Annotated in this window: 96 protein-coding genes and 1 tRNA gene (2 of these 97 running past the window's edge); 54 read left to right on the forward strand and 43 right to left on the reverse strand. The window is 71.5% G+C overall.

Annotated features, from left to right (window positions below):
- The 3 genes from ACIGXX_RS07415 to ACIGXX_RS07425 form a co-directional block, all read left to right on the forward strand.
- Positions 1-281, forward strand: the 3' portion of a protein-coding gene (locus ACIGXX_RS07415; RefSeq protein ID WP_351159132.1) for a hypothetical protein. The gene continues 34 nt to the left of window position 1, outside the view; only the last 281 of its 315 coding nucleotides appear in the window; its start codon lies off the left edge, out of view; the stop codon is at positions 279-281.
- A 17-nt stretch (positions 282-298) separates the two neighbouring features.
- Positions 299-838, forward strand: coding sequence for a GNAT family protein (locus tag ACIGXX_RS07420; RefSeq protein WP_361461871.1), 540 nt, complete (start codon positions 299-301; stop codon positions 836-838).
- A 69-nt stretch (positions 839-907) separates the two neighbouring features.
- Positions 908-2,887 (forward strand): DUF5107 domain-containing protein, encoded by a 1,980-nt coding sequence (locus ACIGXX_RS07425; protein WP_399973553.1) that lies wholly within the window; start codon positions 908-910, stop codon positions 2,885-2,887.
- A 54-nt stretch (positions 2,888-2,941) separates the two neighbouring features.
- On the opposite strand, the gene ACIGXX_RS07430 is transcribed toward ACIGXX_RS07425, so the two are convergent.
- The 6 genes from ACIGXX_RS07430 to ACIGXX_RS07455 form a co-directional block, all read right to left on the reverse strand.
- Positions 2,942-4,237, reverse strand: coding sequence for an amidohydrolase family protein (locus ACIGXX_RS07430; protein ID WP_351159141.1), 1,296 nt, complete (start codon positions 4,235-4,237; stop codon positions 2,942-2,944).
- Positions 4,238-4,302: 65 nt separating this feature from the next.
- Positions 4,303-5,601, reverse strand: a complete 1,299-nt coding sequence (locus tag ACIGXX_RS07435; RefSeq protein WP_399973557.1) for an amidohydrolase family protein — start codon at positions 5,599-5,601, stop codon at positions 4,303-4,305.
- A 173-nt stretch (positions 5,602-5,774) separates the two neighbouring features.
- A complete protein-coding gene (locus tag ACIGXX_RS07440) occupies positions 5,775-6,509 on the reverse strand; it encodes a GntR family transcriptional regulator (protein WP_399973560.1) in 735 nt (244 codons plus the stop codon).
- Positions 6,510-6,571: 62 nt separating this feature from the next.
- A complete protein-coding gene (locus tag ACIGXX_RS07445; RefSeq protein ID WP_351159150.1) occupies positions 6,572-6,925 on the reverse strand; it encodes a VOC family protein in 354 nt (117 codons plus the stop codon).
- A 10-nt stretch (positions 6,926-6,935) separates the two neighbouring features.
- Entirely contained in the window at positions 6,936-7,508 is a 573-nt protein-coding gene (locus ACIGXX_RS07450) for a hypothetical protein (RefSeq protein WP_399973564.1), read from the reverse strand.
- Between the two features lie 28 nt (positions 7,509-7,536).
- Positions 7,537-8,637 (reverse strand): enolase C-terminal domain-like protein, encoded by a 1,101-nt coding sequence (locus ACIGXX_RS07455; RefSeq protein ID WP_361461862.1) that lies wholly within the window; start codon positions 8,635-8,637, stop codon positions 7,537-7,539.
- A 316-nt stretch (positions 8,638-8,953) separates the two neighbouring features.
- Between ACIGXX_RS07455 and ACIGXX_RS07460 the strand changes: the two genes are divergently transcribed.
- Positions 8,954-10,801 (forward strand): transketolase, encoded by a 1,848-nt coding sequence (locus ACIGXX_RS07460; protein WP_351159159.1) that lies wholly within the window; start codon positions 8,954-8,956, stop codon positions 10,799-10,801.
- 6 nt (positions 10,802-10,807) lie between these two features.
- On the opposite strand, the gene ACIGXX_RS07465 is transcribed toward ACIGXX_RS07460, so the two are convergent.
- Complete coding sequence (locus ACIGXX_RS07465) at positions 10,808-11,341, reverse strand: hypothetical protein (RefSeq protein ID WP_399973568.1); 534 nt, start codon at positions 11,339-11,341, stop codon at positions 10,808-10,810.
- Positions 11,342-11,460: 119 nt separating this feature from the next.
- Between ACIGXX_RS07465 and ligD the strand changes: the two genes are divergently transcribed.
- Together ligD and ACIGXX_RS07475 are read left to right on the forward strand one after the other, a co-directional pair.
- The gene (gene ligD / locus ACIGXX_RS07470; protein ID WP_399973571.1) at positions 11,461-12,429 is read left to right on the forward strand and encodes a non-homologous end-joining DNA ligase; all 969 of its coding nucleotides are present in this window, start codon (positions 11,461-11,463) and stop codon (positions 12,427-12,429) included.
- 65 nt (positions 12,430-12,494) lie between these two features.
- Positions 12,495-13,304, forward strand: coding sequence for a GvpL/GvpF family gas vesicle protein (locus ACIGXX_RS07475; protein WP_399973575.1), 810 nt, complete (start codon positions 12,495-12,497; stop codon positions 13,302-13,304).
- Between the two features lie 64 nt (positions 13,305-13,368).
- Here the strand turns inward: ACIGXX_RS07475 and ACIGXX_RS07480 are convergent, their stop codons facing one another.
- The 3 genes from ACIGXX_RS07480 to ACIGXX_RS07490 all read right to left on the reverse strand — a co-directional run bounded on the left by ACIGXX_RS07480 (position 13,369) and on the right by ACIGXX_RS07490 (position 16,013).
- Positions 13,369-13,539 carry a hydrophobic protein gene (locus ACIGXX_RS07480; RefSeq protein WP_190080846.1) on the reverse strand — a complete coding sequence of 57 codons (171 nt, stop codon included), beginning with the start codon at positions 13,537-13,539 and terminating at the stop codon, positions 13,369-13,371.
- A gap of 102 nt (positions 13,540-13,641) precedes the next feature.
- Positions 13,642-14,451 carry a class I SAM-dependent methyltransferase gene (locus ACIGXX_RS07485; protein ID WP_361461847.1) on the reverse strand — a complete coding sequence of 270 codons (810 nt, stop codon included), beginning with the start codon at positions 14,449-14,451 and terminating at the stop codon, positions 13,642-13,644.
- A gap of 104 nt (positions 14,452-14,555) precedes the next feature.
- Positions 14,556-16,013: a bifunctional phosphatase PAP2/diacylglycerol kinase family protein gene (locus ACIGXX_RS07490; RefSeq protein WP_383817756.1), complete on the reverse strand. Its 1,458-nt coding sequence runs from the start codon at positions 16,011-16,013 to the stop codon at positions 14,556-14,558.
- 72 nt (positions 16,014-16,085) lie between these two features.
- Between ACIGXX_RS07490 and ACIGXX_RS07495 the strand changes: the two genes are divergently transcribed.
- Genes ACIGXX_RS07495 through ACIGXX_RS07505 form a run of 3 tightly spaced genes read left to right on the forward strand, consistent with a single transcriptional unit; the run spans position 16,086 to position 19,384 of the window.
- Positions 16,086-17,705 (forward strand): ATP-binding cassette domain-containing protein, encoded by a 1,620-nt coding sequence (locus tag ACIGXX_RS07495; RefSeq protein WP_351159178.1) that lies wholly within the window; start codon positions 16,086-16,088, stop codon positions 17,703-17,705.
- A gap of 32 nt (positions 17,706-17,737) precedes the next feature.
- A complete protein-coding gene (locus ACIGXX_RS07500; protein ID WP_399973581.1) occupies positions 17,738-18,349 on the forward strand; it encodes a TIGR03086 family metal-binding protein in 612 nt (203 codons plus the stop codon).
- 45 nt (positions 18,350-18,394) lie between these two features.
- Positions 18,395-19,384, forward strand: a complete 990-nt coding sequence (locus tag ACIGXX_RS07505) for an AraC family transcriptional regulator (protein ID WP_351159183.1) — start codon at positions 18,395-18,397, stop codon at positions 19,382-19,384.
- A 427-nt stretch (positions 19,385-19,811) separates the two neighbouring features.
- Here ACIGXX_RS07505 and ACIGXX_RS07510 read toward each other — a convergent pair whose 3' ends face one another.
- Complete coding sequence (locus ACIGXX_RS07510; RefSeq protein ID WP_351159186.1) at positions 19,812-20,183, reverse strand: CBS domain-containing protein; 372 nt, start codon at positions 20,181-20,183, stop codon at positions 19,812-19,814.
- Between the two features lie 310 nt (positions 20,184-20,493).
- On the opposite strand from ACIGXX_RS07510, the gene ACIGXX_RS07515 reads away from it, so the two are divergent.
- Complete coding sequence (locus ACIGXX_RS07515; RefSeq protein WP_351159190.1) at positions 20,494-21,291, forward strand: RNA polymerase sigma factor SigF; 798 nt, start codon at positions 20,494-20,496, stop codon at positions 21,289-21,291.
- Between the two features lie 14 nt (positions 21,292-21,305).
- Here the strand turns inward: ACIGXX_RS07515 and ACIGXX_RS07520 are convergent, their stop codons facing one another.
- The gene (locus ACIGXX_RS07520; protein ID WP_361461839.1) at positions 21,306-22,463 is read right to left on the reverse strand and encodes a PAS domain-containing protein; all 1,158 of its coding nucleotides are present in this window, start codon (positions 22,461-22,463) and stop codon (positions 21,306-21,308) included.
- A gap of 77 nt (positions 22,464-22,540) precedes the next feature.
- Here ACIGXX_RS07520 and ACIGXX_RS07525 point away from each other — a divergent pair, with 77 nt between their 5' ends.
- The 3 genes from ACIGXX_RS07525 to ACIGXX_RS07535 all read left to right on the forward strand — a co-directional run bounded on the left by ACIGXX_RS07525 (position 22,541) and on the right by ACIGXX_RS07535 (position 25,630).
- The gene (locus ACIGXX_RS07525; protein WP_399973587.1) at positions 22,541-23,254 is read left to right on the forward strand and encodes an ANTAR domain-containing response regulator; all 714 of its coding nucleotides are present in this window, start codon (positions 22,541-22,543) and stop codon (positions 23,252-23,254) included.
- 67 nt (positions 23,255-23,321) lie between these two features.
- Positions 23,322-24,569: an aminotransferase class I/II-fold pyridoxal phosphate-dependent enzyme gene (locus ACIGXX_RS07530; RefSeq protein ID WP_383817760.1), complete on the forward strand. Its 1,248-nt coding sequence runs from the start codon at positions 23,322-23,324 to the stop codon at positions 24,567-24,569.
- Positions 24,566-25,630 carry an MBL fold metallo-hydrolase gene (locus tag ACIGXX_RS07535; protein WP_399973590.1) on the forward strand — a complete coding sequence of 355 codons (1,065 nt, stop codon included), beginning with the start codon at positions 24,566-24,568 and terminating at the stop codon, positions 25,628-25,630. Before ACIGXX_RS07530 ends, ACIGXX_RS07535 begins: the two co-directional genes overlap by 4 nt.
- Here the strand turns inward: ACIGXX_RS07535 and ACIGXX_RS07540 are convergent.
- Positions 25,627-26,244 carry a DedA family protein gene (locus ACIGXX_RS07540; RefSeq protein WP_383817764.1) on the reverse strand — a complete coding sequence of 206 codons (618 nt, stop codon included), beginning with the start codon at positions 26,242-26,244 and terminating at the stop codon, positions 25,627-25,629. The genes ACIGXX_RS07535 and ACIGXX_RS07540 overlap by 4 nt on opposite strands.
- Complete coding sequence (locus ACIGXX_RS07545; protein WP_351159202.1) at positions 26,241-27,029, reverse strand: MBL fold metallo-hydrolase; 789 nt, start codon at positions 27,027-27,029, stop codon at positions 26,241-26,243. The genes ACIGXX_RS07540 and ACIGXX_RS07545 overlap by 4 nt, the downstream gene beginning before the upstream one ends.
- Positions 27,030-27,146: 117 nt before the next feature.
- On the opposite strand from ACIGXX_RS07545, the gene ACIGXX_RS07550 reads away from it, so the two are divergent.
- From ACIGXX_RS07550 to ACIGXX_RS07560, 3 genes are all read left to right on the forward strand, one after another.
- Positions 27,147-27,551 (forward strand): hypothetical protein, encoded by a 405-nt coding sequence (locus tag ACIGXX_RS07550; RefSeq protein WP_351159403.1) that lies wholly within the window; start codon positions 27,147-27,149, stop codon positions 27,549-27,551.
- A 55-nt stretch (positions 27,552-27,606) separates the two neighbouring features.
- Entirely contained in the window at positions 27,607-29,784 is a 2,178-nt protein-coding gene (locus ACIGXX_RS07555) for a phage holin family protein (RefSeq protein WP_361461828.1), read from the forward strand.
- Between the two features lie 82 nt (positions 29,785-29,866).
- Positions 29,867-31,279 (forward strand): amino acid permease, encoded by a 1,413-nt coding sequence (locus ACIGXX_RS07560; RefSeq protein ID WP_399973595.1) that lies wholly within the window; start codon positions 29,867-29,869, stop codon positions 31,277-31,279.
- A 43-nt stretch (positions 31,280-31,322) separates the two neighbouring features.
- Here the strand turns inward: ACIGXX_RS07560 and ACIGXX_RS07565 are convergent, their stop codons facing one another.
- A complete protein-coding gene (locus ACIGXX_RS07565; protein ID WP_383817771.1) occupies positions 31,323-32,960 on the reverse strand; it encodes a DUF6345 domain-containing protein in 1,638 nt (545 codons plus the stop codon).
- Positions 32,961-33,185: 225 nt separating this feature from the next.
- Here ACIGXX_RS07565 and ACIGXX_RS07570 point away from each other — a divergent pair, with 225 nt between their 5' ends.
- Positions 33,186-33,611: an OsmC family peroxiredoxin gene (locus ACIGXX_RS07570; protein ID WP_361461820.1), complete on the forward strand. Its 426-nt coding sequence runs from the start codon at positions 33,186-33,188 to the stop codon at positions 33,609-33,611.
- A gap of 150 nt (positions 33,612-33,761) precedes the next feature.
- A complete protein-coding gene (gene dnaK, locus ACIGXX_RS07575; protein WP_351159215.1) occupies positions 33,762-35,633 on the forward strand; it encodes a molecular chaperone DnaK in 1,872 nt (623 codons plus the stop codon).
- 18 nt (positions 35,634-35,651) lie between these two features.
- On the opposite strand, the gene narI is transcribed toward dnaK, so the two are convergent.
- The 4 genes from narI to ACIGXX_RS07595 are packed head-to-tail and all read right to left on the reverse strand — an operon-like array spanning position 35,652 to position 42,245.
- Positions 35,652-36,374, reverse strand: coding sequence for a respiratory nitrate reductase subunit gamma (narI, locus tag ACIGXX_RS07580; protein ID WP_351159218.1), 723 nt, complete (start codon positions 36,372-36,374; stop codon positions 35,652-35,654).
- A complete protein-coding gene (narJ, locus tag ACIGXX_RS07585) occupies positions 36,374-36,943 on the reverse strand; it encodes a nitrate reductase molybdenum cofactor assembly chaperone (RefSeq protein ID WP_366461811.1) in 570 nt (189 codons plus the stop codon). The genes narI and narJ overlap by 1 nt, the downstream gene beginning before the upstream one ends.
- The gene (gene narH / locus ACIGXX_RS07590) at positions 36,940-38,553 is read right to left on the reverse strand and encodes a nitrate reductase subunit beta (protein WP_366461810.1); all 1,614 of its coding nucleotides are present in this window, start codon (positions 38,551-38,553) and stop codon (positions 36,940-36,942) included. The genes narJ and narH overlap by 4 nt, the downstream gene beginning before the upstream one ends.
- A complete protein-coding gene (locus ACIGXX_RS07595; RefSeq protein ID WP_399973601.1) occupies positions 38,553-42,245 on the reverse strand; it encodes a nitrate reductase subunit alpha in 3,693 nt (1,230 codons plus the stop codon). The genes narH and ACIGXX_RS07595 overlap by 1 nt, the downstream gene beginning before the upstream one ends.
- 229 nt (positions 42,246-42,474) lie before the next feature.
- Between ACIGXX_RS07595 and ACIGXX_RS07600 the strand changes: the two genes are divergently transcribed.
- Positions 42,475-42,900 carry a hypothetical protein gene (locus ACIGXX_RS07600; RefSeq protein ID WP_351159229.1) on the forward strand — a complete coding sequence of 142 codons (426 nt, stop codon included), beginning with the start codon at positions 42,475-42,477 and terminating at the stop codon, positions 42,898-42,900.
- Here ACIGXX_RS07600 and ACIGXX_RS07605 read toward each other — a convergent pair.
- Both ACIGXX_RS07605 and ACIGXX_RS07610 read right to left on the reverse strand, forming a co-directional pair.
- Positions 42,897-43,307 (reverse strand): helix-turn-helix domain-containing protein, encoded by a 411-nt coding sequence (locus tag ACIGXX_RS07605; RefSeq protein WP_351159232.1) that lies wholly within the window; start codon positions 43,305-43,307, stop codon positions 42,897-42,899. The genes ACIGXX_RS07600 and ACIGXX_RS07605 overlap by 4 nt on opposite strands.
- 21 nt (positions 43,308-43,328) lie before the next feature.
- Positions 43,329-44,150 (reverse strand): helix-turn-helix transcriptional regulator, encoded by an 822-nt coding sequence (locus ACIGXX_RS07610; protein WP_351159235.1) that lies wholly within the window; start codon positions 44,148-44,150, stop codon positions 43,329-43,331.
- A gap of 178 nt (positions 44,151-44,328) precedes the next feature.
- Between ACIGXX_RS07610 and ACIGXX_RS07615 the strand changes: the two genes are divergently transcribed.
- The 3 genes from ACIGXX_RS07615 (at position 44,329) to ACIGXX_RS07625 (ending at position 46,397) form a co-directional block, all read left to right on the forward strand.
- Positions 44,329-44,634: a 4a-hydroxytetrahydrobiopterin dehydratase gene (locus ACIGXX_RS07615; RefSeq protein ID WP_351159237.1), complete on the forward strand. Its 306-nt coding sequence runs from the start codon at positions 44,329-44,331 to the stop codon at positions 44,632-44,634.
- Positions 44,635-44,640: 6 nt separating this feature from the next.
- Complete coding sequence (locus tag ACIGXX_RS07620; RefSeq protein ID WP_361461807.1) at positions 44,641-45,384, forward strand: class I SAM-dependent methyltransferase; 744 nt, start codon at positions 44,641-44,643, stop codon at positions 45,382-45,384.
- A 131-nt stretch (positions 45,385-45,515) separates the two neighbouring features.
- Positions 45,516-46,397, forward strand: a complete 882-nt coding sequence (locus ACIGXX_RS07625; protein WP_351159242.1) for a class I SAM-dependent methyltransferase — start codon at positions 45,516-45,518, stop codon at positions 46,395-46,397.
- Positions 46,398-46,530: 133 nt separating this feature from the next.
- On the opposite strand, the gene ACIGXX_RS07630 is transcribed toward ACIGXX_RS07625, so the two are convergent.
- Positions 46,531-47,322, reverse strand: coding sequence for an aldo/keto reductase (locus tag ACIGXX_RS07630; protein WP_351159405.1), 792 nt, complete (start codon positions 47,320-47,322; stop codon positions 46,531-46,533).
- Positions 47,323-47,647: 325 nt separating this feature from the next.
- On the opposite strand from ACIGXX_RS07630, the gene pqqA reads away from it, so the two are divergent.
- The 7 genes from pqqA (at position 47,648) to ACIGXX_RS07665 (ending at position 53,100) form a co-directional block, all read left to right on the forward strand.
- Positions 47,648-47,773, forward strand: coding sequence for a pyrroloquinoline quinone precursor peptide PqqA (gene pqqA, locus ACIGXX_RS07635; RefSeq protein WP_361044163.1), 126 nt, complete (start codon positions 47,648-47,650; stop codon positions 47,771-47,773).
- Positions 47,774-47,783: 10 nt separating this feature from the next.
- Positions 47,784-48,686: a pyrroloquinoline quinone biosynthesis protein PqqB gene (gene pqqB / locus ACIGXX_RS07640; protein WP_383817783.1), complete on the forward strand. Its 903-nt coding sequence runs from the start codon at positions 47,784-47,786 to the stop codon at positions 48,684-48,686.
- The gene (gene pqqC, locus ACIGXX_RS07645) at positions 48,683-49,399 is read left to right on the forward strand and encodes a pyrroloquinoline-quinone synthase PqqC (protein WP_351159251.1); all 717 of its coding nucleotides are present in this window, start codon (positions 48,683-48,685) and stop codon (positions 49,397-49,399) included. Before pqqB ends, pqqC begins: the two co-directional genes overlap by 4 nt.
- A 20-nt stretch (positions 49,400-49,419) precedes the next feature.
- Entirely contained in the window at positions 49,420-49,692 is a 273-nt protein-coding gene (pqqD, locus tag ACIGXX_RS07650) for a pyrroloquinoline quinone biosynthesis peptide chaperone PqqD (RefSeq protein ID WP_366461806.1), read from the forward strand.
- The gene (pqqE, locus tag ACIGXX_RS07655; RefSeq protein WP_399973611.1) at positions 49,689-50,834 is read left to right on the forward strand and encodes a pyrroloquinoline quinone biosynthesis protein PqqE; all 1,146 of its coding nucleotides are present in this window, start codon (positions 49,689-49,691) and stop codon (positions 50,832-50,834) included. The genes pqqD and pqqE overlap by 4 nt, the downstream gene beginning before the upstream one ends.
- 121 nt (positions 50,835-50,955) lie before the next feature.
- On the forward strand, positions 50,956-51,999 hold the full coding sequence (locus ACIGXX_RS07660) for a chitinase (protein ID WP_383817788.1): 1,044 nt from the start codon (positions 50,956-50,958) through the stop codon (positions 51,997-51,999).
- Positions 52,000-52,002: 3 nt separating this feature from the next.
- Positions 52,003-53,100 carry a PQQ-dependent sugar dehydrogenase gene (locus tag ACIGXX_RS07665; protein ID WP_399973615.1) on the forward strand — a complete coding sequence of 366 codons (1,098 nt, stop codon included), beginning with the start codon at positions 52,003-52,005 and terminating at the stop codon, positions 53,098-53,100.
- On the opposite strand, the gene ACIGXX_RS07670 is transcribed toward ACIGXX_RS07665, so the two are convergent.
- The 5 genes from ACIGXX_RS07670 to ACIGXX_RS07690 form a co-directional block, all read right to left on the reverse strand.
- A complete protein-coding gene (locus ACIGXX_RS07670; protein WP_399973618.1) occupies positions 53,097-53,879 on the reverse strand; it encodes an ABC transporter ATP-binding protein in 783 nt (260 codons plus the stop codon). The two genes, ACIGXX_RS07665 and ACIGXX_RS07670, sit on opposite strands and share 4 nt — an antisense overlap.
- Positions 53,876-56,665: an ATP-binding cassette domain-containing protein gene (locus ACIGXX_RS07675; RefSeq protein WP_399973621.1), complete on the reverse strand. Its 2,790-nt coding sequence runs from the start codon at positions 56,663-56,665 to the stop codon at positions 53,876-53,878. The genes ACIGXX_RS07670 and ACIGXX_RS07675 overlap by 4 nt, the downstream gene beginning before the upstream one ends.
- Before the next feature lie 18 nt (positions 56,666-56,683).
- The gene (locus ACIGXX_RS07680; protein ID WP_351159271.1) at positions 56,684-57,946 is read right to left on the reverse strand and encodes an ABC transporter substrate-binding protein; all 1,263 of its coding nucleotides are present in this window, start codon (positions 57,944-57,946) and stop codon (positions 56,684-56,686) included.
- Between the two features lie 111 nt (positions 57,947-58,057).
- Positions 58,058-59,881, reverse strand: coding sequence for an AMP-binding protein (locus ACIGXX_RS07685; RefSeq protein WP_361461781.1), 1,824 nt, complete (start codon positions 59,879-59,881; stop codon positions 58,058-58,060).
- Between the two features lie 204 nt (positions 59,882-60,085).
- A complete protein-coding gene (locus tag ACIGXX_RS07690; RefSeq protein WP_361461778.1) occupies positions 60,086-61,591 on the reverse strand; it encodes an MFS transporter in 1,506 nt (501 codons plus the stop codon).
- Positions 61,592-61,714: 123 nt separating this feature from the next.
- Here ACIGXX_RS07690 and ACIGXX_RS07695 point away from each other — a divergent pair, with 123 nt between their 5' ends.
- A complete protein-coding gene (locus ACIGXX_RS07695) occupies positions 61,715-62,728 on the forward strand; it encodes an Lrp/AsnC family transcriptional regulator (RefSeq protein WP_399973626.1) in 1,014 nt (337 codons plus the stop codon).
- 23 nt (positions 62,729-62,751) lie between these two features.
- Here the strand turns inward: ACIGXX_RS07695 and ACIGXX_RS07700 are convergent, their stop codons facing one another.
- Positions 62,752-63,627, reverse strand: a complete 876-nt coding sequence (locus tag ACIGXX_RS07700; protein WP_351159282.1) for a LysR substrate-binding domain-containing protein — start codon at positions 63,625-63,627, stop codon at positions 62,752-62,754.
- Between the two features lie 116 nt (positions 63,628-63,743).
- On the opposite strand from ACIGXX_RS07700, the gene ACIGXX_RS07705 reads away from it, so the two are divergent.
- Positions 63,744-64,811: a bile acid:sodium symporter family protein gene (locus ACIGXX_RS07705; protein ID WP_399973631.1), complete on the forward strand. Its 1,068-nt coding sequence runs from the start codon at positions 63,744-63,746 to the stop codon at positions 64,809-64,811.
- Here the strand turns inward: ACIGXX_RS07705 and ACIGXX_RS07710 are convergent.
- The 7 genes from ACIGXX_RS07710 to ACIGXX_RS07740 form a co-directional block, all read right to left on the reverse strand.
- Positions 64,747-66,006, reverse strand: a complete 1,260-nt coding sequence (locus tag ACIGXX_RS07710; protein WP_366461799.1) for a DUF4185 domain-containing protein — start codon at positions 66,004-66,006, stop codon at positions 64,747-64,749. The two genes, ACIGXX_RS07705 and ACIGXX_RS07710, sit on opposite strands and share 65 nt — an antisense overlap.
- Before the next feature lie 10 nt (positions 66,007-66,016).
- A complete protein-coding gene (locus ACIGXX_RS07715) occupies positions 66,017-67,921 on the reverse strand; it encodes an exo-alpha-sialidase (protein WP_399973634.1) in 1,905 nt (634 codons plus the stop codon).
- A 228-nt stretch (positions 67,922-68,149) separates the two neighbouring features.
- Positions 68,150-69,013, reverse strand: coding sequence for a formate dehydrogenase accessory sulfurtransferase FdhD (gene fdhD / locus ACIGXX_RS07720; protein ID WP_351159291.1), 864 nt, complete (start codon positions 69,011-69,013; stop codon positions 68,150-68,152).
- Positions 69,014-69,018: 5 nt separating this feature from the next.
- Positions 69,019-69,879: a 2Fe-2S iron-sulfur cluster-binding protein gene (locus ACIGXX_RS07725; protein ID WP_351159294.1), complete on the reverse strand. Its 861-nt coding sequence runs from the start codon at positions 69,877-69,879 to the stop codon at positions 69,019-69,021.
- Positions 69,876-71,942, reverse strand: a complete 2,067-nt coding sequence (locus ACIGXX_RS07730) for an NADH-ubiquinone oxidoreductase-F iron-sulfur binding region domain-containing protein (protein ID WP_399973638.1) — start codon at positions 71,940-71,942, stop codon at positions 69,876-69,878. Before ACIGXX_RS07730 ends, ACIGXX_RS07725 begins: the two co-directional genes overlap by 4 nt.
- 14 nt (positions 71,943-71,956) lie before the next feature.
- A complete protein-coding gene (locus ACIGXX_RS07735; protein WP_399973641.1) occupies positions 71,957-73,891 on the reverse strand; it encodes a molybdopterin oxidoreductase family protein in 1,935 nt (644 codons plus the stop codon).
- 22 nt (positions 73,892-73,913) lie between these two features.
- Complete coding sequence (locus ACIGXX_RS07740; RefSeq protein ID WP_351159302.1) at positions 73,914-74,891, reverse strand: 2-dehydropantoate 2-reductase; 978 nt, start codon at positions 74,889-74,891, stop codon at positions 73,914-73,916.
- 216 nt (positions 74,892-75,107) lie between these two features.
- Here ACIGXX_RS07740 and ACIGXX_RS07745 point away from each other — a divergent pair, with 216 nt between their 5' ends.
- From ACIGXX_RS07745 to ACIGXX_RS07835, 19 genes are all read left to right on the forward strand, one after another.
- Positions 75,108-76,442, forward strand: coding sequence for an OFA family MFS transporter (locus ACIGXX_RS07745; protein WP_399973644.1), 1,335 nt, complete (start codon positions 75,108-75,110; stop codon positions 76,440-76,442).
- Between the two features lie 234 nt (positions 76,443-76,676).
- Positions 76,677-77,624: a beta-ketoacyl-ACP synthase III gene (locus tag ACIGXX_RS07750; RefSeq protein WP_351159308.1), complete on the forward strand. Its 948-nt coding sequence runs from the start codon at positions 76,677-76,679 to the stop codon at positions 77,622-77,624.
- 99 nt (positions 77,625-77,723) lie between these two features.
- The gene (locus tag ACIGXX_RS07755) at positions 77,724-78,404 is read left to right on the forward strand and encodes a GntR family transcriptional regulator (protein ID WP_351159310.1); all 681 of its coding nucleotides are present in this window, start codon (positions 77,724-77,726) and stop codon (positions 78,402-78,404) included.
- A 297-nt stretch (positions 78,405-78,701) separates the two neighbouring features.
- Complete coding sequence (locus ACIGXX_RS07760; RefSeq protein WP_351160760.1) at positions 78,702-79,883, forward strand: ROK family transcriptional regulator; 1,182 nt, start codon at positions 78,702-78,704, stop codon at positions 79,881-79,883.
- A 192-nt stretch (positions 79,884-80,075) separates the two neighbouring features.
- Entirely contained in the window at positions 80,076-81,593 is a 1,518-nt protein-coding gene (locus ACIGXX_RS07765; protein ID WP_399973650.1) for a sugar ABC transporter ATP-binding protein, read from the forward strand.
- Complete coding sequence (locus tag ACIGXX_RS07770; protein WP_351160765.1) at positions 81,590-82,609, forward strand: ABC transporter permease; 1,020 nt, start codon at positions 81,590-81,592, stop codon at positions 82,607-82,609. The genes ACIGXX_RS07765 and ACIGXX_RS07770 overlap by 4 nt, the downstream gene beginning before the upstream one ends.
- 27 nt (positions 82,610-82,636) lie before the next feature.
- A complete protein-coding gene (locus ACIGXX_RS07775) occupies positions 82,637-83,686 on the forward strand; it encodes a substrate-binding domain-containing protein (RefSeq protein ID WP_351160768.1) in 1,050 nt (349 codons plus the stop codon).
- A 48-nt stretch (positions 83,687-83,734) separates the two neighbouring features.
- Positions 83,735-84,952: a Gfo/Idh/MocA family oxidoreductase gene (locus ACIGXX_RS07780; RefSeq protein ID WP_351160769.1), complete on the forward strand. Its 1,218-nt coding sequence runs from the start codon at positions 83,735-83,737 to the stop codon at positions 84,950-84,952.
- A gap of 12 nt (positions 84,953-84,964) precedes the next feature.
- Entirely contained in the window at positions 84,965-85,966 is a 1,002-nt protein-coding gene (locus ACIGXX_RS07785; protein ID WP_351160772.1) for a sugar phosphate isomerase/epimerase family protein, read from the forward strand.
- A gap of 215 nt (positions 85,967-86,181) precedes the next feature.
- On the forward strand, positions 86,182-88,677 hold the full coding sequence (locus ACIGXX_RS07790) for a PQQ-dependent sugar dehydrogenase (RefSeq protein WP_399973656.1): 2,496 nt from the start codon (positions 86,182-86,184) through the stop codon (positions 88,675-88,677).
- A gap of 13 nt (positions 88,678-88,690) precedes the next feature.
- The gene (locus tag ACIGXX_RS07795; RefSeq protein WP_361461742.1) at positions 88,691-90,061 is read left to right on the forward strand and encodes a ThuA domain-containing protein; all 1,371 of its coding nucleotides are present in this window, start codon (positions 88,691-88,693) and stop codon (positions 90,059-90,061) included.
- Positions 90,062-90,230: 169 nt separating this feature from the next.
- Positions 90,231-91,334 (forward strand): inositol-3-phosphate synthase, encoded by a 1,104-nt coding sequence (locus ACIGXX_RS07800; RefSeq protein WP_351160779.1) that lies wholly within the window; start codon positions 90,231-90,233, stop codon positions 91,332-91,334.
- Entirely contained in the window at positions 91,331-92,689 is a 1,359-nt protein-coding gene (locus tag ACIGXX_RS07805; protein ID WP_399973661.1) for an SCO3242 family prenyltransferase, read from the forward strand. The genes ACIGXX_RS07800 and ACIGXX_RS07805 overlap by 4 nt, the downstream gene beginning before the upstream one ends.
- 221 nt (positions 92,690-92,910) lie before the next feature.
- Entirely contained in the window at positions 92,911-93,849 is a 939-nt protein-coding gene (locus ACIGXX_RS07810; RefSeq protein WP_399974358.1) for a sugar phosphate isomerase/epimerase family protein, read from the forward strand.
- Positions 93,846-94,529, forward strand: a complete 684-nt coding sequence (locus ACIGXX_RS07815; protein WP_361461736.1) for an EboA domain-containing protein — start codon at positions 93,846-93,848, stop codon at positions 94,527-94,529. The genes ACIGXX_RS07810 and ACIGXX_RS07815 overlap by 4 nt, the downstream gene beginning before the upstream one ends.
- On the forward strand, positions 94,529-95,377 hold the full coding sequence (locus ACIGXX_RS07820; RefSeq protein ID WP_351160784.1) for a TatD family hydrolase: 849 nt from the start codon (positions 94,529-94,531) through the stop codon (positions 95,375-95,377). Before ACIGXX_RS07815 ends, ACIGXX_RS07820 begins: the two co-directional genes overlap by 1 nt.
- A 3-nt stretch (positions 95,378-95,380) precedes the next feature.
- Positions 95,381-96,550: a metabolite traffic protein EboE gene (gene eboE / locus ACIGXX_RS07825; RefSeq protein ID WP_399973666.1), complete on the forward strand. Its 1,170-nt coding sequence runs from the start codon at positions 95,381-95,383 to the stop codon at positions 96,548-96,550.
- Entirely contained in the window at positions 96,547-97,923 is a 1,377-nt protein-coding gene (locus ACIGXX_RS07830) for a nucleotide pyrophosphatase/phosphodiesterase family protein (RefSeq protein ID WP_399973669.1), read from the forward strand. The genes eboE and ACIGXX_RS07830 overlap by 4 nt, the downstream gene beginning before the upstream one ends.
- 118 nt (positions 97,924-98,041) lie before the next feature.
- The gene (locus ACIGXX_RS07835; RefSeq protein ID WP_399973672.1) at positions 98,042-99,217 is read left to right on the forward strand and encodes a sugar phosphate isomerase/epimerase family protein; all 1,176 of its coding nucleotides are present in this window, start codon (positions 98,042-98,044) and stop codon (positions 99,215-99,217) included.
- 87 nt (positions 99,218-99,304) lie between these two features.
- Here ACIGXX_RS07835 and ACIGXX_RS07840 read toward each other — a convergent pair whose 3' ends face one another.
- The 5 genes from ACIGXX_RS07840 to ACIGXX_RS07860 all read right to left on the reverse strand — a co-directional run bounded on the left by ACIGXX_RS07840 (position 99,305) and on the right by ACIGXX_RS07860 (position 107,284).
- Positions 99,305-100,681 (reverse strand): OFA family MFS transporter, encoded by a 1,377-nt coding sequence (locus tag ACIGXX_RS07840; protein WP_399973675.1) that lies wholly within the window; start codon positions 100,679-100,681, stop codon positions 99,305-99,307.
- Between the two features lies 1 nt (position 100,682).
- On the reverse strand, positions 100,683-102,071 hold the full coding sequence (locus ACIGXX_RS07845) for an OFA family MFS transporter (protein ID WP_361461728.1): 1,389 nt from the start codon (positions 102,069-102,071) through the stop codon (positions 100,683-100,685).
- Positions 102,072-102,196: 125 nt separating this feature from the next.
- A complete protein-coding gene (locus ACIGXX_RS07850; RefSeq protein ID WP_399973678.1) occupies positions 102,197-104,341 on the reverse strand; it encodes an acetate--CoA ligase family protein in 2,145 nt (714 codons plus the stop codon).
- 3 nt (positions 104,342-104,344) lie between these two features.
- Positions 104,345-105,577 (reverse strand): formyl-CoA transferase, encoded by a 1,233-nt coding sequence (gene frc, locus ACIGXX_RS07855; RefSeq protein WP_399973681.1) that lies wholly within the window; start codon positions 105,575-105,577, stop codon positions 104,345-104,347.
- A 12-nt stretch (positions 105,578-105,589) separates the two neighbouring features.
- A complete protein-coding gene (locus tag ACIGXX_RS07860) occupies positions 105,590-107,284 on the reverse strand; it encodes a thiamine pyrophosphate-binding protein (protein ID WP_399974361.1) in 1,695 nt (564 codons plus the stop codon).
- A 210-nt stretch (positions 107,285-107,494) separates the two neighbouring features.
- Between ACIGXX_RS07860 and sucC the strand changes: the two genes are divergently transcribed.
- The 3 genes from sucC (at position 107,495) to ACIGXX_RS07875 (ending at position 111,243) form a co-directional block, all read left to right on the forward strand.
- Positions 107,495-108,634, forward strand: coding sequence for an ADP-forming succinate--CoA ligase subunit beta (gene sucC, locus ACIGXX_RS07865; RefSeq protein ID WP_351160806.1), 1,140 nt, complete (start codon positions 107,495-107,497; stop codon positions 108,632-108,634).
- Positions 108,635-108,645: 11 nt separating this feature from the next.
- A complete protein-coding gene (gene sucD / locus ACIGXX_RS07870) occupies positions 108,646-109,557 on the forward strand; it encodes a succinate--CoA ligase subunit alpha (RefSeq protein ID WP_399973685.1) in 912 nt (303 codons plus the stop codon).
- A 117-nt stretch (positions 109,558-109,674) separates the two neighbouring features.
- Positions 109,675-111,243, forward strand: coding sequence for an aldehyde dehydrogenase family protein (locus ACIGXX_RS07875; RefSeq protein ID WP_399973688.1), 1,569 nt, complete (start codon positions 109,675-109,677; stop codon positions 111,241-111,243).
- Between the two features lie 73 nt (positions 111,244-111,316).
- On the opposite strand, the gene ACIGXX_RS07880 is transcribed toward ACIGXX_RS07875, so the two are convergent.
- Positions 111,317-112,651 (reverse strand): DUF2254 domain-containing protein, encoded by a 1,335-nt coding sequence (locus ACIGXX_RS07880; protein ID WP_399973691.1) that lies wholly within the window; start codon positions 112,649-112,651, stop codon positions 111,317-111,319.
- A 141-nt stretch (positions 112,652-112,792) separates the two neighbouring features.
- Between ACIGXX_RS07880 and ACIGXX_RS07885 the strand changes: the two genes are divergently transcribed.
- Positions 112,793-112,877: transfer RNA gene (locus ACIGXX_RS07885), tRNA-Leu, on the forward strand.
- Positions 112,878-112,974: 97 nt separating this feature from the next.
- On the opposite strand, the gene ACIGXX_RS07890 is transcribed toward ACIGXX_RS07885, so the two are convergent.
- Positions 112,975-113,817 (reverse strand): phytanoyl-CoA dioxygenase family protein, encoded by an 843-nt coding sequence (locus ACIGXX_RS07890; RefSeq protein WP_351160815.1) that lies wholly within the window; start codon positions 113,815-113,817, stop codon positions 112,975-112,977.
- Positions 113,814-114,023: the 3' end of a non-ribosomal peptide synthetase gene (locus ACIGXX_RS07895; RefSeq protein ID WP_399973695.1), read on the reverse strand. The gene runs 1,629 nt beyond the window's last position; only the last 210 of its 1,839 coding nucleotides appear in the window; its start codon lies off the right edge, out of view; it ends in the stop codon at positions 113,814-113,816. The genes ACIGXX_RS07890 and ACIGXX_RS07895 overlap by 4 nt, the downstream gene beginning before the upstream one ends.

Raw genomic sequence — 114,023 nt, forward strand, 5'->3', positions numbered from 1 at the left:
CGGGTGTCGCCGTCGCGTCCTGCGCCCTGACCGTCACGGCCGCGGCGGCGGCCGGGCCCCCGATGCCGGACTTCCGGGGAAAGGGCCTGATCCGGGTCTTCTCCGGCCTCGACCACCGCACCCGCGTGGACGTGAACGACGTGAGCGGCCACCGCCGGAACGTGCTGTGGCCGCCCAGCTGGAAGGTGTGCACGCAGTCCCCGGCCCCGGGCAGGCAGCTGAACGGTCAGCCGGTCACCATCGGCGTCGTGAAGAAGGCGGAGCGCTGCCCCGCCCGGTGAGCGGATAGCGTGGCGAGATGTCCGACAGCGCCGTTCATCTCGCCGAGGGACCCCGCGCGGCCCTGCGTCCCTTCACCTACGCCGACGGTCCCGAGTTCACCGCACGCGCGCGGGAGAGCCGGGAGCTGCACCGCCCCTGGCTGTTCCCGCCCGCCACGGACGAGGCGTACGCCGCGTACGCGGGCTCGCTCATCGAGGACCGGGCCAAGGCCGGGTTCCTGGTCTGCGAGCGCGCGGCCGGGGGCGCCATCGCCGGGTTCATCAACATCAACAACATCGTCGCGGGCGCCTTCCGGTGCGGGGCGCTGGGGTACGGGGCCTTCGCGCACGCGGCGGGCCGGGGCCTGATGAGCGAGGGGCTCGGACTCCTCACGCGGTACGCCTTCGACGTACTGGAGCTGCACCGCCTGGAGATCAACGTCCAGCCCGGCAACACCGCGTCGATCGCGCTCGCCCGCCGCGCCGGGTTCCGGCACGAGGGCTACTCGCCCGACTTCCTCTTCGTCGACGGGGCCTGGCGCGACCACGAACGGTGGGCGCTGACTGCCCCGGAATAGGCGTGCCGCGCGCCTTTGCGCAATCCTGACGTGGATAGCCCCTGGTCGCGGCGGCGCCGACCGTGTTCCATGGTGATCGTGACGACCACCGTGCGACGTGACGTACTGACGCTGCCCGCCGCCCCGTTGGGCCCCGAGAACCCGCTGCCACCGCTGCGGCCGCTCCGTGAAGTGCACACGCTGGACGAGCGCGGCAGACAGGGCCTGCCGCGCGACATGGCGCGCCAGCTCGGGTACGAGCCGCTGCGCGGCGTCCTGCCGACGCGGGTGCTCGACGGGTACGGACGCGAGCGGACCGACACGACGCTGGACACCCTGGTCATCGAGAACGACCGGCTCCGCGCCACCGTCCTGCCGGGGTTCGGCGGTCGCGTCCACTCCCTCTTCCACAAGCCCACCGGCCGTGAACTCCTCTACCGCAACCCGGTGTTGCAGCCCGCCGCCTTCGCCCTGAACGGCGCCTGGTTCTCCGGCGGCATCGAGTGGAACATCGGCGCCACCGGCCATACGACCCTGTCCTGCGCGCCGCTGCACGCCGCGCGGGTGACGGCGCCCGACGGCGGCGAGATGCTGCGGCTCTGGGAGTGGGAGCGGCTGCGGGACGTGCCGTTCCAGGTGGACCTGTGGCTGCCCGCAGGGTCCGACTTCCTCCATGTCGGCGTGCGGATCCGCAATCCGCACGAGAAGGCCGTGCCGGTCTACTGGTGGTCCAACATCGCGGTGCCGCAGGAGCGCAGGGTCATCGCGCCGGCCGACGAGGCCTGGCACTTCGGGTACGCGGGCGGCCTGCGCCGGGTGCCGGTGCCGGAGGCCGACGGCGTGGACCGCACCTACCCGCCCCGCAGCGAGTACGCCGCGGACTACTTCTACGACGTGCCGGACCGGGAGCGCCGCTGGATAGCCGCCCTCGACGACGACGGGCACGGCCTCGTCCAGACGTCGACCGACCTGCTGCGCGGCCGCAAGCTCTTCGTGTGGGGCTCGGGCACGGGCGGGCGGCGCTGGCAGGAGTGGCTGACCGAGCCGGGCACCGGCGGGTACGCGGAGATCCAGGCGGGCCTCGCGCGGACCCAACTGGAGCACGTACGGCTGGACGCCGAGGCCGAGTTCAGCTGGCTGGAGTCGTACGGCCCGCTGTCGGCGGACCCCGCCCTGGTGCACGGCCCCGACTGGCGGGCCGCGCGCGAGGAGACCCGGGCGCGGCTCGCGGACGCGCTGCCCCGCGGTGCGGTGGAGGAGGCGTACGACGCGTGGCGGCCGTGCGCGGACACCGAGCCGGGCGAGGTGCTCGCCACCGGGTCCGGGTGGGGCGCGCTCGAAGTCCTGCGCGCGCACTACAAGGTGCCGGGCACGCCGTTCGCCGAGTCCACGCTGGGCCCCGAACAGGAGCCGTGGCTGGAGCTGTTGCACTCCGGCGCCGTCCCCGAGCCGCGCCGGGTGGCGCCGCCGGGGCCGACCCTGGTCGCCCCGCACTGGCGGGACATGCTGGAGACGGCGCCCGCGCGGCCGGTCGCCGAGTACCACCTGGGCGTGGCCCAGTGGCACGCGGGCGACCGCGCGCAGGCGGTGCGCAGCTGGGAGCGCGGCCTCCAACTCGCCCCATCGCGCTGGCCGTTGCTGCGGTGCCTGGCGGTCGCCGACCAGGATTCGGGCCACATCGAGCGCGCCGCCGACCGGTACGCGGAAGCCTTCGACGACCTGTGCCAGGAGCGCCGCGACGACGGCGTCCTGTGGACCGCCGCGAGTGCCGCCCTCGGCAGGGAGGCGATCGGCGTGCTGCTCGCTGCCGGCCGTCCCGCGGTGGCGCGCGGCGTGTGGGACCGCCTGCAGGAGTCCACGCGGGCGGAGGGCCGCTTCCGCCTCGTCGAGATCCAACTGCTCGTCGCCGAGGGCAAGAAGGCGGCGGCGCGGGCGATATTCGACGAGGGCTTCGAGGTCGCCGACCTGCGCGAGGGCGCCGAGGTGCTCGGCGAGCTGTGGCACGCGGTGACCGACGAAAAGCTGCCCGCCCGGTACGACTACCGGATGCGGGCGGCTTCGGAGGAGTGAGGGTCCCGGGGAGCCTGGAGGGGGCGAGGGCAGTCGCCCCCTCCAGGGGGCCGGTTACGCCAACTCGCCGTTCCTGGCCACGACGCGGCCGCCGTGTACCACCATGTCCCGCTGCGGCATGTCCACCAGGACCTGCGGCAGGCACTCGCCGCGTACGAGGATGAAGTCGGCGGGTGCGCCGGGCTTCAGGTCCGCGTGGTCAAGGCCCAGCACGTCGGCGCCGCCGTGCGCGCCCACGTCGTAGCAGTCGGTCAGTTCGTCGTCGAGGCGGACGTCGGTGACCCAGCCCAGGATGTGCGCGCGGTGCAGCATGTCGGCGTTGCCGAACGGGCTCCACGCGTCGCGCACCCCGTCCGAGCCGAGCCCGACCCGCACCCCGTGCTCGCGCAGCTTCGCGATCGGCAGGACCAGCGACTCGTTCGGCGCGACCGTCGTCAGGGAGATGTCCTGCTCGCCCAAGTCGGCCGCCATCCTGCCCAGTTCGGTGTCGGACAGGTTCGGCAGGCAGAAGACGTGGCTGACCGTGACCTTGCCGCGCAGGGACAGTGCGCGGGTGCGGTCGATGATGGCCCGCAGGACCTTCGTACCCTTCTCGTCGCGGTCGTGCAGGTGGATGTCCACGCCGACCCCGTGCCGGTCCGCGAGGCCGAAGACCAGGTCCAGTTGCTCGTCCATCGCGTGGTCGAAGCTGATCGGGTCGATGCCGCCGATCAGGTCGATGGCGCCGGAGCGGGCCGCCTCCTCCAGGAGCTCCGCCGTGCCGGGGGTCCGGATCACGCCGTGCTGCGGGAAGGCCACGATCTGCACGTCGAGGGCGTGCCGCAGCCGCTCGCGGGCCGTGTTCACGCCCTCGACGCCCGCCAGGTCGTAGGCGGGCGCCACGTCCACATGGGCGCGCATCGCGCGCGTGCCGCGGGTCACGGCGTGCGCCATCAGGCCGTACGCGCGCTCGCCGACCGGCCGGTCCTGGCTCTTGAACAGCTCCACGTCCTGGGCGCAGTAGTCGGCGATGCCGCTCGCCGGCTTCCGCGTCACCCAGGAGCCGCCCCACGTCGTCTTGTCCGGGTGGATGTGGGCGTCCACGAGCGAGGGCAGGGCGACCCGGCCACCGCCGTCGATCACCTTGGCGCCCCTGGGTGCCTTGCCGTCCGTGATGCGGCCGTCGACCACCGTGAGGTCCACGGGCTTCTTCGCCCCGAAGGGCCGGACGTCGCGGAACACCACGGCCTCGGGGCGGTGGCCGCCGCCACGGGACGACGCGGTGGCCGGGGAGCCGGCCGACACGGCGGCTCCGGTACCGGCGAACGCTGCGGCGGCGCCGAGCACGCCGCGACGGGAGAGAGGCGTCACAGAGGTCTCCTTCGGGGATTCCGGGGATTCCGCGGATGTCGGGGATTCCGGGGCTGAGGTGGGGTTCAGAGCGCGATGCCCGAACGGACCACGCGTACGGGCTTCTTGAGGACCGTCACGTCGGACAGCGGGTCGCCGTCCACGATGAGCACGTCACCGGCGAAGCCGCGCGCGAGGCGGCCCGCCGTCCGGTCGAGGCCGAGCAGCTTCGCGGCGCCGGTGGTGGCCGTGCGGATCGCGTCGAGCGCGGAGAGCCCCGCCGCCCGCATCAGCTCCACCTCGCGGCCGATCGGCTTGATCTTGCCGCCGGAGGAGTCCGTGCCCGCCGCGAGCGGCACGCCCATCTCGTGCGCGGCGAGCACGGCCCGCTTCAGGACCGGCAGGTACTGACGGCCGCGCTCGGCGAGCACCGGGTCCGACGACTCGGCGAGACCGGCGATCGCGGTGAGCGTCGGCGTGAAGTACGTGCCCCTGCGCCGCATCTCGTGCAGCGTGCGCTCGCCGACGAACGCGCCGTGCTCCAGCGAGCGGATGCCCGCCATGACGGCGTCGTGGCAGCCCTTCTCGCTGTAGCTGTGGCAGAGCACGCCCTTGCCGCCGCGCCGGGCCGCCGCGACCACGGCGGAGAGCTGCTCGCGGTCGTACACCTGGGCCAGCGGGTCCTGCTCGGGAAGCCCCGCCCGCTCGTTGACCCGGGTCTTGATGACGTCGGCGCCACGGGCGAGGTTGACCTCGACGACGCGGCGCAGCGCCTCGGGCGACCGCACGCCGTCACGCAGCCTGGCCAGCGGGGTCAGATCCGGGTCGGCCAGGATCGTGTCGCCCAGGTCGGGCGTGACGAAGACTCCGGCGGCACGCAGCCGGGGCGCCTGCTTCGGGGCCTGGCGGGCCAGCTCCCGTACGGCGATGTCCTGGTAGAAGTTGGTCGAGCCGCTGCGGGCGCTGGTCGCGCCGAGCAGCACCGCGTCGCGCGCCTCGGCCGCCGTGTTGAGGTGGATGTGCGCCTCGACGAGGCCCGGCAGGACCCAGCGCCCGTGCGCGTCGAGCACCTCGGCCCCTTCGGGCACCTCGGTCCGCCCGCGCCTGCCCGCCGAGCGCACGACGCCGTCCACGATGACGACCACCGCGTCCTCGGTCACCTCGCCGGTCGCGGGGTCCAGGAGGGTGCCGCCCTCGATGACCAGATCACCGCCGGTCTGCCGGCCCTCGCGGGCGCCTTCGAGGGCGGCTTCGCGTGCGGTGGCGCTCGCCTCGGGAGCGGAGGCGGACAGCACCGCCGTGGTTCCGGCGAGTGCCGCCGCGCCCGCGAGGACGCCACGCCGGGTGAGCCGGGAGGAGGGCGGAGGGATGGACTCGACGCACATGGGGCTGCTCCAGGGCGGGATACGGAGGGGTCGCGTCCGCAGTTTGTATACCAACCTGGAATGGCCCGCAAGGAGGGGTGCGGGAATGGGCTGTTATGTGCAGGGTGATGAACAGAGCTGTGGCAGTCATGGAGGCTATTGGTATACAGAGTCCGTCGGCAGGGCTTTCGCCCTCAGACGTCGCTCTCTGCGGCGGCGCTCCCGCCCCCGCTCTCCTCGAAGAGCGACCGCAGCGCCACCACCTGGCTGTCCCGCACGTGCAGCAGCGTGCTCGCCGCCGCGGTCTCCTCGTCGCCCGCCGCGATCTGGCGGTAGATGAGGTCGTGCTGGGCCCGCATGTGGTCCGGCTCGGCGCGCATGCCGAACAGGAGCTGGAGCTGCCAGCTCAGCTGCTCCATCGTGCGGGCCAGCAGCGGATTGCCGGAGAGGGTCACGATGCCCTCGTGGAACGCCGTGTGCGCGGCGACCTCGCGCGGCCCGTCGTCCACGTCGGACGCCTGCTCGGCCTGGCCGAGCGTGGCCCGCAGCGCGGCGAGACCCGGCGGCTCGTCCGGCGCGCTCGCCGCCACCCGGCGCGCGGAGAGCCGGGATGCCTGGACCGCGAGCGGCTCCCACACCTCGTACAGATGGCGTACGTCGGCACGCTCCAGGCGGCGCACCCGCACCCCGCTGTGCGGCAGGAGTTCGAGCAGGCCCTCGGCGACCAGCGCGCGCATCGCCTCGCGCACGGGGACCCGCGACATCCGCAGCTCCTCGGCGACCTCGCGCTCCACCAGGCGCGCGCCCAGCGGATAGCGGCGGTCCACGATGCGCTGCCGGACCGCCTCGCGCGCCTGGGCGCTCAGCGACACCCGCTCCGTGCCGCCCGCCGTGCCGCCCGCCGATCCGTCCGCCGTACTGCCCGCCACGTGCACCGTCCTCCGATCACCCTGCCTGCCGTGGAGGATACGGGGCGCCCCTGCCGGGGCGGTCAGGTCGCGACGCGCCGGTCCACGTACTCGAAGACCGAGCCGTCCGGGTGCATCGCGATGAGGTTGCGGCCCGCCGGGGTCGCGACGGGACCGGCGACGACATGGGCGCCGGACGCGTTCAGGACGGCGTACGCCTCGTCGACGTTCTCCACCGCGATCGTCGCGGAGACCTTGCGGAGGATCTCCAGCTCCCGCTCGGGACCGCTCATCAGCAGGAAGCAGCCGACCGCGGCGACCGACACGCCCGCACGCTCGAAGCGCTGCGCGGGGCCGCCCGCGAGGCGTTCGTAGAAGGCGACCGAGGACTCCAGGTCCTCGACGCAGATACGCAGCGTGGTTCCCAGGATCTCCATACGGGCGAGCCTAGTTGGCCCGGCCCGGACGTGAGATCGTTTCCGGCGACTTCCGGGGGTTCCACCCCGTGGCGGCCACCACATCGGCCGCGATGTCCCCGATCCGCCGCCCGTCCGTCGCCACGCGATGGGTGCCGTCGGCCGCTTGCTCCTCCAGGCGGCGGGCCATGTACGCGCTGCGGCGCAGCTGCTGTTGGAGCTCCGAGCCCAGCTCGCGGCGCGTGAGACGCTCCTCGACGGTGGCGTCCGACGCCGTGAGCAAGACGCGGACGATGCGCGGGCCGCGCAGCGCGCCGGCGAACAGCCGCTCCTGGCTGCCCAGGACGCTCGCCGTGTTCGTGTAGACGACGCGGTGGCAGCCCAGGTCCGTGTAGTTCGCCCAGAGCGCCGCGAGGTTGCGCTCGGTGATCCGGGAGCGGTCGGGATCGCCGTCCGGTGCCGGGTGGACCGCGTCCAGGGTGTCGCCCTCGATGTACGCGTGTCCCACGTCCGCCGCCCGCAGCAGCGCCGCGACCTCCCACCCCACCGAGGACTTGCCGGCCCCGGAACGGCCCCCGATGAGCAGTGCCTCCGTCTTCCGCATGAGGCGAGCGTGGCAGGGCGGCGGGCCCTTATGCGACCCGATATTCCTCGACTTCCTCCGTGCGCCGCAGCTCCAGGCCGTGGCCGACGCCGCCGTCGGGGCGCACGAAGCCGCCCGTCGGGTCGAGGGCGCCGTCGAAGAACATCGACTCGATCCGCACGTGGTCGTGGAACCACTCGATGTGCCGCAGATTCGGTACGCACGCGGCGACCGCCGCATGCGCGTGCGGGGCGCAGCGTGCCGAGACCTCGATGCCGTGCGCCTGCGCCAGGGCCGCCGCGCGCAGCCACTCGGTCAGTCCGCCGCAGCGCGTCGCGTCCAGCTGCAGGCAGTCCACGGAGGGCACCATCCGCGCGAAGTAGGAGAGGTCGTAGCCGTACGCCCCGGCCGTCACGTCGCAGACCAGCGCGTCCCGCACCAGCGCGAGCCCCCGCAGGTCGTCCGACGGCACCGGTTCCTCGAACCAGCCGACGCCGTGCTCGGCGAGCACCCGGCCCACCCGGATCGCCTGCTTGCGGGTGTAGGCGCCGCTCGCGTCGACGTACAACTCGGCCTGCGAGCCGATGACATCACGCGCCGTGCGCACCCGCAGCACGTCCCGGGCCGCCGCGCGCCCCCACGCCTCGCCGACCTTGATCTTGACGCGGGGTATGCCCTGGCCGTGCACCCAGCCGTTCAACTGGGCCGCCAGATGCGTGTCGTGGTACGTCGTGAAGCCCCCGCTGCCGTAGACGGGGACCTCGTCGCGGGCCGCGCCGAGGAGGCGGACGAGCGGCATCTCCAGGAGGCGTGCCTTCAGGTCCCACAGGGCGATGTCGATCGCCGAGACGGCGCACGAAGCGGCGCCGGGGCGGCCGGTGTTGCGGACGGCCTTCGTCATCGCCGCGTGCGCCGCGGGGATGTCGAGCGCGTCGAGGCCCGTGACGGCAGGGGCGAGCTGCTCGGCGATCAGGGCGACGGTGGAGGCGGGGGCGTAGGTCCAGCCCGTGCCCGTCGCGTCGCCCGCGGTCACCTCGACGATCACGATGGTCGTGCTCTCCCAGGCGAAGGTGCCGTCCGCCTCCGGGGCGTCCGCGGGCACCAGGTAGGCGGACATGGCGGGGCTTTCGATGGGCACTGCGTCCTTCATCGGGACCGTCCTGGATCACGTGCGGGGGTGGGGGCCGCGGGGAGGCGCGGTATCGGCTCGCGCCCCGGCACCTGCGGCGGCGCCTCGTACGGGTAACCCGAAGCCCGCCGGGCAAACGGCGCACGGGCACGTCCGGGCCCCGGGTCCGGCGGAGTTTGGCGGCGGGCCGCCTGGGCAACCGACAGGTCCCGCGTGCCCGTGCCGCCGGGAGGTCGCGCGCGCCAGGAACCGGCGGCCGACGCGACCCGCGGACCGACGGCCGATGCGACCGGCGGACCGCCGGAACGGAAAGCCCCCCACTCAAGGAGGACCCGCCATGACCACCAGTGAACTCGCCCCGCTCGCACGGCAGTTGCGGGTCGACTCCGTCCGGGCCGCGGACGCCGCGGGATCGGGCCACCCCACCTCGTCGATGTCCGCCGCCGACCTGATGGCGGTGCTCCTGGGACGTCATCTGCACTACGACTTCGACCGGCCAGACCATCCGGGCAACGACCGCTTCATCCTCTCCAAGGGCCACGCTTCGCCCCTTCTGTACGCGGCGTACAAGGCGGCGGGCGTGGTCACCGACAGCGAGCTCCTCACCTTCCGCACCCAGGGCAGCCGCCTCGAAGGGCATCCGACACCGCGCCGCATTCCGTGGGTCGAGACCGCCACCGGCTCGCTCGGGCAGGGCCTTCCCGTCGGCGTCGGCATGGCGCTCTCGGGCAAGCGGCTCGACCGGATTCCCTACCGGGTCTGGGTGCTGTGCGGCGACAGCGAGCTCGCGGAGGGCTCGGTGTGGGAGGCCGTCGAGCACGCCGGGTACGAACACCTGGACAACCTGACGGCCATCATCGACGTCAACCGCCTCGGGCAGCGGGGCCCCACCCGTCACGCGTGGGACCTCGACGCCTACGCCCGCCGCCTGACCGCCTTCGGCTGGCACGTCGTCGAGGTCGACGGCCACGACCTGGACGACGTCGACCTCGCCTTCCAGGAGGCCCGCTCCACCACCCGGCAGCCCACGGCGATCCTCGCCCGCACCGTCAAGGGCAAGGGCGTCGCCTCCGCCGAGGACCGCGAGGGTCTGCACGGCAAGCCGCTGCCGGAGGCGGCAGCGGCCGTCGCGGAGCTGGGCGGCGTACAGGACGTGCGGGTCGAGGTGCGCAAGCCCGCCGCCGCACGGGCGCTGCACGCCACGCGCAGCGGCCATCTGGAGCTGCCGCGCCACGAGGTGGGCGACTCCGTCGCCACCCGCACCGCCTTCGGCCAGGCGCTCGCCGCGCTCGGCACCGCGCGCGGCGACATCGTGGCCCTCGACGGCGAGGTCGGCGACTCCACCCGGGCCGAGTACTTCGCCAAGGAACACCCCGACCGGTACTTCGAGTGCTACATCGCCGAGCAGCAACTCGTCGCCGCCGCCGTGGGGCTGGCGGCCCGCGGCTGGGTCCCGTACGCGTCGACGTTCGCCGCCTTCTTCACCCGCGCCCACGACTTCATCCGGATGGCGTCGATCAGCGGCGCCGGCATCAACCTGGTCGGCTCCCACGCGGGCGTCTCCATCGGCCAGGACGGCCCGTCCCAGATGGGCCTCGAAGACCTGGCGATGTTCCGCGCCGTGCACGGCTCGACGGTCCTGTATCCGTGCGACGGCAACCAGACGGGCAAGCTCGTCGCGCAGATGGCGGGCCTGGACGGCGTGCGGTACCTGCGTACGTCGCGGGGGGACACGCCCGTCATCTACGGCCCCGGGGAGGAGTTCCCCGTCGGCGGCTCCAAGGTCCTGCGCTCCTCCGACGCCGACCGGCTCACGCTGGTCGCGGCGGGCGTGACCGTCCACGAGGCGCTGACCGCGGCCGACTTCCTGGACCGCGAGGGCATCCAGGCGCGGGTCATCGACCTGTACTCGGTCAAGCCCGTCGACCGGGCCACCCTGCGCGAGGCCGCCGCCCGCACCGGATGTCTGCTCACCGTCGAGGACCACCGCCCGGAGGGCGGCATCGGCGACGCCGTCTTCGAGGCCTTCGGCGACGGAGGCCCGGTGCCGCGCCTGGTGCGGCTCGCGGTGAACACGATGCCGGGCTCGGCGACCCCTGCCGAGCAGCTGCACGCGGCGGGCATCGACGCCGAGTCCATCGCGGCGGCGGCGCGGCTGCTCGTGGAGCAGGCGGTCGTGCGGTGAGGCCGGTCAGTGCCGCGCGCGTTCCGCGGACCGCGCCCTGAACCAGGCGTTGGCCGTGGGCCGGAACATCAAGGCCGTCGCCGCGAGCACCGCGCTCAGATGCAGGACGCGGCTCGCGCCGAACAGGACGTCCACCGCCCCCAGATCCCGGAAGGCGTCCCCGAGCGGGTGGTCGGCCAGCCACCGGACGGGCTCGACCACCAGGGACAGCGTGCCGAGGACCCCGAGCCCCACGGCGAGTGTCAGGCGGGCCCAGTTCCTGCCCCGGCGCAGCTGGACGGCGACCAGGACGGCCGCCGAGAAGACGGCCATCCGCAGCAGCAGGCCGCCCGCGATCTCCCCGGCGGACGTGTCGCCGTCCGCCATCAGCCCGCCGACCATGAGCACGGTCTCGAAGAAGCCCGCCACGACCGCGGTGATCCAGAGCGCGAACGCGGCCAGGACGGGCGGGGGAGGGGCTGTCGGCTCCTCGGCAGGGCCGGGGGCTCCGGGTGCCGGGGACTTCTCTGCGTTCCGTTCGCCATGGCGCGCCTCGCTCACTGGGGTCCACCCTGAACCGTCTCCCTGAATCCTTCCGGTGCGCGCGGACCGCGGCACGCCCGCCGTCCCCCCTCTTCAGGTGTTGTCAACACCCCTACGCGACATGAAAGGAACCCCCTATGACCAGCGCACGAACCCTGCGGGCGGGCCGCCGCACCGTCCAGCTGCACCGGCCCGACAAGGTCCTCTTCCCGCCCGGCGGTGGAGGCGGCGACGGCGGTGACGGCGGCACGGAGGGGAGCGGCAAAGCGGGCTACACGAAAGGCGACCTCGCCGACTACTACCGGTCCGTCGCCCCGTTCATGCTGCCCCACCTGCGCGGCCGCCCCCTGATGCTGGAGCGGCACCCGGACGGCCTCGACGGGCCCCGCTTCATGCAGAAGGACACCCCCGACCACTACCCGGACTGGATCACCCGCGCCGAGGTGGCCAAGGAGGGCGGCACCGTCACGCACACCGTGTGCGACGACACCGCCACGCTCCTCTACCTCGCCGACCAGGCCTGTCTCACGCTGCACCGCTGGACGTCCCGCGTCGGCGGCATCGGCGGCGTCACCCATCCCGACCGGCTCGTCTTCGACCTCGACCCGGCCAAGGACGACTTCGGCCCCGTGCGCGACGCGGCGCGCCTCCTGGGCGAACTGCTCGACCACGTCGGGCTGCCGTCCGCCCTGATGACCACGGGCTCGCGCGGACTGCACGTCATCGTGCCCCTCAACGGCCGCCACGACTTCGACGACGTACGCGCCTTCGCCAAGGACGTCACCGAGACCCTCGCCCGGGCCCACCCCGAGCAGCTCACCACGGCCGCCCGCAAGAAGGACCGCGGCGACCGCCTCTACCTCGACGTGCAGCGCAACGCGTACGCGCAGACCGCCGTCGCTCCCTTCTCGGTCCGCGCGAGGCCCGGCGCCCCGGTGGCCGTGCCCGTCGCCTGGGACGCCATCGACGATCCCGCGCTGGGCGCCCGCCGCTGGACCATCGCGGACGCCGCCGAGCAGGCCCGCACCGACCCGTGGGCGGGCCTGCTGCGCTCGGGGCGCGCCCTGGGCCCGGCCCGCCGCAAGCTGCGCGCGCTGCGCGGCTGAGGTTTGGCCATGGAGCGCGGGGTCACCCGGACTCCGCGCGATGTGAGAGGTGAGGAGAGGGAGCAGTGAGCACGTACATCTACGGCATCGTCGGGAGCCCGCATCCGAGCCTGCCGGACGGCGTGAGAGACCTCAACGGCGGCGACAACGGCGGCAACGGGAACGGCGGCAACGGGAACGGCGTCAGCGGCATGGACGGCATCGGTGAACCTCCCCGCCCCGTCCGGATCGTGCGGCGCGGGCGGCTCGCCGCACTGGTCAGCGACGCTCCCGGAGACCTGAAGCCCAAGGAGCGCGACCTGGTCGCGCACCAGAACGTCCTGTCGGAGGCGGGTACACGGGGCGCCGTGCTCCCGATGCGCTTCGGCAGCCTCGCGCCCGACGACGAGGCGGTCCTGGCCGTCCTGGCGGAACGGGCCGACCACTACGCGGAGCGGCTGCGCGCGCTGGAGAGCAGGGTCGAGTACAACGTGAAGGTCTCCCACAACGAACGCGCCGTCCTGCACCAGGTCCTCGCCGAGAATCCCGAACTGCGGGCCATGGTCGAGGTCAACCAGCTTGCCGGGGGCGGCAGTCAGGAACAGAAGCTGCGGCTGGGCGAGAAGGTCGCCGCGACCGTGCGGGCACGGGAGGCGAGCGACGCCGACCATGTGTGGCGCGCGCTGGAACCGACCACCGAAGCGGTCTGTGCGGGGCCCCGGGAGACGGGCTGGCTGGCCGACCTCTCCTTCCTCGTGCACCGCGACGCGGCCGTCGGCTTCCTGTCCGCGGTCGCCGAACTCCGCGCGGACCAGCCGCACTTGGACCTGCGGGTGCGCGGCCCGCTGCCGCCGTACAGCTTCGTGGACCCGGGCCCGGTCGAGCCCGCGGGCTGAGGCCCGCGGGCTCGATGCGGTCAGGGACGTTCAGGGTTCCGAGTACGGCTGCCACCGGTGGCGGCTACCACCTGTACCAGCGGGACCGCGTCCCGGAGGCCGTGGTGCTGCGCATCAGGAAGCCGACCAGCCAGATGACGAGCACGGCGATGGCGATCCACCAGAGGATCTTCACGGCGAACCCCGCGCCGAAGAGAAGCAGGGCAAGCAGAAGGACGAGCAGAATAGGAACCATGATGTCTTACCTCCTGCTGCCCCGAGTATCCCCAACCCGCTGGTCTACGCGGGGAATCAGGAACCTGTGTGCGATGCCACGCGTTGCGGCGGACGCCACGCGTCACTTCCGGCAGAGGACCTCTCCGTGCAGGACGGCGAACCAGCCGTCGTCCCGCGCACCCCACTCCCGCCACGCGTCGGCGACGGCGCGCAGTTCACCGGCGTCGGCGTGCCCGCCCTCGACGGCGCGCCCGGCGTAGGCGGAGGCGACCGTGCGGTCCGCCCAGAGGCCGCTCCACCAGGCGCGCTCCGGTGCCGAGCTGTAGCACCAGGTGCTCGCGCTCGCGGTGACGTCCTCGAAGCCGGCCTCCAGGGCCCAGGACCTGAGGCGGCGCCCCGCGTCCGGCTCACCCCCGTTGGCACGGGCCACACGGCGGTACAGGTCGAGCCAGTCGTCCATGACGGGGGAGTTCGGGTACCAGGTCATCGCCGCGTAGTCCGCGTCGCGGGCGGCCACGATGCCGCCCGGCGCACAGACGCGCCGCATCTCGCTCAGGGCGCGCACCGGGTCGCCGACGTGCTGGAGCACCTGATGGGCGTGGACGACGCAGAACGAGTCGTCCGGGTAGTCCAGGGCGTGCACGTCGGCGACGGCGAACTCCACGTTCTCCAGGCCCCGTTCGGAGGCCGTCGCACGGGCGCGGTCCAGGATGCCGGGCGCGTGGTCGACGCCCGTGACGCGGCCGTCGGGGACGAGCGCGGCCAGGTCGGCGGTGATGGTGCCCGGACCGCAGCCGATGTCCAGGATGCGCATGTGCGGCTTGATCGAACCGATGAGGTAGGCGGCCGAGTTGGCGGCGGTCCGCCAGGTGTGGGAGCGCAGCACGGACTCGTGGTGTCCGTGCGTGTAGACGGCGGTCTCCTCCGGCATGACGGGAACTCCTTCACGTTCGCTGCCGCTCACTGCGGCTCACTGCGGTGGATCGAACGCTACGCCGCCATGTCGCATAATGAGACCCGCGTATCACCATGTGGTCAATGGGTGGATGGCAGGGGCCGGTAGACGGTCAACGCCTCGGGCAGCTTGTCGACGAGCAACTCGCCCTCGGTGACGGTCACTTCACCGTCGTACGCCACCACGGTCCCCGGCTCCAGAGCGTCCACCCGCAGCCGGGGAATCCGCACCGCGGCCTGCGCGGGCGAGCGCATCAGCGGCCCCGCGAGCGCCGCGGCGAGCAGCCGCGTGCCGGGCCTGCGCCCGCCGTGCACGATGCGTACGTCGAGCAGTCCGTCGGCCAGGTCGAGCCGGCGCCCGGGGGTGAACCCGAGCCGGTGGTAGGTGCAGTTGCCCGCGAAGAGCAGCCACAACGCCCGCTGCCTGCCGCGGAACTCGGCGCTCAGCGGCTGCCGGTCGGAGCGCAGCAGCCGGACGGCGGCGAGGACGGCCGCGGCCCGGCTGCCGATGCGATGGGCCCAGCGGTCGCGCAGCCGCACCAGCTCGGGGTAGACGCCGAGGCTGAAGGTGTTGAGGAAGTACCCCTGGAGGCCGCCCCCGGAGCTGAAGCGCCCCACGTCGACGGCGACCGCGTCGCCCGCCTCGACGGCACGGCACAGATCACGCGGATCCTCGACGCCGATGTCGTACGCGAAGTGGTTGAGCGTGCCGCCCGGCAGTACCGCGAGCGGCAGCCGGTGGCGCAGGGCGACGGGCACCGCGGCGTTGACGCTGCCGTCCCCGCCGCACACCCCGAGCACCCGCGCCCGCCCGGCGGCCCGCTCCAACTCCCCGCCCAGCCGCTTCGGTTCGCACTCCACGACCTCGGCGAGCGGCAGGGCATCGCGTAACGCCTGAGCACGCTCAGGGGCGCGGGCGGCGGAGTTGACCACGAGCACCAGGCCCTCGCCGCCGGCCAGCGCGGGGGCGTCGACGCGCGGCCTGCCCGGCGGGGGCAGCAGATCCCGGGTCGGCACCATGCCGCGCACCGCGAAGGCCGCGCCCGCGCCGAGCGCGGCCCCCGCGAGGACGTCGCTGGGAAAGTGCACTCCGGTGTAGACGCGGGACAGCGCGACGGCGCCCGCGACCGGCGCGACACCGGCGCCCCAGCCCCGCGACTCCAGCGCGACCCCGGTGGCGAAGGCGGCGGCCGACGCGGAGTGCCCCGAGGGGAAGGAGGTGGTGACCGGCTGCCGCTTCAGCTGCCGCATCAGCGGCACGCCGTCGAGCAGCGGCCTGGCCCGGCGCACCGAGCGCTTGCCGAGGGTGTTGATGGCGGCGGAGGCCAGCGAGAGCGACGCGGTCCCGCGCAGCGCGGCACGCCGTGCGCGGGGCGTACGGGTCGCCGCTATCCCGGCGGCCATCCCGAACCACAGCAGTCCGTGGTTCGCGCTGCGGCTCAGCCGGGGCAGGAAGCGGTCGCCGCCCGGCCAGTGCCGGGTGGCGACGGCGTCGAAGGTGCGGTGGTCCAGGGCGATGAGACGGGTTCGCAGAGGCATGGGGCGCGGGTACCCCGGCCGGGAGACGAAACGCATTTGCGACAACCGGTGCCCCCCACAGACAATCCCCGCATGGGACATCTAGAGGCCGCGCACATCGAGTACTACCTGCCGGACGGCCGAGCCCTGCTCGGCGATGTCTCCTTCCGCGTCGGAGAGGGCGCCATCGTCGCCCTCGTCGGGGCGAACGGCGCGGGCAAGACCACCCTGCTCCGGCTGATCTCGGGCGAGATCCAGCCGCACGGCGGCACCGTCACCGTCAGCGGCGGCCTCGGCGTCATGCCGCAGTTCGTGGGATCGGTGCGCGACGAGACGACCGTGCGCGACCTGCTCGTCTCCGTGTCCAACCCCCGCATCCGCGAGACCGCGAAGGCCGTGGACGTCGCCGAGCACCTGATCATGACCGTCGACGACGAGGCGGCCCAGCTCCAGTACGCCCAGGCGCTCTCCGACTGGGCCGAGGCGCACGGCTACGAGGCCGAGACCCTCTGGGACATGTGCACCACCGCCGCCCTCGGCATCCCGTACGACAAGGCGCAGTTCCGCGAGGTCCGCACCCTCTCCGGCGGCGAGCAGAAGCGTCTCGTGCTCGAAGCCCTGCTGCGCGGCGGCGACGAGGTGCTGCTCCTGGACGAGCCGGACAACTACCTCGACGTCCCCGGAAAGCGCTGGCTCGAGGAGCGGCTCAAGGAGACGCGCAAGACCGTCCTGTTCGTCTCGCACGACCGCGAGCTCCTCGCCCGCGCCGCCGAGAAGATCGTCAGCGTCGAGCCGGGGCCCGCGGGCGCCGACGCCTGGGTGCACGGCGGCGGCTTCGACACCTTCCACGAGGCACGGCGCGAGCGGTTCGCGCGCTTCGAGGAGCTGCGCAGGCGCTGGGACGAGAAGCACGCCCAGCTGAAGAAGCTGGTGCTCAGCCTGCGGCAGGCCGCCTCGATCAGCCATGAGCTGGCCTCGCGGTACGCAGCCGCGCAGACCCGCCTGCGCAAGTTCGAGGAGGCGGGACCGCCGCCCGAGCCGCCGCGCGAGCAGGACATCACCATGCGGCTGCACGGCGGGCGCACCGGCATCCGGGCCATCACCTGCAAGGGCCTTGAGCTGACCGGCCTGATGAAGCCCTTCGACATCGAGGTCTTCTACGGCGAGCGCGTGGCCGTCCTCGGCTCGAACGGCTCCGGCAAGTCGCACTTCCTGCGCCTGCTCGCCGGCGGCGACGTCAAGCACACCGGCGACTGGAAGCTCGGTGCGCGCGTCGTGGCGGGCCACTTCGCGCAGACCCACGCCCACCCGGAGCTCTTCGGCCGCACGCTCCTGGACATCCTGTGGCGCGAGCACGCCCAGGCCAAGGGCCCCGCCATGTCGCGCCTTCGCCGCTACGAGCTCACCGGACAGGCCGAACAGCGCTTCGAGCGGCTCTCGGGCGGCCAGCAGGCGCGCTTCCAGATCCTGCTCCTTGAGCTGGAGGGCTCCACCGCCCTGCTGCTCGACGAGCCCACCGACAACCTCGACCTGGAGTCGGCCGAGGCGCTCCAGGAGGGGCTTGAGGCGTACGAGGGGACGGTCCTCGCCGTGACGCACGACCGCTGGTTCGCCCGCTCCTTCGACCGCTATCTCGTCTTCGGCAGCGACGGTCTCGTGCGCGAGACGCCCGAGCCGGTGTGGGACGAGCGCCGGGTGGAGCGGAAGCGGTAGCGCCGCCTGCCGCCAGGAGGACAATGACGGGTATGGCAGACACGACTGGCACCGCGGACGCGTCCGACCGGACGGGCGACCTGCTCCTCGCCCGGCACTCGGCCGCCCTGGAACTGTTCACCGACCGCGTGCACGCGGTCGGGGCCGACCAGTGGGACGAGCCCACACCGTGCACCGACTGGTCCGTGCACGACCTCGTCAACCACCTCACCGCCGAGCAGCTCTGGGTGCCCTCGCTCCTGCGGGACGGCGCCACCGTCGAATCCGTCGGCGACGCCTTCGACGGCGACATGCTGGGCCCCGGCCCGGTCACCTCCTGGGACACGGCGGCCGCCGCCGCCCAGGAGGCCTTCGGTGAGCCCGGCGCGCTCTACCGCACGGTCCAGCTCTCCTTCGGCGAGACCGCCGCGGACTTCTACTGCGGGCAGATGATCACCGACCTCGTCGTGCACGCCTGGGACCTGTCCCGGGCGATCGGTGCGGACGAATCGCTTCCGGAGGATCTGGTCGCCTTTTCCGTACGGGAAATCACGCCGTACGCTGCGGACTTGACGAAGAGCGGGCTCTTCGCCCCCGCGGTGGAACCGCCGCAGGACGCCGACGAGCAGACGAGGCTGCTGAGTCTGCTGGGGCGTCGGGTGTAGCCGCGGGGGAGCGCGACGGATGTCGGGGGAGCGGGTGAGTCACGCGTGAGTGCGCAGACGCTGAGGACGTCCTTCAGGACAGCGGACGTGGACGAGGCACGGCAGATGATCGGTGCCACGTTCTACAGCAACTTCATGGACGTGATCGACGTACCGAGCGCCTTCAGGGCCGAGTTCGAGATCGGACGGCTCGGCGCGCTCACCCTCGGCGAACTCAGCTGCGGCGCCGACGTGCGCATGCGGCTCGGCGAACTGGGCGCCTACCACGTGAACATACTGCTCGGCGGGCACATGAGCTTCCGGCAGGGCGGCCGCTCCGCCGTCGCGACGGCGGAGCGGGCCGGGGTGTTCCAGCCCGTCGGCGACACGGTGGTGGAGCGGTGGACCGGCGACTGCCGCGTCCTCGCGGTGAAGATGGACCGCGAGGCGCTCGACCGGCGCCTGGAGGAGCTTCTTGGCCGGCCCGTCCGCGCACCGCTGGCCCTCGCCCGCGAACTGGACACCGCCCGTGGTCCGGGCCGCAGTTGGGCCCGGCTGGTCACGACGGTCATCGAGGATCTGCGCGAGGAGCCGGGGGCGCCACCGGGCCGGCCGCCGCTGTACACGTCGCCGCTGGTCGCTGCGCCCCTCCAGGAGGCGATCCTGAACGGGCTGCTGCTCTCCGTGGAGCATCCCTTCCGTGACGAACTGGCGGCTCCGGTAGCGAAGTTGCGCCCGGCGCCGGTGAAGCGGGCGATGGACGCCGTCCAGGAGCGGCCCGAGCATCCGTTCACCCCGGCCGGGCTCGCCGTCGAGGCGCGGGTCGGGGTGCGCTGGCTCCAGGAGGCCTTCCGCCGCTACGTGGGCATGTCGCCCATGGCGTACGTACGGGACGTACGGCTGACCCGCGTGCACGACGAGCTGCGGGCGGCGCAGCCCGGCGCGCTGAGCGTGAGCGAGGTGGCGCACCGATGGGGATTCAGCCACCTGGGAAGGTTCGCCGAGCAGTACCACGCCCGGTTCGGGGAGCTGCCGTCCCAGACGCTGCGGGGCTGAACTCGCGCGCACAATCCGGACCGCGTGTCATCCGGTCCGTGCGCCGTCCGGTCCGTGCGCCGTCCGGGCCGCGCGCCGTGCGGACCGTGCGTTATGCGGACAGTGGCCGCGCTCAGCGGATCGTGATCGTGAGGGTCGCTGATTTATCGTTTCACCTGTCACCGGCTGGGCCGGTCGCTGTCCACGGGTCCTTAACCCGCCCCAGGGGCACGACCGTGACGGACCACCGGGGATGTTCCGGCCCGGCCCCAGGCCGGGCCGGGCCCGCGCCGCGGGTCCGGTCGCTCCCCCCGCACCACCCGTGCAACCGGACCCGCTCCCTCCAGACCGGGCCAGGACCCCGCCCGGCCGAGGAACGGGTCAGTGGACCGCACTGTGGCGGGCGCACGCCGTGGCGGGAACGGCCGGGGAGTGTCCCGCCCCGGCTTCAGGCCGACGCGGCGAGATCCCTGAGGGTCACCATGCCCACCGGCTCTCCGTTCTCGACGACGGGCAGCCTGCGCACGGCGTTCTCGAGCATCAGGCTGACCGCCGACGACACCGCGTCGTCCGGAGCGACCATCACCGGGTTCGTGGTGCACACGGCCTGTGCGCTGACGGTCAGCGGATCGGCGCCGTCGGCGACGGCCCGCAGCGTGATGTCCCGGTCGGTGAGCACGCCGACCAGACGGCCCGCCGAGGCCACCAGGACATGGCCGATGTCCTGTGCGCGCATCAGCTGCGCCGCTTCCACCAGTGAGGCATCGGGACCTACCGCCATGACGCCCGGTGTCATGACGTCCCTTACGACAACAGTCATGGTTGGGGCCCTTCCTGCGGGGGTGAGTGGTCCCGCCGCAGTACCCCTGTGACGCCGGTCCATGCGGGTTTGCCCGGAAGCGGTGGGGAGACCCGGGAACAAGGCGACGCCCCGGCCCGCGGGTGCCGGCCCCGGGGCAGGCGTGTGTTTGTCCCCGAGACCTCGGGGCAGGCGAAGTGAACAGTGCTTCGGACCGGAGGCACGTCCGTGGGAGCGATCTCGTTCGCCCCGGGTGTGCCCCGTCCGCGACTGCGCGCATCCCACGGTGACTCTTCAACCCAAGGCACCGACAAGGGAGTTGCGACGCATCATGCGATCCGACGCGCGACAGACGAAGCGCCACCCGCACGACGACGCCCCTGACACCGCGGCCGCCTTCCGCAGGCTCACCGAGATGCCGCACGGTCCCGAACGCGACGCACTGCGCCAGGAGTTGGTCAAGGCCTGGCTGCCGATGGCCGAACGGCTCGCCGGCCGGTTCCGCAACCGCGGCGAAGCCCTGGACGACCTGCGTCAGGTCGCGGCCCTCGGCCTGGTCAAGGCCGTCGACCGGTACGACCCCGAGCGCGGCAGCGCCTTCGAGAGCTACGCCGTGCCGACCGTCACCGGTGAGATCAAGCGCCACTTCCGTGACCACATGTGGACCCTCCATGTGCCGCGCCGCGTACAGGACCTGCGCAACCGGGTGCGCTTCGCCCGCCAGGACCTGACCCAGACCATCCCCGGGCGCGCGCCGACCCTCGCCGAGATCGCCGAGAAGGCGCAGCTGTCCCTGGAGGACGCGGCCGCCGGACTGGAGGCGCTCGACAGCTTCACCGCGCTCTCCCTGGACGCCGAACTGCCGGGCAGCGAGGACGGATACGCGCTGCGCGACGCGCTCGGCGCGCCCGACCCCGCACTCGATGTCGTCATCGACCGCGAGGCCGTCAAACCGCGCATCGCCGCGCTGCCCGAGCGGGAGCGCGACATCCTCTACATGCGGTTCTTCGGCGACATGACGCAGAGCCGCATCGCGGAGCAGCTCGGCATCTCCCAGATGCACGTCTCGCGCCTGATCAGCCGCTGCTGCGACCGCCTGCGCGACCAGGTCATGCAGGACGCGGCCTGAGCCTTCCCGGCGGCCTAGGCCCTCTCGGCGGCCGTGCGGTTCGTGCGGCGGGTCATGGCCAGGGCGATGTGGCGTGACATCACGTCCACCGTCTGCGCCTCGGCCATCGAGAAGGCGAGCCGTGCCCCGCTCCTGAACAGCGTGAGGACACCCTCCACCGGGCCGTCCGAGCGTCCCCTCAGCGGCACGCACAGCAGGGACGTCACCTGCGCGCGCACGAGGACGGGGGCGCCGGACGCGTCCCGGCCGAAGGAGTCCGGGTCCTCCGGACGGACCTGCAGCATCGGCGCCCCGCCGCGCGCCGCCTCGGCGACGAGGGGGCACGCGGCGGGTGCCTGTGCGAGGACGTCCTCGACCGGTGCGTCCTTGGGCCCCAGGACGGTCGTGCGCCGCTGGCACGCGGCCCCTTCGTCGGCGATCACCCAGTCCGCGAACCGCGGGTGCAGGACGCCGGCCGCCCGTGCGAGTACGGCCGCGCGGTCCCCGGCGGGAGCGGAGAGCAGGGCGGTGGTCATGGCGTCGGCGAGGTCCATCCGGGCCGTGTGCCGCGTCGCCTCGCCGAGGTCGGGGGCGGGCGCGTGGAAGCTCTCCCGCGGCGCCGCGCGCGAGCCGGTGGGCCGCGCGCCCGGCTGGAGCACCACAAGGACCGCCGTGCGCGGCTCGGCGCCCGGCCGCAGCGCGGTGAGCGTCGCACGGACCGGGAGGTGCGGATCGCGCTGGAGGTGGACGGTGAGGCTGCGGTCGCCCTCGCCGCGAGCGACCGCCGCGGTCTGCGAGCGGAACGCCACCCGGTCCGCGTGCAGCAGCAATCCGGTCAGCGGTCTGCCGGTCGCGTAGCCCGCGCGTACGCCCGTGAAGCCGGTCGCCGCGAAGTTCATCCGCCGGACCACCGATTCACGGTCGACCAGGGCGACGGGCAGGGGCAGGCGCTGGAAGATGGCCCGCAGGAGCCGCTGCTCGTCCCGGTCGGGTGCGCCGCCGCCCAACTGGCCGTCGGCGGCCAGGCGTTCGTACAGCGGCCTCAACTGGTGCGCCACATGGTCGAGTTCGAAGATCGCCGCGTCCAGAACCGTACCGAGGTCGTCCGTCGGCACGGAGCGCGCCGACTTCAACTCGGCGACTCGGCGCACGAAATCCGCGACATCTTCACCGAACTCCTCCGCCTGGCCCATGGGTCGAACGTATCCGTTGCTGCCGTTTTCCGGAGGAACTCACGGTAAGGCGGAGGGAGTAGGAGGAGGAAACCACCATGCCCCTCATTCCCGAACCGGACCTGGCAGGACCGGAATCCGCTCTGCCGGGACGCAGGCTCTCGGAACTGGCCGAGCACGCGGTGCGCTGCACCACCGCCTGCTGCGGCGCCGGCACCACCGTGTCGGAGGGCGGCAGCGAACACCCCGCGTCGGTGACCCACCCCGACCTGGCCGGTCTCGTCGCCGTCCAGCTGCGCTCGGGCGACGGGCCCATCCCGGACGCGCAGGAGCGGGGCGCGCCCGTGGAGACCGAGGACCTGCTGCGGGACGAGCGGTGGCCCCAGTACCGCGCCTTGGCGCTCGACTCCGGCGTGCGCTCCAGCATCACGCTCCCCTTCCAGCGCTCGGGGCTCGCGGTCACCCTGACCCTGTTCAGCTTCCGCCCCGGCGCCCTGGACGACGTCCGGCACGGCCCCGCCCAGGCCCTCGGCGACCTCGCCACCACGGGCCTGGTGCGTGACCGCCGCTACCGCGCGGCCCTCGCCGAACTCGACCACCTCGGCACGGCCCTGCGCACCCGCCCCGTGGTCGACCAGGCCTGCGGCATCATCATGCACGTCCTGACCTGCGACGCGGACAAGGCCTTCACGATGCTGCGCCGCATCTCCCAGACCACCAACCGCAAGCTGGCCGATGTCGCGGCGGCCGTGGTGGAGACCCGGGGCAAGGGCCTGGAGCGGGAGCTGGCGGGGCTGGCCGCCGAAGACTGAAGGCGAAAGACCACTCGGCCGGAGGCCCCCGCGCGCGCCGAGCGCCCCGTCACGCTTCGATTGGTCCATGCGGACGGAACCCGAAGGCCGTGGCCCTGTCCGGTACGGACCTCCCCTGCCGGAGCCGGGCCTCCCGGTCCTGCCCGAACTGTCCGCCGTGCTCGCCGCCGCGGCGGGCCGCGCCCACGCCGAACCGCCCGGCGGCAGCCCCGCCCTCCTGGACGCCGCGAGCGGCTACTGGGGCCGCCGCGGCCTCCCGGTGGAGCGCGGCCAGGTCGTCGCCGCACCCGGAGCCGCGCCCCTGCTGCTCGCCCTGACCGCCGCGCTCGGCGGCGGCGACGTGCTGCTCCCGCGGCCCTGCCCCGCCTGGTGGGCGCCGCAGGTGCGGCTGCTCGGCCGGTCGGTCTACCACGTGCCGACGCCCGCCGAATGCGGTGGCGTCCCCGATCCGTACGCCCTCCTGGAGACCGTCCGCCGCATCCGTGCCGAGGGGGGCACCCCGCGCCTCCTCGTGCTCTCCGTCGCCGACGACCCGACCGCCACCGTGCCGCCGCCGGAGGTGCTGCACGAAGCCGTGGAGGCGGCAGCGGACGAGGGGCTGCACATCGTCAGCGACGAGACCTGGCGCGACACCCTGCACCGGCCGCACGACACCCTGCTCATCGGCCCCGCCGAGATGGCCCCCGAACGGGTGACCGTGCTGACCGATCTCTCCGGGGCGTTCCTGCCGCCGGGCTGGCCCGCCGCGGTCGCCCGCTTCCCGGCCGGTGCGCGCGGTGCCGCGCTGCGGGCCCGCACCCTGGACGTCCTCACCGCGCTGGGCGCGAGCGTCGCGGCGCCGGTCGGCGCGGTGGCGGCGTACGCCCTGGGAGAGCCGGACGAGGTGACCGACCGCCTCGCCCGCGCGACGCGCCTGCACGCGCGCGTGGCCGCCGCCGCACATCGCTCGGTGCTCGCGGCGGGCGCGCTCGCCCGCCCTCCACGGGCGGGCCGCCACTTCTACGTCGACCTCGGCCCCTTCCGCCCCGCCCTCGCGGCACGCGGCGTCGGCGACTCCCAGGACCTGGAGGACTTCCTCGGCGAGCGCCTGGGGATGCCCGCGCCCGGCGGTCACCGTTTCGGCGACGAGCTGGGGGCTTTGCGCGTACGTCTGTCCACGGGCCCGCTGCTCGGCTCAACCCGACAGGAGCGCCTGACGTCTCTCACCGCACCGGACGCGCTCGAATTGCCGCACGTGGAAAGGGCGTTGAGCATGCTCGGATCGGCCTTCGACGATCTGTGCGCAGCAGCACGGCGAATGGAGCCTCCTCGGTGACGCAACAGACGCAGACGCAACAGCCGCAGCCGCAGCCGCAGCCGCGGCAGGACGACCGCTCGGGCCGGGCGGACCGCCCGGCAGGCCCCGCGACCACGGGCCCCGCCGCCCCCCGGCGGTGGCCGAAGTCGTTCGCCGACCGGCTCACCGCGCCGTTGCCGGGGCTGCGGGCCTTCGCGCGGTTCGCCCGTGAAGGCGCCCTGCGGCCCACCCCCGAAGGGCTCGCGGACATTCAGCGGCTGCCCTTCGAGCCGGGGCCGCTGCCGTGCGTCGGGTCGGACACCGTCGCCGTCACCTGGGTCGGGCACGCCAGCTGGGTCGTGCGGATCGGCGGGCTCACCGTCCTCACCGATCCCGTCTGGTCCCGCAAGATCCTCGGCACCCCGGCCCGCGTCACGCCCCCGGGCGTGGCCTGGAGCGCGCTGCCGCGCGTCGACGCGGTCGTCATCAGCCACAACCACTACGACCACCTGGACGCCCCGACCCTCGCCAGACTCCCCAGGGACACCCCGGTGTTCGTGCCCGCCGGGCTCGGGCGGTGGTTCACGCGGCGCCGGTTCGGGCGGGTCACCGAGCTCGACTGGTGGGAGGCCGCCGAACTCGCGGGTCTGCGGCTGGACTTCGTGCCCGCCCACCACTGGTCCAAGCGGAGCCTCGTCGACACCTGCCGGACGCTGTGGGGCGGCTGGATCCTCACCGACGGCGACGGACGGCGCGTCTACTTCGCGGGCGACACCGGATACGGCCACTGGTTCGAGCGGATCGGCGCCCGCTACCCGGGCATCGACCTCGCGCTCCTGCCGATCGGCGCCTACCACCCGCGGTGGTGGCTCAGCGACGTCCACTGCGATCCGGAGGAGGCGGTGCGGGCCGCGGCCGACGTCGGCGCGCGGCGCCTCGCACCGATGCACTGGGGCACGTTCCTGCTCTCCGGCGAACCGGTCCTGGAACCGCTGACCCGGGTGCGCGAGGCCTGGCAGGAGGCGGGACTGCCCCGCGCGGACCTGTGGGACCTGCCCGTCGGCGCCTCCCGCGTGCTCGAGCAGGGCGACGGGGTCTAGGACGCCGTACGCCGGACCTTGCGCCACACCGTCGGCGCCGTGCTGATCAGCACCGTCAGACCGACCGCCACCACCACGCCCTCCCACGGCTCCTTGAAGAGGGAGCCGCCGAGAATGCCGATCAACTGGTACGTCACGGCCCAGGCGAGGCACGCGGGCACGTCACCGCGGGCGAACTCGCGCAGCGGCATCTTCGCCATCAGACAGGCCAGCATCACCGGAATCCGCCCGGCGGGCACGAGCCGGGACAGGACCAGGACCAGGACGCCGTGGTCCGCGAGCTTGTCCTGCGCCTGCGCGAGCCGGTCCTCGGGCGCCCGGTCGCGGATCGCCGCCAGCCACCGCGAGCCGTTCTTCGAGTGCATCCCGCGCCGGCCGAGCCAGTACAGCGCCATGTCCCCGAGGAACGCGGCGAACGCCGAGACGCCGAACACCAGGAGCAGAGCGAAGGGCGCCTCCTGGTGCACGGCCACCACGGCCGCCGAGCTGACCAGGGCGCCCGTGGGCACCACCGGCACGAGCGCGCCGAGCACGATGAGCAGGAACAGCGACGGATAGCCGAGCGCCTGCTGCGTCGACTCCGGCGGCACCTGGGCCGCCGCGGAGAGGATCACTGAGGGTCCCCCTTGGTGACCTCGGGCCGTACGCTCTCGCCGTGCCCGAGCCGGTGCACCGCCACCTGGGGCGCGAGCCGCGCCGCCTGGCGCACGAACTCCTCTCCCGGAGTGTGGAATTCATGCGGCCGCACGGCGTCCATCCCGATCGGCCAGTACGTCCCGTAGTGCACCGGCACCGCGCTGCGCGGCGCGATCCGCGCCAGGGCGACCGCGGCGCGCGCCGCGTCGAGATGACCATGGCCGAGATACGGCCCCCAGCCGCCGACCGGAAGCAGCGCCACGTCGACCTCTCCGACCTCCTCGGCCATCGCGTCGAAGAGCCCGGTGTCCCCGGCGAAGTACGTCCGCGCCTCGCCCCGCACCACGAAGCCGAGCGCGGGCGAGCCGTGCGGCCCGACGGGCAGCCGCCGCCCGTCGTGCGCCGCCGTCACCACGCGCACGACGAGATCGCCGATCCGCACCTCGTCGCCGGGCACGACCTCGGTGAGGCGCAGATGGGAGAGCCTGCGCGCGAGCCCCGGCACCTGCCGGCCGGCGCCGCGCGGGAGCAGCACGCGGGTGCCGGGGGCGATCCGCGCCAGGGAGGGCAGATGCAGATGGTCGGCGTGCAGATGGGAGAGGAGCACGGCGTCGGCGACGGCCGCGTCGGGGGGCGGGAGCGCGCCCCTGCGCCGGCGCAGATGGGCGAGGCGGCGGGCGAACAGCGGGTCGGTGAGCACCCGAAGCCCCGAATCCTCGACCGTGCAGGTGGCATGACCCCACCAGGTGATCTCCACCGGCACTCCGGTTCCTCCTTCGCGCGACTGTTTACGAGCCTACGGCCAGGAGTAGGGTCTTCGGCTGACGCCAGTGGTGAGGACGCCAGAGGTGAGGGGGACGCGATGGGAGATGCCGCGAGCGTGACCGTGGTGCGGGTCGCCTCGATCGCCAGCCTGACTCCGCTGGAGGAGCTGGACGCCGATCCGTTCCTGGTGGACTCCCGCAGCCAGCACGCGATGTGCGCGCGGTGGGCCGCCGCCCGGGGCTACGTCATCACCCGGGAGCTCGTCGTCCGGGGCCTTCCCGCCGACCACGCCGTGCTCTGGGCGGACGTCGACGAGGGCCTCGTGGACCTCTTCGTCGTGCCGAGCCGCCGGGTCCTGGACAGTGCGCTGCGCTCGCCGGAGGAGTTCGCCGCGGAGTGCGGGCGGCGCGGCGTGCGGATCGAGACGGCGGGCCTCGCGGAACCCTCGTACGACGCGGTGATGAAGGCCCATGTCCACCGGCGGCTCTCCATGCCGACGGCGGGGTACGACGGCCGCTGACCCGTGCCCGCCACCCACCTGTTCGCCCTGTGACACGCTGGTGTCCGGATCTGTCATGAAACGTGAGGCGGCGGGCGTGGGGCGAGGGCGATGGCGGGCGGTCGGCAGTGCGCTGTGGCGCTCCGTCGCGGTGTGGCTGGTCAGTACGCTCACCATGCTCGCGCTCGCCGGCATCCTGCCCGACTTCCAGCTGCAGTCCGACAACGGCGACAGCGCCACCCGCATCGCCGTCACGGCCGCCCTGGGCGCCGGTGCCTTCGGACTGCTCTCCTCGCTGGTGTGGCCCCTGCTCGTGCGGGCCCTGCTGCTCGTGCCCGCGCTGGTGCTCGGCCTGCTGGCCTTCTTCCTCAACGGGTCGCTGCTCCTGCTCGCCCTCAGTCTCATCCCGGACGGCCGCGGCGAGGCCAACGCCGAGACCGCCGTCGTCGTCGCCGCCGTGATGTCCGCCGTCGCCTCCGCCACCGGCGGCGCCCTGGCCGTCCGCGACGACGACGCCTACCGCCGCCGCCTCTACCGCCTGGCGGACCGCAGGCGCCGCCGCCGTGCCGAGGGCCAGACCGGTCCCGTACCGCCCGGCACGGTCTTCATCCAGCTCGACGGCGTCGGCCACGACGTGCTGCGCGCCGCCGCCGAGAAGGACCTGATGCCGACCGTCGCGGGCTGGCTCGGGCGCGGGGGCGAGCCCAGCCACCGCCTCACGCCCTGGCGCACCGACTGGTCGAGCCAGACCGGGGCGAGCCAGCTCGGCATCCTGCACGGCTCGAACCACGACGTGCCCGCCTTCCGCTGGTACGAGAAGGACACCGGCGAGGTCATGGTCTCCAACCGGCCCGCGTCGGCCGTCGAGCTCCAGCGCCGCGCCATCGAGCGCACCGGCGACGGCGGGCTGCTCACCCTCGACGGCGCGAGCCGCGGCAACCTCTTCAGCGGCGGCGCCGAGCAGCTCGCCCTCGTGCTCTCCATGGCCGCACGCCGCGGCAAGGAGAACCGCTCGCGCGCCGGGTATTTCGCCTACTTCTCCGACCCCGCCAACGCCGTCCGCACCGCCCTGTCCTTCATCGCCGAGGTCGGCCGGGAGATCGGCGAGTCGACCCGTGCCCGGGTCAGGAAGCGGCGCCCGCGCATCGGCCGCGGCGGGCTCTACCCCTTCATCCGCGCCTTCGCGACCGTCGTCGAGCGCGACGTGGTCGTCGCAGCGGTCATCGGTGACATGCTCGCCGGGCGCAGCGCGGTCTACGCCGACCTCGTCGCGTACGACGAGGTGGCCCACCACTCGGGGCCCGTCGGCAGCGACGTGGACAAGGTGCTCCAGCGCCTCGACCGGTCCCTCGCGCTGATCGCGAAGGTCGCCGAACACGCCCCCCGCGCCTACCGCATCGTGGTCCTCTCCGACCACGGCCAGAGCCCCGGCGAGACCTTCCGCGCCCGCTACGGCCTCACCCTCGGCGACCTCGTCAGGGCCGGCTGCGGCCTGCCCGTGCCGCGCAAGGCGCAGCGCACGCACAGCGGCGCCGAGGCCCGCTCGACGGTCCGCGCCGCTTTGCGCCGCCCCGTCGAGGAGGGCGCGGGCCAGCACCGCCCCGCCCGCCGCGCGGAGCCCATCGTGCTCGCGTCCGGCAACCTCGGCCTGGTCTCCTTCCCCGACGTCCCGCACCGCATGACCCGCGAGGAGATCGACCTGCGCCACCCGGCGCTGCTTCCCACCCTCGCCAACCACCCGGGCATCGGCTTCCTCCTCGTACGCAGTCAGGAGCGCGGCCCGGTCGTGCTCGGCGCGCGCGGCGGCGAGGTGTACCTCGACGAGGAGGACAGGGAGCCCGGCGACCTAGGGCCGCTCGCCGACTTCGGGCCAGGAGCGGCCGACGCCGTGCGCCGCACCGACGGCTTCCCGCACGTCGCCGACATCATGGTCAACTCCTGGTACGACCCCCAGGACGGCGAAGTCCTCGCCTTCGAGGAGCAGATCGGCTCGCACGGCGGACTCGGCGGCGCCCAGGCCCACCCCTTCCTCCTGTCGCCCCTCGTGCTCTCCGCGCCGCTGGACGACGGGCACGAACTCGTCGGCGCCGAGCGGGTCCACGACGTGCTCCGGCGCTGGCTCGGCGAGTACCAGGGACCGGAGATTCCGCTGGTGGGAGGGGGTGCCACCGCTGCGGACGATTCCCGGCAGGAGGGCCCCGGCGCATCAGCTTTTGCGGTCGCCGACCCTGCCGTGCAGGAGAAAGACCGCTGATTTTGCGCGGTCCGCGCCGTGCCCGACGATGTCTGACGCCCCGGCGATCCCGGGCGTCCGGCACGATGAGAGGCACCACCCCATGCACGACACCGGAACCGCGATCAAGACGGCTCCGGCCCCCGACCAGGAAGAACAGCGGACAGAGCAGTACCCGCAGCAGCCCGCGGAGCACAGCGACAGGCACGCCCGCCGCTTCGGACTGCCCATCGCCACCTGCCTCGTCATGGGCAACATCATCGGCGGCGGCATCTTCCTGCTTCCGGCCTCCGTCGCCCCCTTCGGGACCATCAGCCTCGTCGCGTTCGGCCTCCTGACCGCGGGCGCGATCGCCCTCGCCCTCGTCTTCGGGCGGCTCGCGCAGCGCGACCCGCGCACCGGCGGACCGTACGTCTACGCACGCGAGGCCTTCGGGGACTTCGCCGGGTTCCTCGCGGCCTGGTCCTACTGGGCCACCACCTGGGTGTCCAACGCAGCGCTCGCCGTCGCCGCCGTCGGCTATCTCGACGTCCTGATACCGGTCGGCGACCACAAGTGGACCGCCTGCCTGGCCGCCCTGGTCCTTCAGTTGCTGCCCGCGCTCGCGAACCTCGCGGGCACCCGCTACGTCGGCGCCGTCCAACTCGTCGCCACCGTACTGAAGTTCCTGCCCCTGCTCCTGGTCGCGATCGGCGGGCTCTTCTTCTTCGACAGCGCCAACCTCGGGCCCTTCCAGGCCGGCGACGACAGCCCGGTCGGTGCGATCTCCGCGTCCGCCGCGATCCTGCTCTTCTCCTACCTGGGAGTGGAGTCGGCCGCCGTCAGCGCCGGTGAGGTGCGCGACCCGCGCCGCAACGTCGGGCGCGCCACCATCCTGGGCACCCTCGGCGCCGCGCTCGTCTATCTGCTCGGCACCCTCGCGGTCTTCGGCACCGTCGCCCACGACAAGCTCGTCGGCTCCACCGCCCCGTTCTCGGACGCCGTCAACGCCATGTTCGGCGGCTCCTGGGGCGGCACGGCGGTGGCCCTCGCCGCGCTCGTCTCGATGGTCGGCGCCCTCAACGGCTGGACCCTGCTGAGCGCCCAGACGCCGTACGCCGCCGCCAAGGACGGGCTCTTCCCCGGCGCCTTCGGCACGAAGAGGCGCGGTGTGCCGGTCGTGGGCGTCCTGGTCACCGTCGTCCTCGCCTCGCTGCTCACCGTCTACAACTACGCGGCCGGATCGAGCGGCGTCTTCGAGTCCCTCGTCCTGATCACCACGTTCACCGCGACCGTGCCCTACCTGCTGGCCACCGCCGCGCAGATCTACTTCCTCGTCTCCGGGCAGGGCGAGCGCGTCAACCGCGCCCGCCTGGTGCGGGACGCCGTCCTCGCGGGCATCGCGTTCGGGTTCTCCATGTGGCTCGTCGCCGGGTCCGGGTACGCGGCCGTCTACCAGGGCGTCCTGTTCCTCTTCGTGGGCGTGCTCTGCTACGCGTGGATGGCGGCCCGCAAGGCGCGGACCGCCACCCACTGATTCCCCGGCCCCCGTCGGCCCGGGAACTCCCCGCTGTGCCGGACTACCGGGCCAGCGGCGCGACCACCCAGCGGCGGGTGGTGAACATGCCGTCGGGCGGGCCGATCTCGATCAGCTTGCGGGCGGCCGGGTAGGCCTCGTTGCCCTCGATCTCATAGCCGACGTCGAACGTGCCCGGCACGTCCCTGACCTGGGGCTCCTGCTGCGCCGCCGCGCCCTTGCCGCCGCCCTGCTCGTCCGCCGTGACGGCGGCGAGCTCGGCGAGCAGCCTCCGCTGGGCCGCGGCGAGCGCCTCGCGCGGGTCACGGGCCCGCGGCGCCGACGCTGCCGTCTGGCCGCCCGCGGGAGGCGGCGCGATGTCGGTGCTCGGCTCGCGCGTCGTGCCGGTGGCCTCGCGCGTGGAGATCTGCGCCTGGACGACGGTCCCGTCGTTGTCCAGGGCCACGCGGATGACACCGCGGTCGGGCGTGATGACCGGTACGCCGTCGAAGACCTGCCGGAACGTCACATGGGTCTCCAGGGACACCGGCTCCCCGAGCTCGGAGCCGTCCTTCGCCCCGGAGTTCTGCATCAGGTCGTGCACGCTGTCCACGACGAGCTCGGCGCCGTCGGCGTGCCGCTCGGCGAACGTGCGCGCCGCCTCGACGGCCTGCTCGGTGGGAAGCTGCCGCAGGTTGCGGTGGTTGGCCTCGGCGAGCTTGACCCAGCGGACGGCGTGCGGAGCCGTGGAGACGGTCCGGTCGCCCGAAGTCGCGCTGAGCACGCCTTGGCGCTCGACCTGCACCTCTTGCAGCGCCGCCGACGGGAAGTCGGCGATGCGGCCCGCCTTGGTGAGCTCCTCGCCCGGGTCGCGCGGCGCGAGCTGCACGATCTGCGGGCTGCTCGGCGCCTGCGTCAGTGGCTCCCTGAGGCTGTCGCGGGCGTAGTACCAGCGCCACGCGTACCAGTTGTCCGGCACGTGCTCGCGGTAGAGGGTGCGCTCGCCGTTGAGGCGCGCGGTGGCCTCGGCCTGGTTGGCGCCGACCGCGCAGACCGAGGGCGCCTGGCCCTTGTAGATGTCCCAGCTGGCGTTCAGCCACGCGTCGGTGAACGTCTGCCCGGCCCGCCACTTCTCCCAGAACTTCTTGCCGTAGTCCGGGCTGTCGATGCTGACGGTCTCGAACCCGAAGATCATGCGGAAGCCGATGTTGGGCCCCGCCCAGGTGCGGATCGGGGAGTGCCCGCCGAGGACCCGCAGGGAGGTGCAGGTCGACCAGAAGACGTAGTTCGCCTTCTCGTTGCCCAGCGCCATCCGGTTCGAGACCGCGTCGCTGCGGCCGTCCCAGACCGCGCCGAGCGGCGCGAAGAAGACGCCGTTGTTGTCCATGCCGCCGTGGCCCGAGTGGTACACGGCGACCACCGCGTCCATGCCGTACCGGTCCTGCCAGTTGTCGTACGTCTCTTCGTACGCCCAGACCTGCGCCCCGCCGTCCGCGAACCAGAAGTTGCGGTCGTAGAACTGCTGGAGGTACGCCAGCCACCCGGTGGCATCGGCGTGCGTGTGGAAGAGAGGCGACTGGTTGACGAACTTCTGGATGCTGAAGGCACCCCACCAGCCGAACGTCGAGTCGCGGGTGTCGGCGGCTCCGGGCTTCGCCCCTTCCAGTGGGGACGGACCGCGGTCCGTGTAGTTCATGCGCATGGCCAAACCCCCTGAGTGATCTCCTCGTCCCGTGCGAGGGGGCCTCAAAGTGTCACCGCGGACGCGCCTTGCACAGGCGGCATTTCGGCCATAGCGACCACGCACCGCAACTGACGTGCCGCCTCAGACACCCCGGGTTTACCGGCCGGAACGCCCGGATGTGATCGGATGGGCGCACGGACGTTCCGCGACGCATCACGGAACCGCACTGAAGGGATCTACATCGTGGCTACCACGCGCTCCGCGCACACGGTCTGGGAAGGCTCTCTGACGGAGGGCTCGGGAATCGTCGCCTTCGACTCCTCCGGGATCGGCGAGCAGGCCGTCTCCTGGCCGTCCCGCGCCGAGCAGGCCAACGGCAAGACCAGCCCCGAAGAGCTGATCGCCGCCGCGCACTCCAGCTGCTTCTCCATGGCGCTCTCGCACGGTCTGACGGGCGCGGGCACCCCGCCCACCCGCCTGACGACCTCCGCCGACGTGACGTTCCAGCCGGGCACCGGCATCACCGGCATCCACCTCACCGTCGAGGGCGCCGTGCCGGGCATCGACGAGGCCGCGTTCGTCGCCGCCGCCGAGGACGCCAAGGCGAACTGCCCCGTGAGCCAGGCGCTGTCGGGCACGACCATCACGCTGACGGCGAAGCTCGCCTGACGTACGGCCTTTCGGCCATTCTCCGACCGTGCCGCCGTCCCTCAGGGGCGGCGGCACCGTCATGGGCGGCATTGACAACGGGCCGCTCAAGTTTTGTGATGGAGGTCGAAGTACGCCGGGAAACGGGCTCGTGGTGGAAGGGGACTGGACATGGCACGTGCAGTCGGGATCGACCTCGGTACGACGAACTCGGTGGTGGCCGTCCTGGAGGGCGGTGATCCCACGGTCGTCGCCAACGCGGAGGGAGCGCGCACCACACCCTCGGTCATAGCCTTCGCGAAGAACGGCGACGTCCTCGTCGGAGAGGTCGCCAAGCGGCAGGCGGTCACCAATGTGGAGCGCACCGCGCGCTCCGTCAAACGGCACATGGGCGACGGGAGTTGGCGCTTCCCGGAGGGCGGGTCCGTGGACGGCACCCGGTACACCGCGCAGGAGCTCTCCGCCCGCGTCCTGCAGAAGCTCAAGCGCGACGCCGAGTCCTATCTGGGCGAGGACGTCACGGACGCGGTCGTCACCGTCCCCGCGTACTTCGACGACGCGCAGCGCCAGGCCACCAAGGAGGCCGGCGAGATCGCGGGCCTGAAGGTGCTCCGCATCATCAACGAACCGACGGCGGCGGCCCTGGCGTACGGCCTCGACAAGGGCGACGACCAGACGGTCCTCGTCTTCGACCTCGGCGGCGGCACCTTCGACGTCTCGCTCCTGGAGATGGGCGAGGGCGTCATCGAGGTGAAGGCCACCAACGGCGACACGAAGCTGGGCGGCGACGACTGGGACCAGCGCATCGTCGAGTACCTGGTGCGGCAGTTCAAGAACGCGCACGGCGTGGACCTCGGCAAGGACAAGATGGCGCTGCAACGGCTGCGCGAGGGCGCCGAGAAGGCGAAGATCGAGCTGTCGTCGTCGAGCGAGACCGACATCAATCTTCCGTACGTCACGGCGTCGGCGGACGGCCCCTTGCACCTGGCGGAGAAGCTGACCCGCGCCCAGTTCCAGGAGCTGACGGCGGACCTCCTTGAACGCTGCCGCGGCCCCTTCCACCAGGCGGTGAAGGACGCGGGCATCAAGCTCTCCGCCGTCGACCACGTGATCCTGGTGGGCGGTTCGACGCGGATGCCCGCGGTGACGGAACTGGTCAAGGAACTCACCGGCAGCGAGCCGCACAAGGGCGTCAACCCGGACGAGGTGGTGGCCCTCGGCGCGGCGCTCCAGGCCGGTGTGATCCGGGGCGACGTGAAGGACGTCCTGCTCCTGGACGTGACGCCGCTGTCCCTCGGGATCGAGACCAAGGGCGGCATCATGACCAAGCTCATCGAACGCAACACGACCATTCCCACCCGGCGTTCGGAGACCTTCTCGACCGCCGAGGACAACCAGCCATCGGTCGGCATCCAGGTCTTCCAGGGGGAGCGGGAGATCGCCGCGTACAACAAGAAGCTGGGTGTCTTCGACCTCACCGGGCTGCCCCCGGCGCCGCGCGGCGTCCCCAAGATCGAGGTCACCTTCGACATCGACGCCAACGGAATCATGCACGTCTCCGCGAAGGACGAGGCGACGGGGCGCGAGCAGCGCATGACGGTGACGGGCGGTTCCGCGCTGCCCAAGGACGACATCAACCGCATGGTGCGGGAGGCCGAGGAGCACGCGGAGGAGGACCGCAAGCGGCGCGACGCCGCGGAGACCCGCAACCAGGCGGAGCAGCTCGTCTACCAGACGGAACGGTTCCTGCGGGAGAACGAGGAGCGGGTGCCGGCCGACACCAAGGCCGAAGTGGAGGCCGCCGCGACGGAGCTGAAGGCCCTCCTGAAGGACAGGGCCGACGACACGGCGGCCCTGCGCGCGGGCGCCGAGAAGCTGGCCTCGGTCAGTCAGCGGATGGGCCAGGCGATGTACGCGGCGTCGTCGGGCGAGGGCGGCCAGGAGCAGCCGGCCCCGGAGCCCTCCGGCGAGGAGGGCGTGGTCGACGCGGAGATCGTGGACGACGAGAAGCCGGGGGAGAAGGGCAAGGGAACCGAGGGGTAGCCCCTGACGGGGTGGGAGCTAGGACCCCGTCTTCTCCCACCCCCGCCGCTCCGGACGGGCCCCGACCCTGCGCGGGTCCTTGCTCCGGTACACGACGTACGGCCGGAACAGGTACTGCACCGGCGCGCTGAACATGTGCACGAGGCGTGTGAACGGAATCAGCGCGAACAGCGCCAGGCCGACCACCGCATGGATCTGGTAGAGGACCGGCACCCCCGCCATCAGCTCCGTGTCCGGCTGAAGGGTGAACAGGCTGCGCGCCCAAGGGGCGATGGACTCGCGGTAGTTGTAGCCGTCGCCCGAGGCGTGCGTCAGTTTCGCCACCATGCCGAGCACGATCGCCGCGAACAGCACCAGATACATCAGCTTGTCGTTGGCGGTCGTCGCCCGGAACACCGGCGCGTTCGTGCGCCGCCGGTAGAGCAGCAGCAGGATGCCGAGGACCAGCAGGACGCCCGCCGCCGTGCCGCCGTACAGCGAGAACAGGTGGTACGTGTGCTCCTTCACGCCCACCTTCTCCGTCCACGACTCCGGGACGAAGAGGCCCACCAGGTGCCCGACCAGGACGAACAGAATCCCGTAGTGGAACATCGGCGATGCGATGTTCAGGAGCTTGGACTCGTAGACCTGCGAGGAGCGCGTCGTCCAGCCGAACTTGTCGTAGCGGTAGCGCCAGAAGAGGCCCGCCGCCAGGAGGACGACGGCCACGTACGGGATGACGCCCCACAGCAGCGTTCTCATCAGTGCTCCCCGATCAGTGCGAAGGGTTCAAGGCCGACGTCCTCCCGCGGCGGCCCCGACCGGGCGAGCGCCTGCGCCTCGGCCCGGTCCTTCGGCGAAGGCCCCGGCAGCGTCGCGCACACCGCTTCGAGCACGGGCGCGTACGGCGTGCCGAAATCGGTGAGGGCCAGCCGCAGCAGTTCCAGACCCGGCCGGTGCTCCTCCAGGAGGACCGGGCCCGCGTGCGCGGAGAACTCCAGGACCGCGGGCAGGAAGTCCGGCAGCTCCTCGCCGGTGAACTCCATGCCGTGCTCGCGGTAGACCTCCTTGAAGCGCACCAGGGCCATCCCGCGCCGCCGTGTGTCGCCGTCGCGCCACCAGCTGAGGTAGAGGCTGTGGCGGTTCTTGAAGTCGAAGACCTGGACGTAGTGCGCGGCGAGCTCGGACGGGTCGGCCGCCGCCGCGTGCGTCAGGAAGCTCTCCAACTGCGGTGCGGCGGCGCTCAGTTGGGGCAGCAGTGCGCGGAACTCGTCGTCCGGGTAGGACAGGCAGTGCGCGGCTGCCTGGTAGAGCACGGCATGGTCGCTCACAGGGTGTCCTTGTCGGTGGCGGAGGGCTGCTCGTCGGCGGTCTGCCGGTCCCGCAGTGCGTGGAAGTTCTCGATGGTCACCAGCGGCAGCTGCTTGCGGCCCGAGTCCTGACCGAACGGGCCGTCCCCGCCCATCCCCGGACCGTCCTCGAAGTCGAGGCTGCACGAGTCGGGCAGCGCCGACTCCTCCAGGCGCTGCGCGTCCCCGACGGCGGCGGTCGGGATGACGTAGCGGTCCTCGTACTTGGCGATGGCCAGCAGCCGGTACATCTCCTCGATCTCCTGGCCGGACATCCCCACGGCGTCGGCGACCGAACTGTCCGGCCGGTCACCGAGGTTGATGGCCCGCATGTGCGCCCGCATCGCCGCCAGCTTCTCCAGGGAGGAGCGCACCGGACCCACGTCACCGGCGGTGAAGATCTCCGCCAGGTACTCCAGGGGAATGCGCAGGGTGTCGATCGCGCCGAAGAGGTTGTCCAGGTCCTCGCCGTCGTGCCCGGTCTCGCTCAGCGCGTCCACGACCGGGGACAGCGGCGGGATGTACCAGACCATCGGCATCGTCCGGTACTCCGGATGCAGCGGGAGCGCCACCTTGTACTTGCTGATCAGCGCGTGCACGGGGGAGCGGCGCGCCGCCTCCACCCAGTCGTGCCCGATCCCGGCCCGCTCGGCCTCGCGCCGCACCTCGGGGTCCTCCGGATCGAGGAAGACGCCCAACTGGGCCTCGTACAGCGCCTTGTCGTCCGTGACCGACGCGGCCTCGGTCACCTTGTCGGCGTCGTAGAGGATCACGCCCAGATACCGCAGCCGCCCCACGCACGTCTCCGAGCAGACCGTGGGCAGGCCCACCTCAAGGCGCGGGTAGCACATCGTGCACTTCTCGGCCTTGCCGGTGCGGTGGTTGAAGTACACCTTCTTGTACGGGCAGCCCGTCACGCACTTGCGCCAGCCGCGGCAGCTGTCCTGGTCGACGAGGACGATGCCGTCCTCCTCGCGCTTGTACATCGCGCCGGACGGGCAGGACGCCACGCACGCCGGGTTCAGGCAGTGCTCGCAGATGCGCGGCAGATAGAACATGAAGGTCTGCTCGAAGGCGAACCTCACCTTCTCGGCCGCCTTCTCGCGGGTCTTGGCCACCATCGGGTCGAGATCGCCGTACTCGGTGGCGCCGCCCAGGTTGTCGTCCCAGTTCGACGACCACTCGATCTTCATGGGCTTGCCGCTGATCAGCGAGCGCGGCTCGGCGACCGGGTAGTCGTCGCCGAGGGGGGCGTCGGTGAGGTTCTTGTACTCGTACGTCCAGGGCTCGTAGTAGTCCTTGATCTCCGGCAGCTTCGGGTTGGAGAAGATCTCCAGGAGGGCTTTGATCCGCCCGCCGTTCTTGAGCTTCAGGGCGCCGCGCTTGTTCAGCTCCCAGCCGCCGCGCCACTTCTCCTGGTCCTCGTAGCGGCGCGGATAGCCCTGGCCCGGACGGGTCTCGACGTTGTTGAACCAGACGTACTCCATGCCGTCGCGGTTGGTCCACGCCTGCTTGCAGGTGACGGAGCAGGTGTGGCAGCCGATGCACTTGTCGAGGTTCATCACCATCGCGATCTGTGCCATGACGCGCATCAGTACGTGACCTCCTGGTTGCGACGGCGGATGACCGTCACCTCGTCGCGCTGGTTGCCCGTCGGCCCCAGGTAGTTGAAGGCCCACGACAACTGGGCGTAGCCGCCGATGAGATGGGACGGCTTGAGGATCAGGCGGGTCAGGGAGTTGTGGATGCCGCCGCGCTTGCCGGTGGTCTCCGCCTTGGGGACGTTCACCGTGCGCTCCTGCGCGTGGTGCATGTAGACCGTGCCGGCCGGCATCCGGTGCGAGACGACCGCCCGCGCGACGACCACGCCGTTGCGGTTGACCGCCTCGATCCAGTCGTTGTCCTTCACGCCGATCGCGTCCGCGTCCTGCGGCGCCATCCAGACGCACTGTCCGCCCCGGGAGAGCGACAGCATGAAGAGGTTGTCCTGGTACTCGGAGTGGATGGACCACTTGTTGTGCGGGGTGAGATAGCGGACCGTCACCTCCCTCTCGCCGTCAGGTCCCAGGCGCGGCTCCCCGAACAGGCGGTTCATGTCCAGGGGCGGCCGGTAGACGGGCATCGCCTCGCCCAGCTCGTGGATCCAGTCGTGGTCGAGGAAGAAGTGCTGGCGCCCGGTGAGCGTGTGCCAGGGCTTGAGGTGCTCGGTGTTGAGCGTGAACGCCGTGTAGCGGCGCCCGCCCGACTCGCTTCCCGACCACTCGGGCGAGGTGATCACGGGGACGGGCGCCGCCTGCGTGTCCGCGTACGTGATGCGCTTGCCCTCGTGCTCGGCGGCCAGGTGTGCCATCTCCTGGCCCGTGCGCGCCTCCAGGGTGTGGAAGCCCTGCGTGGCGAGGCGGCCGTTGGTCGTGCCGGACAGGGCGAGGATGGTGTTCGCCGCCTTGATCGCCGTGTCCAGGGCGGGGCGCCCGTCGGCGGGCCCGCCGCGTACGACGCCGTTGCGCTCGCGCAGCTCGTCGACCTCCTGGTCGGGCCGCAGGGCGATGCCCTTCGCGGGCAGGCCCAGCTTCTCCGCGAGGGGGCCGAGCGCCGCGAACTTCGCGCCGATCGCGGTGTAGTCCCGCTCGACCACCGTCAGGCCCGGCATGGTCTTGCCCGGGATCGCCTCGCACTCGCCCTTGCGCCAGTCCAGGACGACACCGCCGGGCTGCGCCGTCTCGCCGGGGGTGTCGTGCTGGAGCGCGGTGGCGACGAGGTCCTTGCGTACGCCGAGATGGTCCACGGCCAGCTCGCTGAGCCGCTCCGCGATGGCCTTGAACGCGTCGAAGTCGGTGCGGGCCTGCCAGGGGGGGTCGACGGCGGGCGTGAAGGAGTGGACGTAGGGGTGCATGTCCGTGGAGGACAGGTCGTGCTTCTCGTACCAGGTCGCGGCGGGCAGGACCACGTCCGAGAGCAGCGTCGACGAGGTCTGCCGGAAGTCCAGCGAGACGAGCAGGTCGAGCTTGCCCTCGGGGGCCTCCTCGCGCCACGTCACCGTCGAGGGCCGCTCACCGGGTGACGCCTCATCGGCCCGCAGCGAGGAGTGCGTGCCCAGCAGATGCTTGGTGAAGTACTCCGCACCCTTGGCCGACGAGCCGAGCAGATTGGCGCGCCACAGGGTCAGGACGCGCGGCCAGTTCTCCGGGGCGTCCGGGTCCTCGCAGGCGAAGTTGAGGGTGCCCGCCTTGAGTTCGTCGACGGCATTGGCGACCGGGTCGCCCGAAGCGCCCGAAGTCTCCCCCAGCTCAAGGGAGTTGCGGTCGAAGGTCGGATAGGAGGGCATCCAGCCGGTGCGCGCCGAGAGGGCGAGGCAGTCGGCGCCCGTCATCCCCGCGAACCGGCCCTCGCCCAGCGGCGACGCGAGCACGTCGGCGGCGAACTTGTCGTAGCGCCACTGGTCGGTGTTCAGGAACCAGTACGCGGTGCCGATCATCTGCCGCGGCGGCCTGCTCCAGTCGCCGGCACCGGCGAGCGTCGCCCAGCCGGTCACCGGACGGCACTTCTCCTGCCCGACGTAGTGCGCCCAGCCGCCGCCGTTGCGGCCCTGGCAGCCGGTCAGCTGGAGCAGCGCGAGGAAGGCGCGGTAGATCGTCTCGGAGTGGAACCAGTGGTTGGTCCCCGCCCCCATGAGGATCATGCAGCGGCCCCGCGACTGCTCGGCGGTCTTCGCGAACTCCCGCGCGATCTTCACCGCCTTCGCGGCCGGCACCGAGGTGTGCGCCTCCTGCCAGCCCGGGGTGCCGGGCGCGTCGGCATCCTCGTACGAGGCAGGCCACTCGCCCGGAAGCCCCTCGCGCCCGACGCCGTACTGCGCGAGCAGCAGGTCGAAGACCGTCGTGACGAGCGGCCCGTCCTGGCCGCCGAGCCGCGTGGCGGGCACCCCGCGGCGCACGATCTCGCCACGCCCCTGGCCGTGCGTGCCGCCCTCGGTGTCGAAGCGGGGGAGCAGCACCTCGACGCCCGTCGCCACGTCCGATTCGTGCAGGGAGAGCTGCGGCTCGATGTTGCCGAGCTCCAGGTTCCACTTGCCCTTGCCGGATTCGGTCCAGCGAAAGCCCAGCGAGCCGTTCGGGACGGCGGGATGCCCGGTGTTCTCGTCCAGGACGGCCGTCTTCCAGTCGCCGCCCTCGCCGCTCTGGCCCAGGTCGGTGGCGCGCAGGAACTTCGAGGGGACGTACGCGCCGTCGCGCTCGGTCAGTGTCACCAGGAAGGGCAGGTCGGTGAACTTGCGGACGTAGTCGGTGAAGAAGTCCGTCTGCCGGTCGACGAAGAACTCCTTGAGGATGACGTGCCCCATCGCGATGGCCAGGGCCCCGTCCGTGCCCGGGTGCGGGTGCAGCCACTCGTCGGCGAACTTGGCGTTGTCGGCGTAGTCGGGCGCGACGACCACGACCTTCTGGCCGCGGTAGCGCGCCTCGGCCATCCAGTGCGCGTCCGGCGTCCGCGTGACCGGGACGTTCGAGCCCCACATCATCAGATACGCGGCGTCCCACCAGTCGCCCGACTCCGGTACGTCGGTCTGGTCGCCGAAGACCTGCGGCGAGGCGACCGGCAGGTCCGCGTACCAGTCGTAGAAGGACAGCATGGGCGCGCCGATCAGGGACATGAAGCGGGCGCCCGCCGCGTGCGACACCATCGACATCGCGGGGATGGGGGAGAAGCCCGCGACCCGGTCCGGGCCGTGCGTCTTGATCGTGTGGACGTGCGCGGCCGCGATGATCTCGACGGCCTCGTCCCACGTCGCCCGCACCAACCCGCCCTTGCCGCGAGCCTGTTGGTAGGTCCGGCGCCGCTCCGGGTCGCCCTGGATGTCGGCCCAGGCCAGGACCGGGTCCTTCAGGCGCGACTTCGCCTCGCGGTACATCTCAAGGAGCACGCCGCGCAGGTAGGGGTAGCGCACCCGGGTCGGCGAGTAGGTGTACCAGGAGAAGGCGGCGCCTCGGGGGCAGCCGCGGGGCTCGTACTCGGGGCGGTCGGGGCCCACGGAGGGGTAGTCGGTCTGCTGGGTCTCCCAGGTGATGATGCCGTCCTTGACGTACACCTTCCAGCGGCAGGAGCCCGTGCAGTTCACGCCGTGCGTCGAGTTCACGACCTTGTCGTGGCTCCACCGGTCCCGGTAGAAGGCGTCCGCGTCCCGGCCGCCGACCAGGCCGATGCTGTGCAGGTCGGGGGCGGCGGTGCCCCGGCGGAAGAACTTCCCCGCGCGCAGCAGCGCGGCGCCGGGCTCGGTCGTCTCTGTCACCCTTGAGCTCCCTAAGTCTGCCTTTCGACGAACCTAGGCGCGGGGCGGCGGGGGCACACGGCGGCGACCGCCGTACGGGTTGCGGGGCGGGCCCCGGGCGGCAGCCTTACCCCTGAGGTAATCGACCCTCGCGCGGGCGCCCGGCAGGGTGGTCCCACCGGATCCGGTCCGGCGCACTCCGGCCCGGGTCCGGCCCCCTTTCCCTTCCGCTGATGGAGGCCGGTTCCTCATGTCGACGTACTCCGCACACCCGCTCACCGCCCTGGCCCGCACGAACGACCCGAAGACCATGCTGCGCCGCTTCCTCGCCCTCGACGCGGTCGTGACCACCGGAAACGGCCTCGCGTACGTTGCCGCCTCGGGCCCGCTCGGGCGCTTCCTCGGCGTCGACGCCGGCCTCCTGCTCGGCCTCGGCGTCTTCCTCACGGCGTACGGCGCGGGCGTCGGCTACCTCGCCTCGCGCAAGAGTCCGCCCACGCTGCCCGTCCGCGGAGTGATCGAGGCGAACGCGGCCTGGGCGGTGCTCAGTGTCGTCGCGCTGGTGGCCTGGCTCTCGCCCAGCACGGCGGGCGCGGTGTGGACCCTGCTCCAGGCCGTGACCGTCGGCGGATTCGCCGCCCTGCAGTACGCGGCGCTGCGGGCCCTGCGGCCCTAGGCCCGCGGGGGCGCGTCGGCGCCGCGCGCGTCGAAGCGGGTGCGGGCGGCCTCGATCTCCGCGAGGTACCGGTGCGTCCAGGCGCACATGCCGTCGACCGTGGCGAGCAGCCCTCGGCCCGCCTCGGTCAGGCGGTACTCGACGCGGGGCGGCACGGTGGCGTACACCGTCCGGTGCACGACGCCGTCGCGTTCGAGGCCGCGCAGGGTCTGCGTGAGCATCTTGTGGCTGATGCCGTCCACCGCGGTCCGCACCTCGGTGAAGCGCAGCGTCCGGTCGGCCAGGGCGTTGATGATCAGCAGCGCCCACTTGTTGGCCACGCCCGAGAAGATCTCCCGGGCCAGCGAGTCGGCGCGCGTCAGGTCCGCGTCGTCGTGACGGCCGCCGCTGAACTCCTCGGTCCGCATGATGTTCCCTTTCACCGGCCGCTAGGACGCCGACGACTGGAGGTACTTGACCGTCGCCGGGTCGGCCGGGAGCAGCGTCTCGATGGCCAGCTCGGCGACCGTGACGTCCATCGGGGTGTTGAAGGTCGAGATCGACGAGACGAAGGAGAGCAGGTGCCCGTCGTGCTCGATGCGCAGGGGCAGCGCGATGTACGGCACCTCGCTCTGCGCTCCCGCCGCCTCGAAGACGTCGACACCGGGGTCCTCCACCGGGTACGCCGCCACCTCCTCGTACACCGCGCGCAGCGCGTCGGACCGCTGCAGCGCGATCTGCCGCTCCATCTGGTGCAGCAGATGCCCCCGCCACTCGCGCAGATTGCGGATCTTCGGGGCGAGGCCCTCGGGGTGGAGCGTGAGCCGCATGGCGTTCAGGGGCGGTCGCAGGAGGTGCTCGGGGACGCCGTCGAGGATCATCGCGATGCCGCGGTTCGCCGCGATCACGTCGTACGTCGCGTCGACGACCAGGGCGGGATAGGGCTCGTAGCCGCGCAGCAGCTGTTCGAGGCCCTCCCGCAGGGCGCCCATCGAGGGGTCGTCCAGCGGGGTCTCCCGGAAGCGGGGCGCGTAACCGGCCGCCAGGAGCAGCGAGTTGCGCTCCCGCACGGGTACGTCGAGGTGCTCGGCCAGGCGCAGGACGATCTCCTCGCTCGGGCGTGACCTGCCGGTCTCGATGAAGCTGATGTGCCGTGCGGAGGAGTCGGCGCGCAGGGCCAGCTCCAGCTGGCTCACCCTGCGCCGCTCGCGCCAGCCGCGCAGGAGCGGGCCGACGCCGGTGCTTTCCTTGGTGGACACGGCAGTTGTCATACCCAGACAGTAATCGAAGGCGTTCGCGAACCGCCGGGTTCCGCGGCACCGTCCCAGGCGGCCGGTGGCCTGATCAGGGCCTTGCGGGAGGCGCTGTGGCAGGCTGAGGGATATACGTACACCCGTACGTTGTACGCACGCCGTACGAACGCCGTACACACGGGAAAGGGGCGCGGCCATGTCACTCGAACCGTTGTCACAGAAGGACGTCGAGGAGCGGCTCGCCGAGCTGCCCGGCTGGTCGCTCGACGGCGATCGGATCACCCGCTCCTTCCGGCTCGGCTCGCACTTCGCGGCGACCGCGATGGTCGTCCACGTCGCGCAGGTCCAGGAAGAGCTCGGCCACCACTCCGAGCTGACGCTCGGCTACAACACCGTCTCCCTGTCCGTGAACACGCACAGCGCGGGCGGCGCCGTCACCACCCTCGACTTCGACCTGGCCCGCAAGGTCGAGGAGCTGGCGGTCGCGCACGGGGCGGTCTGAGCGCCGATGCTGGACTACGGCAAGGAGGCCGACCGCTACGACGCGTCGCGCGGCGGCGAGCCCCGCGCCGACGCCGCTGCCGCCGCCGTCATCGGCCTGCTGCCGCCGCACGCCCGCACCCTCCTGGACGTGGCCTGCGGCACGGGCCTGGTCACCCGGCGGCTGGCCGACGCGGGCCTGCGGGTGACCGGGGTCGATTCGGCCCTCAACATGGCACGCATGGCGTCGGGACGGCTCCCGGGCGCCGTCGTGCTGGGCGACAGTCGCCAACTCCCGTTCCCGGACGCCTCGTTCGACGCCGTGAGCGCGGTGTGGCTGCTGCACCTGCTGTCCGGTGCCGAGGAAGCGGCGACGGTCGTCGCCGAATGTGCCCGGGTGCTGCGGCCCGGCGGCGTGTTCGTCACGACCGTCGACAAGGCCGCCGCGCACGACGTGGGCAGCGACATCGACACGGTGCTCGCCCCGCGCCCGGTGCGCCCGGCGGCCGACCGCGCCCAGGCGGTCGAGGCGTACGCGGCCGCGCGGGGCCTGACACCGGCGGGCGAGGCCCTGTTCCGCGGCCACGGCCAGGGCCGCACGCCCCGCTCCACGGTCGAGGACCTCCACCGGGGCTGGTTCACCCGGATACCGCCCGACGGCCCCCTGGCCGCACGGCTCGCGGCGGGCCTGGCGGCACTGCCGGACCAGGAAGTGCCGCGCCCCGACCCGCGGTTCACCCTCAGGTCGTTCCGGAGGCCGCCCACCGGTTGAGCCGCAGCCCACCCCATTTGCCGAAACCGCAAGGAAACTGGCGAGGAAGGGAGACGCGAAGCAGGCTGGGTACGGCTCCCGGAGATCCGCCCGGGGGACCCACTCCCGACATGCGAAGGCGGCGGCAGACGATGGCTCACGACCACGGGCACGGCCACAAGCACGGCCACCACCACGAGGACATCGACTGGGCCACCATGGGCCCGATGCTGGAGCGGCACGCACAGCTCGCCGCCCCGCAGAACCGCGAGATCGCCGCGTGGCTGCGCACCTGGCAGCCGGAACCGGCCCTGATCGCGGACGTGGGCAGCGGCTCGGGCAGCATCTCCTTCCTCCTCGCCGAGATCTTCCCCAAGGCCGAGGTGATCGCCGTGGACCCGGCGGAGCCGCTCCTGGAGCGCGCACGGGAGCGGGCGGCCCGGGAGGGCCTGACGGACAGGATCAGCACGCTCCAGGCGGAACTCCCGGAGGGAATCGGCACGTTGCCGCCCGCGGACCTCCTCTGGATCGGCCGGGCCCTGCACCACGTGGGCGACCAGGAGGCGGCCCTCGCCGCCCTCGCGGACCGCCTGGCGCCGGGCGGCGCGATCGCACTCCTGGAGGGCGGCCTCAGCCCCCGCAGCCTGCCCCGCGACATCGGCTTCGGCCGACCGGGACTCCAGACCCGCTTCGACCTGGCGGACGAGAAGTGGTTCACCCAGATGCGCGCGGAGCTGCCGGGCGCGAAGGAGGTCACGGAGGACTGGCCCCGGCTCCTGACCGAAGCGGGCCTGCGCCACGCGGGCACCCGCTCGTTCCTCCTGGACCTGCCGGCCCCGGTGTCCGACTCGGCCCGCGCCCACCTCGTCACCGAGCTCTCCCGCCGCCGCGAGATGCACGCGGACACACTCGACGCCGACGACCTGGCGACGGTGGACCGCCTCTTGGACGCGAACGACGAACAGAGCCTGCACCACCGGCCCGACGTGTTCCTGCTGTCGGTGCAGACGGTGCATGTGGGGGTCAAGGAGTAGGCGGGCTGCGGGCTCCCGCACGGACGGACTGAAGGGCGTCGCCCTCCGGCACAGGCCGGGGGCGACGCCCTTCAGGGTGCGTCTGACTACGTGCGTCCGACTGCGTGCGTCTGACGATGTGCGTCCGACAGACTCAGACCACGTCGAACGTCACCGGGTCGGGACCCAGCCGCCGGTCCTCGTTCAGCGCGCTGATCGCCGCCATGTCCTCGGGGTCGAGCTCGAAGCCGAAGACGTCGATGTTCTCCTTGATCCGCGACGGCGTCACGGACTTGGGGATCACCACGTTGCCCAGCTGGAGGTGCCAGCGCAGGACGACCTGGGCCGGCGTGCGGCCGTGCTTCTGGGCGATCGCGATGATCGCCGGGACCTCCAGGAGGCCCTTGCCCTGGCCGAGCGGGGACCAGGCCTCCGTGGCGATGCCCTGCTCCGCGTGGAACTCGCGGGAGGCGCGCTGCTGGAGGTGCGGGTGGAGTTCGATCTGGTTGACGGCGGGAATGACCGACGTCTCGGAGATCAGCTTCTCCAGGTGCTCGGGCAGGAAGTTCGAGACGCCGATGGACCTCGCGCGGCCGTCGGCCTGGATCTTCTCGAACGCCTTGTACGTGTCCACGGCCAGGCCCTTGGAAGGCAGCGGCCAGTGGATGAGATACAGGTCCACCTGGTCGAGCCCGAGCTTTTCCAGGGAGGCGTCGAAGGCGCGGAGCGTCGAGTCGTAACCCTGGTCGGCGTTCCAGAGCTTCGTCGTGACGAAGAGTTCCTCGCGGGCGATGCCGGATTCGGCGATGGCCTTTCCGGTGCCCTCTTCGTTGGCGTAGATGGCAGCGGTGTCGATGCTGCGGTACCCGGCCTCCAGCGCCGTCGCGACGGCCGACCGGGCCTCGTCGTCCGGTACCTGCCAGACGCCGAAGCCGAGCTGCGGCATCTCGACGCCATTGTTCAGGATGATCGGGGGGACCTTGCTCACGAGCTCTCGATCCTTGTGTCGTCGGTTGGTACTCCCATGGTCAACGATCAGGTGCGGTGCTGCATTCCTTGAACACTCCCGGGTGAAGTCCCGGCGTTTTTTGGTCCGCACCATTGACCGCGTTCCGTCATGCGGCAACTCTATTGCACGTCACTGAACGCAGAACACTCATGTGAACGCCTGGTGAACGCACCACCGCACCCGCTTTACCTCCATCACCCGGCCGCTCTGCGAACGGTGCGACTCCTGAACCCCCACTTTTCAGGAAGGCAGCCAGACGCCCATGAATGAAGACCAGAACCCCACCACGCCGGAAGTGGCGGAAGCCGTCACCGCATGGCAGACGCCCGAGTACGAGGTCGTGGAGACCGCGCTCGAAGTGACCGCGTACCGCAGCGCCGACCGGTAACCCCGCCGCCATGCTGCTGCAGGTGCTCGGCACCGCGGCGGGCGGCGGTCTTCCCCAGTGGAACTGCGCGTGTCCCGGGTGCACCGGGGCACGCGCCCACCCGGAGCGCCGCCGCCGGCACGCCTCGCTCGCCGTACGCGCGGGGGAGGGGCGCTGGTACGTCGTCAACGCCACCCCCGACATCGGTGCACAGATCGAGGACGCCCCGGAACTCCACCCCGGGCCCGGAGCCCGGCAGACCCCCGTCGCGGGCGTCGTCCTGACCGACGCCGAACTCGACCACACCCTCGGCATCGCCCGGCTCCGCGAGGCGCGGGGCGGCGTCGACGTCGTGGCGACCCCGCCCGTCCTCGACGCCGTGCGGGAGGGGCTGCGGCTCGATGCCGTCCTCGGTCCGTACACGCCGGTGCGCTGGCGCGAGCTGTCCCTTGGCGGCGACCGCCCGCTGGACGGGGAGTCCGGCATCAGCGTGAGCGCCGTGCCCCTTTCGGCCAAGAAGCCGCGGTACGCCGCCAACTCCCCGGACAGCACCGACAGTTGGTCCGTCGCTCTTCGGCTGCGCGATCCCGGCACCGGGCGGACCCTGCTCTACGCCCCCGCCCTCGCCGTCTGGTCCGACGCCTTCGACGCCGCCGCGCGCGACGCCGACTGCGTCTTCGTCGACGGCACCTTCTGGGACGACGAGGAACCCCTGCGTTCCGGCTTCTCCACCCGCACCGCCACCGGCATGGGCCACCTGCCCGTCACCGGGCCCGGCGGCACGGCGCACCGTCTCGCGCGGCTGCCGGGGCGCTGCCTCTACACCCACCTCAACAACACCAACCCGCTCGGGAACCCGCACGCAGAACAGCACAAGCTCCTCGCGGAGTGGGGAATCGAAGTCGCGGCGGAACGGATGGTGATCGAGCTGTGACGGCTCCGACGGCTCCCTGGACACCCGGCGAGTTCACCGAGCGGCTGCGCGCCGTCTCGGCCGAGCGCTATCACGACCGGCACCCCTTCAACGTACGCATGCATGAAGGCGCCCTCACCCGCGAGGAGTTGCGCCGCTGGATCGTCAACCGGTTCCACTACCAGCGCCACATCCCCGTCAAGGACGCCCTGATCCTCGCCAAGTTCGACGACCCGGCGCTGCGACGCGGCTGGGTGCGCAGGATCCAGGACCACGACGGGGAGAAGGACGGCGACGGCGGCATCGAGCGGTGGCTGCGGCTCGGCGAGGCCGCCGGGGTCGAGCGCGGCGAGCTCCTGGACGCATCGCGGGTGCTGCCCGGAGTGCGGCTCGCGGTCGACGGATACGTCAACTTTTGCCGTCTGCGGCCCGCGCTCGACGCCGTCGCCGCCTCGCTCACCGAGCTGTCGGCACCGGATCTGATGCGGACCAGGATCGAGGCCTTCGAGCGGCACTATCCCTGGATCGAGGTGGAGGGCCTCGCGTACTTCCGCACCCGCGTGGAGCAGGGCAGCCGCGACGGGCAAGAGGCGCTCGGCCTCGTCATGGAGTGGGCGCGCACCCGGGAGGAGCAGGAGCGGGCCGTCGCGGCACTCGGCTTCAAGTGCGACGTGCTGTGGACGCTGCTCGACGCGGTCGACAGAGGGCCGGGGCGGGGTGTGGCTGATGAGTGAGGCCGTATGGGTGAGGCCGTATGAGTGAGGACGTACGCCTCGACTGGCGGCCCGCGTTGGCCCGCTCCGTGATCCTGCGGCACGACCGGGTGCGCGGCGTCGACCTGCTGGTGCTGCCCGAGCGCGTGGTCGTGCTGCGCGGGTCCGCCGGAAGCATCCTGCGACTGTGCGACGGCGAGCGCGAAGTCACGGGGATCGTGGGGGAGTTGGAGCGGCGGCATCCTGGTGCCGCGGTGGCCGACGACGTGCCCCGATTCCTCGCCGCGCTGCGGACGGAGGGGTGGCTTCGGTGACGGAGTCCCTTCGCCCGGTGGAGCCGCCGTGGGCCCTGCTCGCCGAGCTCACGCACGGCTGTCCGCTGCGGTGCCTCTACTGCTCCAACCCGACGGAACTCGTCGCACGGACAGCTGAGTTGACCGCCGGGCAGTGGGGCGACGTCATGCGTCAGGCCGCCGACATCGGTGTCGTCCAGACGCATCTGTCCGGCGGTGAGCCCCTCCTGCGCCGCGACCTCGCCGAGATCGTCACGGCGGCCGACTCCGCCGGAATCCACACGCAGCTGGTGACCAGCGGTGTCGGCCTGCACGAAGCCCGTCTCGCCTCCCTCGTCGACGCGGGCCTGCGCAGTGTCCAGCTGTCCGTGCAGCACTCCGACCCGGAGATGGCCCAACTCATCTCGGGTGCGCGGGCGTTCACGGCGAAGGAGCGAGCGGCCGAACTCGTGCGGGCCGCGGATGTTCCGCTCGGGCTCAACGCCGTGCTGCACCGCGCCAATCTCGACGCCCTCGACGGGATCGTGGAGATGGGCCTCGCCTGGGGCGCCGACCGGATCGAGCTGGCCAACACGCAGTTCTACGGCTGGGCGCTGCGCAACCGGGACGCGCTGCTCCCGGACCGCGCCCAGGTCGCGCGGGCCCGTGAGCGCGTCGAGCGGTGGCGGGAGCGGCTCGCGGGGCGCATGGAGCTGGTGTGGGTGGCGCCCGACTACGTGGACGGCATCGCGAAGCCCTGCATGGGCGGCTGGGGTGCCATCTCGCTGACCGTCGCCCCGGACGGCACGGTGCTTCCGTGCCCGGCCGCCGGTGAACTCCTGGGACCCGACGCGCCGAACGTCAGGGACCACCGGCTGGGCTGGATCTGGCGGGATTCGGCGGCCTTCAACCGCTACCGCGGCGAGGGCTGGATGCGCGAGCCCTGCCGCAGCTGCGAACTGCGGACCGTGGACTTCGGCGGCTGCCGCTGCCAGGCGTACGCCCTGACCGGCGACGCGGCCCGAACGGACCCCGCCTGCCACCGCTCGCCGGACAACGGGGCGGTCCGCGCCCTCGTGGACGGCGCGGGAGGCGGGACGGAAGGCGGCACGGACAGCAGGACAGAAGGCAGGACGGACGGCAGGGCGGGCGACTTCGCCTACCGGGCCTCCCCGAAGACGTAACCCCACACAACCCCACCTCTCGCCGCGGGACGTGACCCCACTTCCGCGCCCAAAGATCGTTAGGAACCCTTCCTAACAGCGTCCTAACCACACACATCACGCAGAGGAGAACACACCCCCCATGTCTCACACCCCCCGCAGAACGGCCACCGCACTGGCCGCGGCTTGCGCCCTCGCGACGACGGCGTCGCTTGCCCTGGCCGCACAGTCCTCGGCCGCACAGTCCTCGGCCGCACCCCCGAAGGCGACGGCGAAGGCTCCGTCGGCCAAGGCGGCCGGCACCATCCACGCCGCCCCGTACGAGTACCTCGGCTGGGGCAGTCCGCAGAAGCCCACCGACGTGATGGCCGCGACCGGCGTCAAGTGGTTCACGCTCGCCTTCATCCTCTCCGACGGTGGCTGCAACCCGGCCTGGGACGGCAACCGCCCCCTGAAGGGCGGCTCCGACGAGTCCGCCATCAAGTCCATACGCGGCGCCGGCGGGGACATCGTCGTCTCCGTCGGCGGCTGGAGCGGCGCCAAGCTCGGCGAGAAGTGCGGCAGCGCCACCGCGCTCGCCGGGGCGTACCAGAAGGTCATCGACGCCTACAAGCTCAAGGCGTTCGACATCGACATCGAGAACACCGAGTTCGGCAACGCGACCGTGCGCCAGCGCGTCGTCGACGCCCTGAAGATCGTGAAGCAGAAGAACCCGGGGATCGTCACGTACGTGACCATCGGGACGACCCCGAGCGGCCCCGACGCCACCGGCAAGGACCTCATCAAGCGGGGCGCCGCGGCCGGTCTCGACAACAACGCCTGGGTGGTCATGCCGTTCGACTTCGGCAGCCACAGCGGCTCCATGGGCGATGCCTCGGTCGGCGCGATGGAGGGCCTGAAGAGCGCGGTCAAGAGCGCCTACGGCTACAGCGACGCCGAGGCGTACAAGCGCATCGGCGTCTCCTCGATGAACGGCAAGACCGACGTGGCGGGCGAGACCGTCACCACGAACGACTTCAAGCAGATCCTCGCCTACGCGAAGCAGCACCACATCGCGCGGTTCTCCTTCTGGGCCGTCAACCGCGACCGCGCCTGCTCGGGCGGCGGAAGCGCCGGGGACTCCTGCAGCGGCGTGTCGCAGGCCCCGTACGACTTCACCAAAATCGTCGCTCAGTACGGGGGTTGAGACATGGACAGCGGCAAGAAGAGGGTGGCCCTGCTCGGTGCCGCCGCCCTGGTCGTCGGCCTCACGCAGTACGTCACGTCGGCGTCCGCGGCTCCGGAGCGGCCGGATGCGGTGCTCGGTGAACCGAAGGGCATCGAGACGATATCCACCGGCTGGACGATCCCCTGGGGCACGTCCTGGACGCCCGACGGCGCGTCCGCCCTGGTCACCGAACGCGACGACTTCCGCGTCTGGCTGGTCTCCAAGGACGGCAGGGAAAAGAAGCAGATCGGCACCGTGCCGGAGTCTCAGACCACCGGCGGGGAAGGCGGGTTGATGGGCGTCGCCGTCGACCCGGACTGGGCCACGAACCACTACGTGTACCTCATGCACACCTCGTCCGAGGGCAATCGCATCGCACGGATGACGTACGACGGGACGAAGCTGACCGGCTACAAGGCGCTGCTCAAGGGGATCAAGAAGAACAAGTACCACAACGGGGGCCGCCTGGCCTTCGGCCCCGACGGTTACCTCTACGCCACCACCGGCGACGCCCAGAACGGCGCCCTCGCGCAGGACAAGAACTCCCTCAACGGCAAGATCCTGCGGCTCACCAAGGACGGCAAGGCGGCCCCCGGCAACCCCTTCGGCAACTACGCCTACAGCATGGGCCACCGCAACCCGCAAGGCATCGCCTTCGATGCCCAAGGGAGGCTGTGGGAAGCGGAGTTGGGTCAGAGCAAGAAGGACGAGCTGAACCTCATCAAGCCCGGCAAGAACTACGGCTGGCCCACCTGCGAAGGCACCTGCGACGTCTCCGGCATGACCAACCCCAAGAAGACCTGGGGCGTCGCGGAGGCCTCCCCGAGCGGTGTCGCCGTCGTCGACGGCGCGGTCTACATGGCGGCGTTGAAGGGCGAGCGGCTCTGGCGCATCCCGATCAACGCCGACAACGAGAACGTCGGGACGGCGAAGGCGTTCTACGTCGGCGAGTACGGGCGGCTGCGCGCGGTCACGGCCGTGCCGGGCGCCGACCAGCTGTGGCTCTCCACGACGAACGCCGACAACAACGGCGGGCAGCCGGACGGTTCGGACGAGATCTTCCGCGTGACCATCGGCTAGGCCTGGGCCGCGGTGGTCCCGAGGTACGCGTCCCGCACCTTCGGGTCCGCGCGCACCTCGGCCGCCGTGCCCTCGGCCAGGACGGCGCCCAGGTCGAGGACCACCACGCGGGCGCAGAGCTCCATCACGAAGGCCACGTTGTGCTCGACCAGGAGCACGGCGCAGCCCTCCGCGTCCGCGAGGTGCCGGATGACGGCCGACAGCTGGCCTCGCTCGTCGGCCGTCATGCCGGAGGCGGGCTCGTCCAGGAGCAGCACCCTGGGCGGGTCCGCCACCGCGCGCGCCAGCTCCACCATGCGGGCGCGGCCTACGGGCAGGGCGCCCGCGTAGTCGTCCGCGAGATGCTCAAGTCCGCAGTCACGCAGGACGGTTGACGCACGGGAGCGTCTCTCCCTCTCATGGGTACGCCGCGTGGGCGCCGCCAGCAGATCGGCGCCGAACCCGCCGCCTCCGCCGCGCCACTCCTGCGCGACGAGCAGATTGTCGGCGACCGTGAGCTGCCCGAAGAGCTGCTGGCGCTGGAAGGTGCGGCGCATGCCGTGGCGGGCGCGCCAGACGGGGGAGCGGCGGGTGACGTCCACGCCGTCGAGCAGGACGCGACCCCGGTCGGGGCGGCGGATGCCGGAGACGACGTCGAACAGCGTAGTCTTTCCTGCCCCGTTGGGCCCGATGAGGCCGCAGACCTCGCCGGGGCGCAGGGTCAGATCCACGCCCGTGAGGGCGTGGATGCCGCCGAAGCGGACGCCGATGCCGGAGGCTTCGAGGACGCGGTCGCTCATGGCTGTCCCACTCCTTCGGTGCGGTCCTGCGCGGCTATGCCCAGGTAGGCCTCGGTCAGCTGGTCCGCACGGACCTCGGAGCGCGGGCCGCACCAGGAGACCCGGCCCTGCGCGAGGTACGCGACGGTGTCGGCGATGCCGAGGATCTCGGCGGCCTTCTCCTCGACCAGGAGCAACCCCGTTCCGGCGTCGCGGAGTTCGGCCAGGAGGCGGAAGACCTCGTCGACCACGCGGGGTGCGAGGCCCAGGGACGGCTCGTCCGCGATCAGTACCTTGGGCGGCCGCTGGAGGAGGGGTGCGAGGGCGAGCATCTGCTGCTCTCCTCCGGAGAGGGAACCCGCGGTGACCTTCCGTCGCGCGGCGAGACCGGGGAAGCGGTCGTAGACGGCGTCGCGGGCGTCCCCCTCCGGGAGGTGCAGGGCGAGGTTCTCCTCGATGGTGAGGGAGGGGAAGATGCCGCGGCCTTCTGGGGCGAGGACGATGCCCGCTCGGGAGCGGTGGACGGGGCCGGCGCGGGTGGCGTCCGCCCCGGCGACGTGGATCTTCCCCTGGGTGGGGGCGATGAGACCTGCCGCGACTTTGCACGTCGTCGACTTGCCCGCCCCGTTGGGGCCGAGGAGGGCGAGGATCTCGCCCGGGTGGACGGCGAGGGTCACTCCGTGGAGCACGGGGGCGCCGTCGTATCCGGCGTGGACGTCATGAAGGTCCAGGGAGGGCGGGACCTTTTCCCCAAGCCCGCCCCTTCCCGAAGACCCGCTGACGCGGGAGCCTCGCGTGCCGCCATCACCGGCTTCGCCGAGTTCGTCCTCCAACGCCGGACGGGCTGAAAGCCCCGGCCCGGGAGCGGGGAGCGAACCGCCTGAGGCAGCCTCGCGCCCCGCCACCCGCCTCCGATGCAGCCGCACCGAGACCGCCGCGCAGTACCCGTCCGGATCATTGGCCAGCGCCAACCCCGCCAACCCGAACAGGATCACCGGCAGCTGCACGGACTCCGTCACGTAATCGGCGATCAAGTGCGGCACGATCGCGAAGACGAGCCCCGCCACCACCGCGAACTGCGGCCTGCGCACCCCCGCGGCCACCACCACCGCCAGCCACACGAGCCCCGTCATCGCGGTGAAGTCCGTGGCCGTGATCCGGGTGTTGAACGACGCGTACATCACACCGCCGAACCCCGCGAGCCCCGCCGACAACGTGAACACCAGCAGCTTCGTCCGCACCACCGAGACCCCGGAGGCCATCGCCGCCGCCGGCGCGGACCGCACGGCCAGCATCGCCCGCCCCGTCGCCGACCCCCGCAGCGCGCTCAGCGCGGCCACGGCCGCCGCCACCAGGACGACCATCGCCACGCCCATCGCGCGGTCGTCGCTCAGGTCGACCGGGCCGAAGACGGCGCGCGGTATCTCCCACCCGGTGTCTCCGTTCCGCAACCACCCCATCTGGAAGAGGACTTGATCGGCGAGGAAGGCGAGGGCGAGCGTGGCAAGCGCCAGCGACCGGCCGCCCAGACGCAGCGCGGGCAGCGCGACAAGGGCGCCGAGCACCGCCGCCCCGCACGTCCCCACGAGGGCCGCGGCGATGAACGGCCACCCGTGGCTCATGAGCAGGCCCGCCACCAGGGCCGCGCCCGTCACGAACGTCGCCTGTGCCAGGGAGACCATCGCGCCCAGGCCCGTCACCACGGTGAAGGAGATGAAGACCAGCGAGATCGCCAGGCCCTGCGCGAGGATGCCGCTCCAGAAGGGCGTGGTGACCGTGTAGAAGGACAGCGCGAGCAGCACGCCGCCACCCGTCCACGGCCCCCACCTGCGCAGCCACGACTTCCCGGCGAGATAGTCGATCGGCGGCGCGTCCACCGCCGCCATGCCCGCCGTCCGCTGCCGCCGCGTCATCAGGAGCAGTCCGGCGAAGAGGATCAGGAACGGCACCGCCGTGCGGAACCCGGTGATGTCCTCCGCGAAATCCGCGTACCCGGCGACCAGATTCTGCAGCACCCCGAGCCCGAGCCCGCCCGCGAACGCCAGCGGGATCGACATGAAGCGCCCGAGGACCGCGGCCGTGGCCGACACGAAGAGGAAGAGGGTGAAGTCGTGGGACGACAGGCCCAGCAAGGGAGTCGCCAGCACACCGGCCAACCCCGCGAGCCCCGACGACAGCATCCACGCCACCGACGAGAGCCGGTCCGCGCTCATGCCCCGCAGCTCCACCAGCGAGCGGTTGTCCACCGCGGCCCGCAGCCGCAGCCCAAGGGGTGTGTGCCGCATCAGGACCCACAGGCCGATCGCGACCACGGCCGTCGCGAGCCACGTGATCAGCTGGTCGGAGTCGATGCCGACGCCGTCCATCAGCTGCCAGCTCTCGGCGGGGCTCGGCCCGACGCCCGGCAGGCCGAACTGGTTCTCGGCCGGTTTGACGGACGCCCCCGCGTCCGCCAAGAGCTCCACCACCCACAGGCCGAGCGCGGGCAGCGCGACGAGCAGCCCGATCGTCGCCACGATCTGCGCGGTCTCGCCCACCCGCGCCAGCTTGCGGAACATCAGCCGGTCCAGTCCCCAGCCGAGGGCGGGCGCCACGACACAGACGAGGAGCAGCGCGGTCGGCACGGCGGGCCAGCCGAAGCCGGAGTGGAGTTCGTAGAAGGCGAGCGCGCAGAGGTAGGCGGTCGCGCCGTGCGCGAAGTTGAAGAGGCCGGAGGCGGAGTAGGACAGGACGAGGCCCGTCGCGAGCAGCGCGTACAGAGCGCCGGAGACGAGACCGCTCAGCACGAATCCCAGCAGGTCCGACATGGGTGTTGCCCTGCCCTTCTACTGGAAGGGGATGGGTTCGTAGCAGGTGAAGGGCGACGAAACCGAGTACTTCCCGCCCTTCAGCTGGACGAGGGCGCCGCAGCCGAACGACTCCTTCTGCCCCTTGGGCAGACTGCGGTCGCCGACCATCGTGTCCTTGTCGGAGAAGCCGTTCGCCGCCTGCTGGAAGGAGTCGACCGTCAGGTCTTTGCCCGCCTTCTCGGCGATCGAGAGGAAGAGGTCGGCCGACATGTAGCCGGTCATCATGTGCATGTTCAGCGGGACGTCCTTGCCCGCCGCCTTCCTGATGTCCGCCTTGAACTGCTTCATCGCCGGGGTGTTCTGCTCGAACGGCTGGAAGGCCAGCAGGATGTGCACGCCGTCGAGCGCCTTCTTCGTCGCGCTCTTGGTGAGCAGCCCCGGGTCGTAGTCGGTCGGGTCCGTGATGACGCCCTTGAATCCGGAGCGCTTGACGGCCGTGAACAGGCCGATGTTGTACGGGGTCTGCATCACGGAGACGACCACGTCCGGCGCATCGCCGCCGTCCGAGCGCAGGATCTCCTTCGTGTACGCCGACCAGTCGCTGGGCACGGAGGTCGCGGGCACGGTCGACTTGGCGTACGTCACCTTGTAGCCGGCCGCCGCGAAACTCTGCTTGTAGGTGCGGATGGCGAAGGTGCCCGCGTCGTTGTCGTTGGCGAGGATGGCCACGGACTTGCCCTTCGAGCCGTCCGTCACCTTCTTCAGGCCCTCGGGCCAGCTCTGCGTGATGGTGCCGCCCGGCATCGGCACCATGCAGCCTCCGTAGCCGTACATGTAACTCGGTCCGCAGAACGGCGGGATGGTGCCCCAGCCGAACGTCGGGACCTTCTGCTTCTGGAGGAAGTCGGCGCCGGAGAAGGTCACCGAGCTCATCGGCGCGACGGCGAACACCTTGTCCTGCTGGACGAGTTTGCGCGCCGCCGCGAGATTCTTGCCCGGGTCCTGGCCGTCGTCCTCCGCGCCCAGGTAGTCGATCTTCCGTCCGTGTACGCCGCCTGCGGCGTTCGCGCGGTCGAAGCGGGCCTTGGCGCCGAGGTCGGTGTCCTTCTTGCTGTAGCCGCTGGCGGTCGTCATGGAGACGATGCCGCCGACCTTGATGGAGTCGGCGCTCACGCCGCGTACGGAGCCGCCTGCCTTGTCGCCGCCGCTCGAATCGCTGCTGTTGGAGGCGGAGTTGCAGGCAGTGGCGAGCAGCAGTGCGGCCACGGTGGCGGTGATGGTGCGGATCGATCGCGACACGGTTCGAGCCCCCTCCGTCGAAGTGGGGCTGATTCTGTGCGGGACCTGATGAACCGTCAATAACAGACGCGTCGGTAATTGATGAACCGTCAGAAACCCGCTCGGCTCACCTCACGCCCGGTACAAGGCCTCCACCTCAGCGGAGTACGCCGTCTCGATGGCCTTGCGCTTGAGCTTCAGCGAGGGCGTGAGCAACCCGTGCTCCTCCGAGAACTGGTGGGCCAGTATCCGGAACGTACGGATCGACTCCGCCTGCGAGACAAGGGTGTTGGCGGCCACCACGGCCCGCCGCACCTCGGTCTCCAGATCCGGATCGCGCACCAGGTCCGTCGGGGACATTGGCGGCTTGCGCCGCATGGTCAGCCAGTGCTCGACGGCCTCGCCGTCCAGCGTGACGAGCGCCGCGATGTAGGGGCGGTCGTTGCCCACGACGATGCACTGCGCGACCAGCGGATGGTCGCGCACCCGCTCCTCCAGCTGCCCCGGCGAGACGCTCTTGCCGCCGGACGTCACCAGGATCTCCTTCTTGCGCCCGGTGATCGTGAGGTAGCCGTCCTCGTCGAGCGCGCCCAGGTCACCGGTGGCCAGCCAGCCGTCGTGCAGGGTCGCGTCGGTGGCCTTGGGGTCGTTCAGGTAGCCCTGGAAGACGTTGCCGCCGTTCAGCCAGACCTCGCCGTCCTCCGCGATGTACACGGTGGTGCCGGGGATGGCCTGGCCGACCGTGCCGTAGCGGGTGCGCTCGGGCGGGTTGGCGGTGGCGGCGGCCGTGGACTCGGTGAGGCCGTAGCCCTCGTAGATCTCGACGCCCGCGCCCGCGAAGAACAGGCCCAGGCGCCGGTCCATCCCGGAGCCGCCCGACATCGCGTGGCGCACGCGGCCGCCCATGGCGTCGCGCACCTTGGCGTAGACGAGCTTCTCGAAGAGCGAGTGCTGCATGCGCAGGGCCGCCGAAGGCCCGGGGCCGGTGCCGAACGCCCTGGCCTCCATGGCGTCCGCGTACCGCACGGCGCACTCCACGGCCTTGTCGAAAGGACCGGTCTTGCCGTCCTTCTCGGCCTTGCGCCGTGCCGCGTTGAAGACCTTCTCGAAGATGTACGGGACGGCCAGGATGAAGGAGGGGCGGAACGCGGCCAGGTCCGGGATGAGGGCCGCCGCGTTCAGGCTCGGCTGGTGGCCCAGCTTGACCCCGCCGCGCACCGCCGCGACCTGCACCATGCGCCCGAAGACGTGCGCGAGCGGCAGGAAGAGCAGCGTCGTCGCCTCGTCGCCGCGCCGGGAGTGGAACACCGGCTCCCAGCGCTGGATGACCGTCTCCGCCTCGAACATGAAGTTGGCGTGGGAGATCAGGCAGCCCTTGGGGCGGCCTGTGGTGCCCGAGGTGTAGATGATCGTGGCGATCGAGTCCGGGGTGACGGCGCGGCGGTGCCGGTTGACCACCTCGTCGTCGACGTCCTGGCCCGCACGGTGCAGCTCGTCCACGGCGTCGGCGTCCAGCTGCCACAGCCTGCGCAGCTGCGGCAGCCGGTCGATCACCGAGCCGATCGTCATCGCGTGGTCCTCGTGCTCGACCATGGCGGCCGACACCTGCGCGTCGTGCAGCATCCAGAAGACCTGCTCGGCCGACGAGGTGGGGTAGACGGGCACCACCTGGGCGCCGACCGTCCAGAGCGCGTAGTCGAAGAGCGTCCACTCGTAGCGCGTGCGGCACATGATGGCGACGCGGTCGCCGAAACGCACCCCTTGCGCGAGCAGACCCTTGGCGAGCGACATCACCTGGTCGCGGAACTCCGCCGATGTGACGTCGCGCCACACGCCGTCCGTCTTGCGGCCGAAGGCGATGTGGAGCGGATCCTCAAGGGCATGGTCGAACACGACGTCGGCAAGGCCACCCACCAGCGGCGCCGACGCCAACGGAGGGTTCGTGAACTCGCGCAATGATGCTCCTTGTGGCGCTCCGCACAGCGCCGGTGACGGTACCCCACCGCGGTGCCGGGCGGGAGAGGGGTGACCGACCCCTCGGTACGTACCATCCACGCTGGTCAGCCGCTGAAATCCGGCCACAAGGGGAGAGGCGGGACAGAATACTTACGGTTCAGTAAGTTTCGGTGGCGTAATCTCCACCGAATCTGTACGCGGCGGTTACGGCTGTGGCTGCCTCTCGGAGATCCGCTCGACGGGTGCCGGAATCTTCGCCTCCGGTGTGGTGCCCGGCGCCGTGCGCGCGGAGCGCACCATGACGAGGACCGCGGCCCCCGCCACCAGACCCACCACGCCCGCGACGACCGCCGCCGCGTTCAGGCCGGAGGCGAACGCCGTCCGCACGGCGTGCTCGGAGAGCGTCCCACGCACCGCCGACGCACCGCCGCCCGCGACGGTGTGAGCCGCGTCATGGCCGAGGGTGTCCTGCATGCGCGAGGTCAGCACCGTGCCGAAGACGGCGACCCCCAGTGCGTATCCGAGCTGCCGGAACGTGTTGACCGCGCCGCCCGCCATCCCCGAGTTCTCCGGCGGCACCGCCGCGAGGGCCGCGCCCCCCAGGGCCGGAGATACCAGGCCGGTGCCGATGCCCGCGAGCGTGAGCCCGGGGACGAGCGAGCCCCAGGACGACCCCGCGTCGAGCACCGCGAGGGCGACCCCGCCGCCCCCGATCAGGAGCAGCCCGATGCCGATGGTCAGCCGCGCGGGCACCCCGTGCAGCAGCCGTCCGCCGATCGCTGCCACGACGAACGAGGTCGCGGCCAGCGGCAGCATGACGAGGCTGCCGGTCACCGGGCTCATGCCGAGCACGGTCTGCAGCCAGATCGAGAGGTAGGGCATCAGGCCGAACGCGGCCGCGTTGTAGCCGATCGCGCCGACCAGTACGCCCGTGAAGGCGGGCATGCGCAGGAGCCTCAGGTCGAGCAGCGGGTGCGCGACGCGGCGTTCGACGGCCACGAAGGCGGCGAGCGCGAGCACCGACACCGCGAGGGTCGCCACGGTGGGCGCCGACGTCCAGCCCTCCGAACCCGCCCGCACCACTCCGTACGTCAGCGCCCCCGCGAAGAGCGCGAACGTCACCGTGCCCGCCCAGTCGACCTTGCGCCCCGCTTGTCCCTTCGACTCCGGCACCACGCGCAGCGTCAGCCACATCGAGGCGACGCTCACCGGCAGGTTCACGAAGAAGATCCACCGCCAGCCCGGCCCCTCGGTGAGCAGCCCGCCGACGATCGGCCCCATCGCCGCCGCGGCCCCGCTGACCGCTCCCCAGACGCCGAGCGCGACCGACCGGTCCCGCCCCTGGTAGGCGGCGCCGAGCAGCGGCAGGGTCGTCGCGAACATCGCGGCGGCGCCGAGCCCCTGCAGGGCGCGGGCGGCCACCAAAAGCTCCGCGTTCGTGGCGAGCCCGCAGCCGAGCGAGGCGAGCGCGAAGAGCGCGGTGCCCGCCACGTTCAGCCGCCGCCTGCCGAGCACGTCCGCCGCGGCCCCGACCCCGAGCAGCAGCGCGGCGAGCGCGAGGGCGTAACCGTCGATCACCCATTGCAGATCACTCAGCGAGGCGTTCAGCGCTCTCGCCATGTCGGGCAGTGCCACGACCACGATGGTCACGTCCAGCAGCAGCATGAACGTCCCCAGGCACACCGCTGTGAGCGGCCCCCATGTACGCATTGTCAGCTCTCCTCGTACGACTCTTACGACGCGTTTCACGACGCGTGTGCGTGCCTCGTACGATGGAGTCCGCCCGGACGATCCAAGTCGCCAGCCAGGGAAGATCGAAGGAATCCGACACCGATGAGCACCGCATCAACGGAATCCGCCACTTCATCCGTGCGGGACTCGCTCGACGTCAGGCTCCTCCAGGCCCTGGAGATCGACGGACGCGCGCCCTTCAGCAAGATCGCCGCCGTCCTGGGCGTCTCCGACCAGACCGTCGCCCGCCGCTACCGCAGGCTGGTCTCCGACGGCAGCCTGCGGATCGTCGCCGTCCGGGACCACGAGAAGCTCGGCCAGGACCAGTGGATGCTGCGGCTGCGCTGCGCCCCCGAGGGCGCCGACGCCATCGCCACCGCCCTGGCGCGCCGCCCCGACACGTCATGGATCGGCCTCACCTCCGGCGGCACCGAAGTCGTCTGCTGCACCCGGCCCCGCACCCGCACCGACCAGGACGAGCTGCTGCTCGCCAAGCTGCCGCGCACCCCGCACATCGTCGACATCCGCGCCCAGCAGATGCTGCACCGCTTCTTCGGCGGCCCGGACGGCTGGCTGATGAAGCACGGGCCGCTCGGCGATGACCAGATCGCGGCCCTGCGCGGCGCGGCTGCCCCGGCCGCCGCCCGCGCAGCCGATCTGCCCCTGCGGATCGAGCCCGAGGACGAACCGCTGGTGGCCGCGCTCGAAGAGGACGGCCGCGCGACCTATCCGGAGCTCCAGCGGGCCACCGGGCGTTCGGAGTCGGCCGTCAAACGCCGGCTCGGCGCGCTGGTCGCGTCCGGCGCGATCTACATCGACATCGAGTACGCCAACGCACTCATCGGCCTGCACGTCGGGGCGATGCTCTGGATCACCACCGCGCCCTGGGCCATGGACTCGGTGGGCAGGGCCCTCGCCTCCCACGCCGAGATCGCCCACGCCACCGCCGTGGCAGGCCCCTCGAACATCATGGCCACCGCCGTGGCCCGCGACATCCCCGCGCTCTACGCCTACCTCAGCGGGAAACTGGGCCAGCTGGACGGCGTCCAGCACGTCGAGACGGCGCCGTTCATGCGCCGGGTCAAGCAGCTCACGTACCGGCCCTACCCGCGCTGAACGGCCTGTCCCCGCTGAACGCCCTATCCTCGCTGACGCCGCCGGTGCAGCCGGTCGCCGCCCGCCAGGATCGACGCGGCGAGCGCGTCCGCAGCGCCCTGCGCCGAGGCCCGCCGCTCCCCGTGCAGGAGCACGAAGTCGACCGCGCCCAGCTCCGGGAGGCCCGCCCGCTCCGGGACGCGGACCAGGCCCGGCGGGATCAGGCCGTGGGAGTGCGCCATCACGCCGAGTCCCGCGCGGGCCGCGGCGACCAGGCCGTTCAGGCTGCCGCTGGTGCACGCGATCCGCCAGGCACGGCCGCGCCGCTCCAGGGCTTCCAGGGCGAGCGCGCGGCTGATGCCGGGGGGTGGGAACACGACGAGCGGCACCGGCTGGTCGGGGTCGAGGCGCAGCCGCGCGGCACCGATCCAGACCAGCTCGTCGTGCCAGACCAGCTCGCCGCGCGGGTCCTCGGGGCGCCGCTTGGCCAGGACCAGGTCGAGCATGCCCGCGTCCAGCTTCTCGTGCAGCGTGCCGGACAGTTCGACCGTCAGCTCCAGGTCGACGTCCGGGTGGTCGTGCCGGAACGACTCGAGGATGTCGGTGAGCCGGGTCAGGACGAAGTCCTCCGACGCGCCGAACCGCAGCCGCCCGCCGAGCCGCGTCCCGGTGAAGAACGCCGACGCCTGCTCGTGCACCTCCAGGATCCGCCGCGCGAAGCCGAGCATCGCCTCGCCGTCCTCGGTCAGCTCCACGGAATGCGTGTCGCGCGCGAAGAGCTGGCGCCCGGTGGCGTCCTCCAGGCGGCGCACGTGCTGGCTCACCGTGGACTGGCGCAGACCCAGGCGCCGGGCGGCCTGCGTGAAGCTCAACGTCTGGGCCACGGCGAGGAACGTACGGAGCTGGGCGGGGTCGTACATGCTCACCAGGTTATCGCGGAACGTGATGACAGTCAGAGCGGTATCCGGGATTCCCGATTGCGGTGATCAGGAGGATCATCAAGAGGGCACGATGCGAACCAAACCGATGGAGCGAAGTGAAACGCCCGAGCTGGCCCACCTGGATGCCGATCGACCCCTACATCCTGGCGTTGCTCGGCACAGTAGGTGTCGCCGCGCTGCTGCCCGCGCGCGGCATCGGCGCCGACATCGCGGGCGGGGCGTCGACCGGGGCCGTGGCGCTCCTGTTCTTCCTCTACGGAGCCCGGCTCTCCACCCGCGAGGCACTGGACGGGCTCAAGCACTGGCGGCTCCATGTCACCGTCCTCGCCTGTACGTTCATCGCCTTCCCGCTGCTCGGGCTCGCGGCCAAGGGACTCGTTCCGTACGTCCTGACACCCGCCCTCTACAGCGGGTTCCTCTTCCTGACGCTCGTGCCCTCCACGATCCAGTCGTCGATCGCCTTCACCTCCATGGCGCGCGGCAACGTCCCCGCGGCGATCTGCGCGGGCTCCTTCTCCTCGCTCGCCGGCATCGTCCTCACGCCGCTGCTCGCCGCCGCCCTGCTCGGCAACAGCGGGGGCGGGTTCTCCGCGGACTCCGTCCTCAAGATCGTGCTCCAGCTCCTGGTGCCGTTCCTCGCCGGACAGCTCCTGCGCCGGTGGATCGGCGGCTTCATCGCACGGAACAAGAAGGTGCTCGGCCTCGTCGACCGCGGCTCCATCCTGCTCGTCGTCTACACCGCGTTCAGCGAGGGCATGGTGCAGGGCATCTGGCACCAGGTGACGCCTCTGCGGCTCGGCGCGCTGCTCGGCGTGGAGGCGGTGCTGCTCGCCGTGATGCTCGCCCTCACCTGGTACGGGGCCAAGCGGCTCGGGTTCGGCCGCGGGGACCGCATCGCCATCCAGTTCGCCGGGTCGAAGAAGTCCCTCGCCGCCGGACTGCCCATGGCCAGCGTCCTGTTCGGGGCCCAGGCCTCGCTCGCCGTGCTGCCGCTGATGCTCTTCCACCAGATGCAGCTGATGGTCTGCGCGGTGATCGCCAAGCGGCGCTCGCGCGACATCGAGGACTTCGAGGGTGCCGAAGGCGCCGAGGAAGCCGTCAGCGAGCCGTCGCGAGCCGAAGAGAAACGAACCGCGGTCGGTACAGGGACACGTTCCGGCTGACGTTGGCCTGCGCGCTCGCGGGCGCCGCGTCCAGCCAGTTGACGTCGTAGCTGAGCAGCAGCCGTCCGTTCCCGCTGAGCGCCGGATGGGCCTGCGGGTTGTAGGCGGCCATGTCCTGCTCGGCCGAGCCGTCCTTCGGCAGGGGCGGCGAGAAGCCCTTCGCGGGCCCGTGCCAGGGACCGGTGGGCGAGCACGCCCAGTAGGACGTGACCGTGGTCAGGCCCTCGGCGCCCGCGGCCATCGTGAACAGGACGTATGTCCCCTTCACGCGCACCACCGTGAACGCGCTGCCCACACCCTTGCGTTCGCCGTCCCCGAGGACCGGTCGCGGCTTGCCGGTCTCCGTCCAGCCGTCGCCGTTCCAGTACCGCCACGCGCCGGGCTCCGCCAGCCGGCCCTTGGGGACGCGTGCCACGTAGGCGTGCGAGGCGGAGCGGGAGGCGGCCTGGCCGTCGTTGCCGCCGAAGACGTACGTCCAGTCGCCGTCGTCGACCGTCGTCGTGCCGTACAGGACGCGCTTCTCCGGGTCGGGCACGGAACTCTGGTCGGAGACCTTCACGATGCCCTCGACGCGCAGATCGGGCAGGGAGAGCGTGGCGACCTCGGTGGCGTTCGGCACGCCGTAGATCCACGGGCCCGTGCCGGTGGCGCGGGACCACAGCAGGACGCGTACGACCTTGTCGGACGAGCCGGGGGAGCGGGGCTCCACCTTCGCGGCGACCGGCCAGCGCCACTGCTGCGGCGCCGGGTCGGGGAAGAGCGGGGCGGGCAAGGTGCGCTGCAGGGTGCCCGAACGCGACATGACCACGGCCGAGTTGCGGACCATGGGCGCGGTGGAGTCCCGCCAGGTGTGGGGCTGGCCCACCGGGTTGGGCGGCGCGTGCACCTGGCCCAGGAACGTGTCGGAGAACAGCCACAGCAGCCGCCCGTCCGGCAGCCGCACCGAATGCGTGCCGTCGCCGCCGGTCCAGTCGTCCGCCCGCGCCGTGTCGTCGCCGTAGCGCTCGAACGCCCCGGTGACCTTGTCATCGGCGGCCCAGGACGAGACGGTGCGCGCCTCGCATGCGTCGCCGCCCTCCCGGTCGTCGTCCGGGAGGGCGGTGAGCAGCACGGCCGCGCAGGCGAGGGCGAGCAGCAGGACGATCCACGTCCTGCGCGCGCTCCGACCCGGGCGTGGACCTTGGTCGGCGGACACGTGCGGGACGTTAGTTGCTCGGGCGGATGTGGTCCATGGGGAGCCGTGCCACGGTGTCCCGCGTCACAGGGGCCTTGGCGCCGCCGTCCGTGCCGAGCCCGGTGAGTTCCGCGTCGCTCAAGGCCCGGTCGTAGACGCGTACCTCGTCGATCGCACCCGTGAAGTGGGCGCGGCTGTCGACCCGCTGGCCGACGTGGAAGCCGTACCCCGAGGTGCGGGTGACCGTGCCCGGGACGTCGGCGGTGGTGATCCGGGTGCCGTCGACGGACAGGGTGAGCTGCCCGCCGCCCCTGCGCAGTGCGATGTGGTGCCACTGGCCGTCGTTGTAGGCACCCGTGGTGCGCACGGACGCGGACCTCGGAGGAGTGGAGCCGTCGCGCGTGGTGATCAGGCCCGTGACGCGGTTGCTCGCGGGTTCGCCGCGCAGCCACACCTGCGGCTGGTTGGTCCCGATGCCGCCCATCCACAGCAGCGGCTGCTCACCGCTGGTCGCGGAGTAGCGGAACCACAGCGATGCCGTGAAGTCCTTCGTGCCGAGCGGGAGCTGGCTGCGGAAGGGCAGGCGCACGGCGTCGTTCGTGCCGTCGAAGGCGATGGCCCCGCCGAACCGGCCGTCGGTCGTGGACGCCCCGCCGAGGACGGCCGCGGGCTTCGCGTGCGGAGCGCGGTCGGCGGTCGTCGGGTCCGGGCCGCGGCGCGGCTGGAGCCAGTCCTCGGTGAAGCGCGCGAAGCGGATCTCGTCGCGGGCGTCGACCGCGCCGCCCTCGTACATCAGGCCCACGTGCTCGCCGTCGGCCCGCACCATGTCCGAGTAGCCCGACCAGTCCGTGGTCACCGTCGTGCCGCGGTCCACGCTGTCCCAGGTGCGGCCGCCGTCGTAGGAGGAGCGGATCTGCATCGTGCGGCGGCGGTCGGGGTCACCGGGGCAGGCGAGCAGCATCCGCTTGCCGAACTGGAGCGTGGAGCCCTGCACTTGGGGCGTGTAGAGATCGGGGATGGCCTTGAACGGCGCGGCGAAGCTGTCGCCCCCGTCCCGGCTGACCGTGTGCGTGCGATGCCCCAGGTCGGTGCCGTCCTGCTCGCGCCCGCTGACGTAGACCGCCCCGTCCGGGCGCTCCGTGATGGTCATCTCCGACGGCTTCTGCCGGAAGGTGCCGTCGGCGGCCGCTATCGGGTACGAGTCCTTGGCGCCGATCCGCCAGTTGTCGCCGCCGTCGTCGCTGACGATCAGTGCCGCGTGGTTCGCGGTGACCCGGCTGCCGTCCCAGGTCTCGGTGTTGGCGGTGAAGACGAGCCGCCCGGCGTGCCGGCCGCGGGTCAGCTGGAGGCCGTGCACGGGGCCGGTCGCGTACCAGGAGTTCCAGTCCTCGGGCAGGATCTGGTCGCTCAGGTCGCGCGGCGCCGACCAGCTGCGGCCGTCGTCGTCGCTGTACTGGAGGTGCGGGGTGCGGTCGCAGGGGACGGCGCAGTTCCCGCCGTCCGTGCGGCCGGTGTTGTACGTCTCCGCCAGGTGGACGCGGCCGGTCCTGCGGTCCACGATCGGGGCGGGGTTGCCGTGCGTGTCGCCCGCGCCCTCGTTGACGACCTGGAGCGGACTCCAGGTGCGTCCGCCGTCGTGCGAGCGCTTGAGCACGATGTCTATGTCGCCCGCGTCACTGCAGTCGTTCACCCGCCCCTCGGCGAACGCGAGGAGCGTGCCCTTGACCGTCTTGACCACGGCGGGGATGCGATAGCAGGCGTACCCGGGGTCCTGCGAGGCCTTGAAGAGCACCTGCTGCTCGAACCCCGCCGCACGGGCGTCGTCCGGCGCGGCCTGCGCCGTGGGCCCGGGGAGCAGCGCCCCGACGGCGACGACGGTCAGCGCGGCCGTGGCGGTGCGCAGGGATCTGAGGCGTAAACGGAGAGCTGATGGCATGGCGCGGCCCACCCTTCAAGGTGACTGGACATCCTGACATCCCACGTCCAACGTTCGCGCCACAGACGCTACTTGGGAGGCTCGACACCCCACAAGAAGCGTGCGTGGCACGAATGGACGCAGCCAGGTCAGGAGGCCGGACCCGCGGAGCGGGCCCGGGACCCCGCCGGCGCAGGGGGCGCTCCCCGCCGGTCGGGGTCCCGCCGCCGTGCAGCGGGGAGCGGCCGGTCAGCCCTGGGAGGCCGAGGCCCGCACGGCGATCCGGTGCTCGCCCGCGTACACGTTCATGGAGGAGCCGCGCAGGAAGCCGACCAGGGTCAGGCCCGTCTCGGCGGCCAGATCGACGGCGAGGGAGGAGGGCGCGGAGACGGCGGCGAGCACCGGAATGCCCGCCATCACCGCCTTCTGCGCCAGCTCGAACGAGGCGCGCCCCGACACGAGCAGCACGGAGCGCGACAGCGGCAGGCGGTCGTCCTGGAGGGCGCGCCCGACGAGCTTGTCGACCGCGTTGTGCCGCCCCACGTCCTCCCGTACGTCGAGCAGTTCGCCGTCCTCGGAGAAGAGGGCCGCCGCGTGCAGGCCCCCGGTCCGGTCGAAGACCCGCTGCGCCGCCCGCAGCCGGTCGGGGAGGCACGCGAGCAGCTCGGTCCCGAGCCGGACCGGGGCAGTGGCGCCGCCGTCCGTGTCGTCGATCGCCCAGCGGGCCGTCGTGCGGACCGCGTCCAGGCTCGCCTTGCCGCACAGGCCGCAGGACGAGGTGGTGTAGACGTTGCGTTCGAGGGTGATGTCGGGCAGGACGAGCCCCGGAGCGGTCTTCACGTCGACCACGTTGTACGTGTTCACGCCGTCCGCCGTGGCCCCGGCGCAGTAGACGATGGACTGGAGCTCGTCCGCCGAGCCGAGCACCCCCTCGCTCACCAGGAAGCCCGCCGCGAGCGCGAAGTCGTCACCCGGCGTGCGCATCGTGATGGCGAGCGGCTTCCCGTTCAGCCGGATCTCCAGCGGCTCCTCCGCGACCAGGGTGTCCGGCCGCTCGGTGACGGCCCCGTCCCTGATGCGGATGACGCGACGGCGCTCCGTGACTCGTCCCATGTCGATCAGTCCCGGTTCTGTACGTGCTGGTAGCCGAAACGGCCCTTGATGCAGAGGTTGCCGTGGGTCACCGGATTGTCGTGCGGTGAGGTGACCTTCACGATGTCATTGTCCTGCACGTGCAGGGTCAGGTTGCAGCCGACTCCGCAGTACGCGCACACCGTCGTCGTCTCCGTCTGCCGCTCCTCGTCCCAGGTCCCCGCCGCCCGCATGTCGAACTCGGACTTGAAGCTGAGGGCCCCGGTCGGACAGACCTCGATGCAGTTGCCGCAGTACACGCACGCGGATTCGGTCAGCGGACCGTCGTGCTCGACGGCGATCCGGGCGTCGAAGCCGCGGCCCACCACGGAGATGGCGAACGTGTTCTGCCACTGGTCGCCGCAGGCGTCGACGCACTTGTAGCAGAGGATGCACTTGTCGTAGTCGCGCACGTAGAGGTCGTTGTCGATACGGGGCTCCTCGTTGAGCCGCGCGGCGTCCGGGCCGAAGCGGTCGGGCTTGGCGTCGTACTCCTTGAGCCAGCCCGCGACCTTCGGCGTGGTCGACATGTCGACGGACGAGGCGAGCAGCTCAAGGACCACCTTCCTGCTGTGCCGGGTGCGCTCGGTGTCGGTGAGCACGGTCATGCCCGGCTCGGCCAGGCGCGAGCAGGCCGGGGCGAGGGTACGGGCGCCCTCGACCTCGACGACACACACCCGGCAGGCGTTCTTCGGGGTCAGCGTGTCGCCCTCGCAGAGGGTCGGGACGTCCTTGCCCGCGGCCCGGCAGGCCTCCAGGATGGTCGCCCCCTCGGGCACTCTGGCGTCCTGCCCGTCCAGCGTGAACTCGACGAGACGGCGCGGGATTCCCAGCGGTACGGCGGTCACTTGTACGCCCCCAGACGGTCGATGGCGGATTCCACGGCGTTCCACGCGGTCTGGCCGAGCCCGCAGATGGAGGCGTCCCGCATGGTCCGCCCCACCTCGCGCAGGAGCGCGATGTCCCCGGCGGCCTCCGCCCCGGTCCGCTCGACGATGCGGTGCAGGGCCTCCTCCTGCCGGACGGTGCCGACCCGGCAGGGCACGCACTGCCCGCAGGACTCGTCGCGGAAGAACTCGGCGATGCGCAGCAGGACGCGGGGGAGCGGCACGGTGTCGTCCAGGGCGAGGACCACCCCGGAGCCGAGGGTGGTGCCCGCGTCCCTGGTCCCTTCGAAGGTGAGCGGGATGTCGAGCTCGTCGGGCCGTACGAAGCCTCCGGCCGCGCCGCCCAGGAGGACGGCGCGGAGGTTGTCCGGCATCCCGGAGAGGGTGAGGAGCTCGCGGAGGGTGGCGCCGAAGGGAAGCTCGTAGATGCCGGGGCGCTCGACACTGCCGGAGACGCAGAAGAGCTTGGGCCCGGTGGACTTGGCGGTGCCGATGGCGGCGTAGGCCTGTGCGCCCATGCTGAGGACGGGCAGCACGTTGACGAGGGTCTCGACGTTGTTCTCGGCGGTGGGTTTGCCGAAGAGCCCCTTCTCGACCGGGAAGGGCGGCTTGGAGCGCGGCTCTCCCCGATACCCCTCGATGGAGTTGAAGAGGGCGGTCTCCTCCCCGCAGATGTAGGCGCCCGCGCCGCGCCGGATCTCGATGTCGAAGGCGTACCCCTGCCCGAGGACGTCGTCCCCGAGAAGCCCGCGCGCGCGGGCCTGTGCGATGGCGTGGGTGAGCCGCTCCAGGGCGCGGGGGTACTCGCCGCGGAGATAGAGGTAGCCGAGGTGGGCGCCGGTGGCGTACCCCGCGATGGTCATCGACTCGATGAGCGAGTACGGGTCGCCCTCCATGATCACCCGGTCCTTGAAGGTGCCGGGCTCGGACTCGTCGGCATTGCAGACGAGGTAGTGGGGATGGTCGGGTTGTGCGGCGGTGGCCTGCCACTTCCTACCCGTGGGGAAGGCGGCGCCGCCCCGGCCGACGAGGCCGGAGTCGGTCACTTCGCGGATGACGGCGGCGGGGCCGATGGCGAAGGCGTGGCGCAGGGCGGTGTAGCCGCCGTGGGCGCGGTAGTCGTCCAGGGAGGAGGGGTCCACCTTGCCGATCCTGCTGAGCAGGAGGAGGCCGTCCTGGCCTGCCTGGGGGACGGCGAGTGCCGCTGGGGGCTCGGCGGGGGCGGCTTCCGGGGCGAGGGCCGCTTGGGTGAGGGTGTCGGGTGCGGCTGGGGCGATGGTTGCGGTGACGTAAGTCTTCTCCCCAACCCCGCCCCTTCCCGAAAACCCGCTCTGGCGCGGGGGCCTTGGTTGCCGTTGATCACCGGCTCCGCCGAGTTCGTCCTCAAACGCCGGACGGGCTGAAACTCCTTCTCCCGGCCGTGATCTTTCAGCCCGTCCGGCGTTTGAGGACGAGCCGTCAAGGCGATCGGCGGTCACGCCAGGCCCCCGCGCCAGCGGGTTTTCGGGAAGGGGCGGGGTTGGGGAAGGAAGCGCCGCAGGCACACCCGCCCGCACCACCAACGCAGCCGGAGCCCTCTCACACAGGCCCAGGCAGGGCGACCGCTCGACAGCAACCCCGGACTCCGGGCCGAGCCGCGCCTCCACCTCCCCGCACAGCTCCGCACCGCCCCCGCACGCAAGGTCCGTACACACCCGAACCACCGTCGCCGGACGCGGCCGGACCGCGAACATGGAGTAGAACGTGGCCACCCCGTACCCCTCCGCCGGCGGCACCATCAGCCGCCGGCAGAGGTAGTCCAGGCCCCCCTCGCTCACCCACCCCACGCGGTCGTTGAGCGCGTGCAGCCCCGGCAACAGCTCGTCCCGCCGCTCCCGCGCCGCACGGCCTCCCCGCGCCCACCGCAGGTCCGCGTCGCTGCGGTCGGCGGCCCCCTCCCAGGCGGACCCGGGCGGCCCGAGGACCGCGTCGACGGCCGCCCGCTCCTCGTCCGTCGGCTTGCTGTCACCGAAGTGCAGATCCATGCGTCACCCTCACTTCACCTGACTGGCTGGGCCAGCTCGTCGATCAGCTTCTCGATACGTATCGCCGACGCCTTGAACTCCGCCGTGCCCGCGATCGGGCAATTGGCCTCGATCGTCAGCTGGTTGGTGTCGACCTCGTCGGGAAAGTGCATGGTCATGAAGGCCAGACCGGGGCGGAGTCCGGGGTCCACCCACACGGGCGCCGTCACCGCACCGCGCCGCGAGGTCACCCGCACCTGTTCGCCGACCACGACCCCGTACCGCTCCGCGTCCTCCGGGCACAGCTCGACGTACTCGCCACGCCGCAGCGGAGAGGCGAAACTCCCGCTCTGCACCCCGGTGTTGTAGGAGTCGAGCCGCCGTCCCGTCGTCAGCCGGATCGGGTAGGAGTCGTCCGTGAGGTCCACCGGCGGATCGTGCGCGACCAGCCCGAAAGGCGCGAGCGTGCCGCGCCGCGCGGGGTCCGCGTCCCACAACCGGCCGTGCAGGTACGTCGGTTCGACCCGGTCCTCCGAAGGGCAGGGCCACTGGATGCCCTGCAGGGACTCGAGACGGTCGTACGTCATGCCCCAGTGGTCCGGCGACACCGAGCGCAGCTCGTCCCAGACGGCCTGCGCGTCCGCGTACTTCCAGTCGTGGCCGAGCCGTTCGGCGAGGTCGCAGAGGATGTCGATGTCCTCGCGCGCCTCGCCGGGCGGCCGCAGGGCCTTGCGCACCCGCTGCACGCGCCGCTCGCTGTTGGTCGTCGTCCCGTCGGTCTCCGCCCAGGCGGCGGTCGCCGGAAGGACGACGTCGGCCAGCTCGGCGGTCTTGGTGAGGAAGATGTCCTGGACCACGAAGAAGTCCAGGGCCCGCATCCGGCGCATCGCCTGCTCGCTGTCCGCCTCCGACTGCGCGGGGTTCTCGCCGATGCAGTAGACGGCCTTGAGCCCGCCCTCGTCCATCGCCTCGAACATCTCCGTCAGGTTCAGCCCGTAGCGCGGCTGGATGACCGTGCCCCACGCCGTCTCGAACTTCCGCCGGGTCTCGGGGTCGAGGATGTCCTGGAAGCCGGGCAGGCGGTTGGGGATCGCGCCCATGTCGCCGCCGCCCTGCACGTTGTTCTGCCCGCGCAGGGGCTGGAGGCCCGAGCCGTAGCGCCCCACGTGGCCGGTCAGGAGCGAGAGGTTGATCAGCGCGCGGACGTTGTCCGTGCCGTTGTGGTGCTCGGTGATGCCGAGCGTCCAGCACAGCTGCGCCCGCTCGGCCCGCGCGAAGGCGTGCGCCAACTCCCTGATGGCGGCGGCCGGTACGCCCGTCACCTTCTCGGCGAGCGAGAGCGTCCAGGGCTCCACCAGGGCCGCGTACTCCTCGAAGCCGGACGTGGCGCGCTCGATGAACGCCCGGTTGGCCAGACCCGCGTGGATGATCTCGCGGCCGATCGCGTGCGCCATCGGGATGTCCGTGCCGACGTTCAGGCCGAGCCAGCTCTCCGCCCACTCGGCGGTCTTGGTGCGGCGCGGGTCGACGGCGTACATGCGGGCGCCGTTCCTGATCCCCTTCAGGACGTGCTGGAAGAAGATCGGGTGCGCGAAGCGGGCGTTGGAGCCCCACATCACGATCAGGTCGGTGTGCTCGACCTCTTCATAAGAAGACGTGCCGCCGCCTGAACCGAAGGCTGCGGAGAGGCCCGCGACGCTCGGTGCGTGGCAGGTGCGGTTGCAGGAGTCGACGTTGTTCGTGCCCATCACCACGCGGGCGAACTTCTGCGCCACGTAGTTCATTTCGTTGGTCGCGCGGGCGCAGGAGAACATGCCGAACGCGCCGCGCGCGGCCTGTAGTCCCGCCGCCGTCCGGGTCAGCGCCTCGTCCCAGGTGGCCCGGCGCAGCGGCTCGTCGCGCGAGTCGCGTACGAGGGGGTGGGTGAGCCGGGCGTACGTCTTGGGCACCCGGTCCCGTTTCTTGCTCATGCCGCGCTCCTCATGTTCTCGCTCATGCCGCGCTCCTCATGCGGTCGGCCAGCAGATCGGAGATGGCGTGGACGGTGCGCAGCGTTGGCACCGGGACTCCGGTGATCTCCGCGAGTTCCACGACGGCCGCGAGCAGCACGTCGAGTTCCAGCGGTTTGCCGCGCTCCAGGTCCTGGAGGGTGGAGGTGCGGTGGTCGCCCACGCGCTCGGCGCCCGCAAGGCGCCGCTCCACGGAGATGTCGGGGCGGCAGCCGAGCGCCGCCGCGACGGAGAGCGTCTCGTTCATCATGATCTCGATGACGCGGCGGGTGCCGCCGTGCAGGCACATCTCGCGCATCGTGGCGCGGGCCAGCGCGCTGATCGGGTTGAAGGAGATGTTGCCGAGCAGCTTGATCCAGATGTCGCCGCGCAGTTCGGGTTCGACGGGGCACTTCAGGCCGCCCGCCCGCATCGCGTCGCTGAAGGCGAGACAGCGCTCGGAGCGCGAGCGGTCGGGCTCCCCGATGGAGAACCGGGTGCCTTCCAGGTGCCGGACGACTCCCGGCCCTTCCAGCTCCGTCGCCGCGTAGACGACGCATCCGACGGCCCGCTCGGGCGCGATCACCGCACTGACCGCGCCGTCGGGGTCCACGCTGCTGACGCGGTGGCCGTCGTGCGGGCCGCCGTGCCGGTGGAAGTACCACCAGGGGATGCCGTTCTGGGCGGCTATCACCGCCGTCCTGTCGTGCAGGAGCGGCTCGATCAGCGGCCCGCACGCCGCGTACGAGTTGGCCTTCAGGCCCAGGAAGACGAAGTCGACGGGGCCGATGTCGGCCGGGTCGTCGGTGGCGTGGGCCCGCGCGGTGAAGTCGCCGCGCGGGCTGTGGACACGTACTCCGTGCTGCCTCATGGCCGCGAGATGCGGTCCACGGGCGACGAGATGGACGTCGGCACCGGCGCGGTGCAGCGCGGCTCCGACATAGGCGCCGATCGCACCGGCGCCGAGGACTGCGACTTTCACGGTGGCGCGCTCCGTTCGGTTGAGGGATCCGAAGAAGGCTCAGGGTCGACATCGCATGCTCGTGACGGACTACATCGCATGCCATAACAGTCGATGGAATATTGTCTACAGTATGGAAGTTGGCCCAGCAAGGGGTCGCGCGGCAGATTGCATACCGTCGACGGAATCGGTTCCGCCTCTTCCCAACTCCCCACTTGATTCCTACTGTTCTGGATCATGAGGCCCCCCGTCGCACCTCCGGGATGGAGCCGCTGGCTCGTACCGCCCGCCGCCCTGTCCGTCCACCTCTCCATCGGCCAGGCCTACGCCTGGAGCGTCTTCAAGCCCCCGCTGGAATCAGCGCTCCACCTCAGCGGCACGCAGAGCGCGCTCCCCTTCCAGCTCGGCATCGTGATGCTCGGCCTCTCGGCGGCCTTCGGCGGCACCCTCGTGGAGCGCAACGGCCCGCGCTGGGCGATGACGGTCGCCCTCGTCTGCTTCTCGTCCGGCTTCCTGATCGCGGCACTCGGCGCGGCGATCGGTCAGTACTGGCTGATCGTCTTCGGCTACGGCTTCGTCGGCGGCATCGGTCTGGGCATCGGCTACATCTCGCCCGTGTCGACACTGATCAAGTGGTTCCCCGACCGCCCCGGCATGGCGACCGGCATCGCGATCATGGGCTTCGGCGGCGGCGCCCTCATCGCGTCGCCCTGGTCGGCGCAGATGCTGGACTCCTTCGGCTCCGACTCCGACGGCATCGCGCTCGCCTTCCTCGTGCACGGCCTGACGTACGCCGCCTTCATGGCGCTCGGCGTGTTCCTGGTGCGGGTGCCGCGTACGGAAGGGGCGCGGGCCCCCGGCGCCCCCGGCGTGCTCGACGGGCCGCAGGTGTCCGCGCGGGCCGCCGTGCGCACGCCCCAGTTCTGGTGCCTGTGGATCGTGCTCTGCATGAACGTGACCGCGGGCATCGGCATCCTGGAGAAGGCGGCGCCGATGATCACCGACTTCTTCTCCGACACCTCGACACCGGTCTCGGCCGCCGCCGCGGCGGGCTTCGTCGCCCTGCTCTCCGCCGCGAACATGGCCGGGCGCATTGGCTGGTCCTCGATGTCCGACCTGATCGGCCGCAAGAACGTCTACCGCGTCTACCTCGGCGTCGGCGCGCTGATGTACCTGCTGATCGTCCAGTTCGGGGACAGCTCGAAACCGCTCTTCGTCGTCTGCGCGCTGGTGATCCTCTCCTTCTACGGAGGCGGCTTCGCGACGATCCCCGCCTATCTGAAGGACCTCTTCGGGACCTACCAGGTCGGCGCGATCCACGGCCGGCTCCTCACCGCCTGGTCCACGGCCGGTGTCCTCGGGCCGCTGATCGTCAACTGGGTCGCCGACCGCCAGGAGGAAGCGGGCAAGCACGGGGCGGGGCTCTACGGCCTCTCCCTCACGATCATGATCGGGCTCCTCGTCATCGGGTTCGTGGCGAACGAGTTCGTCCGTCCCGTCCACGCCCGCCACCACATTCCCGCCCCGAGGGAGGCCGCCCATGACGGCACCGACCAGCACGCCGCCAAGTAGTCCGCCCCGCCGCACGGCGCTGATCGTCGGTGCCTGGCTCTGGGTGGGGGTTCCGCTCGGATATGGGGTGTATGAACTCGTACACAAGGCCACACAGCTCTTCACCGGGTGACACGATGATGAGAAGTGTCCAAACCCCGAGACCGATTCCTGTCGCATTACGTGTCCTGTTACCGGTGAGTCGCTGACCAGACTGGACGGTCCCGCATCTCCGGCAACAAGGGGGACCCGTACATGCACGGCTCACGCATCGCCGCCGTCGGCCACTACCAGCCCGCCAAGATCCTCACCAACGAGGACCTGGCGGGCCTGGTCGACACCAGCGACGAGTGGATCCGCTCCCGCGTGGGCATCCGCACCCGCCACATCGCGGGCCCCGAGGAGCCGGTCGACGAGCTCGCCGCGCAGGCCGGGGCCAAGGCCGTGGCCGCCGCCGGCCTGGCGCCCGACGCCATCGACCTCGTCCTGGTCGCCACCTCCACCGCGATCGACCGCTCGCCGAACATGGCGGCGCGGGTGGCGGCCCGCCTGGGCATCCCCTCACCGGCCGCCATGGACATCAACGTCGTCTGCGCGGGCTTCACGCACGCGCTCGCCACCGCCGACCACGCCGTGCGGGCCGGCGGCGCCACCCGCGCGCTGGTGATCGGCGCGGACAAGATGTCCGAGGTGGCCGACTGGACGGACCGCACCACCTGCGTCCTGGTCGGGGACGGGGCGGGCGCGGCCGTCGTCGAGGCCTGCGCGCCCGGCGAGGTGCCCGGCATCGGCCCCGTGCTCTGGGGCTCGGTGCCCGAGATGGGCAACGCCGTCCGCATCGAGGGCACGCCCCCGCGGTTCGCGCAGGAGGGCCAGAGCGTCTACCGCTGGGCGACGACACAGCTGCCGCCGCTCGCCCGCAAGGCCTGCGAGCGCGCCGGTCTCACCCCCGAGGACCTGGCCGCCGTCGTCCTGCACCAGGCCAACCTGCGCATCATCGAGCCGCTCGCCGAGCGGATCGGCGCGGTCAACGCGGTCGTCGCACGCGACGTCGTGAACTCCGGCAACACCTCGGCGGGCAGTATCCCGCTCGCCCTGTCCAAGCTGGTGGAGCGCGGCGAGATCGTCCACGGGGATCCGGTGCTGCTCTTCGGCTTCGGCGGGAACCTGTCGTACGCGGGCCAGGTCATCCGCTGCCCCTAGCGTGCCCCTGGCGCGTGTGACCGGACCGACTCCCCCTGGTGCTGGCCATTGTGCTCAGTAGACTGTAGACAAAAGGCAATCGTCGACGAGGGGACCGCGATGTTGTCCACAGGACTGCCGCAGGGGGCGGTGCCCAAGCTGGAACGCCCAGGTCCGCTCCGTGAGCGGGTCTACGAAGCGCTGCTCGAACTCATCACGACACGCGCGCTCCAGCCGGGCCAGCATCTCGTGGAGAGCGAACTCGCCGGGCATCTAGGGGTGTCGCGGCAGCCGGTGCGCGAGGCGCTCCAGCGGCTCAACACCGAGGGCTGGGTCGATCTGCGCCCCGCACAGGGCGCGTTCGTGCACGAGCCCACCGAGGAGGAGGCGGACCAGCTGCTCACGGTCCGTACGCTCCTGGAGGCGGAGGCCGCCCGGCTCGCCGCCGCGAACACCGGCACCGCGGGGATCACCGCCCTGGAAGAGCTGTGCGCCAAGGGCGAGCAGGCCGTCGCGGACGGCGACGTGGACCTGGTGGTGACCACGAACGCGGCCTTCCACGCCAAGGTGATGGAGCTCGCGGGCAATGTCGTCCTGGCCGAGCTGGCCGGGCAGGTGGACCGCCGGGTGCGCTGGTACTACACGCCGGTGGCCAGGCAGCGGGGCAAGCAGTCCTGGATCGAGCACCGCCGGCTGATCGCGGCGATCGCCGAGCGCGACGAGCGCGCGGCCACGGACATCATGCGCGCGCACACGGAACACACCCGCGAGACCTACCACCGGCGCGAGCGCGAGGCCTGACGCGTCGGCCGCGCGGAGCGAGCGGCGCGGACTGAGCCGCGGAGACTGAGCCGTACGGTTCTGCTCCGCGGCTCAGTCCGTACGCCCCCTTGGACATGCCCGTGGGACACGTCTGTCCGCCTCTTTGTCCTGTGACTGGAGAAAGTCATGGGTAATTCGTGCGCAACTTCTTCCCACTCCCGGCAGGCGCTGCTACGTTCCCCTCGAAAGCCCGACGCGACGGCGAAAATCCGCCGCGGCGGGACGAGTTGGACGACATGAGTTGCCCACTGAGGCGGGGAGGGGCGCGTGAGACGTATGACGGCTCGACCCGCCAATGCGCACCAGGCGCGACTGCTGCGACTGCTGCGTGACGGAGGGCCCAACTCCCGTGCCCAGCTCGGCGATCAGGTCGACCTCTCGCGGTCGAAGCTGGCCGTCGAGGTGGACCGGCTCCTGGAGACCGGACTCGTGGTCGCCGACGGACTCGCCGCCTCGCGCGGCGGCCGCCGCTCCCACAACATCCGCCTGGCCCCCGCCCTCCGCTTCCTCGGTGTGGACATCGGCGCGACCTCGGTCGACGTAGCGGTGACCAATGCCGAGCTGGAGGTCCTCGGCCACATCAACCAGCCCATGGACGTGCGCGAAGGACCGGTCGCGGTCTTCGAGCAAGTCCTCGCCATGGCGGCCAAGTTGAAGGCCTCCGGGCTCGCGGAAGGGTTCGACGGCGCCGGGATCGGCGTCCCGGGTCCCGTCCGCTTCCCCGAAGGCGTCCCGGTCGCCCCGCCGATCATGCCGGGGTGGGACGGCTTTCCCGTACGGGAGGCCATCAGTCAGGACCTGGGCTGCCCCGTCATGGTCGACAACGACGTGAACCTGATGGCGATGGGGGAGCAGCACGCGGGCGTCGCACGCTCCGTGGGCGACTTCCTCTGCGTCAAGATCGGCACCGGCATAGGGTGCGGGATCGTCGTCGGCGGTGAGGTCTACCGAGGGGTGACCGGCAGCGCGGGCGACATCGGCCACATCCAGGTCGAGCCCGACGGGCGGCCCTGCGCCTGCGGCAACAAGGGCTGCCTGGAGGCGTACTTCAGCGGCGCGGCACTGGCCCGCGACGCCGAGGACGCCGTCGGCGCCGGGCTTTCCCAGGAGCTCGCGACCCGCCTGGAAGCCGCCGGAAAGCTCAGCGCGATCGACGTCTCCGCGGCCGCGGCCGCCGGTGACGCCACCGCACTCGACCTCATCCGCGCGGGCGGCAACCGCACCGGTCAGGTCATCGCGGGCCTCGTCAGCTTCTTCAACCCCGGCCTCGTGGTGATCGGCGGCGGTGTCACCGGCCTCGGCCATACGCTGCTCGCCGCCATCCGCACGCAGGTCTACCGCCAGTCGCTGCCCCTGGCGACCGGCAACCTCCCCATCGTCCTGGGCGAGTTGGGGCCGACCGCCGGAGTCATCGGCGGCGCCCGGCTCATCAGCGACCACCTGTTCTCACCGGCCTGACCGTCCTCTTCGGCCCGACCGGTATGTACGACCCGCACGGCCCGTAAGACGCCACGCACCACACCTCACCCAGTACAGCGCGCTGCCTCGCCCTGCTCCGAAACAGTCTCCGCCCCTGTGCAGGGGCCACCGCCCTACCCCGCCCTGCCCTGAAACCGGCCGCACCCGCCGCACCCGCCCAAGGGAACCGTCATGGCACCAGAACCACCGCTGCTCACCATGTCCGGCATCACCAAGTCGTTCCCCGGCGTCCGCGCCCTCGACGGCGTCGACCTCCAGGTCCAGGCCGGTGAAGTGCACTGCCTCCTCGGCCAGAACGGCGCCGGGAAGTCCACGCTCATCAAGGTCCTCGCCGGGGCCCACCAGCCCGACGACGGCGAGATCACCTGGCGCGGCGAGCGCACCACGCTCAAGTCGCCCATCGCCGCCATGCGCCTGGGCATCGCCACCATCTACCAGGAGCTCGACCTGGTGGAGGGCCTGTCCGTCGCCGAGAACGTCCACCTCGGGCATGAGCCGACCGCGGCCGGGTTCGTCGTGAAGGGCCGCGAGGCCAAGACCTCAACTGCCGCCCTGCTCAGGCGACTCGGCCACGGCGAGATCGACCCGGGAACGCTCGTCGGCGACCTCTCCGCCGCCCAGCAGCAGATCGTCTCCATGGCCCGCGCCCTCTCCCACGAAGTGCGCCTCATCGTCATGGACGAGCCGTCGGCCGCCCTGGACCCGGACGAGGTCGACAACCTCTTCCGCATCGTCGGCGATCTCACGGCGGACGGCGTCGCCGTCGTCTACATCTCCCACCGCCTAGAGGAGATCCGCCGCATCGGCGACCGCGTCACCGTCCTCAAGGACGGCCGCGCGGTCGCGGGCGGGCTCCCCGCGAAGGAGACGCCGACCCGCGAGGTCGTCGCCCTGATGACGGGCCGCAACGTCGAGTACGTCTTCCCGGACCGGCCGGCCGGCCCACCCACCACCGACGCGGTGCTGAAGGTCACGGGCCTCGCCCGCACCGGTGAGTTCGAACCCCTCGACCTCGAACTGCGCCCCGGCGAGATCGTCGGCCTGGCCGGGCTCGTCGGCTCCGGACGCTCCGAGATCCTGGAGACCATCTACGGCGCGCGCAAGGCGACCAGTGGGCAAGTGACGCTGGGTGGCCAGGTGTTGAAGCCCGGCAGCGTGCGCGCCGCCGTTCGTGCCGGGCTCGGCCTGGCCCCCGAGGAGCGCAAGGCGCAGGCCCTGCTGATGCTGGAGTCCGTCACCAACAACGTGTCGGTCTCCTCCATGTCCCGCTTCTCGCGCGGCGGTTGGCTCGACCGGGGTGCCGAGCGGAAGGCCGCGCAGACCGCCACCCGCGAGCTGTCCCTGCGCCCCGACAACCCCACCGCGCCCGTGCGCACGCTCTCCGGCGGGAACCAGCAAAAGGCCGTCCTGGCCCGCTGGCTGCTCCGCGGCTGCCGCGTCCTGCTGCTCGACGAGCCGACCCGCGGCGTGGACGTCGGCGCCCGCGCCGAGCTGTACGCCGTGATCCGCCGCCTCGCCGACGACGGCCTGGCCGTCCTGCTGGTCTCCAGTGAAGTGCCCGAAGTCCTCGGCCTCGCCGACCGCGTCCTGGTCCTGCGCGAGGGGCGCGTCATCCATACGGCGCCCGCCCGTGACCTCGACGAACACCGCGTACTCGACCTCGTACTCGAAGGGAGCCCGGCGTCATGACGCAGCCCGCATCGCCGCCACGGCCCGCCACATCGAAGAGTGGACCGGCGGACGGCGCAAGCCCGTTGCGGTCGCTCACCGCACGTGCCGACGTGCGGACGCTGTCCCTGCTCGGCGTGCTCGCCGTCCTGATCCTGATCGGCGGCATCACCCAGCCCGACTCGTTCCTCGACACCGACAACGTCCAGCTGATCCTCACCCAGGCGTCCGTCATCGGTGTCGTCACGGTCGGCATGACGTTCGTGATCATCTCCGGCGGCATCGACCTCTCGGTCGGCGCGATCGTCGCCCTCGCCTCGGTGTGGGCCACCACGGTCGCCACCCAGGAGTACGGCTTCGCGGGCATCCTGTTCACCGCGGTGGTCGTCGGCATGGCCTGCGGCCTCGTCAACGGCCTGCTCATCGCGTACGGCGGGATGGTGCCGTTCATCGCGACGCTGGCCATGCTGGCGTCGGGCCGCGGCCTCGCCCTGCAGATCACCGACGGCAAGACCCAAATGGTCACCGTGGACGGGGTGTTGAAGCTCGGCGAGCGCGACTCCTACATCCTCGGCATACCGCCGCTCGTGCTCGTCTTCGCGGCCGTCACCGTCGTCGGCTGGCTGCTCCTGAACCGCACCACCTTCGGGCGGCGCTCGGTCGCCGTCGGCGGCAACGCGGAAGCGGCGCGCCTGGCCGGCATCGACGTACGCAGGCAGCGCCTCTACCTCTACCTGCTCTCCGGCCTCTGCTGCGGGATCGCGGCCTTCCTGCTGATCATCCTCTCCGGGTCGGGCCAGAACACCAACGGCAACCTCTACGAGCTCGACGCCATCGCCGCCGCGATCATCGGCGGCACCCTGCTCAGCGGCGGCCGGGGCACCATCACCGGCTCCGTGCTCGGCGTCCTGATCTTCATGACGATCACCAACATCTTCGCGCTCAACAACCTCCAGAGCGACGTCCAGCAGATCGCCAAGGGCGCGATCATCGTCGCCGCGGTGCTGGTCCAGCGACGTACGTCCTCAACCACCTGACCCCGCAGACCCGAAGGGTTCACCGCCATGCCAGAGACATCACCGTTCGCGAGCCGCAGAGGACTTCTCTTCGGCGCCGCCGCCCTGTCCACCGGTGCCCTGATCACGGGGTGCACCAGCAACGAGTCCAAGGACGAGGGCTCGGACAGCAAGGACCAGCCGGTCGCCGACGACAAGCCCGGCAAGAAGGTCACCATCGGCTTCGCGGGCCCGCAGGCCGACCACGGCTGGCTCAACGCGATCAACGACAACGCCAAGGAGCGGGCGAAGAAGTACTCGGACGTCACGCTGGAGTCCACCGAGGGCTCGAACGACACCGCCGCCCAGATCGGCCAGGTCGAGACGCTGATCAACAAGAAGGTCGACGTCCTGGTGATCCTGCCGGCCGACGGCAAGGCGCTCACCCAGGTCGGCCTCAAGGCCATGCGGGCGGGCATCCCCGTCGTCAACCTCGACCGCGTCTTCGCCTCGCCGCAGGCCTACCGCTGCTGGATCGGCGGCGACAACTACGGCATGGGCCTGAGCGCCGGTCACTACATCGGCGAGAAGCTCAAGGACAAGAAGAACGCCAAGGTCGTCGAGCTCGCGGGCCTCGACAACCTCGAACTCACCAAGCAGCGCACGAAGGGCTTCGACGACGCCCTCAAGAACTACTCGAACATCGAGAAGGTGGCCCGGCAGGCCGCCGAGTTCACCGTCGAGTCGGGCCAGTCGAAGATGTCCCAGCTCCTTCAGGCCCAGAAGAACTTCGACGCCCTGTGGAACCACGACGACGACCAGGGCGTGGGCGCCCTGCGCGCCATCAAGCAGGCGGGTCGCGACGACTTCCTGATGGTCGGCGGCGCGGGCGCGCTCTCCGCCATGCAGGCCATCGAGTCCGACGACAGCGTGCTCAAGGCCACCGTGCTCTACCCGCCGTCCATGGCGGCCTCGGCGATCGACCTGGCCCGCGCGCTCGGCCAGAGCAAGGGCGTCAGCGGCATGGCCGAGTTCGAGATCCCGGCCTTCATCACGCTCTACTCGGCCGTGGTCGACAAGGAGAACATCAGCAAGTACATGTCCACCGGCTTCAAGTGATGCGCGCGTCCGCACCCCCCACCGAGCACTTACGAGGAGGAGTACCGCATGCGTGAGACGGAACACGAGGCTGAGACCGGTAAGCGGCCGTTGGGGGTGGGCATGGTCGGATACGCCTTCATGGGCGCCGCCCACTCCCAGGGCTGGCGCACCGTCGGACGCGTCTTCGATCTGCCGTTGCGGCCGGTCCTCTCGGCGATCTGCGGACGCGACGGCGCCGCGGCCCGCGCCGCGGCGGACCGGCTCGGATGGGCTGCCGCGGAGACCGACTGGCGCGCACTCGTGGCCCGTGACGACGTCGATCTGATCGACATCTGCACCCCCGGCGACAGCCACGCGGAGATCGCGATCGCCGCGCTCGACGCCGGCAAGCACGTGCTGTGCGAGAAGCCGCTCGCCAACACCGTGGAGGAGGCCGAGGCGATGGCCGAGGCCGCCGAACGGGCCCGGGCGCGGGGGCAGGTGGCGATGGTCGGCTTCAACTACCGCCGGGTCCCCGCTCTAGCGCTCGCCCGGCAGATGGTGGCGGAGGGACGGCTCGGCACGCTGCGGCACGTCCGGCTCACCTACCTCCAGGACTGGCTGGTCGACCCCTCCTTCCCGCTGACGTGGCGGCTGCGCAAGGACCGCGCCGGCTCGGGCGCGCTCGGCGACCTGGGGGCGCACATCGTGGACCTCGCGCAGTATCTGGTGGGGGAGCCGGTGTCGGGGGTCTCGGCGCTGACCGAGACGTTCGTACGGGAGCGGCCGCTGCTCGACGGGGCGTCGAGCGGGCTCACGGCGGAGGGCGGCGCCGCGACCGGTCAGGTCACGGTGGACGACGCGGCGGTCTTCACCGGGCGCTTCCCGTCGGGCGCCCTGGCCTCCTTCGAGGCGACCCGTTTTGCGGCGGGCCGCAAGAACGCACTCAAGCTCGAACTCAACGGCTCCGACGGCTCGTTGGCCTTCGACCTGGAGCGCCTGAACGAGCTGTCCTTCCACGACCACACGGAGCCCGCCACGTCGTCGGGCTTCCGCCGCATCCTGGTGACCGAACCAGGCCACCCCTACCTGGAGGCCTGGTGGCCGCCGGGCCACGGCCTCGGCTACGAGCACACGTTCGTGCACCAGGCCCGCGACCTGCTGCACGCCGTCGCCACCGGGGAGCAGCCCGAACCGTCGTTCGCCGCGGGCCTTTCGGTGCAGCGGGTGCTCGCCGCGGTGGAGGAGAGCGCGGCGAAGAACTCGGTCTACACCCTCGTACCTTCCACCCCCGTCACGGTCTGAGGAGGCCTGTCCATGCCCCGCGACTTCACGCTCTTCACCGGCCAGTGGGCCGATCTGCCGCTGGAGGAGGTCTGCCGCCTCGCCCGCGACTTCGGTTACGACGGTCTCGAACTCGCCTGCTGGGGCGATCACTTCGAGGTCGACAAGGCGCTGAGCGACAGCTCCTATCTCGACTCCCGCCGCCAGCTCCTCGACAAGTACGGCCTCAAGTGCTGGGCCATCTCCAACCACCTGGTGGGGCAGGCCGTCTGTGACGCGATCATCGACGAGCGGCACCAGGCGATCCTGCCCGCCCGCATCTGGGGCGACGGCGACGCGGAGGGCGTGCGGCAGCGAGCCGCCCGCGAGATCGAGGACACGGCACGCGCGGCGGCGGCCTTCGGCGTCGACACGGTCGTGGGCTTCACGGGCTCGGCGATCTGGCATCTGGTGGCGATGTTCCCGCCGGTGCCGGAGTCGATGATCGAGCGCGGCTACGACGACTTCGCCGAGCGGTGGAACCCGATCCTGGACGTCTTCGACGTACAGGGCGTGCGGTTCGCGCACGAGGTGCACCCCTCGGAGATCGCGTACGACTACTGGACGACGCACCGCGCCCTGGAGGCGGTCGACCACCGCACGGCCTTCGGGCTCAACTTCGACCCCTCGCACTTCGTGTGGCAGGACCTGGACCCGGTCGGCTTCCTCTACGACTTCCGGGACCGGATCTACCACGTCGACTGCAAGGAGGCCCGGCGCCGCCTGGACGGCCGCAACGGCCGGCTCGGCTCGCACCTTCCGTGGGGCGACCCGCGCCGCGGCTGGGACTTCGTGTCGGCCGGGCACGGGGACGTCCCCTGGGAGGACGTGTTCCGGATGCTGGGCTCGATCGCGTACGAGGGGCCGATCTCGGTGGAGTGGGAGGACGCCGGGATGGACCGCCTCCAAGGAGCGCCGGAGGCGCTGCGGCGCCTGAAGGCGTTCGACTTCGAGCCGCCGACGGCGTCCTTCGACGCGGCGTTCGGCGGGAACTGAGCCGCACGCGCTCTCCTCTTGCGGAGTCACTTTGTCCTGCCCAAGGAAAAAGCTGAACTTCATTGCTGTGCAAGGGCTTTCCGTCCAAGACAAACGTGGCTACCGTCCCTGATGTGTACAGGACATGAACCTTCCGGGGTGACGGCGCACCCCGGCGCCCAGCGCCCTCACCGCACCACACCCGCGTACGACCGTCCCCCTTCCGGAGGAACCCCGTGCACAGGAAACGCCTGAGACTCCGCAAGACCCTCGCGCTCTTCACCGGCACCCTGCTGGCCGGCGCCACCCTCAGCCTCACCGCCCCCACCGCCAACGCCGCCGACCCGGAGGCCGTCCGCGCCGCCCAGGAGCAGGCGGCAAAGGCGGCCGAGGGCAAGGCCGCCGCGGCCGAGGACTTCCAGCAGGTCACCCTCGCCAAGGGGGAGACCGAGACCGGCGAGCCCATGACACTCGCCGTCCTGCCCGACCGCTCGGTCCTGCACACCTCCCGCGACGGAACGCTGCGCCTCACGGACGCCGCGGGCAACACCAAGATCGCGGGCAAGATACCGGTCTACACGCACGACGAAGAGGGCCTCCAAGGCATCGGCCTCGACCCGAAGTTCAGCGAGAACCGCGCGATCTACCTCTATTACGCGCCCCCGCTGGACACCCCGGCAGGCGACGCCCCGGAGACCGGCACGGCCGCGGACTTCAAGAAGTTCGACGGCGTCAACCGCCTCTCCCGCTTCGTCCTGAAGACCGACGGCACCCTGGACAACGCCAGCGAGAAGAAGGTCCTCGACGTCCCCGCGAGCCGCGGCATCTGCTGCCACGTCGGCGGCGACATCGACTTCGACAAGGACGGCAACCTCTACCTCTCGACGGGCGACGACTCCAACCCCTTCGCCTCGGACGGCTTCACGCCCATCGACGAGCGCGCGGACCGCAACCCCGCCTTCGACGCCCGCCGCAGCGCCGGCAACAGCAACGACCTGCGCGGCAAGATCCTGCGCATCAAGGTCGCCGACGACGGCACGTACACCGTCCCGGACGGCAACCTCTTCGCCCCGGGCACGGACAAGACCCGTCCCGAGATCTACGCGATGGGCTTCCGCAACCCCTTCCGCATGAGCGTCGACAAGCCCACCGGCACGGTGTACGTCGGCGACTACGGTCCCGACGCGGGCGCGGCCGACCCCAAGCGCGGCCCCGCGGGCCAGGTCGAGTTCGCCCGCGTGACCAAGCCGGGCAACTTCGGCTGGCCGTACTGCACCGGCAAGAACGACGCGTACATCGACTACGACTTCGCCACGCAGACCTCGGGCGCCGCCTTCGACTGCGCAGCCCCCAAGAACGACTCCGTGCACAACACCGGCCTGACCGATCTGCCGGCCGCGCAGGAAGCGTGGATTCCGTACGACGGCGGTTCCGTCCCCGAGTTCGGCTCCGGCTCCGAGTCCCCGATGGCGGGCCCCGTCTACCGCTATGACGCGGCCAACACCTCCCCGGTGAAGTTCCCGGAGGCCTACGACGGCGACTTCTTCGCCGGAGAGTTCGGACGGCGCTGGATCAAGCGCATCGAGCAGGGCGCGGACGGCACGGTCTCCAAGATCAACCCGTTCCCCTGGACCGGCACGCAGATCATGGACATGGAGTTCGGCCCCGACGGCGCGCTGTACGTCCTCGACTACGGCACCGCCTGGTTCGGCGGCGACGAGAACTCCGGACTCTTCCGCATCGAGAACGCCACCGACGGCCACTCGCCGGTCGTCGAGGCGAGCGCATCCGTGACCAGCGGCCAGGCCCCGCTGAAGACCAAGTTCACCGCGAAGGCCACGGACGCCGACGGCGGCACGCTGACCTACGCCTGGGACTTCGGCGACGGCGGCAAGTCGACCCAGCAGAACCCCTCGTACACGTACAAGAAGAACGGCGTCTACACCGCGACCGTGACCGTCAAGGACTCCACCGGGCGCACCGGTTCGGCCAGCGCGCACGTCACCGTCGGCAACACCGCCCCCAAGGTGACCCTGGAACTCCCCGGTGACGGGCAGCTGTTCACCTTCGGCGACAAGATCCCCTTCAAGGTGAAGGTGACCGACAGGGAAGACGGCCCGATCGACTGCACCAAGGTCAAGGTCACGCACATCCTCGGCCACGACAGCCACGGCCACCCGGTGACGTCGGCCAACGGCTGCGAGGGCACCCTCCAGACGTCGGCGGACGGCGAGCACGACCCGAACGCCAACATCTTCGGGGTCTTCGACGCGGAGTACACCGACAAGGGCGCCAACGGCCAGCCCGCGCTGACCACCCACGACCAGAACGTCGTCCAGCCCAAGCACCGCCAGGGCGAGCACTTCAACGACTCCAAGGGCGTCTCCGTGGTGAACCACACCCCGGCGCACGGCGGAAAGACGGTCGGCGACATCAACAACGGCGACTGGATCTCCTTCAAGCCCTACATCCTCGGCAACGCCACCAAGCTGACCGCGCGCGTCGCGTCGGCGGGCGCCGGCGGCACCCTCGAGGTCCGCAGCGGATCGGCCACCGGCAGGCTCCTGGGCAAGGCCAAGGTCACCCCGACCGGCGGTTGGGAGACGTACGCGGACGTGACCGCCTCGCTCAGCAAGGCACCCAGGGCGACCACGACACTCTTCCTGGTCTTCAAGGGCACGGGCACCGGAGCCCTGTACGACGTCGACGACTTCACCTTCACCACCCGCTGAGGAAGGGGTCACCATGCGCGCATCCGCACGGATCGCCACCGCGAGCGCCGCGGCCGCCGTACTCATCGGCTGTGTGTCGGGCCCCGCGGCCTCCAAGCCCGAGCCCTCGGGTCCGAAAGCGGGCGAGAAGGTCCTGGTCTTCTCCAAGACCGCGGGCTTCCGCCACGACTCGATCCCCGACGGCATCGCGGCCGTCAAGGAGCTCGGCGCCGCGAACGGCTTCACCGTCGACGCGACCGAGGACGCCAAGGCCTTCACCGCCAAGAACCTCGCGCGGTACGACGCCGTGATCTGGCTCTCCACGACCGGTGACGTCCTCGACGCCAGGCAGCAGGCGGCGTTCGAGGGCTACATCAAGCAGGGCGGCGGGTACGTGGGCGTGCACGCCGCCGCCGACACCGAGTACGACTGGCCCTTCTACGGCGGGCTCGCGGGCGCGTATTTCCAGTCGCACCCCGCGATCCAGCCCGCGAAGGTCCAGGTCGAGGACCACGGGCACCCGTCCACGGCGCATCTGCCGGGGGTCTGGGACCGGACCGACGAGTGGTACAACTACCGCTCCAATCCCCGGGACCGCGCCCACGTCCTCGCCTCGCTCGACGAGTCGTCCTACTCGGGCGGCTCGATGTCCGGGGACCATCCCATCGCCTGGTGCCAGGACTACCAGGGCGGCCGCTCCTTCTACACGGGCAGCGGTCACACCAAGGAGTCCTTCGCCGATCCCGCCTACCGCACCCATCTGCTCGGCGGAATCCGCTGGGCGGCGGGCGCGGCGCAGGCCGACTGCCGTCCGGAGAAGGGCTACACGCCGATCTTCGACGGCACGGCGAAGTCCCTCGATGCCTGGAAGCAGGCGGGCCCCGGCTCGTTCGAGCTGAACGAGGGCGACGGGACCCTGACGACCGTCGGCGGCATGGGCATGCTCTGGTACGACGGGGCGAAGGAGCTCGGCTCCTACTCCCTCAAGCTGGACTGGCGCATGGACGGCGACGACAACTCCGGGATCTTCGTGGGCTTCCCGCCCTCCGACGACCCCTGGTCGGCCGTGAACAACGGCTATGAGATCCAGATCGACGCCACCGACGTCCCGGAGAAGACCACGGGCTCCGTCTACGGCTTCAAGTCCGCCGACCTGAAGAAGCGCGACAAGGCGCTGAATCCGGCGGGGGAGTGGAACACCTACGAACTCCGGGTCGAGGGCGAACGCCTTCGGATCTATCTCAACGGAGTGAAGATCAACGACTTCACCAACACGGATCCGGCGAGGAGCCTCAAGGACGGTCACATCGGCATCCAGAACCACGGCGCCGACGACCAGGTCTCCTTCCGCGACATCCGGGTGAAGGACCTGCCGGCCCGCACCGCCACCGGCGGGGGCCGCTAGACGACGGCGGGCGGAGGACGCCGGACCTCCGCCCGCCGTCTTTCTTCCCTGCGCGTTCGCGCGCGTACGACAGGAGGCAGCCGTGTCCAATTCACCTTCCCCCTCTTCCACCTCTCCTTCTGTTGGTGGTCCGTCTGCCGGTGGCCCGTCTGCCGGTGGTTCCACCGGGGTGTGGCTGATCGGGGCACGCGGTTCGGTCGCCACGACGGCTGTCGCGGGGTGCGCGGCCGTGGCGGCGGGGCTGCACCCGCCGACCGGCATGGTCACGGAGACCCCGCCGTTCACGGACTGCGGTCTGCCAACGTTGTCGTCGCTCGTCTTCGGCGGCCACGACACGGTGGAGTGCCCGCTGCCCAAGCGGGCGGAGCAGCTGGCGGCCGGGGGCGTACTGCCGCACGGCGTCCCCTCGGCGGTGGGCGCGGAACTGGCCGCTGCCGACGCGGAGATACGCATGGGCGGACCGCGCCGCGGCGGCTTCGACACCAGGACGGACGAGGAACTGATCGAGTCCTTCGCCGCCGACCTGCGCGATTTCGTACGCCGCCGGGGGCTCGCCCGTGCGGTGGTGGTGAACGTGGCGTCGACGGAACCCCTGCCGGAGGAGGGCGAGGGGCGGCTGCCCGCCAGCTCCCTCTACGCGGCGGCGGCGCTGCGGGCGGGCTGCCCGTACGTGAACTTCACCCCGTCGGCGGGCCTGCACCACCCGGCACTCGCCTCGGTGGCCACCGCGTCGGGGCTCCCCTACGCGGGGCGCGACGGCAAGACCGGCCAGACGCTCCTGCGCTCGGTCCTCGGGCCGATGTTCGCCCAGCGTGCGCTCGCCGTGCGGGCCTGGTCCGGCACGAACCTCCTGGGCGGCGGAGACGGAGCGTCCCTCGCCGACCCGGCCGCGGCGGCGGCGAAGAACGCGGGCAAGGAACGGGTGCTTGCGGACACGCTGGGCTCCGCCCCGGAGGGCGAGGTCCACATCGACGACGTCCCGTCGCTGGGCGACTGGAAGACGGCCTGGGACCACATCGCGTTCGACGGCTTCCTCGGCGCGCGGATGGTCCTGCAGACGACCTGGCAGGGCTGCGACTCGGCCCTGGCGGCACCTCTGATCCTGGACCTGGCCCGCCTGCTGGCCCGCGCCCACGAGCGGGGCCTGTCAGGGCCTTTGGGGGATCTTGGCTTCTACTTCAAGGACCCGGACGACGGCTCCTCGTCGGCGCTGGCGGAGCAGTACGCGGCGCTTGTGGGGTTCGCGTCGCGGCTGCGGGGGGCTTCGGTATGAGGGGGGCGGACGGCGTGTCGGACGGGGTGCCGGAGGGCGCCGGGTCCGGGGCTGGTGAGGGTGAGGGATCGCGGGGCGGCCGGGGGGACGGCGTGAGTGAGGCTTCCCGGGGGCTGCGTCTTGTCGGCGGTACTGCTCCGGGTGCTGGAGATGGGCGTGCGGCTGGTGATGGGCGTGCGGCTGTTCGCAGTGGCGGCACGGGCGAGGCGCCGCGCGGTGGGTTTCGCCCGGGTGCTCCGGGTGCCCTCGGTGCCCTGGGCGCCGGTCGTGACTGGGCCGAACTGCTGCGTGTCTCCGCCCTGTTCACCGTGCCCGGCGACGCCCTCGCCGGCGCCGCGGCGACGGGGATGCGGCCCAACCGCCGCACCCTCCTCGCCATCGCGGCTTCTCTCTCCCTCTACGAAGCGGGCATGGCCCTCAACGACTGGGCGGACCGGGAGGAGGACGCGATCGAGCGGCCTCACCGTCCGTTGCCGTCGGGTCGCATCGCCCCGTCGGCCGCGCTGGGCGCGGCGGCGGTCCTGACGGCAGGGGGCCTGGCTCTGGCCGCGGCAGCGGGTCGCCCCGCGCTGACGGTCGCGAGCGGCTTGGCGGCCACGGTATGGGCGTACGACCTGGGGTTGAAGCACACCCCGGCGGGCCCGGCGGCCATGGCCGCGGCCCGCTCCCTGGACCTGCTCCTGGGGGCGGCGGCGACGTCGTCCGCGAAGCCCTCGGTGAGGCTCGCGACCACTTCCGGGACCGGCCCCGGCTCCGGCCTTCGCGCGGCGGCGCCCACGGCTCTGGTCCTGGGCGCCCACACCCTCGCGGTGACCGCGGTCTCGCGCCGCGAGGCACAAGGGGGTTCCACGGTGGCCCCGCTGTGCGCCCTCGCGGCTACAGCAGGGCTTGCGCAACTGCTCGCCCGAAGCGGTGCCGGTGGCACAGGCGCAGGCACAGGCGCAGGCGCAGGCGCCGCACCGAGCACTGAAGCCGGAACCCCTCGACTCCCGGCAGGCCGCGTGACCGCAGCCACCCGCGGCCTGCCGGGCTTCACTTCGGGGGAGCTGACGGTGGGCCGTCGGGTGGGCCGCCCGGTAGGCCGGAGGGCGGGCCGAGTGCGGACCGGCGCCCGCGGGGTCGTCCAGGCCGCGCTCGCCGCCACCTACGCGGCCACCGCCGCACGCCCCCTCTTCCACGCCGCGCTCAACCCCTCCCCTCAGCTCACCCAGCGGGCGGTCGGCGGCGGCATCCGAGCCATGATCCCGCTCCAGGCCGCACTCTCCGCCCGCAAGGGCGCTCTGGGCTCCGCCCTGCTGACCGCCGCCCTGGCCCCGGCAGCCCGCAAGTTCGGCAGGAAGGTGAGCGTCACGTGACGAAGACGGCGAACGGGGGAGACACCCCGAACGGCGGCCCGGTCAGCGCGCCGCAGGCCGCCCCGCGGCCCCCCGCAGCAGGAGGCGCCCCCGCGACCCACGGAAGCAGCGGGCCCCAAGCGCACCAAGGACCCCAAGTACTCCAAGCGCCCCAAGCGCCCCAAGCGGACCAAGCACCCCAAGCGGACCAAGCACCCCAAGCCCCCCGGGCGGGCAGGCCGCTGTCGACGGCACGGCCCGGGACGGCACCCGGCGCCGACCCCCCGCACCCCTTCCGCTTCGGATACGGCACCAACGGGCTGACCGACCTCCGCCTCGACGACGCCCTCGGCCTCCTCGCCGACCTCGGCTACGCGGGCGTCGGACTCACCCTCGACCACATGCACCTCGACCCGCTCGCCCCCGACCTCGCCGCCCGCACCCGCCGCGTGGCCCGTGGGCTGGAGCGGCTCGGTCTGACGGCGACGATCGAGACCGGCGCCCGCTACGTGCTCGACCCGCGCCGCAAGCACGGCCCCTCGCTCCTTGACCCCGACCCGGACGCGCGCGCCGCCCGAGTCCGCCTGCTGGTCCGCGCCGTCCAGGTCGCCGCCGACCTGGGCGCCCACGCCGTGCACTGCTTCAGCGGCATCACCCCCGAAGGCACCCCCGAGGACACCGCCTGGCAGCGCCTCGCCGAGGCCATCGGCCCCGTACTGGACGCCGCGTCCGGCGCCGGCGTACCGCTGGCCATCGAACCCGAACCCGGCCACCTCCTCTCCACGCTCGCCGACTTCCACCGGCTCCGTCACGCCCTGGGCGATCCCCAACTCCTGGGCCTCACCCTCGACATCGGCCACTGCCAGTGCCTCGAACCGCAGTCTCCCGCCGACTGCGTACGCGCCGCCGCCCCCTGGCTGCGGCACGTCCAGATCGAGGACATGCGCCGCGGCGTCCATGAACACCTCCCGTTCGGGGACGGAGAGATCGACTTCCCGCCCGTCCTCCAAGCCCTGGCCTCCACCGGCTACCAGGGCCTCACCGTCGTCGAACTGCCCCGCCACTCCCACGCGGGCCCCCAACTGGCCGCCCACTCCATCGAGTTCCTGCACAAGGCGGCCACGGAAGCGGTCCGCGCCGCCCCGGCCGCCCCCATCGCAGCCAGAGGAGGAACCCCGTGACCGACACCCCCGTCATCGACGACCTCCGCACCCGTCTCGAAGCCTCCCTCGACGGGGCCGCCCGCGCCTGGCTGGACCAGGCCACCGCGGAGGCCGTCGCCCACCCCGGGCGACCGGAGCAGCGTCCGGCCCCCGTCTGGGAGCTGCGCTTCGCCGAAGCCGGACGCCGCTGCGGCCAGGACCACGCCGACGCCGCCCGCGTGCTGCTCCTGCACGCGGCCGACGCGGACCCGGCCACCCTCACCCGCGTCTACGAACAAGGCACCGCGGCCGAGCGCCGCGCCGTCCTGCACGCCCTGCCCCACCTGGTCCAGGGCCCGCAGGCGCTGCCCCTGGTCGAGGACGCCCTGCGTACCAACGACACCCGGCTCGTCGCCGCCGCCGTCGGTCCGTACGCCGCCCGGCACCTCGCCCCGCACGACTGGCGCCACGCGGTGCTCAAGTGCCTGTTCACGGGCGTGCCCGTGGAGGCCGTCGCCGACCTCGACCGCCGCGCCCGCGCCGACGCCGAGCTGGCCCGCATGCTCGGCGACTACGCCGGCGAACGCACCGCCGCCGGTCGCACCGTCCCCGGCGATCTGCACCGCGTCCTGGCCCTGGCCGCCCCTACGGCCCCCTCGGCCGCGGCAACGCCCCCGGCCCCCGCGACCCCTTCCACCGGCGAGGAGCAGGAGTCCTGATGCGCATCTTCGACCCCCACATCCACATGACGTCCCGCACCACCGACGACTACGAGGCCATGTACGCCGCAGGCGTCCGTGCCGTCGTCGAGCCCGCGTTCTGGCTGGGCCAGCCCCGCACCTCACCCGCCTCGTTCTTCGACTACTTCGACTCCCTCCTGGGCTGGGAGCCCTTCCGCGCGGCCCAGTACGGCATCGCCCACCACTGCACCATCGCCCTGAACCCCAAGGAGGCGAACGACCCCCGCTGCACCCCGGTCCTGGACGAGCTGCCGCGGTATCTCATGAAGGACAACGTCGTCGCCGTCGGTGAGATCGGCTACGACTCCATGACCCCGGCCGAGGACGCCGCGCTCACCGCCCAGCTCCAGCTCGCCGCCGACCACGAGCTGCCCGCGCTCGTCCACACCCCGCACCGCGACAAGCTCGCCGGACTGCGCCGCACCATCGACGTCGTCCGGGAATCCGCACTGCCCCTGGACCGGGTCCTGATCGACCATCTCAACGAGACCACGGTCAAGGAGGCCAAGGACAGCGGCTGCTGGCTCGGCTTCTCCGTCTATCCCGACACCAAGATGGACGAGGACCGGATGGTCGCCATCCTGCGCGACCACGGGCCCGAGCGGGTCCTGGTCAACTCGGCGGCCGACTGGGGCAAGAGCGACCCGCTCAAGACCCGCAAGGTCGCCGACGCCATGCTCGCCTCCGGGTTCACCGAGGACGACGTCGACCTGGTGCTGTGGCGCAACCCGGTCGCCTTCTACGGACTCAGTGGCCGACTCGCGCTCGATGTCACGGACACCGAAGCCACCCACGAGGGCAATTCCATCCTCCGCGGCGGGGCGTGAGCCATGCGCTTCCGGCACCCCGACGGCAGCGTCGTCCACCTCTCGTACTGCACCAACGTCCACCCCGCCGAGACGCTCGACGGCGTCCTCGCGCAACTGCGGGACCACTGCGAACCCGTACGCAAACGGCTCGGCAGGGACCGCCTGGGCATCGGCCTGTGGCTCGCCAAGGACGCCGCGCACGCCCTGGTCACCGACCCGGCCGCGCTGCGCGGCCTGCGCACCGAACTCGACCGGCGCGGTCTTGAGGTCGTCACCCTCAACGGCTTCCCGTACGAGGGTTTCGGCGCCGAGGAGGTCAAGTACCGCGTCTACAAGCCGGACTGGACCGACCCCGAGCGCCTCTCCCACACGACCGATCTGGCCCGCCTCCTTGCCGCGCTCCTCCCGGACGACGTCACCGAAGGCACCATCTCCACCCTTCCCCTCGCCTGGCGCACCCCCTTCGACATCACCCGGGCCGAGGCCGCCCGCGCAGCCCTCACCGCGCTCGCCCAGCGCCTCGACGCCCTCGCGGAGCTGACCGGCAAGTCGATCCGCATCGGCCTCGAACCGGAGCCGGGCTGCACCGTGGAGACCACGGGCGACGCCATCGCCCCGCTCACCGCCATCGGCCACGACCGCATCGGCGTCTGCGTCGACACCTGTCACCTCGCCACCTCCTTCGAGGACCCGCAGGCCGCGCTCGACGCGCTCGCCGCCGCGGGCATCCCCGTCGTCAAGTCCCAGCTCTCCGCCGCCCTGCACGCCGAACACCCCCATCTCCCCGGAGTCCGCGAGGCCCTCGCCGCCTTCGACGAACCCCGCTTCCTGCACCAGACCCGCACCTGCACCGCCGCCGGACTGCACGGCACCGACGACCTCGGCGAATCCCTCGCCGGCGACGTCCTGCCCGAGACGGGGCCCTGGCGCGCCCACTTCCACGTACCCCTGCACGCGGCTCCCGCGCCGCCCCTCACCTCCACGCTCCCCGTGCTCAAGGACACCCTCGCCCACCTGGTCGGCGGCCCCGAGCCCCGCACCCGCCACCTCGAGGTCGAGACCTACACCTGGCAGGCGCTGCCGCCCGAACTGCGCCCCCGCTCCCGCCCCCAGCTCGCCGACGGCATCGCCGCCGAGCTCACCCTCGCCCGCGATCTCCTGACGGACCTCGGCCTCAAGGAACTCCCATGAGCCCCACACCCCTCCTCGTCCTGGACGTCGTCGGTCTCACCCCCCGTCTCCTGGACCACATGCCCCGCCTCAAGTCCCTGGGCCGGTCCGGCTCCCAGGCCCCGCTGGGCACCGTCCTGCCCGCCGTCACCTGCGCCGCCCAGTCCACCTTCCTCACCGGCACCACCCCCGCCGAGCACGGCATCGTCGGCAACGGCTGGTACTTCCGCGAGCTCGGCGACGTACTCCTGTGGCGCCAGCACAACGGCCTCGTCGCGGGCGACAAACTGTGGGACGCGGCCCGTCGCGCGCACCCCGGCTACACCGTCGCCAACATCTGCTGGTGGTACGCCATGGGCGCCGACACCGACATCACCATCACCCCCCGCCCCGTGTACTACGCCGACGGCCGCAAGGAACCCGACTGCTACACCCGGCCCCCGGACCTGCACGACGAACTCACCGAGAAACTCGGCACGTTCCCCCTCTTCCACTTCTGGGGCCCGGGCGCGGACATCGTCTCCAGCCGCTGGATCGCCGACGCCACGCGCCACATCATCAGCACCCGCCACCCCGACCTGGCCCTGTGCTACCTCCCCCATCTCGACTACGACCTACAGCGCTTCGGCCCCGACGACCCGCGCTCCCACCGGGCCGCCGCCGAACTCGACGCGACCATCGCCCCCCTCCTCGACGAGGCGAAGGCCGAAGGCCGCACCGTCGTCGCCCTGTCCGAGTACGGCATCACCCGCGTGGACCGCCCCGTCGACATCAACCGTGCCCTGCGCCGCGCGGGCCTGCTCGAAGTGCACACCCAGGACGGCATGGAGTACCTCGACCCCATGACGTCCCGCGCCTTCGCCGTCGCGGACCACCAGATCGCCCACGTCTACGTGCGCAGGCCCGAGGACCTGGAGGTCACCCGCCAGGCCCTGGCCGACCTGCCCGGCATCGAGCAACTCCTGGACGACGAGGGCAAGAAGGCAAACGGCCTCGACCACCCGCGCTCGGGCGAACTCGTCGCCGTCGCGGAGCCGGACGCCTGGTTCACGTACTACTACTGGCTCGACGACGCCCGCGCGCCCGACTTCGCGCAGCTCGTCGAGATCCACCGCAAACCCGGCTACGACCCCGTCGAGCTCTTCATGGACCCGCTCGACCCGTACGTGAAGGTCAAGGCGGCGAAGGCGCTGGCCCGCAAGAAGCTCGGCATGCGCTACCGCATGGCGGTCGTGCCCCTGGACCCGTCACCTATTCGCGGCAGCCACGGCCGCCTTCCCCTGAGCGACGACGACGGTCCGCTCATCATCAGCTCCACCCCCCATGCGCTTCCCGACCGGATCGCGGCCACCGCCGTGAAATCCCTTCTGCTGGACCTGGCCGGCCTGGGCTGAGGCGCACCTCGCCCCAGCACCCCTCCGACCAGGAGCAGTTACTAAGAGTGAAACATGCGTCACTGACAACGCGCCAGTGGCCTCCGCCCGCACGTCCCAGAGCCCAAGAGAGGCACCCGTGACCGACATCCACGAGACTCCCGCCGCCGACGAGGCCCTCAGACAGCGCCTCGGCATCGAACGCCGCCGTTTCCTCAGCACCTGCACCGCCGTCGCCGCGGGAGCGATCGCCGCGCCCGTGTTCGGCGCGGCCCCGTCCTTCGCCCAGTCGCCGGGCCACGGCCACGACCACGGTCACGGTCACGGCGGCCACGGCCGCGAGCTCGTGCCCGCGAAGAAGCGCGGCATCATCCTTTACACCGTCCGCGACGCCACCGGCCGCGACCCGCTCGCGAGCACCCTGCCCTCCGGCTTCCGCGAGGTGTTCAAGGAGCTGGCCCGCTACGGCTACAAGCAGGTCGAGTTCGCGGGCTACGGCCAGCACGCCAACGCCCCCGGCGGCGCAAGCCTCGAGTCCGTCGCGGGAGCCAAGCTGCTGCGCTCCTGGCTCGACGAGTACGGCCTGCGCGCCCAGGGCAACCACGGCTTCATACCGGGATCGTGGCCGCTCTCGCAGACCGACCTCGACACGTTCAAGAAGCACCTGGAGATCGCCAACATCCTCGGCATGGACCACATGGGCACCGGCGGTGACCCCACCAACAGCTCGTACAAGGCCGACTGGGACGTCGCCGCCGACAAGTGGAACGCCATGGGCGCCATCGCGCGCAAGGCCGGCATCAAGCTCTACACCCACAACCACGACGCGGCGTACGGCTTCCTGCTCGACGGCGGCCCGCTCGACGCGCAGGGCCGCCCGACCCGCAGTTCCGGCGTCCGCAGGCTGGAGTACTTCCTCAAGGCCACCGACCCGAGGTCGGTCTGGCTGGAGATGGACATCTACTGGGCGCACGTCGCGCAGTACAAGTTCCACACGTACACCGCGCACGACGGCTCCCAGCGCAAGAAGGTCTTCGACCCGGCAGCGCTCGTCAGCCGCAACAACAAGCGCTACCCGCTCTTCCACGCCAAGGACGGCACGCGCAACGACACCAGCGGTGAGGGCTACGACATGGTGGCCTTCGGCGAGGGCGTCATCGACTACCGCACCTTCTTCAGCCGCGTCGGCGAGAAGAACTACCACAACCCCATGGTCGAGCAGGACAACGCGCCCAGCGGCACCGACCTCGGCCAGTCCCTGAAGCTCGCGAAGATCGGCTACGACAACCTGGCCGCCCTGCGCAAGAAGCGCTGACAGGAGGCGCTGAACCGCCCGCACACACAGCTCTCGCCGCGCGGAAACCGCGCGGCGAGAGCTGTGTGACGTCACGGGGATCGGGGATCAGGCGGGCGCCGGTGCCCGCTCCCGCCCCGGCTGCCGGAGCAGCAGCGCGACGGCCGCGGCCAGCATGGAGATGCCGCCCGCGAGGGCGTAGGCGCCGTTGTAGCCCCACGCGGCCACCACCATCGAGCCGAGTCCGCCGCCGAACAGGCCGCTGATCAGCTTGCCGCTGTAGACGAGCCCGTAGTTGGTGGCGTTGTAGTTCTCCCCGAAGTAGTCCGGGGTCAGCGCCGCGAACATCGGGTAGAACGCGCCGCCGCCGAATCCCGAGAGGAACGCGAAGATCAGGAACAGCCACTCGCTGTGGATGTCGCCCGCCCAGATCACACCGAACTGGGAGAGCCCGAGGACCAGGATCACGAACACCAGGGTCGCCTTGCGGCCCCAGAGGTCGGAGAGCCAGCCGACCACTCCGCGTCCGATGCCGTTGATGACGGCCATGAGCCCCATCGACGTCGCCGCGACGAGCGGTCCGAAGCCCACCTCCTTGGCGAAGGCCACCTGGAAGGAGATCCCGAAGATGGACACCCCCGCGGTCATGACGAGCGTGAACCACATCAGGGGCAGCATCCCCGTTCTGATGGCCTCCTTCGGGGTGAACTGACGCACGGCGGGCGGGTTCTTGGCCAGACTCGCCGCGTCCTTCGAGGCGCCCGACTTCTCCATCGGGTCCACGTCGGAGGGCCACCAGTTCTTCGGTGGGTCCTTGAAGAAGAAGGCGCAGGCCAGGACGACGACGAGGATGTACGCGCCGATCAGGTCGAGGACGCGGTGGTAATTGGCCGTGTCGAACGCGTAGTTGAAGATGAAGATGAACGGCAGCGAGCCGTAGGCGAATCCGCCGTTGACGAACCCCGTCTTCGCGCCGCGCCGTTCGGGGAACCACTTGGCGACCATGTTGATGCAGGTCGCGTAGACGAGGCCGGAGCCCACGCCGCCGATGACGCCGAAGCCGATGATCGCGAGCCATACGTTGTGCAGGTGTGACAGGGCGAGGAATCCGGTCAGGCACATGAACGACCCGATGTACATGGCGTTCCGTGCCGTCAGGACGCCCTTCTCGCGCATCCATCCGGCCGGGAACGCTATGCCGGCCTGGAAGAAGACCCAGACACTCAGAATCCAGAAGGTGTTGGACTGCGTCCAGCCGTGGGCGTGGGACAGGGTGTCCTCCGCCGAGCCGAAGGCGTACTCGAAGACGCTGATGGCCATCATCGCGATCCACGGCAGGTACACCATGATCTTGCGGGAGTGGCCGAGTATGTCCCGGTCCGTCTCGCCCACGCGATAGACGCGGCCGTGCTCGTCGGTGATCTCGCGATAGGGGGTGCCGCTCTCCGGCGCCTTGTCTCTTCCGGCGATGGGCTCCGCCGTCATGTCAGGCCATCTCCTCACCGAGGGGTTGCGGATTGGGTTTGATGCCTTTGTCCTTGGGCCTTCCCGGCTGGGAAAGGAAGAGTGCGATGAAGCCCGCGAACAGGGAAATGGAGCCGGCAAGGGTGAAGGCCCCGGTGTGGCCCCAGTTGGCCACCACGACGGCCCCCATTCCGGAGCCGAGGAGCCCGGACACCAGCTTGGAGCTGTAGACCAGGCCGTAGTTGGAGGCGTTGTTGTTCTCGCCGAAGTAGTCCGCCGTCATCGCCGCGAACATCGGGAAGATGGCGCCGCCTCCGAAGCCGGAAATACTGGAGAAGATCAGGAACAGCGGGAGGTTCTTGATGTCGGCGGCCCACAGGATGCCGTACTGGGAGAGCCCCAGGACGATGCAGACGAATATCAGGCAGCGTTTGCGTCCGTAGAGGTCCGACAGCCAGCCGATGACGCCCCGGCCGGTGCCGTTGACGATCGCCTTCAAGGACATGGCCGTGGCGACGATTCCGCCGGCGAATCCGGCTTCCTTTCCGATGTCCACCTGGAAGGCGATGCCGAAGATGTTCACGCCCGATGTGCACAGCAGGCAGAACCACATCAGCGCGACCCGTCCGGTCTGCCACGCCTCCTTGGGCGTGTACTGCCGCACGGCGGGCGGGTTCATCGCGAGCGCGCGCCTGGCCCGTGGGTCGTCCGGCGGCCGCAGCGGGTCCACGTCGGCCGGCCACCAGTTCTTCGGCGGGTCCTGGAAGAAGTAACCGGCCACGGCGACCATCGCCGCCAGGAAGAGGCCGACGCTCACGAGCACCCAGCGGAAGTTCGTCAGGTCCATGAAGCCGGTGAAGATGAACACGAACGGAACCGACCCGTAGGCGAATCCGCCGTTGACGAATCCGGTCTTGCCTCCCTTTCGTTCGGGATACCACTTGCCGACCATGTTCACGCAGGTCGCGTACACCATGCCGGCGCCCATTCCGCTGAACATGCCGAAGCCGACGTAGGCGACGACGACATGGGGTGCGAACGCCAGTGACACATAACCCAGCAGCGTCCCGACGGCGCCGCACATCATCGCCCAGCGCGCCGGAAGCCTGCCGCTCTCACGCAGTTTGCCCGCCGGGAAGGCCACCGCGGCCTGGAAGAAGACCCAGACCCCCAGCATCCAGAAGATGTGGGTGTCGCCCCAGGAGTGCGCGGTGTGCAGGGTGTCCTCGGCCGACGCGAACGCGTACTCGGCCGAACTGATTCCCATCATGCCGATCCACGGCAGGATGACCATCCACTTGCGCCTGCGGCCCATGATGTCGATGTCGGTCTCGCCGACTCGGTACATCCGGCCGTTGGCGTCCGTCACCTCCCGGTACGGGACGGCTGTGGGTATGTCGGTTGTCGTCATGTCGCTCTAGCACCCCTTGCGTCGAAAAGATCCTGGCCAGCGCCCCCTGTCCAATTCCTTTCGTGTGCGCACGGGTCCCGGGGCCGGCCGACGCGCACCGCCGGCCGGCCCCAACACCGGTCACCTCATCGACCGCCCCCCAACAGACCGGCCGCACGGGCCCACCGGTATTTGGCGCCGAGCGCGGCCACCGGCTTCTCCGTCGTGTACGGGTACGCCACGACGCCCCGCTCGAAGAGGTACTGGCAGGCCTCCTCCACCTCGACGTCGCCCGCCAGGGATGCCACGACGGGCTTCTCGATGCCGCGCTCACGGAACTCCGCGACCACCCGGGCCGTCAGCTGGGCGAAGACCATGGGAGGGGTGACGATGGTGTGCCAGTAGCCCAGGACGAGCGCGTGGATGCGCGGGTCCTCCAGGCCGAGCCTGATCGTCGCCTCGTACGTCGACGGCGGCTCGCCCCCGGTGATGTCGACGGGGTTGCCCGCCGCCCCGAAGGGCGGGATGAACGCCTTGAAGGACGCGTCCAGGTCGTCGGGGATCTCCATCAGGCGCAGCCCGTTGTCGGTCACCGCGTCGGAGAGCAGCACGCCGGAGCCGCCCGCACCCGTGATGATCACGATGTTGTCGCCCTGCGGGGTGGGAAGCACCGGCAACGCGCGCGCGTACTCCAGCATCTCGTTGAGCCCCGGGGCCCTGATGACGCCCGCCTGCCTGAGGATGTCGTCGTACACGGCGTCGTCGCCCGCCAGGGCCCCCGTGTGCGATCCGGCGGCCTTCGCCCCGGCGGCCGTACGCCCGGCCTTCAGGACCACGACCGGCTTCTTGGGGACGGTCGCCCGCGCGGCCTCCACGAAGGCGCGGCCGTCCTTGAGGTCCTCCAGGTGCATGGCGATGCACTTCGTGTTGGGGTCCTCGCCGAACCACGTGAGGAGGTCGTCCTCGTCCAGGTCGGACTTGTTGCCGAGCCCGACGATCGCCGAAACGCCCGTCTTCGTAGTGCGCGCGAAACCGAGGATGGCCATCCCGATGCCACCGGACTGGCTCGTCAGGGCGACCCCGCCCTTGACGTCGTACGGCGTGCAGAACGTGGCGCACAGGTCCTGCCACGTCGAGTAGTAGCCGTAGATGTTCGGGCCGAGCAGCCGCACTCCGAGCCGCTCGCCGATCTCCACGATCTCGTCCTGGAGGCCCTGTTCACCGGTCTCGGCGAACCCGGAGGGGATCAGGACCGCATTGGGGATGCCCTTGCGGCCCACCTCCTCCAAGGCCGATGCCACGAACTTGGCGGGGATCGCGAAGACCGCCACATCCACCTCACCGGGAACGTCCGTGACACTCTTGTACGCCTTGCGGCCCAAGATGTCATCGGCCTTGGGGTTCACCGGATGGATCTCGCCGGAGAAGCCGCCGTCGATGAGGTTGCGCATCACCGAATTGCCGATCTTGCCCTGCTCGTTGGAGGCACCGATCACGGCGACCGAGCGCGGCTCCATCAGCCGCCGCATCGACGTGAGAATCTCCTCGCGCGTGTACGTGCGGCGCTTCTTCTGAACCCCTTCGGAGAGGATGACGCGGATGTCCGCGGCGATGGCCCCCTCCGGAGTGGCGATCACCGGGTTGAGGTCCACCTCCGCTATCTCGGGGAAGTCGGTGACCAGTTGGGAGACCCGGCGTATCTGCTCGGCGACGGCCCACCGGTCCACCGCCGGCGCGCCCCGCACCCCGCACAGGATCTCGGCGGCGCGGATCGAGTCGAGCATCGAGGCGGCCTCGTCCGCGTCGACCGGCGCGAGGCGGAACGTGACGTCCTTGAGGACCTCGACGAGCACGCCGCCGAGCCCGAAGGCGACGACTTTCCCGAACGTCGGGTCGGTCACCGCCCCGACGATGACTTCCTGGCCGGAGGGCAGCAGTTCCTGCACCTGCACGCCCTCGATGCGTGCCGTCGGCGCGTACGCCCGCGCGTTCTCGACGATCGTGCAGAAGGCGGCCCGTACGTCGGTGGCGCCCTCCACGCCGACGATGACGCCGCCCGCGTCGGTCTTGTGCAGGATGTCGGGGGAGACGATCTTCATGACGACGGGCCCTTCGAAGCGGGCCGCGTGCGCCACCGCCTCGTCCACGTCCGTCGCCAGTTCCTCGCCCGGCACGGCGATCCCGTAGGCGTCCGCGAGGATCTTGCCCTCCGGGGCCGTCAGCGAGGTCCGTCCCTCGGCGCGCACGGTGTCCAGGAGCGCCCGCACCGTCAGTGCGCGGTCTTCGGCCATCAATCAGATCACTCCGTTCGACTTGAGCAGGCGCAGTTCCTCGTCGCCGAGGCCGAGCTCACCGACGAAGACCTCCGCGTTGTGCTCGCCCAGGAGCGGCGAACTGACCACGTCCACGGGGGAGTCCGACAGCTTCAGCGGGGAGCCGACCGTCGTGAAGGAGCCGCGCTGTGGATGCGCGACCTCGACGACCATCTCGTTCGCGGCCAGCGAGGCGTCCTCGATGATCTCCTTGGTGGAGAGGATCGGGCCGCAGGGGATGTTGTGGGCGTTGAGCCGCTCCAGGACCTCCCACTTGGGGAGCGTGGCGGACCACTCCTCGATCAGCTGGAACATCTTGCCGAGCTTGGGGAGCCGCGCCTCCGGAGAGGCCCACTCGGGGTCCTGGGCGAGTTCGGGCCGGCCGATCAGCTCGGTCAGCGGCTGCCAGCCCACGGGCTGCACGATGACGTACACGTAGTCGTTCGGTCCGCCGGGCGCGCACTTGACCGCCCAGCCGGGCTGCCCGCCGCCGGACGCGTTGCCGGAGCGCGGCACCTCGTCCCCGAAGTCGTCGTTCGGGTACTCGGCGAGCGGCCCGTGCGCCAGGCGCTGCTGGTCGCGCAGCTTCACCCGGCACAGGTTGAGCACCGCGTGCTGCATGGCCACGTTCACGCGCTGCCCGCGGCCGGTGTTCTCCCTCTGGAAGAGGGCGGCGAGAATCCCGGCGACGGCGTGGATGCCCGTCCCGGAGTCACCGATCTGGGCGCCCGTGGCGAGCGGCGGACCGTCCTCGAAGCCGGTGGTCGCCATGGAGCCGCCCATGGCCTGTGCCACCACTTCGTAGGCCTTGAAGTTGGTGTAGGGGCCCTCTCCGAAGCCCTTGATCGAGGCGTAGACGATCCGCGGGTTGATCTCCTGGATGCGCTCCCAGGTGAACCCCATCCGGTCCACGGCTCCCGGGCCGAAATTCTCGACCATCACGTCGGAGCGCCGGATCAGCTCGGTGAGGAGCTCCTTGCCGCGCTCGGTCTTGGTGTTGAGGGTGATGCTCCGCTTGTTGCAGTTGAGCATCGTGAAATAGAGCGAGTCGACGTCCGGAAGATCACGCAGCTGTTTGCGCGTGATGTCCCCGGAGGGCGCCTCCAGCTTCACCACGTCCGCACCGAGCCAGGCGAGCAGCTGGGTGGCGGAGGGCCCGGACTGGACGTGTGTCATGTCGAGGACGCGTACGCCCTCAAGAGCCTTGGTCGTCATCGCACGGGCTCCTCACTTGTACATGGTCTGGTTCATGGTTCCGGGGGCGTACGCGTCCGGGTCGACCCATACGTTGATCAGCGAGGGCTTGCCCGACTCGCGCGCCCGCCGCAGCGCCGGGCCGATGTCGGCGGGGTCGCGGACCTCTTCGCCGTGACCGCCCAGCATCTGGGCGAACTTGTCGTAGTGGACGTCGCCGAGGGTGTTGCCGATGCGCTGGCGCTCCTCGCCGTACTTGGCCTTCTGGCCGTAACGGATCTGGTTCATCGAGGAGTTGTTGCCGACGATCCCCACGAAGGGCAGGTTGTAGCGGACGAGCGTCTCGAAGTCCCACCCGGTCAGCGAGAAGGCGCCGTCTCCGAAGAGGGCCACCACCTCCTTGTCGGGCCGCGCCTGCTTGGCGGCGAGCACGAAGGGGACGCCGACGCCGAGCGTGCCGAGCGGTCCGGGGTCCATCCAGTGGCCGGGCGACTTGGGCTGCACGACCTGCCCGGAGAAGGTGACGATGTCGCCGCCGTCGCCGATGTAGATGGAGTCTTCGGTAAGGAAGTCGTTGATCTCGCTGACGAGACGGTAGGGGTGGATCGGCGAGGCGTCGGACTTCAGGTTCGGCAGCCGCTTCTCGATCGCCGTCTGCTCGGCGGCGCGCAGCTCGTCGAGCCACTCCTTGCGCTTGGCGGCACCGCCGTTGAGCCGCCCGGACGCGGCCTCGGTGACCGACTTCAGGATCAGCCCCGCGTCTCCGACGATGCCCAGGTCGATGTCCCTGTTCTTGCCGACGGTGCGGTAGTCGAGGTCGATCTGTACGACGGTGGCGTCCGGGGAGAGCCGCTTGCCGTAGCCCATGCGGAAGTCGAAGGGCGTGCCCACGATGACGATGAGGTCGGCGTTGGAGAAGGCGTACCGCCGCGAGAGCTGGAAGTGGTGCGGGTCCCCGGGCGGCAGGGTGCCGCGGCCGGCGCCGTTCATGTAGGCGGGCACGTTCAGGGTGCGCACGAGCTCGATGGCGGATGCGGTGCCCCGTGTCGTCCACACCTGGCTGCCGAGCAGGATCGCGGGCTTCTCGGCGTGCACGAGCAGGTCGGCCAGCTTCTCGATGGCCTCGGGGTCGCCGGCCGAGCGGGTGGAGGCGCGGTACTGCCCGGCCTGCGGCACCCGCGCCTTCTCCACCGGCACCTTGGCGTCCAGGACATCGCGCGGGATCTCCAGGAAGGACGGCCCCGGAGCGCCGTGGTAGCACTCGCGGAACGCCATCGACACCATGTCCGCGGCCCGCGCCGTGTCCGGCACGGTCGCGGCGAACTTGGTGATGGGCGTCATCATGTCGACGTGCGGGAGGTCCTGAAGTGACCCCATCTTGTGCTGGGTGTGCGCTCCCTGGCCGCCGATCAGCAGCATGGGGGACTCCGCGCGGAAGGCGTTCGCGACGCCCGTGACGGCGTCCGTGGTTCCCGGTCCCGCCGTCACCACGGCGCATCCCGGCTTTCCGGTGAGGCGCGCGTAGCCGTCGGCCGCGTGGGCGGCGACCTGCTCGTGGCGCACGTCGACGACATCGATCCCCTCGTCGACGCAGCCGTCGTAGATGTCGATGATGTGGCCGCCGCACAAGGTGTAGATGACCTCCACACCCTCTGCTTTGAGTGCCTTGGCGACCAGGTGCCCACCGGAGATGTGGGTCTGGTTCGTGTCGCTGCTGCCGTCGGGCATGGCGAAGTCCTGTCCCTTCGTAGGGGAGTTGGAGCGCTCACACACGCTCACACGCTGCTCGTAGGTGCTCTCGCGGTAGATTGCATACAGTCGACGAATACTGTATGAAGCTTGTTATCCCGCATCCGGTCAGTGGTGTCCAGGGGGCGTGCGGCACTTTTCGGAGGCGGGGGGTTCGCTCCCCGGAACGACAAGGCGTCAGGAGCCGGAATGGACCTGTTCGAGCACCAGGCAAGGGAACTCTTCGAGGAATACGGCATCTTGGTGCCGCAAGCGGAGGTCGCCGACACGGCGAAGGAGGCACGCGCGGGCGCCGAACGCCTGGGCGGCCGCGTCGTCGTCAAGGCTCAGGTGAAGACCGGCGGGCGCGGCAAGGCGGGCGGTGTGAAGGTGGCGGCTGACCCGGCCGCCGCCGAGATCACGGCACGCCAGATCCTCGGCATGGACATCAAGGGCCACACCGTGCACAAGGTGATGCTGGCCCAACCCGTCGACATCGAGAGCGAGTTCTACGTCTCGTACGTACTGGACCGCGCGGCGGGGCGCTTCCTCGCCATCGCCTCCGCCGAGGGCGGCATGGAGATCGAGGAGGTGGCGGCGAGCCGCCCCGAGGCCGTCGCGCGCGTGGAGATCGACCCGGCGCAAGGAGTGGGCGAGGCGAAGGCGGCCGAGATCGCCGCCGCGGCGGGGCTGCCCGAAGCCGCCGCCGACGTACTGGTCAGGCTCTGGCAGGTGCTGATCCGCGAGGACGCCCTCCTGGTAGAGGTGAACCCCCTGGTCCGCACCGCCCAGGGGGAGATCCTCGCCCTCGACGGCAAGGTCACCCTGGACGACAACGCCCGCTTCCGCCAGGCACGCTGGGGCGCCGACGACTCCGCGCACGACGACCCGCTGGAGTCGGCCGCCGCCGCCAAGGGCCTCAACTACGTGAAGCTCGACGGCGAGGTCGGCGTCATCGGCAACGGCGCGGGCCTGGTCATGTCGACCCTCGACGTGGTCGCGGGCTGCGGAGCGCGCCCCGCGAACTTCCTCGACATCGGAGGCGGCGCCTCCGCCCAGATCATGGCCGACGGCCTCTCCGTCATCCTCTCCGACCCCGCCGTCAAGTCCGTCTTCGTCAACGTCTTCGGCGGCATCACCGCGTGCGACGCCGTCGCCGACGGCATCGTCCAGGCCCTGGAATCAGTCCAGTTGACCAAACCACTCGTTGTCCGCCTCGACGGCAACAACGCCGCGCGCGGTCGCGCCATCCTCGACGAGCGCTCCCACCCCCTCGTCCAGCAGGCCACCACCATGGACGGCGCCGCGCGCCGGGCCGCCGAACTCGCCGGACACACCAACGCAGCCTAAGGAGCCGGGACATGGCGATCTACCTCACCAAGGAGAGCAAGGTCCTCGTCCAGGGCATGACCGGCGCCGAGGGCATGAAGCACACACGCCGCATGCTCGCGGCGGGCACGGACGTCGTCGGCGGCGTCAACCCCCGCAAGGCGGGCCGCACCGTCGACTTCGACGACCGCGCCGTCCCCGTCTTCGGCTCCGTCCGCGACGGCATCGATGCCACCGGCGCCGACGTCACCGTGGTCTTCGTGCCGCCCGCCTTCTGCAAGGCGGCCGTCACCGAGGCGGCCGACGCCGGGATAGGCCTGGCCGTGGTCATCACGGAGGGCATCCCCGTGCACGACTCCGTCGCCTTCCACGCGTACGCCAAGGAGCGCGGCACCCGCGTCATCGGACCCAACTGCCCCGGGCTCATCACCCCGGGGCAGGCCAACGCGGGCATCATCCCCGCCGACATCACCAAACCAGGACGCGTCGGCCTGGTGTCGAAGTCCGGCACCCTCACCTACCAACTCATGTACGAGCTGCGCGACATCGGCTTCTCCACCTGCGTCGGCATCGGCGGCGACCCCGTCGTCGGCACCACGCACATCGACTGCCTCGCCGCCTTCGAGGACGACCCCGACACCGAACTGATCGTCCTCATCGGCGAGATCGGCGGCGACGCGGAGGAACGCGCGGCCGCCTACATCCAACGCGCCGTCACCAAACCCGTCGTCGCCTACATCGCCGGCTTCACCGCTCCCGAGGGCAAGACCATGGGGCACGCGGGCGCCATCGTCTCCGGATCGTCCGGCACCGCCCGCGCGAAACAGGAGGCCCTGGAGGCCGCCGGGGTGCGCGTCGGCGCCACACCGACGGAAACCGCCCGCCTCGTTCTCCACCGGCCCGGATTCTCAACCGACTCGGGGCGTGACGTCACTCATAGGTGACAGGCCCCGACTGCACTAGCGTCCCCCAGCACATACGCGCGGACCGCGAACCGAGCGGCGCCGTGCGAGCCATGCACCTCCCGCCCCGACTTGTGCACCGTGAGCGGAGAACCTCGAATGGCACCCACCCTCAACCATCCCGCCCTCACCAACCCCCTCGTCCTCAAGGCCGGTACGGCCTGGGCCGACGCCTGGCGACGCTGCGTCGCCGTCGCGCCCGAGGCCTTCCGCGACGACCGCGTCCTGAACCTCTGGAACGGGACCTGGCACGCGGACGGCCGGACCCTGCCCGCCACCTCCCCCGTCGACGGCAGCCCCATCGCGGGCCCGCCACGCCTCGACGCAGCCACCGCCCACCAGGCCGTACGCGCCTCGCTCGACCAGCACCGCGCCTGGCGCCACGTCCCGTTGGGGGAGCGGCGCGCCCGCGTCGCCGCCACCCTCGACGCCCTCACCGAACACCGCGAACTGCTCGCCCTCCTCCTCGTCTGGGAGATCGGCAAGCCCTGGCGGCTGGCCCAGGCCGACGTCGACCGGGCCATCGACGGCGTGCGCTGGTACGTCGACGGCATCGAGCCGATGCTCGAAGGCCGGACCCCGCTGGACGGTCCGGTGTCCAACATCGCGAGCTGGAACTACCCGATGAGCGTGCTCGTTCACGCGGTGTTGGTACAGGCACTCGCGGGCAACGCGGTCATCGCCAAGACCCCGACCGATGGCGGCGTCGCCTGTCTGACCCTGGCCTGCGCCCTGGCCGCCCGCGAAGGGATTCCCGTCACCCTCGTCAGCGGCAGCGGGGGAGAGCTGTCCGAAGCGCTGGTCCGCGCCCCGGAGATCGGCTGCGTCTCCTTCGTCGGCGGACGTGACACCGGCGCCGCCGTCGCCACCGCCGTCGCCGACCTCGGCAAGCGGCACATCCTCGAACAGGAAGGACTCAACACCTGGGGCATCTGGAACTACAGCGACTGGGACGCGCTCGGCGCCGTCGTCCCCAAGCTCTTCGACTACGGCAAGCAGCGCTGCACGGCGTATCCGCGCTTCGTCGTCCAACGGAGCCTCTTCGACGAGTTCCTCGCCGCCTACCTCCCGGCCGTACGCACCGTCCGCGTCGGCCACCCCCTGGCGGTCGCGCACGCCGAAGACCCGTTCCCGCAACTGGACTTCGGCCCGCTGATCAACGCGGCCAAGGCCAAGGAGCTGGGCGACCAGGTGACGGAGGCGATCGACCGCGGAGCCGTGCCGCTGTACCGCGGCGCCCGGTCGGCGGACCTCTTCCTGCCGGGCCAGGACACGGACGCGTACGTCCACCCCGTCACGCTCCTCAACCCGCCCCCGTCCTCCCCTCTGCACCACGCGGAGCCGTTCGGCCCGGTCGACACCATCGTCCTGGTCGACACGGAGGCAGAGCTGCTCGCTGCCATGAACGCGTCGAACGGCGCGCTGGTCGCCACGCTCTCGACGGACGACACCGCGACGTACGAACGGCTCGCACCGCAGATCCGCGCCTTCAAGACGGGCCACGGCAAGCCCCGCTCGCGCGGCGACCGGGACGAGCTGTTCGGCGGGTTCGGCGCGTCCTGGCGCGGCGCGTTCGTCGGCGGTGAGCTGCTTGTGCGGGCGGTCACGCACGGCCCGGCGACGGAACGGCCACCGGGGAACTTCCCCAGCTACCACCTGATGGCGTGAGCTCCTCGGCGTGAGCTCCTGGGTGTGAGTTCCTGGGTGTGAGCTCCTTCACCGACCGGCAGGGGAGAGGCCTCTAGCCGATGCCCTGCCGGTCGGGCAGCAGGGCGAACGCGCGGTCCGCGGCCTCCGGGACGGTGCGTTCCACCGCCTGCCCGAGCAGCTCCCGGTGGCGCAGGAGCGGCTTTCTGCGCTCCTCGGGCGCGAGCCGCAGCAGATCGTCGAGGCCGGCCAGCATGCGCCGGGTCACCTGCGGATTGCCGATGGCGCACCCCCGGATCTCGGTGAACCCGAGATCCACCAGAGCGGTCCAGTCCGGCACGGGCTGCACCATCCGCACCGCCCCGCGCCGGTCGCGGTGGCGCAGGGCGCCCAGCGGATATCCGGCGACCGACGCCAGGAACTGGATGATGCGGCCCAGGGCCTGCACGGCGGTGGTCGGGTCGTTCACCGCGGGGGACAGGGCCCGCAGGGCGATGTCCGCGAGCTGGCGGAGACCGAAGCCGAGGTCCTGGTGGAAGGTGCGCTCCACGCTCACCGACACCGTGTACCGCAGCGCGCGCGGCGGCGGCGCCGCCCCGCCGTGGACGGTGAACACCGGGGTCCCCGGCACCACGAAGTCCCCGATGCGCGGCAGCAGCCGCAGCACCACACCGTGCCGTCTCGCCGCCCGCACGACCCGGGCGATGTGCACGTCCCGCAGCACTCCGGCCCGCCCGTGGTGAGTGATCCGGGCGGTGACGGGGCCGAGGCGTTCGTCGTCCACCGCGCCTTCGGTCGGGTGCTTCACGGCCACCCGCAGCGACTCCCGGGCGATCCGGTCGATGACGAAGCTGATCCGCATCATGCGGAGCGTGCCGTTCACGTACGCGACGAACAGCAGCAGACTCAGGAACACCATCGCCATCGCCAGGACCGACTCGACCAGCGGCACGCTCGTCAGCCGCCGCGGATCGGTCTCGCTGTCGAAGGACGTCAGCGTCATCAGGGAGAACAGGAACGTCGCCAGGAAGACGGTGAGCGTGATCTTGGTGATCCGCGACCTGACGTACAGCCGCACCACTCGCGGGCTGAACTGCCCGCTGGCCATCTGCACGGCCACCAGCGAGATGCTGAAGACGACACCGATGAAGGTCATCATGGCCGAGCCGATGGTGCTGATCACCGCCTTGGCGTCGTCGGCGATCCCCATCAGGCTCTCGACGGTGTCGTAGTCCCCGGCGTCCTGCGCCGCCGCCACGATCCGGCTGTCCAGCTCCGCCGCGGCCACCCACAGCACCATGGCCCCCACGAGCCCGGCGGTCGGCGCGAACCACATGGTGTCCCGCAGATGCTCGCGCAACGGCGACAGCAGCCGAGGCCGCCGCACCTTCACGTCACCGAGCACTCCAGTAATCAGCCCGTCACTCATGGTGAGACTGTAGATGTGGCGGAGAGGGCCGCCGGGCATCCGCCCGCCGACGTACGGATAACGCAGGTGAAAGGCACTCCGAAAGCTTGGTATTGTTGTCCATGTCGCCGCGGGGAACACCCCGCGAACGGCAGACACCTAGTCCGGGTGGCGGAATGGCAGACGCGCTAGCTTGAGGTGCTAGTGCCCTTTATCGGGCGTGGGGGTTCAAGTCCCCCCTCGGACACAAGTAGCAACCAGAACCCCGTGGTCTCAAAGAGGCCACGGGGTTCTGTCGTGCTCGCGGAACCCCGCATCCATGCTCAACCCCGAGGCGGCCCGCCTCAGCCCGTCTCCAGGGTGAGACGGTCGTCCCACTTCGGCTTCAGCTGGTCCGTCTTGCGGCCCACCAGGAACTCGGGGCGCGTCGGACGAGGCGGGGCGTTGTCGACGGAGTTGTACGACACCATCAGCAGCGCCCGCCGGTCCGCCGACGCGTTGTCCGACGACGAGTGCACGATGTTCGGGTGGAAGGCCTGGATCGCGCCCGCCCGGCCCGTCGCACGCTCGCTGCCGAAGGACGTGACCAGCTCTCGGGCGCGGTCGGGCTCCATCGTGTGCTCGGGATCGGCCTCGAAGTTCTTGCGCCAGTCCCCCTTGCCGCCCGGCGTGATCTTGCCGGGGCCGAGGTACCCCAGACGATGGGATCCGGGTACGAGGATCAGCGGGCCGTTGTTCTCGTGGACGTCGTCCAGCGGGACGGCGAGGGTGACCGCCGCGGGCCGCGGCAAGCCGTCCTCCGCGTTCCAGAAGGCGAAGTCCTGGTGCCACGGCCATGCCTGGCCCTCACGGGCCTGCTTCAGGTTCACCTTGAACTGGTAGACGTAGACGGGCGTCCCCGTCAGCGCCTCGGCCAGCGCGAGGAGATAGGGGTGTCGGACGAGCGCCGCGTACGCCTCGTCGAACTCGTGGCAGCCGTGCACCGCGCGGACAGCGGTGCTGTCCCTCTCGTGCACCACCTCCGGCCCTCCTCGGTCGATGACGGCCTCCAGGCTGTCGCGGAGCAGGTCGACCGAGGGGGCGGTGAAACGGTACGGAGAGCGGCACCAGCCCTTCGCCTCGTACTCCGCGATCAGGTCCGCCAGATGCCCGTCGTCCGCCAGATGTCCGTCGTCAGTGTCGATCACGAATCCAGCCTCACCGGTTGTTGGGACAGGTCCGATCGCTCGCCGATCCACTCGGCCATCGCGGAGATCGTCGGCCGCGAGACGAACGTCTCCAGATCCGCGTACGCGCCGAAGCGCTCGTTGATCCGGGAGATCAGCACCGCGGCCAGCAGCGAAGTGCCGCCCAGCTGGAAGAAGTTGTCGTTGTACGCGATGTCCTTCGCGTC

This window comes from Streptomyces sp. NPDC055243 (assembly GCF_044544025.1).
GTDB lineage: Bacteria > Actinomycetota > Actinomycetes > Streptomycetales > Streptomycetaceae > Streptomyces.

What these genes read in the sequence shown, in the direction of transcription:
- ACIGXX_RS07420 (WP_361461871.1), top strand. Translation starts at nt 299, where the DNA reads ATGTCCGACAGCGCCGTTCATCTCGCCGAGGGACCCCGCGCGGCCCTG.
- ACIGXX_RS07425 (WP_399973553.1), top strand. Translation starts at nt 908, where the DNA reads ATGGTGATCGTGACGACCACCGTGCGACGTGACGTACTGACGCTGCCC.
- ACIGXX_RS07435 (WP_399973557.1), bottom strand. Translation starts at nt 5,601, where the DNA reads ATGTGCGTCGAGTCCATCCCTCCGCCCTCCTCCCGGCTCACCCGGCGT.
- ACIGXX_RS07445 (WP_351159150.1), bottom strand. Translation starts at nt 6,925, where the DNA reads ATGGAGATCCTGGGAACCACGCTGCGTATCTGCGTCGAGGACCTGGAG.
- ACIGXX_RS07450 (WP_399973564.1), bottom strand. Translation starts at nt 7,508, where the DNA reads ATGCGGAAGACGGAGGCACTGCTCATCGGGGGCCGTTCCGGGGCCGGC.
- ACIGXX_RS07455 (WP_361461862.1), bottom strand. Translation starts at nt 8,637, where the DNA reads ATGAAGGACGCAGTGCCCATCGAAAGCCCCGCCATGTCCGCCTACCTG.
- ACIGXX_RS07460 (WP_351159159.1), top strand. Translation starts at nt 8,954, where the DNA reads ATGACCACCAGTGAACTCGCCCCGCTCGCACGGCAGTTGCGGGTCGAC.
- ligD (WP_399973571.1), top strand. Translation starts at nt 11,461, where the DNA reads ATGACCAGCGCACGAACCCTGCGGGCGGGCCGCCGCACCGTCCAGCTG.
- ACIGXX_RS07480 (WP_190080846.1), bottom strand. Translation starts at nt 13,539, where the DNA reads ATGGTTCCTATTCTGCTCGTCCTTCTGCTTGCCCTGCTTCTCTTCGGC.
- ACIGXX_RS07485 (WP_361461847.1), bottom strand. Translation starts at nt 14,451, where the DNA reads ATGCCGGAGGAGACCGCCGTCTACACGCACGGACACCACGAGTCCGTG.
- ACIGXX_RS07490 (WP_383817756.1), bottom strand. Translation starts at nt 16,013, where the DNA reads ATGCCTCTGCGAACCCGTCTCATCGCCCTGGACCACCGCACCTTCGAC.
- ACIGXX_RS07495 (WP_351159178.1), top strand. Translation starts at nt 16,086, where the DNA reads ATGGGACATCTAGAGGCCGCGCACATCGAGTACTACCTGCCGGACGGC.
- ACIGXX_RS07500 (WP_399973581.1), top strand. Translation starts at nt 17,738, where the DNA reads ATGGCAGACACGACTGGCACCGCGGACGCGTCCGACCGGACGGGCGAC.
- ACIGXX_RS07510 (WP_351159186.1), bottom strand. Translation starts at nt 20,183, where the DNA reads ATGACTGTTGTCGTAAGGGACGTCATGACACCGGGCGTCATGGCGGTA.
- ACIGXX_RS07515 (WP_351159190.1), top strand. Translation starts at nt 20,494, where the DNA reads ATGCGATCCGACGCGCGACAGACGAAGCGCCACCCGCACGACGACGCC.
- ACIGXX_RS07520 (WP_361461839.1), bottom strand. Translation starts at nt 22,463, where the DNA reads ATGGGCCAGGCGGAGGAGTTCGGTGAAGATGTCGCGGATTTCGTGCGC.
- ACIGXX_RS07525 (WP_399973587.1), top strand. Translation starts at nt 22,541, where the DNA reads ATGCCCCTCATTCCCGAACCGGACCTGGCAGGACCGGAATCCGCTCTG.
- ACIGXX_RS07530 (WP_383817760.1), top strand. Translation starts at nt 23,322, where the DNA reads ATGCGGACGGAACCCGAAGGCCGTGGCCCTGTCCGGTACGGACCTCCC.
- ACIGXX_RS07555 (WP_361461828.1), top strand. Translation starts at nt 27,607, where the DNA reads ATGAAACGTGAGGCGGCGGGCGTGGGGCGAGGGCGATGGCGGGCGGTC.
- ACIGXX_RS07560 (WP_399973595.1), top strand. Translation starts at nt 29,867, where the DNA reads ATGCACGACACCGGAACCGCGATCAAGACGGCTCCGGCCCCCGACCAG.
- ACIGXX_RS07565 (WP_383817771.1), bottom strand. Translation starts at nt 32,960, where the DNA reads ATGCGCATGAACTACACGGACCGCGGTCCGTCCCCACTGGAAGGGGCG.
- dnaK (WP_351159215.1), top strand. Translation starts at nt 33,762, where the DNA reads ATGGCACGTGCAGTCGGGATCGACCTCGGTACGACGAACTCGGTGGTG.
- narI (WP_351159218.1), bottom strand. Translation starts at nt 36,374, where the DNA reads ATGAGAACGCTGCTGTGGGGCGTCATCCCGTACGTGGCCGTCGTCCTC.
- narH (WP_366461810.1), bottom strand. Translation starts at nt 38,553, where the DNA reads ATGCGCGTCATGGCACAGATCGCGATGGTGATGAACCTCGACAAGTGC.
- ACIGXX_RS07600 (WP_351159229.1), top strand. Translation starts at nt 42,475, where the DNA reads ATGTCGACGTACTCCGCACACCCGCTCACCGCCCTGGCCCGCACGAAC.
- ACIGXX_RS07605 (WP_351159232.1), bottom strand. Translation starts at nt 43,307, where the DNA reads ATGCGGACCGAGGAGTTCAGCGGCGGCCGTCACGACGACGCGGACCTG.
- ACIGXX_RS07610 (WP_351159235.1), bottom strand. Translation starts at nt 44,150, where the DNA reads ATGACAACTGCCGTGTCCACCAAGGAAAGCACCGGCGTCGGCCCGCTC.
- ACIGXX_RS07615 (WP_351159237.1), top strand. Translation starts at nt 44,329, where the DNA reads ATGTCACTCGAACCGTTGTCACAGAAGGACGTCGAGGAGCGGCTCGCC.
- ACIGXX_RS07620 (WP_361461807.1), top strand. Translation starts at nt 44,641, where the DNA reads ATGCTGGACTACGGCAAGGAGGCCGACCGCTACGACGCGTCGCGCGGC.
- ACIGXX_RS07625 (WP_351159242.1), top strand. Translation starts at nt 45,516, where the DNA reads ATGGCTCACGACCACGGGCACGGCCACAAGCACGGCCACCACCACGAG.
- ACIGXX_RS07630 (WP_351159405.1), bottom strand. Translation starts at nt 47,322, where the DNA reads ATGCCGCAGCTCGGCTTCGGCGTCTGGCAGGTACCGGACGACGAGGCC.
- pqqA (WP_361044163.1), top strand. Translation starts at nt 47,648, where the DNA reads ATGAATGAAGACCAGAACCCCACCACGCCGGAAGTGGCGGAAGCCGTC.
- pqqB (WP_383817783.1), top strand. Translation starts at nt 47,784, where the DNA reads ATGCTGCTGCAGGTGCTCGGCACCGCGGCGGGCGGCGGTCTTCCCCAG.
- pqqD (WP_366461806.1), top strand. Translation starts at nt 49,420, where the DNA reads ATGAGTGAGGACGTACGCCTCGACTGGCGGCCCGCGTTGGCCCGCTCC.
- ACIGXX_RS07660 (WP_383817788.1), top strand. Translation starts at nt 50,956, where the DNA reads ATGTCTCACACCCCCCGCAGAACGGCCACCGCACTGGCCGCGGCTTGC.
- ACIGXX_RS07665 (WP_399973615.1), top strand. Translation starts at nt 52,003, where the DNA reads ATGGACAGCGGCAAGAAGAGGGTGGCCCTGCTCGGTGCCGCCGCCCTG.
- ACIGXX_RS07670 (WP_399973618.1), bottom strand. Translation starts at nt 53,879, where the DNA reads ATGAGCGACCGCGTCCTCGAAGCCTCCGGCATCGGCGTCCGCTTCGGC.
- ACIGXX_RS07675 (WP_399973621.1), bottom strand. Translation starts at nt 56,665, where the DNA reads ATGTCGGACCTGCTGGGATTCGTGCTGAGCGGTCTCGTCTCCGGCGCT.
- ACIGXX_RS07690 (WP_361461778.1), bottom strand. Translation starts at nt 61,591, where the DNA reads ATGCGTACATGGGGGCCGCTCACAGCGGTGTGCCTGGGGACGTTCATG.
- ACIGXX_RS07695 (WP_399973626.1), top strand. Translation starts at nt 61,715, where the DNA reads ATGAGCACCGCATCAACGGAATCCGCCACTTCATCCGTGCGGGACTCG.
- ACIGXX_RS07700 (WP_351159282.1), bottom strand. Translation starts at nt 63,627, where the DNA reads ATGTACGACCCCGCCCAGCTCCGTACGTTCCTCGCCGTGGCCCAGACG.
- ACIGXX_RS07715 (WP_399973634.1), bottom strand. Translation starts at nt 67,921, where the DNA reads ATGCCATCAGCTCTCCGTTTACGCCTCAGATCCCTGCGCACCGCCACG.
- fdhD (WP_351159291.1), bottom strand. Translation starts at nt 69,013, where the DNA reads ATGGGACGAGTCACGGAGCGCCGTCGCGTCATCCGCATCAGGGACGGG.
- ACIGXX_RS07730 (WP_399973638.1), bottom strand. Translation starts at nt 71,942, where the DNA reads ATGGATCTGCACTTCGGTGACAGCAAGCCGACGGACGAGGAGCGGGCG.
- ACIGXX_RS07735 (WP_399973641.1), bottom strand. Translation starts at nt 73,891, where the DNA reads ATGAGCAAGAAACGGGACCGGGTGCCCAAGACGTACGCCCGGCTCACC.
- ACIGXX_RS07745 (WP_399973644.1), top strand. Translation starts at nt 75,108, where the DNA reads ATGAGGCCCCCCGTCGCACCTCCGGGATGGAGCCGCTGGCTCGTACCG.
- ACIGXX_RS07750 (WP_351159308.1), top strand. Translation starts at nt 76,677, where the DNA reads ATGCACGGCTCACGCATCGCCGCCGTCGGCCACTACCAGCCCGCCAAG.
- ACIGXX_RS07755 (WP_351159310.1), top strand. Translation starts at nt 77,724, where the DNA reads ATGTTGTCCACAGGACTGCCGCAGGGGGCGGTGCCCAAGCTGGAACGC.
- ACIGXX_RS07760 (WP_351160760.1), top strand. Translation starts at nt 78,702, where the DNA reads ATGACGGCTCGACCCGCCAATGCGCACCAGGCGCGACTGCTGCGACTG.
- ACIGXX_RS07765 (WP_399973650.1), top strand. Translation starts at nt 80,076, where the DNA reads ATGGCACCAGAACCACCGCTGCTCACCATGTCCGGCATCACCAAGTCG.
- ACIGXX_RS07770 (WP_351160765.1), top strand. Translation starts at nt 81,590, where the DNA reads ATGACGCAGCCCGCATCGCCGCCACGGCCCGCCACATCGAAGAGTGGA.
- ACIGXX_RS07775 (WP_351160768.1), top strand. Translation starts at nt 82,637, where the DNA reads ATGCCAGAGACATCACCGTTCGCGAGCCGCAGAGGACTTCTCTTCGGC.
- ACIGXX_RS07780 (WP_351160769.1), top strand. Translation starts at nt 83,735, where the DNA reads ATGCGTGAGACGGAACACGAGGCTGAGACCGGTAAGCGGCCGTTGGGG.
- ACIGXX_RS07785 (WP_351160772.1), top strand. Translation starts at nt 84,965, where the DNA reads ATGCCCCGCGACTTCACGCTCTTCACCGGCCAGTGGGCCGATCTGCCG.
- ACIGXX_RS07795 (WP_361461742.1), top strand. Translation starts at nt 88,691, where the DNA reads ATGCGCGCATCCGCACGGATCGCCACCGCGAGCGCCGCGGCCGCCGTA.
- ACIGXX_RS07805 (WP_399973661.1), top strand. Translation starts at nt 91,331, where the DNA reads ATGAGGGGGGCGGACGGCGTGTCGGACGGGGTGCCGGAGGGCGCCGGG.
- ACIGXX_RS07820 (WP_351160784.1), top strand. Translation starts at nt 94,529, where the DNA reads ATGCGCATCTTCGACCCCCACATCCACATGACGTCCCGCACCACCGAC.
- eboE (WP_399973666.1), top strand. Translation starts at nt 95,381, where the DNA reads ATGCGCTTCCGGCACCCCGACGGCAGCGTCGTCCACCTCTCGTACTGC.
- ACIGXX_RS07830 (WP_399973669.1), top strand. Translation starts at nt 96,547, where the DNA reads ATGAGCCCCACACCCCTCCTCGTCCTGGACGTCGTCGGTCTCACCCCC.
- ACIGXX_RS07840 (WP_399973675.1), bottom strand. Translation starts at nt 100,681, where the DNA reads ATGACGGCGGAGCCCATCGCCGGAAGAGACAAGGCGCCGGAGAGCGGC.
- ACIGXX_RS07845 (WP_361461728.1), bottom strand. Translation starts at nt 102,071, where the DNA reads ATGACGACAACCGACATACCCACAGCCGTCCCGTACCGGGAGGTGACG.
- ACIGXX_RS07850 (WP_399973678.1), bottom strand. Translation starts at nt 104,341, where the DNA reads ATGGCCGAAGACCGCGCACTGACGGTGCGGGCGCTCCTGGACACCGTG.
- frc (WP_399973681.1), bottom strand. Translation starts at nt 105,577, where the DNA reads ATGACGACCAAGGCTCTTGAGGGCGTACGCGTCCTCGACATGACACAC.
- ACIGXX_RS07860 (WP_399974361.1), bottom strand. Translation starts at nt 107,284, where the DNA reads ATGCCCGACGGCAGCAGCGACACGAACCAGACCCACATCTCCGGTGGG.
- sucC (WP_351160806.1), top strand. Translation starts at nt 107,495, where the DNA reads ATGGACCTGTTCGAGCACCAGGCAAGGGAACTCTTCGAGGAATACGGC.
- sucD (WP_399973685.1), top strand. Translation starts at nt 108,646, where the DNA reads ATGGCGATCTACCTCACCAAGGAGAGCAAGGTCCTCGTCCAGGGCATG.
- ACIGXX_RS07875 (WP_399973688.1), top strand. Translation starts at nt 109,675, where the DNA reads ATGGCACCCACCCTCAACCATCCCGCCCTCACCAACCCCCTCGTCCTC.
- ACIGXX_RS07880 (WP_399973691.1), bottom strand. Translation starts at nt 112,651, where the DNA reads ATGAGTGACGGGCTGATTACTGGAGTGCTCGGTGACGTGAAGGTGCGG.